Source organism: Halopseudomonas sp. 4NH20-0008, from assembly GCF_057548395.1.
The window spans coordinates 1-113,055 of the sequence record NZ_BAAJMD010000012.1 but is presented as its reverse complement, the minus strand read 5'-3'; the positions used below and the strand labels follow the sequence as shown (position 1 = coordinate 113,055).

Annotated in this window: 108 protein-coding genes and 1 tRNA gene; 81 read left to right on the top strand and 28 right to left on the bottom strand. The window is 58.0% G+C overall.

Annotated elements, in window-relative coordinates; all coding sequences use genetic code 11:
• Window positions 1-129: 129 nt before the first annotated feature.
• Together AC27HQ_RS13040 and AC27HQ_RS13035 are read right to left on the bottom strand one after the other, a co-directional pair.
• Window positions 130-300: a hypothetical protein gene (locus AC27HQ_RS13040; protein ID WP_487156611.1), complete on the bottom strand. Its 171-nt coding sequence runs from the start codon at window positions 298-300 to the stop codon at window positions 130-132.
• 120 nt (window positions 301-420) lie between these two features.
• The gene (locus AC27HQ_RS13035; RefSeq protein WP_487156610.1) at window positions 421-1,161 is read right to left on the bottom strand and encodes an XRE family transcriptional regulator; all 741 of its coding nucleotides are present in this window, start codon (window positions 1,159-1,161) and stop codon (window positions 421-423) included.
• 101 nt (window positions 1,162-1,262) lie between these two features.
• Between AC27HQ_RS13035 and AC27HQ_RS13030 the strand changes: the two genes are divergently transcribed.
• The 26 genes from AC27HQ_RS13030 (at window position 1,263) to AC27HQ_RS12905 (ending at window position 16,554) form a co-directional block, all read left to right on the top strand.
• Window positions 1,263-1,460, top strand: coding sequence for a helix-turn-helix domain-containing protein (locus tag AC27HQ_RS13030; protein WP_487156609.1), 198 nt, complete (start codon window positions 1,263-1,265; stop codon window positions 1,458-1,460).
• Between the two features lie 11 nt (window positions 1,461-1,471).
• Window positions 1,472-1,759 carry a CII family transcriptional regulator gene (locus AC27HQ_RS13025; RefSeq protein WP_487156608.1) on the top strand — a complete coding sequence of 96 codons (288 nt, stop codon included), beginning with the start codon at window positions 1,472-1,474 and terminating at the stop codon, window positions 1,757-1,759.
• The gene (locus tag AC27HQ_RS13020) at window positions 1,756-2,646 is read left to right on the top strand and encodes a helix-turn-helix domain-containing protein (protein WP_487156607.1); all 891 of its coding nucleotides are present in this window, start codon (window positions 1,756-1,758) and stop codon (window positions 2,644-2,646) included. The genes AC27HQ_RS13025 and AC27HQ_RS13020 overlap by 4 nt, the downstream gene beginning before the upstream one ends.
• Complete coding sequence (locus AC27HQ_RS13015) at window positions 2,633-3,421, top strand: hypothetical protein (protein WP_487156606.1); 789 nt, start codon at window positions 2,633-2,635, stop codon at window positions 3,419-3,421. The genes AC27HQ_RS13020 and AC27HQ_RS13015 overlap by 14 nt, the downstream gene beginning before the upstream one ends.
• A complete protein-coding gene (locus AC27HQ_RS13010) occupies window positions 3,418-3,882 on the top strand; it encodes a hypothetical protein (protein WP_487156605.1) in 465 nt (154 codons plus the stop codon). The genes AC27HQ_RS13015 and AC27HQ_RS13010 overlap by 4 nt, the downstream gene beginning before the upstream one ends.
• Window positions 3,879-4,175, top strand: a complete 297-nt coding sequence (locus AC27HQ_RS13005; protein ID WP_487156604.1) for a DUF1364 domain-containing protein — start codon at window positions 3,879-3,881, stop codon at window positions 4,173-4,175. The genes AC27HQ_RS13010 and AC27HQ_RS13005 overlap by 4 nt, the downstream gene beginning before the upstream one ends.
• Window positions 4,172-4,456, top strand: a complete 285-nt coding sequence (locus AC27HQ_RS13000) for a hypothetical protein (RefSeq protein ID WP_487156603.1) — start codon at window positions 4,172-4,174, stop codon at window positions 4,454-4,456. The genes AC27HQ_RS13005 and AC27HQ_RS13000 overlap by 4 nt, the downstream gene beginning before the upstream one ends.
• A complete protein-coding gene (locus AC27HQ_RS12995; RefSeq protein ID WP_487156602.1) occupies window positions 4,453-4,656 on the top strand; it encodes a hypothetical protein in 204 nt (67 codons plus the stop codon). Before AC27HQ_RS13000 ends, AC27HQ_RS12995 begins: the two co-directional genes overlap by 4 nt.
• A complete protein-coding gene (locus AC27HQ_RS12990; RefSeq protein ID WP_487156601.1) occupies window positions 4,656-5,015 on the top strand; it encodes a hypothetical protein in 360 nt (119 codons plus the stop codon). The genes AC27HQ_RS12995 and AC27HQ_RS12990 overlap by 1 nt, the downstream gene beginning before the upstream one ends.
• A gap of 56 nt (window positions 5,016-5,071) precedes the next feature.
• Window positions 5,072-5,257 carry a hypothetical protein gene (locus AC27HQ_RS12985; protein WP_487156600.1) on the top strand — a complete coding sequence of 62 codons (186 nt, stop codon included), beginning with the start codon at window positions 5,072-5,074 and terminating at the stop codon, window positions 5,255-5,257.
• A 45-nt stretch (window positions 5,258-5,302) separates the two neighbouring features.
• Window positions 5,303-5,746, top strand: a complete 444-nt coding sequence (locus AC27HQ_RS12980) for a putative PDDEXK endonuclease (protein WP_487156599.1) — start codon at window positions 5,303-5,305, stop codon at window positions 5,744-5,746.
• A complete protein-coding gene (locus AC27HQ_RS12975) occupies window positions 5,715-6,074 on the top strand; it encodes an antiterminator Q family protein (RefSeq protein ID WP_487156598.1) in 360 nt (119 codons plus the stop codon). Before AC27HQ_RS12980 ends, AC27HQ_RS12975 begins: the two co-directional genes overlap by 32 nt.
• 42 nt (window positions 6,075-6,116) lie before the next feature.
• Window positions 6,117-6,305: a hypothetical protein gene (locus AC27HQ_RS12970; protein ID WP_487156597.1), complete on the top strand. Its 189-nt coding sequence runs from the start codon at window positions 6,117-6,119 to the stop codon at window positions 6,303-6,305.
• Window positions 6,306-6,467: 162 nt separating this feature from the next.
• Window positions 6,468-6,821, top strand: a complete 354-nt coding sequence (locus AC27HQ_RS12965; protein WP_487156596.1) for a putative holin — start codon at window positions 6,468-6,470, stop codon at window positions 6,819-6,821.
• Complete coding sequence (locus AC27HQ_RS12960; protein WP_487156595.1) at window positions 6,814-7,125, top strand: phage holin family protein; 312 nt, start codon at window positions 6,814-6,816, stop codon at window positions 7,123-7,125. The genes AC27HQ_RS12965 and AC27HQ_RS12960 overlap by 8 nt, the downstream gene beginning before the upstream one ends.
• Window positions 7,122-7,592, top strand: coding sequence for a lysis system i-spanin subunit Rz (locus tag AC27HQ_RS12955; RefSeq protein WP_487156594.1), 471 nt, complete (start codon window positions 7,122-7,124; stop codon window positions 7,590-7,592). Before AC27HQ_RS12960 ends, AC27HQ_RS12955 begins: the two co-directional genes overlap by 4 nt.
• Window positions 7,593-7,595: 3 nt before the next feature.
• Window positions 7,596-8,189 (top strand): hypothetical protein, encoded by a 594-nt coding sequence (locus AC27HQ_RS12950; protein ID WP_487156593.1) that lies wholly within the window; start codon window positions 7,596-7,598, stop codon window positions 8,187-8,189.
• A 160-nt stretch (window positions 8,190-8,349) separates the two neighbouring features.
• The gene (locus AC27HQ_RS12945) at window positions 8,350-9,819 is read left to right on the top strand and encodes a terminase (RefSeq protein ID WP_487156592.1); all 1,470 of its coding nucleotides are present in this window, start codon (window positions 8,350-8,352) and stop codon (window positions 9,817-9,819) included.
• Complete coding sequence (locus AC27HQ_RS12940) at window positions 9,816-10,175, top strand: hypothetical protein (RefSeq protein WP_487156591.1); 360 nt, start codon at window positions 9,816-9,818, stop codon at window positions 10,173-10,175. The genes AC27HQ_RS12945 and AC27HQ_RS12940 overlap by 4 nt, the downstream gene beginning before the upstream one ends.
• A 1-nt stretch (window position 10,176) precedes the next feature.
• A complete protein-coding gene (locus tag AC27HQ_RS12935; RefSeq protein ID WP_487156590.1) occupies window positions 10,177-12,339 on the top strand; it encodes a portal protein in 2,163 nt (720 codons plus the stop codon).
• Window positions 12,340-12,647: 308 nt separating this feature from the next.
• The gene (locus AC27HQ_RS12930) at window positions 12,648-13,565 is read left to right on the top strand and encodes a hypothetical protein (protein ID WP_487156589.1); all 918 of its coding nucleotides are present in this window, start codon (window positions 12,648-12,650) and stop codon (window positions 13,563-13,565) included.
• Window positions 13,566-13,596: 31 nt separating this feature from the next.
• Window positions 13,597-14,532 (top strand): phage major capsid protein, encoded by a 936-nt coding sequence (locus AC27HQ_RS12925; RefSeq protein ID WP_487156588.1) that lies wholly within the window; start codon window positions 13,597-13,599, stop codon window positions 14,530-14,532.
• Window positions 14,533-14,577: 45 nt separating this feature from the next.
• Window positions 14,578-14,949 (top strand): hypothetical protein, encoded by a 372-nt coding sequence (locus tag AC27HQ_RS12920; RefSeq protein ID WP_487156587.1) that lies wholly within the window; start codon window positions 14,578-14,580, stop codon window positions 14,947-14,949.
• A 3-nt stretch (window positions 14,950-14,952) separates the two neighbouring features.
• Window positions 14,953-15,618 (top strand): phage adaptor protein, encoded by a 666-nt coding sequence (locus AC27HQ_RS12915; protein WP_487156586.1) that lies wholly within the window; start codon window positions 14,953-14,955, stop codon window positions 15,616-15,618.
• Window positions 15,619-16,173, top strand: a complete 555-nt coding sequence (locus tag AC27HQ_RS12910; protein ID WP_487156585.1) for a hypothetical protein — start codon at window positions 15,619-15,621, stop codon at window positions 16,171-16,173.
• A gap of 9 nt (window positions 16,174-16,182) precedes the next feature.
• Entirely contained in the window at window positions 16,183-16,554 is a 372-nt protein-coding gene (locus tag AC27HQ_RS12905) for a hypothetical protein (RefSeq protein ID WP_487156584.1), read from the top strand.
• Between the two features lie 110 nt (window positions 16,555-16,664).
• Here the strand turns inward: AC27HQ_RS12905 and AC27HQ_RS12900 are convergent, their stop codons facing one another.
• A complete protein-coding gene (locus tag AC27HQ_RS12900; RefSeq protein ID WP_487156583.1) occupies window positions 16,665-16,871 on the bottom strand; it encodes a hypothetical protein in 207 nt (68 codons plus the stop codon).
• A gap of 440 nt (window positions 16,872-17,311) precedes the next feature.
• Complete coding sequence (locus tag AC27HQ_RS12895) at window positions 17,312-17,824, bottom strand: hypothetical protein (protein ID WP_487156582.1); 513 nt, start codon at window positions 17,822-17,824, stop codon at window positions 17,312-17,314.
• On the opposite strand from AC27HQ_RS12895, the gene AC27HQ_RS12890 reads away from it, so the two are divergent.
• The 17 genes from AC27HQ_RS12890 to AC27HQ_RS12810 all read left to right on the top strand — a co-directional run bounded on the left by AC27HQ_RS12890 (window position 17,823) and on the right by AC27HQ_RS12810 (window position 43,260).
• Entirely contained in the window at window positions 17,823-19,325 is a 1,503-nt protein-coding gene (locus AC27HQ_RS12890; RefSeq protein WP_487156581.1) for a hypothetical protein, read from the top strand. The two genes, AC27HQ_RS12895 and AC27HQ_RS12890, sit on opposite strands and share 2 nt — an antisense overlap.
• The gene (locus AC27HQ_RS12885; RefSeq protein ID WP_487156580.1) at window positions 19,325-19,543 is read left to right on the top strand and encodes a hypothetical protein; all 219 of its coding nucleotides are present in this window, start codon (window positions 19,325-19,327) and stop codon (window positions 19,541-19,543) included. The genes AC27HQ_RS12890 and AC27HQ_RS12885 overlap by 1 nt, the downstream gene beginning before the upstream one ends.
• A 3-nt stretch (window positions 19,544-19,546) precedes the next feature.
• Complete coding sequence (locus tag AC27HQ_RS12880) at window positions 19,547-19,951, top strand: DUF4376 domain-containing protein (protein ID WP_487156579.1); 405 nt, start codon at window positions 19,547-19,549, stop codon at window positions 19,949-19,951.
• Window positions 19,952-20,483: 532 nt separating this feature from the next.
• Window positions 20,484-21,038, top strand: a complete 555-nt coding sequence (locus AC27HQ_RS12875) for a hypothetical protein (protein ID WP_487156578.1) — start codon at window positions 20,484-20,486, stop codon at window positions 21,036-21,038.
• Entirely contained in the window at window positions 21,031-21,237 is a 207-nt protein-coding gene (locus tag AC27HQ_RS12870; protein ID WP_487156577.1) for a hypothetical protein, read from the top strand. Before AC27HQ_RS12875 ends, AC27HQ_RS12870 begins: the two co-directional genes overlap by 8 nt.
• Window positions 21,234-21,479: a hypothetical protein gene (locus tag AC27HQ_RS12865; RefSeq protein ID WP_487156576.1), complete on the top strand. Its 246-nt coding sequence runs from the start codon at window positions 21,234-21,236 to the stop codon at window positions 21,477-21,479. Before AC27HQ_RS12870 ends, AC27HQ_RS12865 begins: the two co-directional genes overlap by 4 nt.
• The gene (locus AC27HQ_RS12860) at window positions 21,476-21,976 is read left to right on the top strand and encodes a D-Ala-D-Ala carboxypeptidase family metallohydrolase (RefSeq protein ID WP_487156575.1); all 501 of its coding nucleotides are present in this window, start codon (window positions 21,476-21,478) and stop codon (window positions 21,974-21,976) included. Before AC27HQ_RS12865 ends, AC27HQ_RS12860 begins: the two co-directional genes overlap by 4 nt.
• The gene (locus tag AC27HQ_RS12855; protein WP_487156574.1) at window positions 21,973-23,589 is read left to right on the top strand and encodes a hypothetical protein; all 1,617 of its coding nucleotides are present in this window, start codon (window positions 21,973-21,975) and stop codon (window positions 23,587-23,589) included. The genes AC27HQ_RS12860 and AC27HQ_RS12855 overlap by 4 nt, the downstream gene beginning before the upstream one ends.
• A gap of 14 nt (window positions 23,590-23,603) precedes the next feature.
• Complete coding sequence (locus tag AC27HQ_RS12850) at window positions 23,604-26,033, top strand: phage tail tip fiber protein (RefSeq protein WP_487156573.1); 2,430 nt, start codon at window positions 23,604-23,606, stop codon at window positions 26,031-26,033.
• Window positions 26,030-26,329, top strand: a complete 300-nt coding sequence (locus AC27HQ_RS12845; RefSeq protein WP_487156572.1) for a hypothetical protein — start codon at window positions 26,030-26,032, stop codon at window positions 26,327-26,329. The genes AC27HQ_RS12850 and AC27HQ_RS12845 overlap by 4 nt, the downstream gene beginning before the upstream one ends.
• Window positions 26,326-26,997, top strand: coding sequence for a hypothetical protein (locus AC27HQ_RS12840; RefSeq protein ID WP_487156571.1), 672 nt, complete (start codon window positions 26,326-26,328; stop codon window positions 26,995-26,997). Before AC27HQ_RS12845 ends, AC27HQ_RS12840 begins: the two co-directional genes overlap by 4 nt.
• 20 nt (window positions 26,998-27,017) lie before the next feature.
• Window positions 27,018-27,497, top strand: a complete 480-nt coding sequence (locus tag AC27HQ_RS12835) for a hypothetical protein (RefSeq protein WP_487156570.1) — start codon at window positions 27,018-27,020, stop codon at window positions 27,495-27,497.
• Complete coding sequence (locus AC27HQ_RS12830) at window positions 27,475-28,158, top strand: hypothetical protein (RefSeq protein WP_487156569.1); 684 nt, start codon at window positions 27,475-27,477, stop codon at window positions 28,156-28,158. Before AC27HQ_RS12835 ends, AC27HQ_RS12830 begins: the two co-directional genes overlap by 23 nt.
• The gene (locus tag AC27HQ_RS12825) at window positions 28,158-28,637 is read left to right on the top strand and encodes a hypothetical protein (protein ID WP_487156568.1); all 480 of its coding nucleotides are present in this window, start codon (window positions 28,158-28,160) and stop codon (window positions 28,635-28,637) included. Before AC27HQ_RS12830 ends, AC27HQ_RS12825 begins: the two co-directional genes overlap by 1 nt.
• Before the next feature lies 1 nt (window position 28,638).
• Window positions 28,639-28,875, top strand: coding sequence for a hypothetical protein (locus tag AC27HQ_RS12820; protein ID WP_487156567.1), 237 nt, complete (start codon window positions 28,639-28,641; stop codon window positions 28,873-28,875).
• A 12-nt stretch (window positions 28,876-28,887) separates the two neighbouring features.
• Entirely contained in the window at window positions 28,888-30,126 is a 1,239-nt protein-coding gene (locus AC27HQ_RS12815; RefSeq protein ID WP_487156566.1) for a hypothetical protein, read from the top strand.
• Between the two features lie 69 nt (window positions 30,127-30,195).
• Window positions 30,196-43,260, top strand: a complete 13,065-nt coding sequence (locus tag AC27HQ_RS12810; RefSeq protein WP_487156565.1) for a DUF7178 family protein — start codon at window positions 30,196-30,198, stop codon at window positions 43,258-43,260.
• Here the strand turns inward: AC27HQ_RS12810 and AC27HQ_RS12805 are convergent.
• From AC27HQ_RS12805 to AC27HQ_RS12795, 3 genes are all read right to left on the bottom strand, one after another.
• A complete protein-coding gene (locus tag AC27HQ_RS12805; protein ID WP_487156564.1) occupies window positions 43,236-44,492 on the bottom strand; it encodes a tyrosine-type recombinase/integrase in 1,257 nt (418 codons plus the stop codon). The genes AC27HQ_RS12810 and AC27HQ_RS12805 overlap by 25 nt on opposite strands.
• Before the next feature lie 167 nt (window positions 44,493-44,659).
• Window positions 44,660-44,733: transfer RNA gene (locus AC27HQ_RS12800), tRNA-Gly, on the bottom strand.
• Between the two features lie 81 nt (window positions 44,734-44,814).
• Window positions 44,815-45,813, bottom strand: coding sequence for an LLM class flavin-dependent oxidoreductase (locus tag AC27HQ_RS12795; protein ID WP_487156563.1), 999 nt, complete (start codon window positions 45,811-45,813; stop codon window positions 44,815-44,817).
• Between the two features lie 129 nt (window positions 45,814-45,942).
• Here AC27HQ_RS12795 and AC27HQ_RS12790 point away from each other — a divergent pair, with 129 nt between their 5' ends.
• Genes AC27HQ_RS12790 through AC27HQ_RS12775 form a run of 4 tightly spaced genes read left to right on the top strand, consistent with a single transcriptional unit; the run spans window position 45,943 to window position 50,195 of the window.
• Window positions 45,943-46,608, top strand: coding sequence for a methylamine utilization protein (locus tag AC27HQ_RS12790; protein WP_487156562.1), 666 nt, complete (start codon window positions 45,943-45,945; stop codon window positions 46,606-46,608).
• Entirely contained in the window at window positions 46,595-48,901 is a 2,307-nt protein-coding gene (locus tag AC27HQ_RS12785) for a putative bifunctional diguanylate cyclase/phosphodiesterase (RefSeq protein WP_487156561.1), read from the top strand. Before AC27HQ_RS12790 ends, AC27HQ_RS12785 begins: the two co-directional genes overlap by 14 nt.
• On the top strand, window positions 48,898-49,755 hold the full coding sequence (locus AC27HQ_RS12780) for a DUF3034 family protein (protein ID WP_487156560.1): 858 nt from the start codon (window positions 48,898-48,900) through the stop codon (window positions 49,753-49,755). Before AC27HQ_RS12785 ends, AC27HQ_RS12780 begins: the two co-directional genes overlap by 4 nt.
• Window positions 49,756-49,763: 8 nt before the next feature.
• On the top strand, window positions 49,764-50,195 hold the full coding sequence (locus tag AC27HQ_RS12775; RefSeq protein ID WP_487156559.1) for a group I truncated hemoglobin: 432 nt from the start codon (window positions 49,764-49,766) through the stop codon (window positions 50,193-50,195).
• On the opposite strand, the gene AC27HQ_RS12770 is transcribed toward AC27HQ_RS12775, so the two are convergent.
• Together AC27HQ_RS12770 and AC27HQ_RS12765 are read right to left on the bottom strand one after the other, a co-directional pair.
• On the bottom strand, window positions 50,186-52,564 hold the full coding sequence (locus AC27HQ_RS12770; protein WP_487156558.1) for an EAL domain-containing protein: 2,379 nt from the start codon (window positions 52,562-52,564) through the stop codon (window positions 50,186-50,188). The genes AC27HQ_RS12775 and AC27HQ_RS12770 overlap by 10 nt on opposite strands.
• 13 nt (window positions 52,565-52,577) lie before the next feature.
• A complete protein-coding gene (locus tag AC27HQ_RS12765) occupies window positions 52,578-53,888 on the bottom strand; it encodes a tetratricopeptide repeat protein (RefSeq protein ID WP_487156557.1) in 1,311 nt (436 codons plus the stop codon).
• 235 nt (window positions 53,889-54,123) lie between these two features.
• On the opposite strand from AC27HQ_RS12765, the gene flhA reads away from it, so the two are divergent.
• From flhA to AC27HQ_RS12695, 14 genes are all read left to right on the top strand, one after another.
• Window positions 54,124-56,229 (top strand): flagellar biosynthesis protein FlhA, encoded by a 2,106-nt coding sequence (flhA, locus tag AC27HQ_RS12760; protein WP_487156633.1) that lies wholly within the window; start codon window positions 54,124-54,126, stop codon window positions 56,227-56,229.
• 51 nt (window positions 56,230-56,280) lie between these two features.
• Window positions 56,281-57,639, top strand: a complete 1,359-nt coding sequence (flhF, locus tag AC27HQ_RS12755; protein ID WP_487156556.1) for a flagellar biosynthesis GTPase FlhF — start codon at window positions 56,281-56,283, stop codon at window positions 57,637-57,639.
• 31 nt (window positions 57,640-57,670) lie between these two features.
• On the top strand, window positions 57,671-58,498 hold the full coding sequence (gene fleN, locus AC27HQ_RS12750) for a flagellar synthesis regulator FleN (RefSeq protein WP_487156555.1): 828 nt from the start codon (window positions 57,671-57,673) through the stop codon (window positions 58,496-58,498).
• Window positions 58,495-59,232 carry an RNA polymerase sigma factor FliA gene (locus tag AC27HQ_RS12745; RefSeq protein ID WP_487156554.1) on the top strand — a complete coding sequence of 246 codons (738 nt, stop codon included), beginning with the start codon at window positions 58,495-58,497 and terminating at the stop codon, window positions 59,230-59,232. The genes fleN and AC27HQ_RS12745 overlap by 4 nt, the downstream gene beginning before the upstream one ends.
• Before the next feature lie 193 nt (window positions 59,233-59,425).
• The gene (locus AC27HQ_RS12740) at window positions 59,426-59,803 is read left to right on the top strand and encodes a chemotaxis response regulator CheY (RefSeq protein ID WP_172409633.1); all 378 of its coding nucleotides are present in this window, start codon (window positions 59,426-59,428) and stop codon (window positions 59,801-59,803) included.
• Window positions 59,804-59,824: 21 nt separating this feature from the next.
• Window positions 59,825-60,619 carry a protein phosphatase CheZ gene (locus tag AC27HQ_RS12735; protein ID WP_487156553.1) on the top strand — a complete coding sequence of 265 codons (795 nt, stop codon included), beginning with the start codon at window positions 59,825-59,827 and terminating at the stop codon, window positions 60,617-60,619.
• A 27-nt stretch (window positions 60,620-60,646) separates the two neighbouring features.
• Window positions 60,647-62,848, top strand: a complete 2,202-nt coding sequence (locus AC27HQ_RS12730; protein WP_487156552.1) for a chemotaxis protein CheA — start codon at window positions 60,647-60,649, stop codon at window positions 62,846-62,848.
• Window positions 62,849-62,980: 132 nt separating this feature from the next.
• Window positions 62,981-64,090: a protein-glutamate methylesterase/protein-glutamine glutaminase gene (locus AC27HQ_RS12725; protein ID WP_487156551.1), complete on the top strand. Its 1,110-nt coding sequence runs from the start codon at window positions 62,981-62,983 to the stop codon at window positions 64,088-64,090.
• Window positions 64,090-64,830: a flagellar motor protein gene (locus AC27HQ_RS12720; RefSeq protein WP_487156550.1), complete on the top strand. Its 741-nt coding sequence runs from the start codon at window positions 64,090-64,092 to the stop codon at window positions 64,828-64,830. Before AC27HQ_RS12725 ends, AC27HQ_RS12720 begins: the two co-directional genes overlap by 1 nt.
• A gap of 150 nt (window positions 64,831-64,980) precedes the next feature.
• A complete protein-coding gene (gene motD, locus AC27HQ_RS12715; RefSeq protein ID WP_487156549.1) occupies window positions 64,981-65,799 on the top strand; it encodes a flagellar motor protein MotD in 819 nt (272 codons plus the stop codon).
• 98 nt (window positions 65,800-65,897) lie between these two features.
• Window positions 65,898-66,692 (top strand): ParA family protein, encoded by a 795-nt coding sequence (locus AC27HQ_RS12710; RefSeq protein ID WP_487156548.1) that lies wholly within the window; start codon window positions 65,898-65,900, stop codon window positions 66,690-66,692.
• 80 nt (window positions 66,693-66,772) lie between these two features.
• Window positions 66,773-67,576 carry a chemotaxis protein CheW gene (locus AC27HQ_RS12705; RefSeq protein WP_487156547.1) on the top strand — a complete coding sequence of 268 codons (804 nt, stop codon included), beginning with the start codon at window positions 66,773-66,775 and terminating at the stop codon, window positions 67,574-67,576.
• Window positions 67,577-67,655: 79 nt separating this feature from the next.
• Window positions 67,656-68,135 (top strand): chemotaxis protein CheW, encoded by a 480-nt coding sequence (locus AC27HQ_RS12700; RefSeq protein ID WP_487156546.1) that lies wholly within the window; start codon window positions 67,656-67,658, stop codon window positions 68,133-68,135.
• 5 nt (window positions 68,136-68,140) lie between these two features.
• On the top strand, window positions 68,141-68,563 hold the full coding sequence (locus tag AC27HQ_RS12695) for a DUF2802 domain-containing protein (RefSeq protein ID WP_487156545.1): 423 nt from the start codon (window positions 68,141-68,143) through the stop codon (window positions 68,561-68,563).
• A gap of 57 nt (window positions 68,564-68,620) precedes the next feature.
• Here AC27HQ_RS12695 and AC27HQ_RS12690 read toward each other — a convergent pair whose 3' ends face one another.
• Together AC27HQ_RS12690 and fliK are read right to left on the bottom strand one after the other, a co-directional pair.
• Window positions 68,621-68,926, bottom strand: a complete 306-nt coding sequence (locus AC27HQ_RS12690; RefSeq protein WP_487156544.1) for an EscU/YscU/HrcU family type III secretion system export apparatus switch protein — start codon at window positions 68,924-68,926, stop codon at window positions 68,621-68,623.
• Window positions 68,926-70,602, bottom strand: coding sequence for a flagellar hook-length control protein FliK (gene fliK, locus AC27HQ_RS12685; RefSeq protein ID WP_487156543.1), 1,677 nt, complete (start codon window positions 70,600-70,602; stop codon window positions 68,926-68,928). The genes AC27HQ_RS12690 and fliK overlap by 1 nt, the downstream gene beginning before the upstream one ends.
• Before the next feature lie 170 nt (window positions 70,603-70,772).
• On the opposite strand from fliK, the gene ccmA reads away from it, so the two are divergent.
• The 9 genes from ccmA to ccmI are packed head-to-tail and all read left to right on the top strand — an operon-like array spanning window position 70,773 to window position 77,647.
• Entirely contained in the window at window positions 70,773-71,408 is a 636-nt protein-coding gene (gene ccmA, locus AC27HQ_RS12680; protein ID WP_487156542.1) for a cytochrome c biogenesis heme-transporting ATPase CcmA, read from the top strand.
• Window positions 71,408-72,079, top strand: a complete 672-nt coding sequence (ccmB, locus tag AC27HQ_RS12675; protein WP_487156541.1) for a heme exporter protein CcmB — start codon at window positions 71,408-71,410, stop codon at window positions 72,077-72,079. The genes ccmA and ccmB overlap by 1 nt, the downstream gene beginning before the upstream one ends.
• A gap of 19 nt (window positions 72,080-72,098) precedes the next feature.
• Window positions 72,099-72,842 (top strand): heme ABC transporter permease, encoded by a 744-nt coding sequence (locus tag AC27HQ_RS12670; RefSeq protein WP_487156540.1) that lies wholly within the window; start codon window positions 72,099-72,101, stop codon window positions 72,840-72,842.
• Window positions 72,839-73,015 carry a heme exporter protein CcmD gene (gene ccmD / locus AC27HQ_RS12665; protein ID WP_487156539.1) on the top strand — a complete coding sequence of 59 codons (177 nt, stop codon included), beginning with the start codon at window positions 72,839-72,841 and terminating at the stop codon, window positions 73,013-73,015. Before AC27HQ_RS12670 ends, ccmD begins: the two co-directional genes overlap by 4 nt.
• Window positions 73,005-73,466: a cytochrome c maturation protein CcmE gene (gene ccmE, locus AC27HQ_RS12660; protein ID WP_487156538.1), complete on the top strand. Its 462-nt coding sequence runs from the start codon at window positions 73,005-73,007 to the stop codon at window positions 73,464-73,466. The genes ccmD and ccmE overlap by 11 nt, the downstream gene beginning before the upstream one ends.
• A 12-nt stretch (window positions 73,467-73,478) precedes the next feature.
• A complete protein-coding gene (locus AC27HQ_RS12655; RefSeq protein WP_487156537.1) occupies window positions 73,479-75,449 on the top strand; it encodes a heme lyase CcmF/NrfE family subunit in 1,971 nt (656 codons plus the stop codon).
• On the top strand, window positions 75,446-75,985 hold the full coding sequence (locus tag AC27HQ_RS12650; RefSeq protein WP_487156536.1) for a DsbE family thiol:disulfide interchange protein: 540 nt from the start codon (window positions 75,446-75,448) through the stop codon (window positions 75,983-75,985). The genes AC27HQ_RS12655 and AC27HQ_RS12650 overlap by 4 nt, the downstream gene beginning before the upstream one ends.
• On the top strand, window positions 75,982-76,455 hold the full coding sequence (locus tag AC27HQ_RS12645; RefSeq protein ID WP_487156535.1) for a cytochrome c-type biogenesis protein: 474 nt from the start codon (window positions 75,982-75,984) through the stop codon (window positions 76,453-76,455). Before AC27HQ_RS12650 ends, AC27HQ_RS12645 begins: the two co-directional genes overlap by 4 nt.
• Window positions 76,448-77,647 (top strand): c-type cytochrome biogenesis protein CcmI, encoded by a 1,200-nt coding sequence (gene ccmI, locus AC27HQ_RS12640; RefSeq protein ID WP_487156632.1) that lies wholly within the window; start codon window positions 76,448-76,450, stop codon window positions 77,645-77,647. The genes AC27HQ_RS12645 and ccmI overlap by 8 nt, the downstream gene beginning before the upstream one ends.
• A 57-nt stretch (window positions 77,648-77,704) precedes the next feature.
• Here ccmI and AC27HQ_RS12635 read toward each other — a convergent pair whose 3' ends face one another.
• On the bottom strand, window positions 77,705-79,162 hold the full coding sequence (locus AC27HQ_RS12635; RefSeq protein ID WP_487156534.1) for an SLC13 family permease: 1,458 nt from the start codon (window positions 79,160-79,162) through the stop codon (window positions 77,705-77,707).
• Between the two features lie 24 nt (window positions 79,163-79,186).
• Complete coding sequence (locus tag AC27HQ_RS12630; RefSeq protein WP_487156533.1) at window positions 79,187-80,500, bottom strand: MFS transporter; 1,314 nt, start codon at window positions 80,498-80,500, stop codon at window positions 79,187-79,189.
• A gap of 202 nt (window positions 80,501-80,702) precedes the next feature.
• Here AC27HQ_RS12630 and smc point away from each other — a divergent pair, with 202 nt between their 5' ends.
• The 5 genes from smc to AC27HQ_RS12605 all read left to right on the top strand — a co-directional run bounded on the left by smc (window position 80,703) and on the right by AC27HQ_RS12605 (window position 88,941).
• Complete coding sequence (gene smc / locus AC27HQ_RS12625; RefSeq protein WP_487156532.1) at window positions 80,703-84,200, top strand: chromosome segregation protein SMC; 3,498 nt, start codon at window positions 80,703-80,705, stop codon at window positions 84,198-84,200.
• Window positions 84,201-84,290: 90 nt separating this feature from the next.
• Window positions 84,291-85,154, top strand: coding sequence for a cell division protein ZipA (zipA, locus tag AC27HQ_RS12620; RefSeq protein WP_487156531.1), 864 nt, complete (start codon window positions 84,291-84,293; stop codon window positions 85,152-85,154).
• Between the two features lie 259 nt (window positions 85,155-85,413).
• Window positions 85,414-85,587, top strand: a complete 174-nt coding sequence (locus tag AC27HQ_RS12615) for a hypothetical protein (protein ID WP_487156530.1) — start codon at window positions 85,414-85,416, stop codon at window positions 85,585-85,587.
• A gap of 10 nt (window positions 85,588-85,597) precedes the next feature.
• On the top strand, window positions 85,598-87,973 hold the full coding sequence (ligA, locus tag AC27HQ_RS12610; RefSeq protein WP_487156529.1) for an NAD-dependent DNA ligase LigA: 2,376 nt from the start codon (window positions 85,598-85,600) through the stop codon (window positions 87,971-87,973).
• A 23-nt stretch (window positions 87,974-87,996) separates the two neighbouring features.
• Entirely contained in the window at window positions 87,997-88,941 is a 945-nt protein-coding gene (locus AC27HQ_RS12605) for a tRNA dihydrouridine synthase (RefSeq protein WP_487156631.1), read from the top strand.
• 65 nt (window positions 88,942-89,006) lie between these two features.
• Here AC27HQ_RS12605 and AC27HQ_RS12600 read toward each other — a convergent pair whose 3' ends face one another.
• Window positions 89,007-90,101 (bottom strand): FAD-dependent oxidoreductase, encoded by a 1,095-nt coding sequence (locus AC27HQ_RS12600; protein ID WP_487156528.1) that lies wholly within the window; start codon window positions 90,099-90,101, stop codon window positions 89,007-89,009.
• 219 nt (window positions 90,102-90,320) lie between these two features.
• Between AC27HQ_RS12600 and AC27HQ_RS12595 the strand changes: the two genes are divergently transcribed.
• The 4 genes from AC27HQ_RS12595 to AC27HQ_RS12580 all read left to right on the top strand — a co-directional run bounded on the left by AC27HQ_RS12595 (window position 90,321) and on the right by AC27HQ_RS12580 (window position 95,651).
• Entirely contained in the window at window positions 90,321-91,661 is a 1,341-nt protein-coding gene (locus AC27HQ_RS12595; protein ID WP_487156527.1) for a spinster family MFS transporter, read from the top strand.
• Window positions 91,662-91,724: 63 nt separating this feature from the next.
• Complete coding sequence (locus AC27HQ_RS12590; RefSeq protein ID WP_487156526.1) at window positions 91,725-92,909, top strand: acetyl-CoA C-acyltransferase; 1,185 nt, start codon at window positions 91,725-91,727, stop codon at window positions 92,907-92,909.
• Between the two features lie 126 nt (window positions 92,910-93,035).
• Window positions 93,036-94,835 carry an acyl-CoA dehydrogenase gene (locus AC27HQ_RS12585; RefSeq protein ID WP_487156525.1) on the top strand — a complete coding sequence of 600 codons (1,800 nt, stop codon included), beginning with the start codon at window positions 93,036-93,038 and terminating at the stop codon, window positions 94,833-94,835.
• A 144-nt stretch (window positions 94,836-94,979) separates the two neighbouring features.
• On the top strand, window positions 94,980-95,651 hold the full coding sequence (locus AC27HQ_RS12580; protein WP_487156524.1) for a nitroreductase: 672 nt from the start codon (window positions 94,980-94,982) through the stop codon (window positions 95,649-95,651).
• Between the two features lie 74 nt (window positions 95,652-95,725).
• On the opposite strand, the gene AC27HQ_RS12575 is transcribed toward AC27HQ_RS12580, so the two are convergent.
• From AC27HQ_RS12575 to AC27HQ_RS12520, 12 genes are all read right to left on the bottom strand, one after another.
• Entirely contained in the window at window positions 95,726-96,163 is a 438-nt protein-coding gene (locus tag AC27HQ_RS12575) for a DUF3010 family protein (protein ID WP_487156523.1), read from the bottom strand.
• A 327-nt stretch (window positions 96,164-96,490) separates the two neighbouring features.
• Window positions 96,491-97,642: a mechanosensitive ion channel family protein gene (locus AC27HQ_RS12570; protein ID WP_487156522.1), complete on the bottom strand. Its 1,152-nt coding sequence runs from the start codon at window positions 97,640-97,642 to the stop codon at window positions 96,491-96,493.
• A gap of 330 nt (window positions 97,643-97,972) precedes the next feature.
• Window positions 97,973-98,626, bottom strand: coding sequence for a DNA oxidative demethylase AlkB (alkB, locus tag AC27HQ_RS12565; protein ID WP_487156521.1), 654 nt, complete (start codon window positions 98,624-98,626; stop codon window positions 97,973-97,975).
• On the bottom strand, window positions 98,610-99,140 hold the full coding sequence (locus AC27HQ_RS12560; protein WP_487156520.1) for a methylated-DNA--[protein]-cysteine S-methyltransferase: 531 nt from the start codon (window positions 99,138-99,140) through the stop codon (window positions 98,610-98,612). Before AC27HQ_RS12560 ends, alkB begins: the two co-directional genes overlap by 17 nt.
• Before the next feature lie 90 nt (window positions 99,141-99,230).
• On the bottom strand, window positions 99,231-100,019 hold the full coding sequence (locus tag AC27HQ_RS12555) for an SDR family NAD(P)-dependent oxidoreductase (protein WP_487156519.1): 789 nt from the start codon (window positions 100,017-100,019) through the stop codon (window positions 99,231-99,233).
• A gap of 120 nt (window positions 100,020-100,139) precedes the next feature.
• Entirely contained in the window at window positions 100,140-100,976 is an 837-nt protein-coding gene (gene surE / locus AC27HQ_RS12550) for a 5'/3'-nucleotidase SurE (protein WP_487156518.1), read from the bottom strand.
• Between the two features lie 45 nt (window positions 100,977-101,021).
• Window positions 101,022-102,071, bottom strand: a complete 1,050-nt coding sequence (locus tag AC27HQ_RS12545; protein ID WP_487156517.1) for a phosphotransferase — start codon at window positions 102,069-102,071, stop codon at window positions 101,022-101,024.
• A 111-nt stretch (window positions 102,072-102,182) separates the two neighbouring features.
• The gene (locus tag AC27HQ_RS12540; protein ID WP_487156516.1) at window positions 102,183-102,947 is read right to left on the bottom strand and encodes an SDR family NAD(P)-dependent oxidoreductase; all 765 of its coding nucleotides are present in this window, start codon (window positions 102,945-102,947) and stop codon (window positions 102,183-102,185) included.
• A 199-nt stretch (window positions 102,948-103,146) separates the two neighbouring features.
• A complete protein-coding gene (locus AC27HQ_RS12535) occupies window positions 103,147-104,343 on the bottom strand; it encodes an acyl-CoA dehydrogenase family protein (protein ID WP_487156515.1) in 1,197 nt (398 codons plus the stop codon).
• A 136-nt stretch (window positions 104,344-104,479) separates the two neighbouring features.
• A complete protein-coding gene (locus AC27HQ_RS12530; protein ID WP_487156514.1) occupies window positions 104,480-106,042 on the bottom strand; it encodes a TIGR04282 family arsenosugar biosynthesis glycosyltransferase in 1,563 nt (520 codons plus the stop codon).
• A gap of 2 nt (window positions 106,043-106,044) precedes the next feature.
• Window positions 106,045-108,189, bottom strand: a complete 2,145-nt coding sequence (locus tag AC27HQ_RS12525) for an FAD-dependent oxidoreductase (RefSeq protein WP_487156513.1) — start codon at window positions 108,187-108,189, stop codon at window positions 106,045-106,047.
• Window positions 108,190-108,219: 30 nt separating this feature from the next.
• On the bottom strand, window positions 108,220-108,666 hold the full coding sequence (locus AC27HQ_RS12520; protein ID WP_487156512.1) for a DUF1499 domain-containing protein: 447 nt from the start codon (window positions 108,664-108,666) through the stop codon (window positions 108,220-108,222).
• A 133-nt stretch (window positions 108,667-108,799) separates the two neighbouring features.
• Here AC27HQ_RS12520 and AC27HQ_RS12515 point away from each other — a divergent pair, with 133 nt between their 5' ends.
• Window positions 108,800-109,270 (top strand): MarR family winged helix-turn-helix transcriptional regulator, encoded by a 471-nt coding sequence (locus tag AC27HQ_RS12515; protein WP_487156511.1) that lies wholly within the window; start codon window positions 108,800-108,802, stop codon window positions 109,268-109,270.
• A gap of 4 nt (window positions 109,271-109,274) precedes the next feature.
• On the opposite strand, the gene arsS is transcribed toward AC27HQ_RS12515, so the two are convergent.
• The gene (arsS, locus tag AC27HQ_RS12510; RefSeq protein ID WP_487156510.1) at window positions 109,275-110,237 is read right to left on the bottom strand and encodes an arsenosugar biosynthesis radical SAM (seleno)protein ArsS; all 963 of its coding nucleotides are present in this window, start codon (window positions 110,235-110,237) and stop codon (window positions 109,275-109,277) included.
• A gap of 154 nt (window positions 110,238-110,391) precedes the next feature.
• On the opposite strand from arsS, the gene AC27HQ_RS12505 reads away from it, so the two are divergent.
• Window positions 110,392-111,243, top strand: coding sequence for a class I SAM-dependent methyltransferase (locus tag AC27HQ_RS12505; RefSeq protein ID WP_487156509.1), 852 nt, complete (start codon window positions 110,392-110,394; stop codon window positions 111,241-111,243).
• A 150-nt stretch (window positions 111,244-111,393) separates the two neighbouring features.
• Here AC27HQ_RS12505 and AC27HQ_RS12500 read toward each other — a convergent pair whose 3' ends face one another.
• Window positions 111,394-112,434 (bottom strand): AraC family transcriptional regulator, encoded by a 1,041-nt coding sequence (locus AC27HQ_RS12500; RefSeq protein WP_487156508.1) that lies wholly within the window; start codon window positions 112,432-112,434, stop codon window positions 111,394-111,396.
• Between the last annotated feature and the right edge of the window lie 621 nt (window positions 112,435-113,055).

Here is a 113,055-nt window from a genome sequence, read left to right as displayed (position 1 = left end):
AATGCACTCGTGCATTATCAGTGTCAATGCACTTGTGCATAATCTTTTGCACTGCGGGATTAAAAGAAAGCGAACAGGAATAACAGGCACAAAAAAGCCCGCGTCTGCGGGCTGGCTGAATTTTGCTTTTTATCTGCGCTCTGCTGACAGACTTAAATCCGGAAGTGCGCCGTAATCGCAGATCAATTTGCCTTCGTTTTCGACGCAGTGCTGATCAAGGTATTCTCGCGCCGGGGATGCCGCGCTGTCGTATCCGGCAACAAAGGCCGTCAGTATGAAGCCGGACAGCACCAGAAGCATAACCAGACCTGGCTCAGGCCCGCTGGCACCAGGTATAACTCTGCCCCTGTGTGTCTGATAGCAGACAAAAAGGCCGGCCAGTAGTACAGCTGCAATCCAGTAGCTCATAACGATCACCACTCACTTGCTGATTGTGCCGTTCCGCCTGCGCCGAACGGTTGACCACCAAAACACCCAGCCAAGGATCTTGAGATATTGCAGCTGATCGGGCGCCACTATCTCATCAGGGTATTCCTGTTCATTTTCAGATCGAAGTCGGATCGCGCCACCAGGTAGTCGATACAGGTACTTGATCCGCAACATACCGTCGTGATCAATGGCATAGATCTCTCCGTCGATTATCTGCTTTGTCCCGGTATCAATCCCAATCGTGGCGCCTTCCATGATCAACCTCTCCATGCTTGTTCCTTTGGCCTGGGCAGCAACTGCGTTTTCTGGCATTACGCCTGCCTCCCTGAGCGTAGACAATGCAAAGCGTATTTTCCTGTCAGTAGCCTCTTGTACAGCCGTGGATCCGGCGCCTGCTGCCAACTCTACTTCTTTGAAAAGAGGCACAAATACCTCGTCATCATCAAGTTCTGTAGATGAATCCCAGGCTGACAGCTTGCCGAGCATGTGTAATTCGTCACCTTTTTGGGTGATAGGTGAATATCCTCGAAGCTGATCAGTCGAGATTCGGAAATAATCGGCCAAGGGTTTCACCTGCGCATCTGTTGGGCTCTGGATCCCTTTCGGGCCAGAAGGCTTCAGGATGCGTGAAATCGTGGACTGAGTCACACCGGTAGCCCGAGCCAGCTCAGTCTGATTTATGCCGCGCTCGGACATCAACCGGGCCAGTGTCTTTGATATGTGAATTTGCATGCCTGCAATGCTCCGCAAAATTAGTGCATAGATCAACGGCAAATGCTCTTGACTTGCTTGCACTGGTGCATAAAGATATGCACTCCACTGAGGAGTTACCCATGCACGCAAAATCTCTATCCGAAATGATCAATGACATGGTCCCGGCCAAGATCTCTGCAAAGGATCTGGCTGCTCGCGCCAAGTGCGATGTCTCGACAATTTCCCGGATTAAGTCCGGCCTGATCCTGGATCCGAAGTATTCGGTCGGCACTGCTATTGCCCAGGTTTACGCCGAGCGGAACACGGCAGCCGCTTGAGGTCATTACGCATGACGATCAACGAAAGTACACGCAAGAATCAGCAGACGATCTTGAGCGCGCTTGCCTTGGTTCATCAGAACAAGGTGGCCGAGATCATCGGTTTGCATGAATCGACAATCAGCAAAATGAAGAACCCTGGCGAGCTGATCGAAACGGCTTCAGCACTGCTTGCTGCGCTTGGCCTCCAGGTTGTTCCGGTCGAGCATCACACCTATGACCCTGAGCTGATCAAGGCCTTACACACCATGGCGAAGCTGGGTCTTGAGCTGTCGCCTGAGCTGGGGCGCATACGATGAGCATGGAACTGATGGTCAAGGCCATGAAAACCAAGGTCGGAAATCCGCTGCGCAAGCTGGTCCTGTTGAAGCTGGCAGATAACGCCAGCGACCAAGGCGAGTGCTGGCCGTCATACCAGCATATTGCAGACCAATGCGAGATCAGCAGGCGCAGTGTGATCGGCCATATCAACGCATTGGTTGCTTCCGGCCTGCTCAAAAAAATCCTTCGGGAAGGCGAAAAGGGTAACTCTTCAAACCTGTACATCTTGACGCTTGATGGTGCAGCAAATGCACCAGAGGTAGTGCAGGAGATTCACCAGGGTGGTGCAAATGCTGCACTAGGTAGTGCAGGAGCTGCACTAGGGGGTGGTGCAGGAGCTGCACCCAGAATCAGTCACTCTTTTGAATCAGTCATTGAACCAGTCACTGAACCAAACCTTTGCCAGGCGTCGGCAGAGCCTCGCCAGGGTGATGATCTGAATGCTGAACCTCGAATCGAGATACCCGCTGACATGCCTGGTCCAAAGGATCCTGCCTGCAAGACCTTCAAGGCCTGGGCCAATTACGCATTTGCATACCGCAAGCGTTACGGCGTCTGGCCAATCTGGAACGCATCGGCTGGCGGCATGCTCGGCAAACTGATCGACCAGATCGGGGCAGACGAGGCGCCGAAGGTGGCCGCGTACTACCTGACCATCAACGACGCCTGGCTGATCCGAGACTGTCACAGCCTCAACCAGCTGATCGCCAAGGCCCAGGCCTACCGTACCCAATGGGCAACAGGCCGGCAGATCAACGGGCGCACTGCGCGCCAGATGGAAGACACTCAGGCCAACCTGAACGCGGCAATCGAAGCCGGCGAACGTATCCGCAGCAAAGAGGGCAAACGCAATGCTTTCCTGTGACCAGATCGCACAACTCGCGGCTGCCTTGTGCGCAACCGCTGAAACGCTTGGCCAGACCCTGAGTGCCAGTGCCGCCGAGCTGATGGCTGAAGATCTTGCCGAGTACCCAGCTGAAGCCACGGCAATGGCTCTGAAGGCCTGCCGCCGGGAACTTACCGGCAAGCTGACGCTGGCCGCAATTATCCAGCGCATGCAGGCCGCTGATGGCCGGCCTGGTCGAGATGAGGCCTGGTCAATCGGCCTGACGTCAACTGACGAGTTCGATACCGCCGTGATGACCGACGAAATTCAGAAGGCCATGGCAGCCGCTGCGCCGGTACTCGCTCAAGGCGACAAGATCGGCGCCCGTATGGCCTTCCTGTCCGCCTATGACCGCCATGTGCATGAAGCCAGGGCTGCCGGCACTCCGGTCAAGTGGACGGTATCTCCAGGCTTCGATCCTGCTCGCCGAGCGATTGCGATTGAGGGCGCAGTAAGAAGCGGCCTGCTGTCGCTACCTGCCGCCGAAAAGGAAAAGCTGCGCCTTGGCGTAGTGGAGCCGGCCACCCAGGACGGCGCTGCGATTGCAGGCCTTCTCACTGGCACCGTGGCAGAACCAACTCCAGGGATCCGCGAAAAGTGGAATGAGCTACTGAAAAGCCTGAAGTCGTCAGCGACCAGCAAGGTAGTGGCCAGGCAGCAGGCGGACAAGGCACAGCGCCAGGACTTTGAATCTCGACGCAAGCAGCAAGTGCAAGCCCTGGAAGAGCTGGCTGCAAAGGGATCTCGCCCGTGATCGAGAAGCACGTCGTAAATTCGTTCGGCAGCCTTGCGCAGATCATCCGGATCCTGACCGAGGCCTTCAAGGCCGGAAAGTATCTGGTGGTCAGCTTCAGGGTAGGCCGGGAGCGAAGCCTCAACCAGAACGCGCTTTGGCACAAGCTGTATGAGCGCATTGCCCAGATGACCGAGATAGGCACCGAGGAGGACGCTCGCCGGCACTGCAAGCTGCATTTTGGAGTGCCGATTATGCGCCGTGACGACATGGCATTCCGGGAAGGCTGGAACCGCCTACTGCTTGATCGCAGCTATGAGGAAAAGCTGGAAGTCATGGGCGACTGTGGACTGATGGGCAAGGACGGCCTGCCCGTTACTAGCCTGATGTCACGCGCCCAGGGCGTTGAGTACACGGACCGCCTGGTTGCCCATTTTGCCCACCATGGCGTCGTCTTTGATGACCTACTGGATAACGCATGAAACAGAACAAGATCACCAAGGCCGCCCGTGGCCAGGACTGCCAGGTACGGATTCCAGGGATCTGCAATGGCAATCCCGAGACTGTCGTACTGGCGCATTACCGGATGGCGGGCATATCAGGCACCAGCCAAAAGCCCGCTGATCTTCTCGGCGCCTGGGCATGCTCAAGCTGCCACGACGAGATCGACCGCCGCACCCGGCTGATGGATTACGACACTGCCCGACTGTACCACCTGGAAGGGATGGTCAGGACTATCGACAAGCTGATCAAGAGCGAGGTAATCAAGCTGTGAGGCATACACCGTCCTACTCCGCACGACTGAGCGACCCGGTAACATCACACCAGGCCGCGCAACAGCTGGCATTCCGCGAAAGCCAGCACCGCCTGATCCTGGACTGCCTGGCCGAAGGCGGGGAAATGGGTGCCGAGCAGATTGCCGAGTCAATCGGGCTTAACGCCTATCAAGTCCGTAAACGCCTGCCAGAGCTCTACGCCAGCGGCCAGGTTGCCATTACCGGCAATACCAGGATAACCAGCACTCGCCGTGAAGAGCGGACCTGGAGGGCGCTGTGATCGTTGACCCCCTTGTTACCCTGATTGATAAGCACATAGAAAAAACAGGCGCTGACCCGACGTTTGTTTACATGGGCTATGACCAGATTTCTGAGCTATGCGAGCTATCCAGCATGGTAACCATCGAAGCGAGGGGAGATTGTTTTTTAGGTCTTGAGATAATCAAGGTAAACCGCAAAGACCATTTGAGGGTCGGCTAATGTACAACCACTATCGCAAGCCCATCGGTCACCTGAAGGTGATCGACCCGTACCGCCTGCAGCGGATCTACTCAATCCCGGACGGCCCGATATTCCATGCCTGGAAGAAACTGACCTGTGCCGGCCAGCGAGGATCCAAGGACATCGACCAGGACGTTCAGGAGGCTATCGACTCATTGCTGCGCTGGCAGGAAATGCGCAGGGAGGATCTTGATCCGCATGTTTGTTCCTGTGACGCAGAGGAAGGGCAAGGCCACATGCCGAGCTGCGCGCTCTGGATCGACCACATCAAAGGAATTGATCCGACCAATATCGGTCTCAGCCAGCCACTCATGCCTAACAGGGGGTCTGATGAATGACTACCTGTGCGGAGAATGCTGGGTCTTCTGCGGGAGTCCGCACTGCCGAGGAGGCCATGAAGCTGGAAGCCAGCAAGCAGGCGCACTACCTTCGGCACCTGAGAAAGAAGGGGAACCTGAACCGGGCGCAGTGGAACCAGCTGGTAAACGAGAAGCTGCGCAAGACCAGGGAACCGCTGCGGTCGGAAATACTGCGGACACTGGCGGAACTTGCAGAAGCTGCAAAGCGCAATTCGAGATAGACCTTCTGGGCAAGTATGGCTGCCCGAACTGCTGCGGGGGATAGCATGGCGATAAATTCAAGAGCCAAGGGCGCAAGGGTAGAACGCGAGTTCGCCAACCTGTGCTATGAACAGCTCGGCACCGAGGTATGCCGCAACCTGGAGCAGTCCAGATCCGGCGGCCACGACATTACCGGCCTGGATGGATGGGCTCCAGAGATCAAGGCCCGCCGTGATATGCCGACAAACTCCGAGTTGGCTGAAATGTGGGATCAGTGCCAGAGCCAGGCGAACCGCGCAGGCCTCAAGCCCGTCCTGGCCGTAAAGGTCAATCGCAGAGGATGGCAGGTCTACATGCAGGGAACCGATATTGCGCCAGGTATTCTCGACAGGTTCGAGGTTATCATGCTCAGCTTTACCGGATGGTGTGCTGTATATCGCGCTACTGCGCAGTGCGCAGAAACACCAGATGCGCAGAATGATGCGCACCGAGGCGATTATGCGGTATGACGCCGAAATGCTGCTGCATGAATGGGGCGTCTGGCAGCGCATGGGAATTGATCGGCTCGGATACAAGTCGCCTGCCAATATCGCAAAGCCGGTCCAGCCGGCAACCCTGCTGATCGAGGAGGAGGAGATCGAGCACTGCGATAGGATCATTGCCAGGCTTCGCAGGACGAACGTTACTTGTGCTCAGGCATTGATCGAGTACTACGGATCAGGCCGGACGCAGCAGACAGTGGCCAGCCGCCTGGGAGTGTCACGCAGGATGATAGGCGAACTGCTGCAGATGGGTCGCATGTATGTCCAGTCACAGATCGACGCGAGGATGGGTTAATGGCTACTATCGGGCGGCTATTGGATATTCCGGGAGATTAAAATGCGAATTGAAATGCTGAATGCTGGCGTTCTGCTGATGGAGCTGGAGAACTATGCCGAGTTCCTGGAGCTGGAGGAATTTTTCACTGGTAAGCCGGAACTGCTACCGCACTTCGAGATCGACTACAGCGCCGTTTCACTGACCTACCGGATGCGCGGAGACAAGCGGGCGCCGTTCGAGAAGCCTTGACATGCGCGCATGAAACTATAAAAGTTCAGGCATAGTGCGGTTTTACCGCCAAGAAATCAGAGCCCAGCCGCCGCGCTGGGCTTTTTCGTTTATGACTCCCGCCGAGAGGCGACGGTCTGGGGTATCGCCGGGAGGCGTCACCCCCTTTTATTCGAGGCAGTCATGGCAGAGCCGCACACTACATCAATCGCCGCTGCCGGTGTATCTGCAGGGATACTCGGGTCGCTGGCTGGCGTTAATCCCGAGGCTGCTGTAGGTGCGCTGTTCGGCGCACTGATCTACTTCACCACCACCAAAGAGCTGCCAGTCTGGCAGCGGACGCTGTTCTTCATAACCAGCTTCTGCATGGGCTACCTGTTTGCCCCGGCATTGGGTGGCCTGGAGATCTATGGCATCAAGCCGTTCGGCCTGCCTGGACCAGCTGCCTTCCTTGCAAGCCTCATGGTGGTAACCGTGTCACTAGCTGCGCTCAGAGCCAGGACACCGGCCAAGGCGCAAGAAGGGAGCCATGATTGAGACAATGCTGACCTATATCGCCATGCTGCTGAACCTTGTGATCTTTATCCGCCTGTTCACGTTCCGGCGCGAGGAAGCACGATACCGTCCCGTTATCTCGATCATGGCCGCGCTCACCATGGGTTTTGCCGGTAGTAGCATCCTTTTCTTTGCCAATGGCGCTGTCATCGTCACGCCAGAGCAATGGCCGCTGCTGCTCATGCTGGCCATCTTCGCTGCAGGTATATGCCGTCACAGGGGCAATCTGGCCAGGGTCATTGACCAGCTTGCCGTCTGGAATGGCAGAGAGAGGCGCCGGCATTGAAATTCGAGATAGCGATTGTCTCAGGCCTGGTGATTGCCGGTCTGCTTGCCGTTTGGCGCTGGGACGCCGTGACAGATGAGCGCGACCGTCTGGCAAAGGATCTGATCGAGTCAGACAGAAAGGTCACGCAGCTGACCGACGAGCGCGACAAGATGACTGCGGATCTCAAGTCCATGCGCCGTATCGACATCGAAACCAGGCAGGAGCTGATCAATGCACAGAATCAAATTGGTGATCTTCGCGCTCGCGTTGATGCCGGTACTACAAGGCTGTCTGTTCGTGCGCAATGTCCAGACACCAGTAACAATCTGTCCGCCGCCACCGGAACCGCCGGCCTGGTTGATGGAACCGCCGTCGAGCTCACAGCAGACGCTCGACAAGATTATTTCACCCTCAGAGATCAGCTTGCCTCAGACCGAGTGAAGATCCTGGGGCTTCAGCAGTACATCCAAGAAGTATGCAGGTAGGTCATGGCGACATCGAAGAAAAGGATCGACTGGCAAGCCGTTGAGCGCGAATACCGCGCTGCGCTGCTGTCTAACCGAGAGCTGGCTGAAAAGCACGGCTGTTCTGAGTCCGGCATCCGGTTGAAGGCCAAGACCGACGGCTGGCAGCGGGATCTGTCCGCCATGATCCGCAAGCAGGTAGCCAACAAGGTTGCCCGAGCTCCAGCCAGGCGCAGAAAGTCAGAGCAGGATCAGCAGCCGCAAACGCCAGACCAGCGCGAAGCTGATGACGCCCAGGTGGTTGAGGATGCCAGCACAGCAATCGCTGAGATCATCAGCGAGCATCATGCCATTCTGAGCAAAACCAGGGAGCGCATCGAGCGTGTATTCGGCGGCCTTGACCGGCTGCTCGACCGAATGGACGAAACCGCTGACAAGGAAGAACGGGATGGACTGCTTGGCAAGGTAGCCAGGCTACTCGATACCAATACCAAGACCCTGGAGCGAATCCTGAAACTGGAGCGCGTCAGCTATGGCCTGGATGAGAGCGAGGAGGCCGCCGGCCAGCGCAGGACGCTTAGCGATCTGCTGAAGGCCGTGAATGATGACGAGACTTGAGATTGTCCAGGCCGGCGAGGAATACCTGGCCAGGCATAAGGCGGGAGATCTCAAGTCCAAGGATGATCTGATTCGGGCGCTGGGCAATAAGTGGTATCGCCTCAACTGCCTGTACAAGATCAAGAACAAGAACGGCAAGGTGGTTCGGTTCAGGCCGAACATGGCGCAGCGCGAGCGGTTCATCAACCGCCATTATTGGGATCTGATCCTGAAGGCGCGCCAGCTTGGTTTCACCACCTTCGAAATGATCGACGCGCTCGACGACTGCCTTTGGACTGAAAACTTTGCTGCTGGCTGTATCGCTCACACCCTGGGCGACGCGAAGGACATCTTCAGCAACAAGGTCAAGTTCGCATACGAGCAGCTGAGGCTGGACCAGGCCTGGAGCCACATCTTCACCCTGATCAACCTGAAGCTGCCAAAGCCGAAGAACGATAAAGGCGAGGCTCTGGTATTCGACAACGGATCCAGCATCAAGGTATCGACCAGCTATCGAGGCGGCACACTGCAACGGCTGCACGTTTCTGAGTTCGGGAAGATCTGCCGAAAGTACCCGGACAAGGCCCGCGAAATTGTCACGGGCGCCTTTGAAGCTGTAGGCCTGGGCAACCAGATCACGCTTGAATCAACTGCCGAGGGTCGAGAAGGCTATTTCTTCGACTACACGCAGGCCGCGAGAAAGCTGATCGACGCCGGCAAGGCGCCCACTGAAATGGACTTCAAGTTCCACTTTGCCCCTTGGCATGAGGAGCCTGGTTATCGGATCAGCGACGAAGATGTCGAGATCCCAAGCTACCTGATGACCTACTTCGTGGATCTGGAGCTGACCCACGGCATCAAGACTGATGCACAACAGCAGGCCTGGTATGCCAAGAAGGCGGCCATGCTGGGCGACGACATCAAGCGCGAATATCCGTCTACGCCAGACGAGGCATTCGAGCAGGCTGTACAGGGTGCCTACCTGGCGACGCAGATGCGCCGGGTACGCAAGCAGGGGCGCATAACCAAGCAGTGCAAGCTGAATCCTGAATTGCCAGTGCATACCGCCTGGGATCTCGGGATGAACGACGCCATGACCATCGTTTTCTTCCAGGTATCGGGCCGGGAGGTCCATATCGTCGATTACCTGGAGCACAGCGGCGAAGGTATCGAGTATTACGCTGGTGAGCTGCGCAAGAAGAACTACAACTATGGCCGGCACTTCGGGCCGCACGACCTGGCAGTACGCGAGCTGTCCGACGGCGGCAAGACCCGACAAGAGCGATGGGTGGACTTCGGTCTGCGATTCGAGGATCCGATACCAAGGGTGGCGAATCACCAGGAAGGCATTGAAGCAACCCGTCAATTCCTGGGGATATGCTGGTTTGCAGAAACCGTCCAGAACGACGACGGCGAACCTAATAACAATGTTGACCGGCTGATTGACTGCCTGGACAACTACCGCAAGGAATGGGATCCGAGGCTGGGCGTTTACAAGTCTACGCCACGCCACGACTGGTCAAGCCATGGGTATAAGGCTTTCGAGACGCTGGCCAGGGCTCCCATCTTTGATTCAATGGCTAGTACGCTGGCACCGCCAACCAGACCGAATACAGACCGTGGCCGAAAGGCTTGGGGAGCGCACACATGATTACCGTGGTTGATGTCAATACGAGGGAAGTAGGCAGGCGTATTGCCGAAATCCTGCAGAAGGTCGCCGTGCCAGCAGTGCGGATCAGAAGAGATGTTGGTGACATTCAGATCGACAAAATACTAATCCATGACCCGACTGATAACGGCGAATACCCGGCATTGATGTTCACTTTTGGCATGGAGCACGGCCTCGGTGCCGAGATCCGGGTGCGCCTGGATCACTTTGCCTCGGATCCAGCCGGTTACATCTCAAATCTGCTTGAAAACCTGTCTGGTATGCGTTTTGCTGCAATGCAGCGACGCGCCGGGCAGAAAATGACAGTCGCCAACGTGCGCGCTTCAACGGGTATCTGATATGTCGAGCATTGGTCTACTTGTGTTCAAGCCGGCGGCTGAAATTGCAGCTGAAGAGGAGCAGGCCCGCCTTGAGGCGGACAAGGCCCGTCGTCAGCAGGCTGTTGAGTCAAGTCTGGCCGCGCATATCAATCGCAGCTTTGAGGCCGCCAAGCACGCCAAGCGTGAGGTTGAGCATCGGCTGATCGACTGCGCCCGCCGGCATCGAGGCGAGTATGACCCGGATAAGCTGCGCGAGATTCAGTCAGTAGGTGGATCCACCGTCTACCCGAAGATCACGACTACCAAGACCAGGGCGCTTGCATCCTGGATCTCGGACATCCTTATGCCGAGCACCGGCAACCCTTGGGGTCTGGATCCGACACCGGTCAGCGATATACCCCAGGAATACCTGATGGCATTCATGGAGCGATTGCAGCAGGAAGATCCTGAAATGGACCAGGAAAAGGCCCGCAAGCGCCTAATGGCCATGGTCAACCAGCTGGCAGACGAGGCAGCCAAGAAGCATGAGCTGCTGATGTCTGACCAGCTGGCAGAAGGCGGCTGGTATGAGGCTCTTGAGGACTTCATTGAAGACTTCGCGGTCTATCCTGCCGCATTTATGAAAGGCCCGATACTGCACCGCGTCACTGAGCTGGCCTGGATGGAAGGCTGGCAGCCAATCGAGGTCGAGGCGGTCAAGCCTATGTTCAAGCGGGTCAGCCCGTTCGACATCTACCCGGCTCCAGATGCGTCCTGCATCAACAGCGGTTCCTTTCTGATCGAGCGCGACCGATTCAGCCGGCGCGAGCTGAACAAGATGATCGGGGTTAAGGGCTACAACGACGAGGCAATCCGGGCTGTTCTGCAGGAGCATGGCCTGGGAGGCCTTCGCAGCTGGCAGTCTATCGACACTGTCCGCGCCGAGCTCGAAGACAGGCCGAATGAAATGCTGTTCCGTACCGATATGATCGAGGGTCTGGTCTATTGGGGCAGCGCCCAAGGCCTGATGCTGTTGAGTTGGGGCATGAGCCCGGACGAAATCCCGGATCCGCTGGCAGAGTACGAGATCGATGCCATCCTGATCGGTCGTCATGTTGTCAGAGCTGTGATCAATAGCAACCCTATGGGGACCAGGCCTTACGGTAAGGCCAGCTTCCAGAAGGTTCCAGGATCGTTCTGGGGCAAGGCGGTTGCCGAGCTGATGAGTGATATTCAGGACATTTGCTGTTCTGTTGCCAGAGCCCAGAGCAACAACCTGGCCTTTGCTTCAGGCCCGCAGGTCGAGGTCAACGTGGATCGTCTTGCCCCAGGCGAGGATCCGAACGAAATGTATCCGCTGAAGCGCTGGCGCACCAAGACAGATCGAAATGCAACCGGCGCCCAGGTGCCGGCCATCAACTTCTTCCAGCCCGATAGCCGGGCAGCAGAGCTCGACGGGGTGTATGACAAGTGGGAACGGCGCGCAGATGACGCGACCAACGTGCCGCGATACTCATACGGCAACGAGCGCGTCGGTGGCGCAGGCAACACCATGGGCGGCCTGGCCATGCTGATGGAGTCGGCAAACAAGGGGATCAAGAACGCGATTCGCCATATTGACAGGGGTCTGGTCAGGCCTGTTGTCGAATCCCTGTGGCTGCATAATATGCGTTACAGTCCTGATAACTCGATCAAAGGCGATTGCAAGGTGGTGCCGCGTGGTGCCAGCGCCATGCTGATCAGGGAGCAGGTACAGGAAGCGCGCAATCAGTTCCTGGCGGTATCCGGTAACCCGATTGACATGCAGATCATGGGTATCAAGGGTCGCGCCAAGCTATTGAGATCTGTAGCCGAGCGATTGGATATGCCTGATCTGATTCCGGATGACGACGAGATTGAGGCCCGTATGCAGCAGGAGCAGGAAAGCGCAGCGGCCCAGCAGGAGCAGGCCATGCAGCTCCAGCAGCAGGCCATGCAAATGGAGCAGGCCAGACTGCAAGGCGAAGACCAAAGCCGTCAGATCGAGGCAATGAAGGCCCAGACGGACGCCATGCTCAAGCAGATGCAGGGCGGCAAGGTCCAGGCAGAAACCCGCAGCATCCTGGTTGAAACCCAGGCGCTGCTTGAAAGCATGAGGCAGCAGAATGTCGCAGCTCGATCAGCAGCAGGCCAGGGCGTTATGCCGGCTGCGCAGCAACCCTGACTTTCAGGTTCTCGCTGGCATTCTTCAGGGGAGCCTGGAGGAGATCCGGCGAGATCTGGAAACCCAGCCGGTTGACCTGGGTATATACCGTCTGCAGGGAAAGGCGTCTATGATCAGGGATATTGATGATTTACTTGTTGAAGCGGATGCAATAGCTCGCAAGCAGTCATAAAAAAGCCATCTATGATGGTTTTCTTATGGGCGCTCGCTCCCTTTTGGTAGGCCAGCCAAGGGAATCCGCCAGCCCCGTGAACCCCGGCAGAAGCCGGCTCATGTGAAACGTCGTGATGACGTATCGGAGAAATGCAATGTCACTACCCCGTAATGTGCAAGAACAGATCGACCGTGCCGCTCAGATCCAGAGTGATCTGAATAAGCCAGCTGAACCCGAGAATCCCGCACCAGCGGCTCCCGAGAAGGAAGCGGCTCCCGAGCCGGTCAAAGCGCAACCCGCCCAGCAACCCGCGACCAACGCGCCCGACGAAATCGAAGGTAAGCCAGCTTCGTACTGGAAACACCGCTTCGACGTTCTTCAGGGCAAGTACAACGCCGAGGTGCCTGCACTGCGCAAAGAAGTCAGCGAACTCCAAAAGCAGATCCAGCAAGCAGGGACACCGGACGGCAGCGCCGTCGAGCGGACCCAATCTGCCGTTGCTGATCTGACACCCGAGGAGATCGAGGAGTTTGGTCCTGAGCTGGTAAACCTGATTCAGCGCGTAGCAGGCCAGGCGGCCAAGCGTAACGCTGTTGAGTCGGAGGAGGCGCAGAAGTTGCGCCAAGAGCTCGACGCTTTCAAGGAAGAAAAGCAGCAGGATGCACAGGCGACCTTCTGGTCCAGCCTGGAGGCTCAAGTGCCAGACTTCCGTCAGATCAACGCTGACCAGGCATTCCATTCGTGGCTTGCCGAACTGGATCCGTTCACAGGGACCGAACGCCAAACGCTGCTTGTCCAAGCACAGCAGCAGTGGAAAGCGGGGCCGGTCGTTGCATTGTTCAAGTCGTTCAAGGAAAGGGTACGCACCCCGAAAGTACCCGACGAGTCAGTTGTCCCGCGTTCGTCCGGCGGCGGTTATGAGACGCAGCCTGCGACCCAGGCAAAGATCTGGACGCGCCAGATGATCGATTCGTTCTACCGGGACAAAGCTGCCGGTCGGCTCAGTGCAGACCAGGCAAAAGCAGATGAAGCCGACATTTTCGCTGCACAACGCGAAGGTCGGATTCGGTAATTATCGCTGAGAAGCGAAAAGGAGTTTCAACATGGCTGGTCCTACTCGCGCTACTGGCGTCGCATCCTACGCCAGTGATTCTGCCTCGGGTTTCATTCCCGAGATCTGGTCTGGCAAGCTGGTCGAGAAGCTGTATGCCTCTACCTGCTTTGGCGAGATCGCCAACACCGACTATGAGGGAGAAATCCGTCAGAAAGGTGACACCGTTCAGATCCGCACCGTGCCGTCTATCACTATCCGTGACTACGAAATCGGCGGCGGCCTGACCTACGAAAAGCCTGTCAGTGACAAGGTTGAGCTGCAGATCGACAAGGCCAAGTATTTTGCCTTCGAGATCAACGACATCGAGAAGTACCAGGCGGACATCAAGCTGATGGACGAGTTCTCGAATGACGGCGGCGAACAGATGAAAATCGCTATCGACACCGATATTCTGGCCCGTCACTACGTTGACGTTGCCGCTGAAAACTCGGGTGCGACTGCCGGTGTGAAGTCTGAAGCCTACAACCTTGGCACCACTGGCGCGCCGGTTGCCATCACCAAGGATAACGTCCTGGACGTGCTGGTTGACTGCAGTAGCGTTCTGGATGAACAGAACGTGCCGGAGACTGACCGCTGGGTGATCCTGCCGGCCTGGATGTCTGGCATGCTCAAGAAGTCCGAGCTGCGCGACGCCAGCATCATGGGTGATACCACTTCGGTATTCCGCAACGGCAAGCTGGGCATATTGGATCGCTTCATGGTGTACATCAGCAACAACCTGTCGGTTGTCACTGACGGCACCGACAAAGTGACCAACGTCATGTTTGGCCACAAGAAGGCTCTGACCTTCGCATCCCAGATGACCCAAATGGAAGACCTCAAGAACCCGACTGACTTCGGTCAGCTGGTTCGCGGTCTTAACGTCTATGGCTCCAAGGTCATCGACGAAAAAGCCATCGGTCACCTGTACGCTAAGAAGGGCTGATCTGGTTAGGGGGCTCTTCGGAGCTCCCTTTTTTCGAGGTGAGTTATGTCTGAATTGAATTTGCAGGAACTGATCAAGGCTGTCGAGAATGCTTCCGACAAGGCTTCTCTGGAGCTGCTGGTGCGCGAGCACCTGGGCATTGAGCTTGACAAGCGTCGTTCCCTGAACGATCTGCGTGCTCAGGTTCTGGCCGGCTTGCAGCCGGTGGAGAATGGTGAGCCGGTAAGCCAGGCTGCCGAACCGTCCAGCACGGATAGCGAGCCGAAAACCGAGATCCAGGAAGCCCTGCCTGACCTGGCTGAAGACCCCGAGCCGGTGCCTGTTGTAAAGCAGCGCATGCTGAAGAACACCAAGAACGGGCGAGTATTCGTCTGGACTCCTGCGCTGGCAAAGCTGCCGGGTATGGTCGAGGCCTGATCCATGACCACTATCACCGTCGGCAACGTCATTGGCAGGGTTAAGAAGGTTCTGCAGGAGACTGCTGCCGATGGTGTGCGCTGGTCCAATGCCGAGCTTCTGGACTGGCTGAACGAAAGCTACCTTGCGATTGTCGGTATCAAGTCAGATGCCGGCGCTGTAACTGCTCAGGTTGCCTGTACTGCAGGGACAAAGCAGGTTATCCCCGAGGACGGGGACAGATTCATGGAGGCCATCCGCAATGTTCAGGGTGGCCTTTCCCTGGTCAGGACTACCAGGGCTGTACTGGACTTCACCCGTCGCCGCTGGCATGGCGAGCAGCAACAGGCGGAGCTGGAGCACTACATTTTTGACGAGATCGACCCCAAGGTGTTCTACGTCTACCCTCCAGCTCAGGCCGGTGTGGTGATCGAGATTATCTATTCGCGGATGCCGACAGGCCATGCCACGGCAGACCTGGACTCGGTCGCCACCGAGACGATTCAGATTTCCGACGGATATGCGCCGGCCATGGTCGATTACATCCTGATGCGCGCATTCCTCAAGGATGCCAGCCACCAGGCCAATTTCAGCCGGGCGCAGCTGCACATGCAGTCCTACCAGACGCAGCTTGGTCTGAAGGCCCAGGCCGAGATCGGTTTCAGCCCCAACAACCCTGGAGCCGCCTAAATGCTTTCTGACATCGTTGATGACGTACTGATCGAGGTTGTCGGCTGTCCGGTTGCCACTGCCCGCGACGCTGTCCGACATGCCCAGCGCGAGCTCTGCGACGACGGCAATGCCTGGGTGGTTGATGACGGTCCCGTGGTATTCGGTGTGGATACCGAGTTCGCAGCCGTTGAGCCACCGCTGGATGCCGAGGCCGTCCGGATCATTTCTATGCGGATTGCGGACCGAAAGCTGAAGCCTGGATTTGATTACGTCCAGGCCGGCGACAATCAGGTAAAGATCCTGATCAAGACGGATGTCTCGGAGATCGACGGCCAGCTGGCTTGCAGGCCTGTTCGCGGCAGGGATATGCCGGACGAGCTGCTGAAGCGCTGGCATTACGCTTTGATCGACGGCGCTGTAGGCCGTCTGCTTATGATGCCCCAACCCTGGAGAGATCTTCAGCTGGCGCAGTATTACCAAACGAAGTTCGCTATGCACAAGGCAAACGCGAGAGATCTTTCATTTACCGGGCACCAGGCGGGAAGCGTCCGCATGAAGGTTCCACGGTTCTAAGGGGGCAGCATGACGCCGGTACGTTTCGATTTGACCATCTACCAGGGCGCGACCTTCACTCAAAACCTGCTTTGGCAGTTCCGTGACGATCAGAATGAGCTTGTTCCGGTCAATCTGACTGGCTGCACTGCCCGCATGCAGATCCGTCGCCGCCTGAGCTCCACTGTTATCGAGCTGGACCTGGGTGCCGAGAGAATGATCACAATCCCGGATCCGGCCAACGGCACCATTCAGATCCAGATCCCTGCCGCCACCACTGAACAGCTGTCATTCCGCAGCGCGGTCTATGACATCGAAATCGAATTTCCTGATGGAACCGTGACCCGTTTTGCCGAGGGCGCTGTCCGGTTGAGCCCTGAAGTGACGAGGCCAGCAGTATGACAGACGTGATCATCATCGGCGGTATCAACAACCAGCCGCTTGAGGTCCAGCTGTCAGGCCCATCAACCAATCAGGTTGTTCTGCAGCCGGCGCCTGTTCTCCAGCAGGTATCAACTTCCGGACAGGGTGCGCCCGGTATTTCCGCGTACCAGGAAGCGGTCAGGCTTGGATTCAACGGCACCGAAGAGGAGTGGCTTGATACTCTGACCGGGTTCTTCGCTATCAAGCAAGCAGGGTTCGGTGGAACCATTGAGGAATGGATCGAGTTCATCCAGGCGACGCTCCCGAACGCCAATGCCGCCGCCCTGGCTGCGCAAGCGGCAGAGCAGTACAAGATCCAGTCCGAGCAGGCAGCTTTTGATGCCGGCCAGGCCCAGGGCGCTGCCGCAGCATCCGCATTGCAGGCCACCGCCGAAAAGGATGCAGCTGCTGCCAGTGCAGGCCAGGCTGGAAGTAGCGCCACGGCTGCCGCTGCCAGTGAGCTGGCTTCCGCAGGATCCGCTTCGGCTGCAGCACTATCGACTACTGCCGCTCAAGCAGCAGCCCAGGCTTCCGAGGATGCCAGGGATCTCGCCCAGGCCAGCAGCGTTTCAGCAGCTGGATCCGCGACCGCTGCCAGCACTTCAGCTGGCGAAGCGACCACTGCCAGAACGGGAGCAGAGGCAGCGCAGGCATCCGCAGAGCTCGCCCGTGATGCGTCGCAAGGTTTTCGTGATGAAGCGCAAGGGCATGCCAGTTCTGCTGCAGGATCCGCTTCTCAGGCCGCCACAAGTGCAACCGCCGCAGATTCGTCTGCAGGCGCAGCACAAGGATCGGCCACGGCAGCCGCCGGCAGCGCAACAGCAGCAGGTAACAGCGCCAGCTCTGCAGCACTGAGCGCGACCGGCGCATCTGGATCCGCTTCTGATTCAGCGAACAGCGCAGCCGCCGCATTGGCCAGCCAGGGCGCAGCCGCCACGTCGGCAAGCAATGCCTCGGCAAGCGCAACAGCTGCCGCCGGGTCTGCCACGTCGGCCAGCAACTCTGCTACAGCGGCATCCGGATCTGCAGGAAGCGCAGCCACCAGCGCCAGCAATGCAGCCAGTTCTGCCACGTCGGCATCTACCAGTGCAGGCAATGCTGCCACGTCTGCCACGAATGCGTCCGATTCCGCCAGTGCTGCTGCTATATCTGCAACCGCCGCTGCCGGATCCCAGACTGCCGCTGCCGGATCCGCAACAACCGCAACCAATGCAGCGACCGACGCTCTTGGATACCGTGATACCGCCATGACGGCGCGTGACCAGGCCGTTGCTGCTGCCGCCGAGCTCGAAGGCTTTGATCCTTTGCCGGCAACACCTACGGATCCAGAAGAAAAGTACTTGGCAGGAACGAAAGCCTGGGCTGATTTTGGCGCTGCCGTGCGCGGTACGCTGCTTGGCGGGTACATGGCCGGGACCAACGCCGCCATTGCGGCAGCTGATACGCTGCTTGAAGCCATTGGCAAGATCCAGGGTCAGATCAATGCTCGGGCGCTGACAACGGACGCCAGGTTTACTGACAGTCGAGAGTGGACTGCTGCTACTGTCACCCAGGCCGAGGCCGAGTCAGGTGTGGCTACCACTCGACGGGCATGGACGGCGCAGCGGGTCAGGCAAGCAATCTTGGCCTGGTGGACAGGGTCTGCAGACAAGACAAAGCTGGACGGTATCCAGACAGGCGCCCAAGTAAACGTCGGCACCAACCTGTCGCTGGAAGGCACCGGCAACAGCATCACCCTGAATAGCTCGACCGGGACTGGCACGCCTTTTTACGTCGCGTCCCAAACAAACGCTGGCCTTATGTCAACCGGGGACAAGGCCAAGGTCGATTCGATCAACGCGAGCGACGTAAACAACTGGGACGCCGCTTTCGGCTGGGGCGACCATGCGCTTGCGGGCTACTTGACTTCCGAGTCAGACCCCAAGCGAGTGAACACGCTGGCTTTCAGCGGCACGACTACCAAGACGCTGACCTTGACTCTGGCCGACGGAACCACGGTTACTGGCACCTTCGCAGACAACAATACGACGTATTCCGTCGCTACTGCTGCCGAGCTGCAGACCGGCACGGCGACGACCGCTCGATCTGTATCTGCAGCACAGCTCAAGGCTTGGGCCGACTGGCGTTTCACAGGGTATGCAACCGAGGCCTTTGTCACCAGCCAGGGCTATGTCGTTACTGGTGACGCTCGCCTTTCAGACGCCCGTGAATGGACAGCAACTACCGTATCGCAGGCGGAGGCAGAAGCAGGCGTCGGCACCACAAGACGGGCCTGGACAGCCCAGCGAATTGCCCAGGCTATTGCTGCGCTCGGTGGCAGCGATTACACGCAAGGCAACGGCATCGTCATTGACGGGACGCAGATCCGCCTGAATACCACCATTGCTGGTGGGCCATATACATTCAGCGGCAACGTGCTCGCGGCCAACTCAATTGATCCTGATGCGGTATGTACTGGGTTCATCTCGTTTTCAGGGAACCCTGCAACCATCCGCTCTAGTTTCGGCTGCATCACTTCCGTGACTCGGAACGGAACCGGTGATTACACCTTGACACTCACCGGGTTGAATAACGCGAACTACTGCGTCGCGGGATGGGCGAGGGGTGCAACTACCTCTGCTCCTGGCATTGTGACGCAAGACAGTAACGGCACCGCGAGCACTACGACGCTGACGCTGAGAGTGCGAAATAACGGCGGTTCGGCGGTTGATTCGTCGAATATCGGCATCCTTATTTTCGGAGGCAAGTAATGCCCAGCCCATACATCTTGTTTGTGAACGCCGAGGGCTTTCTTCGACTGACCACGGTAGTACCGGGCGTGGATCGCTTGTCTGTTGTTCCGGATCTGGTCCCGACCGGCAATCCGTACTGGCTGGCAGAGCCGGAAGAGATCCCTCAAATGGACAACTATGAAGCATGGACAGTAGATCTGGCCGAAGTGCGAACCCCTGATGGGTATGGAGCGTGACCAATGTTTGCAGTGAAGATCGATCTGGCGACGATCAAGGCGAAGAAGATCGCCGAAATCAACGAGCGTAAAGCGTATGAGGAAGTGCGCGGCTTGCCGTACTACTTCGATGGCGAGCGCGATTATATCCAGCTTCGCGGCGAGCGCGACCGCAGCAACATTACCGCCCTGGTCACTCAGGCGCTGATCCTGCAAGGCCAGGGCGTCACTGATGCCGTGATTCCATTTATGCCCGAGAGCAACACACTGCGAATGCTGACGCCCACTCAGGTGATCGAAATGGGTCAGGCTGTAGTCGGCTTTAGTAGTGCTTGCTACGGCACTGCTTGGGCGCTTAAAGCGGCTGTTGAGGCAGCGACTACGGTTGCCGAGGTTGAGGCTATCGAGTGGCCGGAAGGTGAGTTCTGATGCTGTTCCCGACACTGATCGAGAAGCCACTAGTACCATTGCTGCACATGCAAGGTACGTTTACGGCGATGGCTCAAAGGGAGGCTATGGACCCCAATACGTTTGCGACGGGGCAAGTGCGTGGACTGGATTCAAACTCAGGGCTGACTACGAACCGGATTTCGCTGCATGCTACTAACCAGTATGAGGCTATGGCATCCGCTACCGCAAACACGGTTATAGTTTATGGGTCAATCAAAGATAGGGTCGAGTTCTTTAATAGTCCGGTAAACGTACTTAGCTACGGTTCCGGCGTTCGCACGGAAAGGTATGGCGACTTTGGTTTTATATCGTCGCAAGGGGTCTATCTAACGTTGCTCAACACTACCAATTCAACTTCATGTGTCTGCCAAGTCACGACGTGGGCGTTTGCTATATCCGGGGATGGCAAGTTCGCCACTAACATGCGCAGGTTCACTAAAGTTTCCGGCACAGACCCATGGGACGTTCTTGTTCCAGGCGACAACATTGAAATTTATATGGGGAACGGGCTTTGAAAGAGATCCAGGGTATCAAGAGGGTTGAAGGACAAAAGAAGTGGACTTACTACAACGTCGATGGCTTGCCACCACTTTGCCTGTATCGGGTTCGCGTACCCCGTGGCACTCGCTGGAATGTCTATACACCGCGTCCTGGTGACGGTATGGCAGGCGACACTGATGATGTCGTATCGCTGCCGACGCTAACCGTTATCCCGCCCGGCGGCCATGTCCGGGTCCATTGTGACCAGTTCGAGGAACCGATTGAGTACATCGGTAGCTGGAAGCGCGTAGGTGCGGGGATCATCTTCAAGGCGGTATTCGACTATGAAGCGCTTGAGGATACTGAATGGCTTTGCCTCGCCGGGCACAATCCCGCGCTGCCGGGCTACAAGCTGAGTCCTTTACTGCTTGAAGCGGGTGACGTGTACCGGGTGCCTGCCGGGGTCCGCCTGATTGTGTGCATGAAGGGCGAGCGTTTTGCAGGCGCGTGGCAGGTAGATGAGGGCGACGAGTTTTCCTTGGACGGCAAAGCCCTGTTGGGGCTGGTGGAGGAAGTGAATGTATAAGCAGTCGCGCAAGACTTTGTTTGAAGGCCAGGAAGTCACATTCAGCTACGCCGCTGGGGACCGCACGGTAACGCTTTATGCTGGTGCAACCGCGCCTGTGCTGGTCCCGCTGGAGGCAACCATCCTCAAGGCTGGCGACCGGCTTACGGTCACGGCGACCGAGGATTCAACCATCAGTGTTCTGAGGATCGAGCAATGAAAAGGCCCGCACTGCTTTTGTCTGTAGCTATCGCATTTGATCAACTGCTCAACGCAATCCTGGCTGGCTGGCCTGACGAAACTCTGTCCAGTCGCGCCTATCGCATGGATGGCAAGAAAAAGCGCTGGACCATTGCCCGTCGCGTTATCGATGGCATTTTCTTCTGGCAGGACGAGCATTGCCGTATGTCGTTTGAGACTGAAAAGGCCATGCGCCACTTGCCGCTGGAGGCCCGCCAATGAGTCTGCTGCAGCCGGTATGCACCCCGATTAAATACTTCCAGGCCCATGAGCTCGATTGTAGAGGCAGTCGCAAGATCGGGCCGGACGGTAATGCCATTCCTGGTACTGGCGTAATCAAAATGGACCCGAGGTTTGCCCGCAACCTGCCGTTGCTGCGTGGCGCCTGGGGCGAGCCGCTTTCGCCTTCCTCGGTATGCCGGACGCCAGAGCACAACCGCAATGTGCGCGGCCACAAGAACAGCATGCACCTGACAGAAAACCCAAAGTGGCCGACCATCGGGACCATGGGGTGCGACATCAAGTGGCGCAGCTGGAGCACTGAAAAGAAGCTGCGTTTCGCACAGCTCGCCTGGAAAATGGGCTGGTCAGTCGGCCTGCACAATGGTTTCTGTCATATCGACCGGCGCGCAGATCTCGGGCTGGCCAATCTGCCGCAGGGCGTATTCCTGTACGGCACTTGGTCTGGCGCGTTCACACCAGAGGATGTCAAAGCATGAAGATTGCACTGGCTGGCTTTCGTGGTGAGATCCCGATATTCGATCCGCGCATACTGCCAGAGCAGAATGCCCAGCGGTCCCGCAATGCTTATCTGAAGCGGGGAACGCTGAAGCCTGAGCGCGCTCCAGGCCCGGTGACCGAGATTCCTGCCGTGGTGGCGCCTTCCTCGCTGTATCGCTATCCGCTCGGCAATAACAGAGAAGGCTACTGGTTTGTTTGGGGTGCCAACAAGATCGTCAACGCAGTGCGCTCGCCGCTGGCAAATGATGACTTCAGCCGCTTGTACTGGACCGGCGACGGCGCGCCCAAGATGGGCAGCATTGTGGATATTACGACCGGCCCTGGACCTTACCCTTCAACCAGCTATTTGCTCGGAGTTCCGGCGCCTGGTCTGCCGCCGACAACCACGGTTCCGCCTGATCGAGTGAGCTTTGATCAGCAGCCGCTTACTACCGTCCAGACCAGCTATGTCGTGACCCAGGTATCGCGGTTCGGTGAGGAAAGCGCGCCTAGCCTGCCAAGCCTGCCGGTAACCCGGTGGGATATGGTCGAAGATGCCCCTGCCGGCGGTGGCGTGACAGTCAACCTGCCGGCGGTATCCAGCGGCAACCATGACATTGTATCGGTGCGGATCTATCGGGCAGAGCTGTCCGGGGTGTTCCAGTTCGTCGGCGCGGTCAATGCAGGCGTCGGTACGTTCTTCGATGAAGTCTTGAGCGAGAACCTGGGCATACCTGTCCCGTCGCTGGAATGGGATATGCCGGATCCGCAGATGGTAGGCCTGACCGCTATGCCGTCCGGATTTATGGCCGGTTTCTTCGGCAATACCCTGTGCTTCAGCGAATCGTTTTTCCCGCATGCCTGGCCGGTTTCATACCAGCAGGCATTCACTGATCAGATTGTCGGCATTGTATCGGTGACGGGCGGCCTGATCGTGGCAACCGATGGCAAGCCGGTCATTGTCAGTGGATCCTCACCAGCGGCCATGAGTGCCAATCAGCTCGATACTGAGCAGCCCTGCCTGTCTCGCCGGTCCCTGGTCGATATGGGCGAGTTCGCCATGTATGCGTCGCCTAATGGCCTGGTTGCGCTGGGCGGTGGCGAGGCCCGCGTGGTTACCGAGCAGGTAATGAGCAAGGAACAATGGCAGGCGCTGAATCCGGCCACCATGCACGGCTACAAGTACGAAGGCCGGTATCTTGGTTTCTATGACGGCGGGGCATTCATTTACAGCCCGGATGCCGGCATGGAGTTCTTTGATGTCAGCGCCACAAGCGGGTACTACGACATTGCCCGCGACCGGCTTTATCTGATCCAGGGCAACAATATCAGCGCCTGGGGTCAGGGCGACAATCTTCTAATGTCTTGGAAGTCGAAGATATTTGAGGCGCAAGAAGGCATCAGTTTTAATTGCGCAAAGGCCATTGCCTACGGGTATCCGGTCACGGTCAGGATCTTTGCCGATGGCGTTCTTTGGCACACCCAGACCGTGCAAGATCGAGGCATGTTCCGGCTGCCGCCCGGCACAGCCCGCGATTGGGAAATTGAGGTTGAGGGTCTGCATGAGATCTCTTCAGTGCAGATTGCAGAAACACCGATGGAACTGGTTTAACAGAGTGAGCTGAAATGAAAAAGCGCAAGACACTGCCCCCGGTTACCGCTCGGATCCCGGCAGAATTGCGCCCATTGCTGGCCGCTATTGCCGAGATCATGGAAACAGGCGAAGGCGTGCGCGGGGATCCGCTTGATCGAAAGCTGACACTGCGCGACGTGCTCGACGCCGGCATTGCATCAACCAGGCTGCCGAACCGGCCAGAGTCCGGCCTGGTGCCGAATGTTCCGCTGCCAGTTCTGACCATTCCGCCACCGCCTGCCGGATTCAACGCGGTTGGCGGGTTTGGCGGCACAATCACTCTGAGCTGGTCCGTACCGCAGCAGCAATATGGCAATCACGCCTTTACCAATATCTACCGGGCAGCCACGGACAACTTCTCGAATGCGCAGCTGGTAGGCCGTGACGGCGGTTTTATCTATGTCGATAAAGTCCGTGACGATACGACCGCAGTCACTAATCCTGGCGCCGTGGCCAGCTTCTACTACTGGATTACGTTCACTTCAGCCGCAGGCATTGAAGGCCCGCCGTCATCACCCGACGGCCTGTTTGCCGAAACTTTGCCTGACCTTCAGTTGCTCCAGGCCCAGCTTCAGGGACAGATTGATGCGGATCTGCTGGATCTCGGGCTACGCACCAGGATCGACAATCTTGATGGCCCAGCCGACCAGCCAGGCACGCTGAACAACTACCTGGAAGGCGAGTTCAGCCAGGTAGGCAACAACATTCAGTCAGTACAGAACCGCGTATCCATTGCCGAGACTGAGATCGAAGGCTTGCGCGTGGATGTCGATGGCGCAACTACTCTGATTGGCGATGAGACGCAGGCCAGAATAAACGCCGATGATGTCCTGGTATCACAGCAGAACCTGCTGGCCGTCCAGCTACGCGGCAGTTACGACGGGTCCGACCTTGAGCAGGTCACGTCAGGTCTTATATTCCAGGAAAAGCAGGCCCGCGTACTGCGAGACGAGGCTTTTGCCGAACAGATCTCGCTGATCTCTGCAGGCGTGGGCGAGCAGTTCGATCCGCTCAAGATGTACCACTTCGACAGTACGGCTGAAGCCTGGACGGGTAATGGCGCACCCGTGGTTGCCGGTGGCTTTATCACGCCTGCCAACGGTACTGATCCGTGCATTCGATCACCTGCCGGGCTGGCGGTCAATTCAACGCAGTACAGCCAGGTTCGCGGGCGTATCCGTAAAACAGGATCACCCGTGTGGGATGGCGAACTGCGCTGGAAACTGCAAGGCAGCTCAATCTGGGAGGTCGCCGCGATACCCGAACCGGACTTTGATCCGAACGGCATAGGCCTGTTCTCGGTAACTCCAGGCTGGGACGGCACGATTGATCAGATCGAGCTGTGCCTGGTCGAGGAACAGAGCTCGGCAAACGGTATCAGCTACGACTGGATTGCCATTGGCCGGCCTTCGCCTGGCGCATCAAGCGCGGCATTGGCTGCAGAGGTCCAGGCCAGGGCAAGCGCCATTGCAGCCGAGGTATCGGCAAGGGAGAGCTTGCAGGCCAGCCTGATCGGATCCGCGAACCCGGCAACAGTAACGCTTCCCAGCCTGACTTCGGGCTTGATCCATGCCGAGCGCACTGCCAGGACTACCCAGGACAGCGCGCTGGCAACGCAGATCAGTACGCTGTCCGCCACGGTAGGCAGCAACGACACCCAGGTAAGGGCGCTGATAACCAACGAATCGACTGCGCGGGCAAATGCGGATACCGCACTGGCAGGCCAGATCAGCACTCTTTCGGCATCGGTATCTGGTAACCAGGCTGCAATTCAGAGTGAGGCGCAGGCGCGCGCTGATGCCGACGGCGCCATTGCCAGCTCGGTTTCGACGCTTCAGTCAACCGTGAGCGGAAACACTGCCTCGATACAGACCCAGCAGCAGGCAATCAACGGGCTTTCTGCAAGCTACGTTCTGCGCGTCCAGGCCGGCAACACGCTTGGCGGGTTCGGGCTTTACAACGACGGCAATACGCTCGACTTCAGGATCCTGGCTGACAAGTTCAGTATCACCCCGACGGCGCTTGGTGCAGGGGTGAGCCCGTTTGTCATCGACGGCGGCATTGTCTACATGAATACGGCAATGATCAAAGAGGCCTCGATCCAGCAGGGTCAGCTTGGGCCTATCGGTTTCGGTAAAATTGTCGATAGCGAAGGCGCGCCGGTCACTACCCTGGAAGGCAAGCTGAAGGCTGAAAGCATCGACGTTGAAAACCTGCAGGTAGGCAATCAGCAGATCTCGGGCGTTATTCAGTCGAACGCATTGGGTGGTAACGGACTGCCTCGATGGAGCCTAAATAAGGACGGCGGACTTCAGCTTAATGGAGTTGGCGGCGACGGAAGAATGGAGATCAGAGACGACTACATTAAGGTCTATGATGAAAACGGGCAGCTCAGAGTTCAGATCGGAGATTTGAGCGCATGAGTTACGGCGTCAAGGTTATTTCGGCGCAAGGTGATCCTGTGTTTGATATTGATGACAGGCTGCCCAAGATCTATTTTGAAGGCGTTTTTAGGTTGGGCACCGGACAGGGTTCGAGGGTGATACCTTGTCCGGGCGTAGTAAATAACGGAAGGTTTGCAGCGGTACTAAGTGGGACCGACATTTCTGCCACCGTGGTGGCGATAATAAGGCCTGACGAGATACGGCTTAGCAGGCCGCTAGTTTTTGGCTCTAACACCATATTTACTGACTGCTACCTGACGGTTTACACGTTATGACCTTTGGATTCAGATCAACAAGTTCGGAAGGCTTTGGACAGATAGATTCGGTATATCAGGCGCTTTATTTAATCGAGGAGACAGATAGGTCAACTCCGACAAGAAGATCAAACGGGAGCTTCAGTTCTTTTGGTCCGCCTGCAGGATATAACTTTAACGAGTGCCTTGTTTTTGTTCAGATACAGAACGAAGGCGACTCTATAATGCTTCGGTCTTTGTCGGCAAACGCAATAACCATAACAAGCGGGATCTCGCCAAACAATACGCAAGGTAGGTCAGTTCCTTATAACTACAGAGTTTACGCGAAAAGGAAAACACCATTCCCTGCAGGCTCCGGCTATGGGATGCGAGTCTTTAATGAAATCGGGGAAACGGTTTTTGATAGCAGATTTATACCGCTAAGACTTTCAAGCTATCAGGAAATTCTATTTAGCGCGGGCTCACCAAAAAGAGCGATCAGTCAGGCTGCTGGTCGATGGATTTGCTTAAACGGGACTAGCTTTGTTACTGGTACATTTGAGCAGTCTAACGGGCGTATACAGATTCGGCAGCCTGGTTTTATAGTCGAGAACTCAGAGTTAAAGATAACCAACCTAATAAGAGATATGACCTCTGGCGGCGATCCCGGCACTACGCCGAGAGGCATAAACCTTCTTGTTGCAAGATAACCAAAACACAGGTTAGCGAAATGCCAAGACCAGACGAAAACAACTTTCTGCACACTGTTCTTTGCGGCAACCAGGCCGCAATCGACTATGTGTGCATGATCTTCAGGATTAGCCAGATCTTTGATGATCTGGCCGACAAGGACCGCGAAGTTAGCGACGAAGATCTGCGTCGCGTTATGTGGGAAACTATGATTGAGTTACCGGGCAATCCCTTCTACCGGCAATTTGAGCTGACGCTCAGACCGATGATGGCTGCCGCTCTGCAGGACTGGTTTGATGCTACACGGATGGAGCAAGACGGCGACGAGCACGGCTTGACCCTGGCCTTTGTGCTACGGGACATGCTTACAGGAATAGTGATTCAGTGCGCCGGCATATTGGGTGGATACAAGTGGATGCAGCAGAACTCGGTAGAGATCCGCAGGCACTTCCATGAAGACACCTTTCAGCAATATCTGATTGACTTGGAGGTAAGCCATGAGCGGCGGCGGCGGCGATAAGCCAGAAGATACACCAGAGCAGCGTTATGCTGCCAATGTGGCGGCAGAAAAGTGGAACTTTGCACAGGCAAAGCTGGCGCCACTTGAGAACGAATACATGGCCAGGGTCGAGGACATGGGCAGTGAAGGGCGCAAGTCCTATGTCCGTGGCGCTGCGAACCAATCGACCATGGCCGGCCTTGGCCAGGCAGAGCAGCAGGTAGGATTGCAGCTTGCCCAGGGCGGCATCAATCCTAACAGCGGTCGCTGGCAGGGAACCCAGGGAGACGCTGCCGGCATGCAGGCGGCTGCCGGTGGCGAAACCATGGGACGCGGCCTGTTCCAGCTCGGGCAGGAGCAGGTGCGCGGCATGCAGAACATTGTCGCAATCGGATCCGGCCAGGAAGGCAGGGCGCAGGCAGGCCTTAACCAGATTGCTTCGCAGTCTGCAGCTGACTCGCGCCAGGATTTCACCAATTCGTTCAACCGCAGATCCGCGAACCTTCAGTTGCTTGGGCAGGTAGCCGGCGCTGGGGCGAGCTACGGGCTTTCTGGTGGCTTCACTGGTGGATCCATGGATACAGCCCTTGGCCAGACCTATGCGAACCAGACAGGCAGCTTCGGGACTGAATATGGCACCGCTGCGCCACTTAGCTGGCAGATGCAGATGAGAGGTCAGTAATGAACTCACTTATCACAGGGCTGATGCCCGCACCCCAGGCGAACCCTACGCCTTTGATCATTGATCCGAATGCTGCTTTTCGTGGTGACCGTGGCGCGTCTACGGTCCTGGGTAAACTGTACCGGGCGCAATGGGAAGACTGGAAAAACCGCTTTTCGCCCTACATTGACCGGCTGGCAAACAAGGCTATGGATCCAGGCTTTGCTGAAGGCCTTGCTAACCAGGCGTCTGGATCCGTGGATACCACTTACCAGAATGTCCAGTCCGGCATGGCCATGCAGCGGCAAGGATACGGTATCAGCCTGACCCCGGCGCAGCAGCAGGCCGAACAGCGCAAAATGGCAGTCGGCAGATCCGCAGACAGCAATGCTGCGTACAACAACGCGAAGATCTCTGCTCGGGATATGCAGGATCAGATACTGGCAGGCGGCATGGGATTGAGCAATATCCCAGGCGGCAACATGCAACAGGGTGGCTGAAATGTCATACGGTCTATTGGGGCTTAAAGGCAAGATGGAAACCGAGGCTATGCAGGGTCTGCAGAACCTAGACCAGGCGCAGCAGCAGGCAAAGCAGCTGGCTGACCAGGCCGATGAAGCCCGCAAGCAGCAAAAAATGAGCGGTGCTGCCATGGGTGCCGCCATAGGTATGGCAGCCGGCCCCATGGGGGCGCTTGTTGGCGCCAGCGTCGGGTATCTTGCTGGATCCCTTTTCTGAGGAATTACGAATATGGCACTTGATACTAGGGGACTGGCTGACGGTTTCGCACAAGGCTTTGGCCTGATGGAAAGCCATCAGCAGCGCAAAATCGACAACGAGCGAGCTGACCGACAAGAGCAGCGGCAGGGTCGGCTTGATGAGCAGAATGATCAGGTCTTCCAGGCGCAGATGGATGACCGGCAAAAGCAGGACGATCTTCTGCAGATCCGGGCTTTCTACGAGCAGGAGGCTGCCGGCCTGGAGCCTGAGATTACGCCAGAGCTCAACACTGCGTTTGATCGAAACAAGTACCTTCGGATTGATCACGTTTATGGCGACAGTACCGCCAAGGCAGTGAGCATTGCCGAGCAGGTGGCGACAGGGTCAATGGATCCGAATCAGCCCGAGGCGCTTGAGGCGTTCAATCTTATGTTTGCGCCTGACATCAATCGCGGTGACGCCGCAGATCTTGAGCCAGGCCAGACGGCGGAAAAGCGTATTGTTGGGGTTTACCCTGGGAGCAATCCAGAGAATCTGGTCTTCGAGCTGGAGGTCAGCGTGAAGGGTGAAGACGGCAGCGTGGTTCGCTCTTACCGCGCACCAATGACGCCGAACCATAGTGCCGATGACGACGAGGTTGCCGAGGTGCCTATCGAGACCCTGGTCAATGCAGCCCAGGGCATGCGAGCACTGCAGAGCGCGATACCGCCAGAGGTTCGCCAGCGTCGCCTGCAATACCTGAGAAATATGGGGATTTTGGGGCAGGCAGGCGATCAATGGGAACAGGTAGATGGGCCTGGCGGCTCGGTTCTTCAGCGCAACAAGGCAACCGGCGAACTCAAGCAAGTTGTCGGGCGCGAGTCTACCTATGGCCTCGGCGGATATGCTCCAGGATCCCTGGAGAAAACCATGGAATATCTGCGAATCCAGTTCCCGGACGAGACGCCGGAACAGCTGTTTGAGCGGGCAAAGCGGAGCGCAAGCGCGCCTGTAGATGGCGGCCTTTCTGCGCCTCAGGGGCGCCTTTCGGACCAGCTCAGACGGCGCATAGCAGAGCTGCGGGAACAGGAGTTCATGGTTGAATCAGAAGAGGAAAGGGAAAGCATCAGGGCAGAGCTGAATCGGCGCAATGAGCAGTTGAGCAGATTGCTTAGCGAAAGCGAAGGGGAGCAGCAGCAGCGTCCGGCGCCACAACGCGGATCCTCAGTTCGTAGCGAGACGCCTGCCGAGGATCCTGCCAGCCGGCACGACGATTTGTTTTTGAGGTAGCAAAGCTGCCCGTGGCAGCTTATCTGTTATCGTAAAGCATCACGCAATCATCAACGCCGGGAGGCATAGATGGACAGTAACCAGCGCAGTCACCGCCCATGGGCAGAAGTGGCATCAGACGAACGATTTTTGGCACTTCAGCCCGAAGAGCAGGAGGAGGCGCGCCAGGCATACTTGAATAGAATGGTACTGCCGAATGTCCCTGAAGCTGACCGGGAAATGGTTACTGAGCGGTTCAATCAGCACTCCCTTCCCCTTATGCCGTCTGCAGCGAGGCAGGCAGAGATTGAGGCGCAGAAGCAAAGCCAGTACCAGGAGCAGGCGCCAAAGCAAAGACCTGTATCGCAGGCGCAGGCTGGGCTCCAGCTGCCAGAGAATGCAGCGCCAGAGGTGGCGCCAGAAGATCAGCTTCCGAGGCGCAATTACATGCTTACCCCGGCCTGGCGGGACGCACTTGATCGACGCGACGGTATCGTTCGCCCTGAAGACCCCGAAGACCGCACCACGGGAGAAGCTGCAAAGGATCTCGCGGTTTCATACGGAGTCGGATCAGGCAACACGCTTGCAACCCTCGGTACGATTTATGGCCTGATGAAGGCTGACCTGAATCATCCGGTACGTCGTTATGGCGAAAGGGTGGCCGATTTTTACAGGGAAGAAAAATCAGATGGCCTTCAGGCACGAGAGCAGCGCCGAGAGAATGCTGTCCAGGCCGAAGATAGCGAGCTTGGTAAAATGGTTACCACGTTTACCGAGACGGCAACCGACCCTGCACTTCTGTCTTCGTTTGGCGCGGAGCAGGCACCAAACCTTGCAGTAAGCGGCATGTTCGGAACCCTGGTTAAGTCAGCGGCACTTATGGCCGGGACTCGGCAGTATGTTGCAAATTTGCTAGGTACAGGAACGTCGGTTGGGGTTGGTGGTGCAATGCACGGTGCTGATGTCGGCGGGGAGACCTACGACATAGTGGCGGCAATGAGTGACAAGGAGTCGGACATTGCGGCAAACGAAACCTATCGCAATTTGATAGCCGAAGGCGTGCCAGAGGCTGATGCTCGGGAGCAGGTGCATGTAGAGCTCGCAAGGGTCGCAGCGGCCCGCGCAGCAGCCACTTCAATTGGTATCCAAGCGCTTTTCCCTTGGGCTCGCACCATCGAGAGAACCATGGTTGGCCAGGCTGGAGTTGAAGGAGCAACGACAATGCTCGGCGGTGCCGTTCGTGGTTTCGCTGGTGAGTCATTGAGCAACGCAACCGAGGAGGCATCCGGCGCGCTGTTCCGCAATATGTCAGTTCAGCAGGTCAATAACGAGCAGTCCCTTTCTGAAGGAACGGGTGAGGCCGCAGGCATGGGCCTGCTGTTTGGTCCTGTGGGCGGTGCTGCCGGGGCGGTAACAGGCTACACGGTTGGCAAGGAGGAGGCCGAGGCAGAAATGCTGAAGGCGACAATCAAAGCGCTGTCTTCTGCAGGAGTGGATGTCAAAGACTATGACGCGCTTGTTGCTGCAAGCCAGGATCCAATTATTGCCAATCAGGTTGCCATTGCCCAGGAGCAGGCAATTCAGAGGTTCGGGGTTGCAGGAAAATCTCTGCAAGACAAGGTATGGAGCATTGAAGACGAATATGAGTCACCTGTAACGCTGGATGACGTTGAGCAATCAATGCCTGGCGACCAGCCTGGCGCGCAGCCAGATCCCCAGAATGCCGACGCGCAACCAGCTCCAGGCGCCGGCCTTGATATTCCAGCCGGCCAAAACATAGGACCGCAGGAAGCCGGCCAGGCAATCCAGCAATCGAATCCCTATGGCCTGCAACTCGATCAGGCCGGTCCTGTCCAGGGTGGCGCATATACCGGCGAGCAGGCCATGCCGCAGCAGGCTGAAACGCCAGTGCAAGGCCAGGCGCCGATTCAGCTATCTGACAATGAGACAGGCATTTATCGCGTGCCTGTCGATCAGATCCAGGTTGATCCGAAGGCCTATCAATTCAGGACCGAGGTAAACCAGGCTGGCACCGACAACCGTCTTGATGCCGTCGAGTCATGGGATGACAGCAGGGCTGGCGTGGTTGTTCTGCACCAGCGTCTTGACGGCTCAATGTATGCGGCTGACGGTCACCACAGGGTATCGCTCGCCAGACGCCTGGGGCAGCCGGCCATCAATGCTCGCATTCTGCGCGAGGCTGACGGGGTTACCGTTGCTGACGCACGCCGAGAGGCGGCAATGATCAATATCGCCAACGACAATGCCACGGCGGTGGACGTTGCCAAGGTGTTCCGTGACAGCGATATGGATGTGGCCCAGGTACGAAAGGCCGCAAACCTACCGAATACCCAGCTGACACGCGACGGCGAAAGCATTGCGAAGCTGGGGGAAAATGTATTTGGCCTGGTCACTTCCGGCCAAATGACCCCGAAGGATGGGGCGGTGATCGGCAGCATGTTCGCGGACCCTGATCAGCAGAGCGAGGCTGCGCGGATTTTCCTGAATACCAAGCCTGAAACCGACTACCAGCGCCAGATCCTTGGAAACGAGATCCGCAACGCTGGTTTTGCCAAGCAGCAGGGATCCCAGGGCGGTCTGTTCGGTGATGACGCGGAAACCGTTGGCCTGTTGCAAAGCCGCCTGAAGGTGATGGACAAGCTGCGCCAGGCCTTGAGCAGCGACAAGCGCCTATTCAATACCCTGAACGATAATGCTGACCGGGCAACCCAGGCCGGCAACCAGATTAACGCAACGGAGAATGCTAGAATCTCGGAGTCGGCGCAGCGCAATATCGACCTGCTTTCTCAGGTAAGCACTACGCCAGAACTCAACGCCATGGTGAACGCAGCGGCAGAGCGGATCAGCAATGGTGACCCGATAGCCCAGGTTGTGCGCGACCTCAAGAGTGAAATCTTCGACTATGGACAAGCCCAAGGAAAAGAAAAGTATCCTGCAGGAAATGCTGGCAGCCAATCGACTGGTCGGGCAAGGAATGCCAATCGACCAAGTGAATCGGTATCTGAAGGAGACTCCCGAGGACAAGATGATCGAGGAGAATCTGGAACAGCTCAAGAAGCAGGGCGTGAAGATTTTACCCTAGAGCCTCAGACCGAGGAGCAGGCTGCCGAGCAGGCCAGGCAGCAGGCCGAGCGCACTGCTGCAGATAACCAGGCTGCCCGAGAGGCAGAGCAGCGCGACCAGGCCGACCGGGAGCGTGATGACTTTGGTCTGACCGGCTCAGATCTTCCTGCAGACGTTGCTGCCGCTGCCGGCCAAAACTCGCTCTTCAGCCTTGGCAGCCGGCCAGGCAAGGTAACCAAGCTGGCGCTGGACAATATCGCCCAGGTACTGCGCCGGCCTGGCGTCAATATCGTTACCGTTCAGTCGCCCAAGGATCTGCCGGCGGAGGTCCAGGCGGAGATCCGTGGCTTTGAGGATATGGCTGAAGGCTTCCTGCTGGACGGGACCGCCTACCTTATTGGCGACAACCTTGTTTCTGAGGACCGCGCCAGAGCCGTACTGATCCATGAAGTAGTTGGCCACCATGGCATCAAGACCTTGTTTGGTGACAAGGCTGGCGAGGCCTTCCAGTCGATCTATAAGGTCATCAACAAGCGTCTGCGCGCTGCCTTGCATGAGAAGTACAAGGCGCAGACCAAAGGAATGACCCCCGAGAAAGCCCGCGAGCTGATTGCCGAGGAGTTCATTGCCTCGGTATCCGAGCCCCAGGTATCCCTGACTTCAATGCAGCGCGTGGTAGCCAAGATCCGTTCCGGGATCCGCAGCCTGTACGGCAACGAGTTTGCCGGCAAGCTGAATACCGTGGACATCCTTTACATGATCGAGCGTGCCGGCAAGCTGCAAGGCATGCGTGGGCCTTTCGTGAAAAGCACTGACGGCGCCAGGTTCAGCTTTGTGGGGCGCGGTGCGATCAATGCAAACAGGGATGCGCTCGAAGTCGCACGCACCATGCGCATAAATGGCGAAAACCAGGAAAGCATACGCAAGGCAACAGGCTGGCATTACGGCCCTGACAGAAAATGGCGATACGAGATCGCAGACAAGGGCATGCGGTTCAAGGCGCCAGTGCAGATCATGGGGGACTCAAGCACTCCGCTGAGAGCAAAATCGCTTAACTACCTGAAAGGTGAGGATGGCCGGTATGTAATCGAGATCGAGCCAGATCCAAGCGGATCAGACAGATCCTACATTGGACAGAATCCGCTCTATGTAACCCTTGATGAAAGCACTGTGCGCCAACTGATGCCGGATGCCGCAGAAGCCATTATTCGCGGCGAAGGCAGAGCTGACTCCATGCTTGGCACACCTTCTGCCAGGATTGATGCAGAGGTGGCAATTCAGACTGTTGGCTCGGCGCGTCTTGGCGACATCCTGGTACACCCTTCGCTGTTCGACGCATACCCGCAGTTTGAGGACTTGCCTGTAAAGGTTGACCGCAGTCTTGGCAAAGGTGGTTATACGCAGCGCATGGCGGACGGATCCCATCTCATTGCCATTGGATCCGAGCAGCAGATCTCCACCTTGATCCATGAGGTCCAGCATGTAATTCAAGACATCGAAGGCTTTGCTTCTGGTGGCAGCCCGCGCGGTTACTCCAACAACATTTATCCGGCAATGAAGCAGGCTTCCCAGAATACGCTTGAGCGTTACAGGGACGCGATTGATCGACGCAATACCTGGGCTGAAATGCTCAGTAAAAACATGACTGAAGCAGGCAAGCGCGCCTTGCTGGATGACCCGAGTTTTGCCGGGTTAGCAGAAAGCTGGGGCGCAGTGGATTCGGACGGCTCAATCAACGAGCGCAAATTCCGCGCTGCTTTGAGCGAGCTGGCTGACGCAATTCCAGACCAGGCTGCCATTCCAGAAATAGGCAGCCCCGCGCTCGGCATGCTTGTGAACCGCCTATACGACGCTGCAAGGGACGGCGAAACATTCATGGATGATTACAACCGCCAGACTCGTAAGATCAAATACTTGGACGATTCGGACGGTGGTTATGAGGGCTATACGCACTTATATGGTGAAATGGAAGCCCGCAATACCGAGAAGCGCATGCGCTATACCGACGAAGAGCGGGCTGAATTTTCCGTAGATGCGACCATGGACAGATCGGTCAATGACGCAATCGTGGTCCTTGATCAGCCGGACCCGGTTACGCAGTCTCGAATTTTGTTCAGCTTGAAAAGCCAGTCTGGAAAAGAGCGTGGTCTTCAGAAGCGCACCAAAGGAAGCCTGGAGGTCAGCGCCAGGATGCCGACAGCCAAGTCTCAGGAAAATCATTCATTCAGTCATCTTGAGCAGTTTGGGAAGCTGAACATTGCGGTACTTGAGAAGGCAGGTCTGGCAGAAAGGCAGGCAGGAATTATTTCTAGCCAGTACAGCAACTATCGACCTGCGCCAAATGCAACCTCGGCCATACAGATTCTGAACCGGTTCAAGTCTCATATCGAAGGAAACCTGCTCTGGCTGTTTGATCAGGTTCCATCCGAGGTGCGCGACAATACAAAGCAGTGGTATGACGGAGCCAGCCGTATAGCGACAGCATGGGCGGACCGATACGGCATTTCAAAGCAGCAGTCCGCTGCCACGCTTGCCACGCTGAGCCCTCAAAAGGATTGGTTTCAAAACGCCAGTCTGGCCGAGCGAGTGCTGGATGTATGGTTCGAGCAGCAGAGCACTGCCTGGTCCTCAGATATGACTGCAACCATGAGTCGGATCTATGGGAAGCCAGAGTACAAGCAGCTGCGAGACGAGATCTCTGGAAAGCGCCTTTCAGATCTCACAGAGGCGGATCAGCAAGCCGCGTGGCTGCGAATTTTTGACGAAGCCTATAACGCTCGCGGGTATCGAGAAATCAATCCTGACGGGAGTATAGGCGATTACGTTGCGACCGAAAAAGGCCAGCGGGCAAAGGTGGCCTGGGGCTCTAACAGCGAAATAGCGAAAGCTGTTCGAGTTCTTGTCGATGGCAGCGATGCGAGCATCAACAGGGCTCTTGGGGCAATGCACAAGGTTCGCAATTTTTACAACAACATTGCAGCCCCTGAAAGCGATCTTGGGTCGGTTACCATCGATACCCACGCTGTAGCTGCCGGCCTCCTTCAGCCGCTCAGTGGCGCAAGCATGGAGGTTTTGCATAACTTCGGCAGCAACGTCAAAGGTGAGCAAGGCCCAGGCTCTAACTCGAGATACGGGGTTGCAGGAACTTACCCGATTTATGCAGAAGCATACGAATCAGCAGCCAAGAAGCGGGGCGTTTTGCCCAGAGAAATGCAGTCAATCACCTGGGAAATGGTAAGAGCCTTGTTTCCTGCAGGATTCAAGTCTCAAGAATCAAATACTGCTATGATAGATGCTGAGTGGCGCAAGTATCGAGATTCGCGCCAGAGCCTAGAGCAAACCCGCAACAACGTATGGCAGGCTGCCGGAGGTATCGACTATGGACGATTTAACAGACCCGATTCTGGAAGGTATGATCCGAAGGAACGAGCCACTTACGCTAGAGAGGTTTCTTCTCCACGCATATCCGGGCCGAGACTTAGAGCAGGATCCGCTGGAAGCGGAGGAGATAGCGATGCTTCCGGACCAGTTCAAAGACGAGCCGAACGAAGAGTAGGCCCGCGCTTCAGTATTGCCAACCAAGACCTTTATGTCGGCCACAACATTTCCCCGACAGGCTTGCGCCATGCGCTTGAGCTCGGCGGTCTGGCTGCGCCTTCGCTGGGCATCAGTCGCACGTCTACCGGCGGCTTCGACGGCTACGGCGGCATTACCCTGCTGGCGCCAAAGGACATTATCGAATCTCGCCGCGCCAGGACGTTCAATGCTGATGTGTATTCGCCGCGTCAGCCACGGCCTGTCCTGAAGATAAACAAGCGCAAGTACGACGAACTGATCGAGCGGATCAGCCCGAGCGGTCTTGGCCTGCCTGAGATTGGCGAAGTTGAGCGGTATGGTGCCGACGCCCTGGCACGCAGCGAAGCGGTCAAGATGGCTTTCCTGCAGTCCGAAGGCAAGGCGCCAGCACTGCGCAAGGCCAAGGTTCCTGCCGAGATCCGCCGCGCTGCCAAGCTGCCAGGGGCTCGCCAGTCCTACAATCTGCGCGAAGATCCCAAGTTCATCGAGATTGCCGACAAGTACTACCGTGGCATTATCGATCAGTTCAAGGATGATTCTGCCTATGCGCAGCGCGCAAAAGACAGGTATTTCCCTGACGGCAAGCTGTCATCCACCTATGTCAATGAGCTGGCCAGAAAGGTATCGGACTACGTCGAAAACGACGGCATGGACGTAAGCCGTCTGCGCCAGGATCTGTCCAAGAAGTTCCGGACTGATTCGGTAAATCGCCGGTTCAATGATTACGTTCGCGGCATTGCTGGCGAGATAACTGACGGCAAGCTGCTGCAGATCAGCCCGCGCCGGAAAGTGCCGTACACCCTGGACAGCGTCACAGCTCAGATGATTAAGGATCTGCGTGGCAGTGAGGGCTACAACTATGGCGCCGGCAACATTCGCGCCATGTATGCCGCCGAGCTCGGATCTGTCCGCGAAGTCCAGAATCGCCGCGAGGAGATCGTTTCTGCAGCAGACTTTGCACGGGTAAAGGATGAATCGCAGAACCGGCTGTTCGAGACATTGGACGCGCTCAAGCCGTTCTACAAGTATGACCCTGAAGGCTGGGGCTACATGGATGACGCCAGCAGCGCTATCGGTGAAGGCCGCAAGGGCTGGCGCGAAGCATTCAGGCTGACAGCTGAATCGGAAAAGATCCTGTCCGATTACGTCAGCTATGTGAAGAACCTGCCGACCGAATACTTCGAGATCAAGATGCAGCGCGCCGTGGACTTCAACGAGTTCACAGCCGCAGTCGTGCCGAAGGACACCCCGGCGGATCTGGTTGACTCGCTGAAGGCCATGGGCCTTGAGGTCAAGAAGTACAATCCGGACGCCTTGAATGGCCGCGTGAATGCCATTTCTCGCATCAAGGACATCCGTTTCAGCCTGGCCCCACCACCCAATACCCCGGCCTTCTACAACTGGTTTGGTGACAGCAAGGTAGTGGATGCCGAAGGCAAGCCGCTGGTGGTTTACCACGGAACCAGTGCACAGTTCACTGAATTTGATGTCGGGCGCGCGGGCGGCATCTACTTTACCCCCCGGAGAGAGTTGGCGGCAGAGAGTTACGGTCCAAACGTAATTGCCGCGTACCTTCGCATAGAGAACCTTGCCGACCTCACGGACTCGAATAGCGAGGCTTTCAAGCGCGCCGTGGAGGAGTTCAACCGTACCGGAGGATGGTCCGATAACGAGGACGCCATGGAGGGTCGGGATAGCTCTGACTTCGACCCATCCATGGATGAAACATGGGAAATTTTCGACGCTGGTATTAGCAATTTTCTCAGGGATGCAGGGTATGACGGAGCAAAACTTAATGAGTATTACGGCGACGAATCGTTTGTTGTGTTTGACCCTGCGCAGATCAAATCCGCCACCGGCAACAACGGCAACTTCGATCCAGCCAATCCCGATATTCGTTTCAGCCTCGCACCGGCCACCGACTCCCAGGCAACCCCTGTCTCGGCGGATGCTTCGTTTGATCCTGAGCTGATCGACGAGATGCGCGTGCCTGCGTACAAGTCCCGAGAAAAGCTGATTGATATGCAGATAGCGGATTTCCTTGCGCTTTCGCGGGAAGGACGCGGGGCGGACAAGGCCGCAGGGATCAATAGTCTCATCGCGAGCGGAACCCGTTTCAACAGCCTGCCGTTTCTCAACGTCAACAGGGATGGTCGCATAGAGGGGCATGAAGGCCGCCACCGAGCGAGAGCTTTGGCAGAGCAAGGCTACACCACCATGCCCGTCATACTCCGCATGGCGGACTTGCGCTGGAGCGAGCAGGCTGATCCAGATCGGCGCGACTATGTAGCCGACTGGCCGACCGCCCTTCATGCGGAGGAAGGTGCGCCGAACCCAGATCTTCAGATCCCGTTCCCGGTTACCCGTGAGCAGGCGATGCAACCGTATCGTTCTGCGCCTGATGGAATAAGGTTCAGCCTTGCCCCACCAACCGAGTCAGCAGCCTTCAAGCGTTGGTTCGGCGACAGCAAGGTAGTAGATGCCGAGGGCAAGCCGCTGGTGGTGTATCACGGCACAAAGCGGAGTTTCAATTCTTTCGACCCGGGGCTATCAAAAAGCGAAGGCGGAGAATCGACTTTCTTTTTTGCTAAGTCTCCAGTTACAGCCTCAACCTATGCCGACGGACGCGCTTCTGGCGGCAACGTGATGCCTGTCTACATTTCACTTCAAAACCCCCGCTTGTCTGGCGTTGAAGGAGAACCAGGATCAAATGCTTCAATGCAGGATTGGCAGAACTTTATCAGAGAGGTCGATAGATTTAATAGAGCTATTGATTGGGAGAAAGTATCGTACTTCCAGCGCGAAATTGAAGCAGCAAAAGCAGCCGGCAATGACGGGGTTATTTTCCGCTTTATTGAAGATGACTCCATGGACAGCATGTCAACATTACCGACCGACGTTTATGTCGCCTTCCGCCCCGAGCAGATCAAGTCAGCTGTTGGCAACGTAGGCGCTTACGGCCAGCGCCCGGTCACTACGGATGAAGCTGCCAGACTCGGCATGACACGGGACGAGGCGAATAATGCACAGGGTCGCGGCGATATTCGTTTCAGCCTCGCCCCGGCCATTGACTCTGACGCCTTCAAGGCCTGGTTCGGCGATAGCAAGGCGGTGGAGATGGTCGGGGGGACAAGTTCCCGCAATGCTAAGTTCGCCCCGATGAAACTTTACCACACTACTCGCAACGCAGGATTCTCTGCGTTCGAGGCAAACCGGCCTACAGTTAACACCACGACATTCGCTGATGTTGAGACAACCCGTGCCGCAATCTTCTTCACCCCCTCGGTAACCGACAGTAATGCCTACGGTGAACAGGACGGTCAGGTCGTAGAAGGGGCAGCCACCATACCAGTCTACCTGAGAGCGGAGAACCCGCTGGATCTCGCAGACGGTCTCAGTGAGCAGGATGAGCAACGGCTGTTAGGTGCCGGGTTTTCACCGCGATTCTTGGCCAACAATTTCGGACGCTGGGATATGTTCGATGGGGTTGATGGGCAGCAAACGGTAGAGATGATCAAGGCTGCTGGCTATGACGCTGTGGTATTCAACGACGAAAACCCAACAACAGGTGATAACTTTGAATCATGGGCAGTCTTCGATCCCACCCAAATCAAGTCCGCCATCGGCAATAATGGTGAATTTAATCCGTCGAACCCGGACATTCGATACAGCGTCACCGGCCAACAGCAGGCCGCCCAAGGTGACCTTGTGGGCAACCAGGCCGCTGCGCCTACAGCTCCCACTCAAGGCACGATCAGCGCAACCGGGCAACGGGTAGAGCGCAATGTACTACCTGACGAAACCGCATTCAGGAAGGCCCAGCGGATCCTGCAGGACAAGCTGAACCGCTTTACCGTATTGCGCGAATGGCTGCAGGACCAGGGCATTGTGCTGTCTGAGGCTGCCGACGTTTACCGCGCCGAGGAACGCATGCACTCGCGGTATGCGAACAAGGCTCAGGACTTCCGTGAAAAGACCGTGATGCCGCTGATTGAGCAGATCCAGAAAGCCGGATACTCGCTCGATCAGGTTGCGCAGTACCTGCATGCCCAGCATGCCCAGGAGCGGAATGCGCAGGTTGCAAGCGTCAACCAGAACATGCCTGACGGCGGATCTGGCATGGATAACGCAACTGCCAGGCAGATCCTTGCGGCAGCCGATCCGACGCTTCGCAGGCTGGCAAATGACTTCAGAGCAATTACCGACAACACGCGGCAGATCCTGGTTGCCTCCGGCCTACTGGATGCCCAGGCAGCTACTGCATGGGAGGCTGCTTACCAGTTCTATGTTCCGCTGAAAGGCGGGCCAGAAGACAAGGCGGCACTGCAAGGCACCGGCAAAGGCCTGTCTGTGAAGTACAAGCCAAAGCGGGCGCTGGGTCACGAAGTCCGCGCAGAAGGTGAATGGATCCTGGAGAACATTGTCGCTGACCATGAGAAGGCGCTGATGGCTGCAGAGAAGAACCTTGTCGGCCAGAGCCTGCTGAAGATGGCGCTGGACATCGGCAGGCCGGATCTGATCAGCGTAGGCCGTCCAGAGAAGCGCGCCGTACTGCAGAACAGGAAAGGGTATGAGGTTCTTTACCGTGGCGTTCCGGTTGCCGCTTTCGATAGCATGGAAGCAGCCAGGCTGTTCAAATCGCAGGCGCCGAAGATCTCGAACAAGGGAACCCAGGCAGACTTTGTGATCCGCCAGAGCAATGATCCAAGCGTGGTCTATGTTGCAAGCCCGATACCTGGGCCGAATGAGGCGCTGGTCTATGTGCAGGGGCAGCTGATCCGGATCCAGATCAATGATGACCTGCTTGCCCGTGCTTACAACAACCTCGGAGTCGAGGCGCTTGGCTCGGTCATGCAAATTGGCCGCGCCCTGAATAACTACCTGTCCAGGATTTATACCGGCTATAACCCCGAGTTCATCCTGACCAACATGGTGCGCGACTTCAGCAGCGGCCTGATGAATATCACCGGCACCCAGGGGATCAAGATTGCCGGCCAGGCCATGAAGAACTACCCGGCAATGTTTGCGGATCTGCTGCGCTATGGCGCAACTGGCACCGAAGGTCGCTGGATCCAGATGTATCGCCAGGACGGCGGCAATACGGGCGCTGCCTACCTGAGCGATCTGGAACGCCTGGGCGCCGACATTATGACTGAGTTCGAGTCCTACCGTGGCGTGCTGGCCAACCTGAAAAACAAGTCTATTCGATCTGCAGCCCGAGCTGCTGGCCGCAAAGCCTTCAAAATTACACTGCGCCCGATCGAGATCCTGAATGAGGCCGGCGAGAACGCCATGCGCCTGGCGGTATACAAGGCCATGGTCGAGGCCGGCCTGAGCAGGAAGGAGGCGGCAAGCGCATCCAAGAACGTGACGGTCAACTTCAATCGCAAAGGCGAAGTAGGCGCGCAGATGAATGCGCTTTACCTATTCTTCAATGCTGCGGTACAGGGTACGGCTGCAATTGGTACTTCGCTGTTCAAGGGGCAGTACAAGTACCAGGCCTGGGGGCTGGCCGGTGGTATGGCTGCGCTTGGATACCTGATGTCTGCGACACTGGCCGGCGGCGAAGAAGAGGAATATGAGAAGCTGCCCGACTACACCAGGGAGCGGAACATGGTTATCCGTGCCGGCGACGGCTGGGCAACGATACCCGTACCATACGGACACGGTTTTTTCTGGAACTTTGGCCGCGCCATGGGCGACGCAACCAGGACTGGCGAGTGGGGCGGCATTCCGTGGCGCCTGGCATCAAGCCTGGTAACCGAGGTCACCCCATACGGCGGCATGGTGTCATCCGATGAGCCGGACATGAAGCAGGCCATGCTGTTCGGTGCGCCTACTGTGTTCCAGATCCCTGGCGTCATTGCCATGAACCGCACCAGCTTCGGATCCGAGCTCTATCCGGAAAATATGTTCAACCGACATCAGCCTGACTCTGACAAGCGTTGGCGCTCAACCGAGGGAACCTGGCCGGATCTGCTTGCCAAGAAGATGTACCAGATGGGTATCGATGTTTCACCGGAAACACTGAAGTACTTGAACCGTACCTTTACAGGTGGCGCTGGTAACTTTGTGGGATCCGCTGTCGATGCAACGATACTGTCGGCACAAGGCGCGTCGCCCGAGGTATCGGAAATCCCGTTTGCCCGCCGGTTCTACCGCGAGACGACCGTGCGGGATGCGCGCACACTGTACTGGCAGACCCGCACCAGGATCGACAAGGCAGCCGCCGAGCTGGACCGTGCGGTAAAGGCCCGAGATACCGACCTTGTCTCGACTATCCGCAATGAAAAGCGGGAGCTGCTGGCAATGGAAGGGTATGCCGAAAGCATACGCAAGGCTGCCCAGGCAAGGCGCGAGCGGGCCGAGCAGATCCAGCGAAGCGAAAGCCTGAGCACTGCCCAGAAGCGCGACCAGATCCGCCGGATTGAGGACGAGGAAGCTGCAATTCTGGACAGGTTCATGCGAACCTACAGGGAGCGGACCAGGGACTGATTGACCCTGCCGGCGAAGGTCTTGCGGCCTTCGTCGGTCAATCCTTTCTCCAGGGCATCAAGATAGTCCGCGTACCACTGCATCATCGTTATACGCTGCGCCAGGTATTCGGCTTTGTCGTATACGCCCCGGATGCCCGGCTTCTTGTGCGCCAGCTGCGCCTCTGACCATTCGCTCGGCCAGCCATGCTCGGACAGCAGTGTCTTGCATGTATGGCGGGCGCCATGGCCGGTCATCTTGCCGCGATACCCGACCAATGCAAAAACCTTGTTGATGGTGTTGTCGGACATTACCGCCGACTTCGAGCCTTCAGACGGGAACAGATAGCGCGACCTACCTGTCAGCCGCTGGAGCTGCCGCAGATCCTCAACCGTCTGCGCTGGCAGCGGTACTGTGTGATCATTCCGCATTTTCATCTTGTCGGCAGGAACCTGCCAGATACCTGCGTCAAGATCTATCTCCGTCCATTCTGCCCAGCGGACCATTCCGGGCCTTGACGCGGTCCTGATCACCATCCATACCGCAGTCAATGCCATCAGCTTGCTTTTCGATGTCCGCAACGCCTGAAGGAAGGCGGGCAGATCCTTTTCGGCCAGGTGCGGGTAGTTATCCTGGTCAGGCCCGCGCTCGGCAATATCCAGCAGATTGCTGGCCGGATTGTTTTCGCACCACTCGCTTGCTATTGCCAGGCCGAATATCTGATTGAGCCAGGATCTGACTTTCTTCGATGTATTGAATGCCCCCCTGGCCTCGATGCTGGCCTGCAGATCAGCGCACTGGCGCCTGGTAACCTGCTGTACAGGTATATCCCCCAGGGCTGGCAGCATATCGTTGTCCAGCGCGTAGCGCATGCCTGCCAGGGTCTTTCCGGCGCGCCCGTCCCTGGACTTTTTCTCGAACCAGGCTTCTGCTGCAAGGGTGAACAAAACAGTCTTTTCTTCAACTGGATCTGCCAGCGGATCTATGCCGGCCTCGACCAGCTCGCCCATGGCAATAGCCTTTGCCTTTGCCTGCTTTGCGCTGACAGCCGGGTAGGATCCCAGGCTGGTCCATGACCATGATCCAGCGCCAGGCTTTTTGTATCGCCATTCCCAGCGCTTTTTCCCGGACGGGTGAACGACAAAATAGATCCGCTCCAGCCCGTAGGCTTCACGGTATTGGATCCGCTCGGGCTCAAGTGAAGCCAGCACGGTATCGGCCAATGGCCGGCGCTTGATGTCAGCTCTTTTCATGGTTTCGTGTACGTCTTTTGTAGATCGAACCGAAACATACAGCAGGCTGTACAGGAATGGAATACTTCAACGGGTACAACAGGGAACAATAGGGATTGATAGCATTGCCAGAATTGGCGTTTTTGAAGGGCTCCAGGCGCATCTCGGAATGATCCGGAATAACGCCTTGGAGCGGGTGAAGGGAATCGAACCCTCGTCGTAAGCTTGGGAAGCTTCTGCTCTACCATTGAGCTACACCCGCAACAGGCGCCTTTGTACCAGACTTGCTCCCTGCTGGGAAGCGCTCTATGCGGGGCTTTGCTGAGTATTCCGGCTTGCTGCTTCAGAGCGCTTTGGCGGCGGCCATCAGCCCGCTGTAGCTTTCCTGGCGTTTGAGCTGGTCAAAAATCGAACTGCTGACAATCAACTCGTTGGCGCCGGTGCGTTCCAGCAGGTCGGCCATCTGCTGTGAGACGCTGGCGCGGTCACCAATCAGGGTGCCGGCGAGGGTGGCCAGCACCTGATGGCGCTCATGCGGCAGCCAGATGCCCTCCATGCTCTCAACCGGCGGCGGCAATTGTCCGGGCTGACCGCGTATCATGTTCAGAAAGGCCTGTTGCTGCGAGCTGGCCAGCACATGTGCCTGCTCTCGACTTTCTGCTACATAGGCGTTGATCCCCAGCATGACATGCGGCTTTTCCAGCGTGGCTGAGGCCTGGAAGTGCGTGCGGTAGGTATCCAGCGCGGCGTGCATGTAGTCGGGGGAAAATTGCCCGGCAAAGGCAAAGGGCAGTCCCAGTTGTCCGGCCAGTTGGGCACTGAAGGTGCTGGAGCCCAGCAGCCAGATGGGGACTGAGAGTCCTGCGCCGGGAACGGCACGCAAACGCTGTCCGGCCACGGGTTCGGCAAACAGTGCCTGCAGGGTCGCAAGCATCTGCGGAAAGTCCGAACCATCGCCGGCACCATGGCGCAGTGCCTGAGCGGTTGCCTGATCAGTGCCTGGCGCCCGACCCAGTCCCAGGTCAATACGGTTGGGGTACAGGGATTCCAGCGTGCCGAACTGTTCAGCGATCTGTAACGGCGCATGATTCGGCAACATGATGCCGCCTGAGCCAATACGGATCTGCCGGGTTCCACCGGCCAGATAGCCCATCACCACCGAAGTCGCGGCGCTGGCGATGCCGATCATGTTGTGATGCTCAGCCACCCAGTAACGCACAAAGCCCAGAGATTCGGCATGTCGAGCCAGAGCAAGGGCGTTGTGCAGCGCCTGCGCCGGTGTCGACCCTTGGGGAACAGGGCATAAATCCAGTACAGACAGTGGAATGGCGAGGGAAGACATCCGAGCTCCGGCATAGGCAGAGATTAAGGGGGTATGCTAACGTCATAGTCAGGCTGCGCCTAGTCTGAGTCTTACCAAGCCATGCGACAGCGCCCCTTGGATCATTCCGCAGTCAGGAGCCATGCTCATATGCCTTTTGCCGGGTTAGCCCGTTATGTTGCAGTTTCGTTGGCCGCATTCGTGCTGCCCCTGTTGCCTCTACAAGCTGGCCCTCTGCAGATTGTTGATGCGGCCGGTAATCCACTTCCGGATGCCGTGATCTTGGTGTCAGAGGTGGCGCCATCGGTGGTCAACCCGCCGGTTATGGATCAGCTCAACATGCAATTCCAGCCCCGCATTCTGGTGGTCAATACCGGAGCCTCGGTGGATTTTCCCAACAGTGACGATGTGCGCCATCACGTGTATTCGTTTTCTGCGGCCAAGCGCTTTGAACTGCGTCTTTTCCAGGGCAGCGATGCGCCACCGGTGGTCTTTGATCAGCCTGGTCCGGTGATCCTCGGCTGCAATATCCATGACAACATGCTCGGTTATATTCTGGTAACCGAGCTGCCCTGGCACGCCGTCAGTGACGCTGACGGTGCACTGGCTTTGGCTGATTTGCCTATCGGCCCGCTGGATACCCATTGGTGGCACCCCAGTCTGGCTGAGCAGTCGCCGGTCGCCCTGGGAAACATCAACCTCCGCGAACAGACTGTGCTGAGCCTGCCTGTCACCCTGGCTCCAAGTGTCGCGGAACCCCCTCTGTCACCGCTGCAGCAACGATTCCGCAAGGCGGCTGAGCATGCTACGCATTAAGCGCCTGCGTACACGTCTGGTTCTGCTGTTGCTTGGGCTGCTGGTACTGGTACTGGGGGCGGTGTTCGTTGCCGTTTATTCCGCGACTGACAGCTCTGCAAACCGCCAGGCGCGCCAGCAACTGGATGTGGGTAGCAACGTGTTTGCACGGCTGCTTGAGCTGCGCGCGCGCGAGCTGTCCAGCGCCACTCAGGTACTGGTTGCTGACTTCGGCTTTCGTGATGCGGTGGCCTCCGGCGATCTGCCTACCATACGTTCGGCACTGATAAATCAGAGTGCGCGTATTGGCGCAGATGAAGCGCTGTTCTTTGATCTGGCCGGACAGGTTCGCGAATCATCACGAACCGAAGTGGGCGCTCGGATTGATATCTCAGCCGTTCAGCCATTGACCCAGGATGCCTTGTTAGCGGTGATAGATGGCCGGCCTTATTTGCTTGTAGAGGCGGTGGTCATGGCGCCCGTGATGGTCGGTCAGGTAGCCATGGCCTTTCGGCTTGATGAGGCGTTGGCGCTGGAGATGCAAAAGCTGACCGGCTTGCAGGTGAGCTTTGTGAGCTCGCTGGATAATCAGGTTTTGTACCGCATCAGCACGCTCGGCGATACCTACGAACCCATACCGAATGAGAGCAATAATGCCCTGACTATTGAAAATGAAAGCTATCTTGGGTTACGTAATATCCTGCTCGAACAGCAGGGCTACCAGGTAAGCGCTGAGCTGCTAAGCCCGCGCAGCGAGGCATTGGCTATTTTTGATCTGCTGAAGCAGGAGCTGGCAATCATCACCTTGATAGCTCTGACTTTGTCGTCTCTGGTTGCCATGGTCATAGCGGGTAATCTGTCCAGGCCGGTCAAGCAGTTGGCGGACAGTGCACGGCAAATCGGTCTGGGTGACTTCAGTCAGGCGGTCTCCTTGCCGCGGGATGATGAGCTTGGGTTGTTGGCCAGCAGCATTGATATCATGCGCCAGGGAATTGCTGAGCGTGAAAGGCAGATAGCACACAATGCCTACCACGACCCTTTGACCGGTCTGGCCAATGTGCTCAAGGTGGCTGAGCGATTGTCAGAGGGCGTTCAGGCGGGACGTAAAGGGGCGCTGATTCGCCTGTTTCTGGATGCTGAGGCTGAGGCGCTGACGTCTGTGGGGCAGGCGGCCCATTCACGCTTGATGGTTGCTTATGCCGGGCGTCTGAATACCGTCATTCCGACGGGCGGTTTGCTGGCCTATCAGCCGGGTCAGGGCTTTTTGCTGGTGCTGGATGGTCTGGATGTGGATCAGGCCGTCATTGCCAGTGACCTTTTATTAACGGCACTCTCAGAGCGCATGCAGGTTGATGAGGTCAAGCTGACCCTGATCTGGCTTGCCGGTATTGTTGTTTGGCCGGAGCAGGGCAGTGATGCAGAATCGTTATTGCGTCAGGTCGGTATCGCCGCAGCCGACGCCCAGCCCGGTCCGGCACGCATTGCGGTCTACCAGGCCAAGCGCGATGAGGCATACATGCGTCGCATGCGCTTGATTCGTGACATCCACTTTGCACCGCAGTTGAAAGAGTTGGCAGTGGTTTATCAGCCCAAGCTGGATATCCGAACCGGAGAGGTTAGGCAGTTGGAGGCCTTGATGCGTTGGACGCACTCTGAATTGGGTGCGATCAGTCCGGATGAGTTCATTATCCTGGCCGAGCAAACAGGGAGTATTCACCGATTGACCCAATGGATGCTCGCTGCTGTGGTATCGCAATTGGGTTACTGGATTGAGCAGGGTTTGGAGATGCAGGTGGCGATGAACCTCTCGGCATCGGATCTGGGTAATCCAGACTTCCCTAAGCAGGTTGCGCGCATCCTGCGGGCGCAGGAAATTCCGGCGCGTTACATTGCCTTTGAAGTCACCGAGAGCGCTCTGATGAACAATCCTGCGGCCAGTCTGTTGAGTTTGCAGCGTTTGCGAGAGCTGGACATCGAACTGGCAATAGATGATTACGGCACCGGCTACTCGTCATTGGCGACGATCAAGAGCCTGCCGGTTCAGCAATTGAAAATCGACAAATCCTTTGTGCTTAACCTGGCCACCAGCAGCGATGATCTGGTGATCGTCAAATCGACCATCGAGCTGGCGCACAACATGGGCCTCAAGGTGGTGGCCGAGGGCGTTGAGGACGCCGATAGCTTGAGTCGCCTCCAGCAGTTGGGCTGCAATGTTGCCCAAGGTTACTTTATCAGTCGGCCGCTGGCGGCTCGGGACCTTGAGCAGTGGCTGCAAGCCAACCGGGATACCTATCGTCAACGGGAGCTTTCATGAGACGTATTGTGGCATTCATTGTGGCGATCGGTGCACCGCTGCTTGCAGCGGCAGACCCCGGCAGCCGGCTGCTGGCCACCGGTGGTGCCAGTATGTTTGAAGGAGCGGCGGGCGGCGGCATTGTTCCCTGGGCGGTCATGTCCGGTTATGGCACACGCGAGGAGTGGGGCGGGGCGGTTTTTGCTACTCGGGTAGATAGTGGTGATTACCGGCTCGACAGTTTTGGCGCCAGCGCCAGCTTTGCCAACCGCGTGGAACTCTCGGTGGCGCGCCAGCGTCTGGATATTGGTGAATTGGCCAGCCTGGCCGGTTTGCCGCAAAGCAGCCTGAATCAGGACGTATTCGGTCTCAAGGTCAGGTTGCTCGGTGATCTGGTTTATGACCATTTGCCCCAGGTCAGTCTGGGATTAATGCACAAACGCCAGCAGAACTTTCTGATCCCTGATGCTGTGGGCGCCGTGCGGGACAGTGATAACGAAGCCTACCTGGCCGCCAGTCGGCTGTTCCTCGGTGGTGCCTTCGGCTACAACCTGCTGGTAAACGGCACCCTGCGCTACAGTCGAGCCAATGAAACCGGTTTGCTGGGTTTTGGTGGCGACCGTCGGGATAGCCGCAGTCTGCTCAAGGAGGGCAGCGTCGCCGTCTTGTTGAACCCGCGCTGGGCTGTTGGTGTGGAATACCGGGAGAAGCCGGATAACCTCTCGTTTGCTGGCGAGAGTGATTGGCAGGACCTGTTTGTTGGCTATTTCCCTGACAAGCGTCTGGCGCTGGTGGCCGCCTGGGCGGATCTTGGTGAAATTGCCACGCTGGATGACCAGCGCGGACTCTATCTATCGGTTCAAGTCAGTTATTGAGGTGGATTATGCGAATGCTTGTGCCATTGCTTCTGGTGGCCACACTAGGTGCCTGTACTCAGCAGCCGCTTGCGCCAACCAAGGATGACAGCCTGTATCAGGCCCTGGGCGGCCAGCCAGGCATAGAGCGGATAGTCGAGGGCATGTTGATCAACATTTCCGACAACCCCAAGATCGTTCATCACTTTGCCGAGACGGATATTGATCGTCTTTATCAGATGCTGGTCGAGCAATTCTGTTTCGAGTCGGGCGGTCCCTGCGAGTACACCGGTGATAGCATGGCAGACAGTCACGCCGGCATGGATGTCAGCGAGGCTGATTTCAATGCTTTGGTGGAAGATCTGATTGCCGCCATGGATGCCGAAGCTGTTCCGGTGGCAACTCAGAATCGTCTGTTGGCCCGTCTGGCGCCAATGCGGGCGGATATCATCTACCGCTGAGCGCTCTGATCCTGGGGTTCAATAGTCTGCTGCAGATCGGCCATGGGCATGCCTATGGCTGCACCCTGAGCAAAGTCGATGCCCAGTTCGCATACTCTTTGTAGCAGGGCCGGACTATGGACGAACTCGGCGACCGTCTGCATGCCCAGTTCGCGGGCAAAATGAATAATGCCGCGGGTCAGAGTCAGAGCGTTCGAGTCATCATTCAATTGACGGATCAGGCTGCCATCGATCTTGATCAGATCAACATTGAGCCGCAACAGATGCTCGAAATTGGAATAGCCAGTACCGAAATCGTCAATCGCAATACGACAGCCAAGAGCCTTGGCCTGATCAATAAAAGCGCGCACCGGGGCATAGTTTTCAATGCCCTCGGACTCGAGTATTTCCAGAATCACGCGATGCGCCAGAGGGCTGTTTTCCAGGCGCTGGAGAATATCCTTGCACAGCTCGGGATCGAGCAGGTCTTCACTGGACAGGTTCAGTGAGAAGGCATAATCATTGTCGGCAAAGTGGCGAAAACACTGGTCAATCATCTGCCGAGTAATGTCACGGTATAGCCGTATCTTTTTGGCTACGGGCAGAAACTGTGCCGGACTGACCGGCTCGCCCTGTTCATCCAGCATGCGTACCAGACATTCAAACTTCTCGATGCGGTCGTTTGCCAACGTCCTGATGGGTTGGAACCAGGGCACGATACGGCCTTGCTCCAGTGCCGACTTCAGCTTGTTGGCCCAGATCAGATTATGTTCGTAGCTTTCCCGGGCGCGAAGTGCCGGATCATAGATAACGTGGCTGGTCAGGCTCAGGCGTGCCTGCTTCAGGGCAATGTTGGCCGAGGCCAGCAACAGGGCGCTGGGGAGTAGCGAGCCGTCGGGCTGCCGGGTGCTGGCCATTCCCATGCTGGTGCGCAGAGTCAGGTCCTGGCCTGCCCAGGTGATACTCAATGTCTGCACAAAGCGCTCAAGCTCGGACAACCGCGTTTCCTGCTGTGCCGGACTAAGCTGGCCGGGGAGCCAGATGGCCATTTCATCGCCGGGCATCCGATACAGACGGCTGCGGGCCCACAGGGCGTCTTCCAGCAGGCGCTGACGCAGGGCACCTGCGAGTATGCAGATAACCTGATCGCCGCATTCATGGCCGTAAAAATCATTGATCTGTTTAAAGTCATCGATATTCAACAGGATCAAGCTGGCGGCACGGGTCTGGCGCAGGTCGACCAGCAACTTTTCCCGGTTCGGCAGTCCTGTCAGTGGGTCGGTATACAAATTGCGCAACTGACGCAGGGTGCTGGCAACCATAAACAGAATCAGCGCCGACAGTAACAGCAGAATACTGCCTATCAGCAGAGCAATGCGCAGATTGCTTTCCCGCATGGGGACCAATACCGCATCTATTTCAGCCTGGGGAACACCGATGCCAAAGACCATATCCGCATCTGTGGCGGCATACAGCAAGGCATATTGGTGACTGGCAACCTCCAGCATTCTCTGCTGCAGCGGGGTGTTTCGCTCGAGCATGCCGAGCAAGCGGCTGCTCCGGTTGTATTCGCCGGCCTGCAGTTGCAGGGCTGTAATGGCTTCAATCAACTGCTGGGCGCCTTGTACGTCTTCCGAGCGGGACAGGCTTGAAAGGTTGCGGTTCTGGCTGTCGAGCAGAAAAGCGAAGGTGCCCGGGGTGATATCGACCTGGCTGACCAGGTTGATGATGGCGTCTATCTGCCAGTCACTGGAGACCATGCCGATGACCCTGTTGCTGTCATCACGCATCAGGGTGCTCAGACTGATGACGACCGTATCGATCTGTGACTTGTAATAGGCCGGTGACCAGTTGAAGCTGCGCCGGCCGGTTTGCTGGTCCTGGGTGTCCAGATGGGCTCTGATACGCTGGTACCAGTTGCGTTCGCGCACATCGTCGCGGTTCAGGTTGATGCGAATGCCATCGTCACCACGGTGCGCGCTGATACCCAATGCTTCTGTTTCAACAACGCCCGGTTCAAGCCAGATGGCAGAGCCGTTGGCATCTGGAAAGTCGCGCAATATCTGACGCAGATTGCGCTCCAGTTCAACCCGGGGTGGACGGCCTGTGCCCAGGTTTAAGCGCTGATAGAGTTCGCCGAGTCTGGCCAGGTCCAGGGTGTTTTGCTCCATGCGCTGATGGTGCGCATTGATGCGGTCAAGATTGGCATAGAAGGTGTCGGCAACCTGACGTTGTCGCAACTCGGTCATGGTGTCCTGGGCAAAGCGCAGGTTCAGGCTGGACATCAGCCACATACCGAGGATGAACAGCAGTACCAGCAGACTCAGTACCAGCATCACCGAGCGTTGGATGGTCATGCTCTCGGGTGTCGCCAGCGAAAATCGCTTCATCCCTGATGCCCTGTCACTGCAGGCCGTTGAGCCTGCTCTGAATGTTGGTCTGGGCCAGACGTAATTGCTCGGCCGTGAGGCGTGGCGCCAGTGCATCGACTTCAGCCTGGGCACGGCTTTCTCCGTTCAATAATGCCAGACTGTACCACTCATAGGCGGCCTGAATATTGATCGGGCCACCTGTGCCTGTGGCATAGCTTTCTGCAAGGCGAAATTGAGCCCGCGCCGACCCTGCAGCGGCGGCCCGTAGAAGCCAATAACGACCCCTGGTGGCCTGGGTGCCGCCAGTCGACAGGTAATGTGTAGCCAGTGTCAGCTGGGCCGGCAGGTAATTCTGTTCTGCGGCGCGAATCATATAGACCAGCGAGGCATCGGTATTGATGGCGGTTCCCTTGCCCTCACGGTACGCCATGGCGGCCTTGTAACTGGCTTCTGCCAGACCCTTGTCCGCGGCTTGCCGAATCAGTTGAAAGCCGCGGGCCGTATCGGGTGTCGTGCCGATGCCATCCTGGTAATAACGCCCTAGCAACATCAGGCCATCCGGGTGCTGTTGCTGTGCTGATTGGGTGGCCCAGTGCATAGCCTTGTCCTCATCACCCGCCAGTTCGCTGATGCGCGCCAAATGCTGCTGGGCTTTGGCATCGCCACTGGCTGCCGGACCTGCACAGGCGGTTTCAGCCTGGCTGTAGTTGCGTATGGTAAAGAGCAGGTAGCAATTGCTTGCTTGCCGACGGACCACAGCCAGTTCTACCGAGTCGTCCTGTGGGGCAATGCCGTAAAGACTGGCGGGAACGCTGGAATCGGCTGGCGCTGGTCTGACAGCGCTCTGCTGCTCGGTTGCCATGGACTCTTGCGTCGCCTCAGGTCGAGACCGCTCCAACTGGTCGGCAAAGGCCTTGACCTGCTCCGGGCAGGAGTAAAGATAGCCGCGTTCCAGACGCTGCAGATTACCTTGATCCGGCGTTACGCTGGCGTAACGGCGAGCAATGACCTGACATCGCCGCTCGCGTTCAGTCGCTACGGTTTCCAGCAAGGTGGCTCTTGACCTGTCATTGCTGTGTGCTTCGAGATAACGGGTCAGGGGGTCGATATAGGGTTGGGCAAAGAGGGCTTCGACCTCCTGTTGGTACTGTTGCTGCACTCTGGATTGCTGGCCAAGGCCGGTAAACGCGGCAAGCCGGTTGCCCTGGTCGCTGAGCATGTCACCGGCTTTGCTGAGAAACTCGCCAGAGGCGCTGAGTACCTGCTGGCGATCTGGCAAGCTTGAGCAGCCGCTTGCAAGCAGAGAGATAAAACTGGCTAAGGCAACAACTGATACGCGCATGTCTATTCCCGATCAAGGCCCCTGCTCTGATTACCGACCCCATTGACCGCTCAAGCGCCAGTCCGGATGCCAACCCACTGGCCTAATAATAGCACCGCCGGCCCAGGGCAAGAGCAGAGTTTTCCAAAAGGATTTCAATAGATGGAACGCTTTTTGCGTAGTCAAGATACGGACAACGGCAAGCGTCAAAAATTTGATCAGGAATCCATCGGGCATGGCAGTCGACAGAGCAGAAATGATGAGTACGGTGCGCAGCAACCTGTCCGGGTTGCGGCATGGCAGCCTGGGTGTGCCGATTCTGTTGCTGGTCATGCTCGGCATGATGATGCTGCCGGTACCGCCTTTTCTGCTTGATGTGCTGTTTACCTTCAATATTGCCTTGGCGCTGGTGGTTCTGTTGGTCTGCGCCTATGCCCTGCGACCCCTGGATTTCGCTGTTTTTCCAACCATTCTGTTGGTCGCAACCTTGCTGCGCCTGGCGCTCAACGTAGCCTCTACACGGGTTGTGCTGCTCTACGGTCATGAGGGTGGCGATGCTGCAGGTAAGGTGATTCAGGCCTTCGGTGAAGTGGTGATTGGTGGTAACTATGTGGTTGGTCTGGTGGTCTTCGCCATCCTGATGATCATCAACTTCGTAGTGGTTACCAAGGGCGCGGGACGTATTTCGGAGGTCAGCGCACGCTTTACCCTGGATGCCATGCCCGGCAAGCAGATGGCCATTGATGCCGACTTGAATGCCGGTTTGATTGATCAGGAACAGGCCAAGCTGCGGCGTCAGGAAGTGGCCCAGGAAGCTGACTTCTATGGCTCGATGGACGGTGCCAGCAAGTTTGTTCGCGGTGATGCGGTGGCCGGTCTGATGATCCTGTTCATAAATATCATCGGTGGTCTGGCCATTGGTATGGCGCAGCATGATCTGCCCTTTGCCGAAGCCGGACGTATTTATGTGCTGTTGACCATTGGTGACGGTCTGGTGGCGCAAATTCCTTCACTGTTGCTGTCGACGGCTGCGGCCATCATGGTAACCCGGGTATCGACCTCCGAGGACATGGGGGCGCAGGTCCAGCGTCAAATGTTTGCCTCGCCCAAGGCCCTGGCGATTGCCGCTGCAATTCTGATCGTCATGGGTCTGATTCCCGGCATGCCCCATTTTTCCTTTATCAGCCTGGGTGCTCTGGCGGCCGGTGCGGCCTACGTGATCGCCAATCGTCAGCGTCTTAAGGTGGTTGCTGACGAGGAACAGGAGCGTCAGTTGGCTGAAGTGCCTGCTGCGCCTCGCCAGGAGGTCAAGGAGCTGGGCTGGGACGATGTCACCCCGGTCGACATGGTTGGCCTGGAGGTGGGGTATCGCCTGATTCCTTTGGTCGATCGCAATCAGGGTGGGCAATTGCTGGCGCGGATCAAGGGCGTGCGCAAGAAGCTCTCACAGGATCTGGGTTTCCTTATGCCGTCCGTCCATATTCGCGACAACCTGGACCTGGCGCCTAACGCCTATCGGGTCACGCTTATGGGTGTTGGTGTGGCTGAAGCTGAGGTCTATCCGGATCGTGAGCTGGCGATCAATCCGGGTCAGGTATTTGGTGATATCAAGGGTATTGCCGGCAAGGATCCTGCCTTTGGGCTGGATGCTGTGTGGATCGAGCCCATGCAGAAGGATCAGGCGCAGTCACTTGGTTACACCGTTGTCGATGCCAGTACGGTGGTCGCCACCCATATCAATCAGATATTGCACAAGCATGCCCATGAGCTGATTGGCCATGAGGAGGTGCAGCAGTTGATGCAGGTACTGGCCAAAGCCTCGCCGAAACTGGCAGAGGAGCTGGTACCCGGCATCATTTCCTTGTCAGCGTTGCTCAAGGTATTGCAAGGGCTGCTGCAGGAACAGGTGCCGGTAAGGGATATTCGGACCATTGCCGAGGCCATCGCCAACCAGCCTTCCAAGAGTCAAGATCCCGGCGCGTTGATCGCCTCGGTGCGAGTAGCGTTGTCGCGCTCAATCGTGCAAAGCATTGTCGGGCTTGACTCCGAGCTGCCTGTGATCACCTTGGAGCCGAGGTTGGAACAGATATTGCTACAGAGTATTCAGAAGGCCGGGCAGGGTGGTGATGACGGCGTTATGCTCGAACCGGGCATGGCCGAAAAACTCCAGCGCTCTCTGGCCGATGCGGTGCAGCGGCAGGAGTTGCAAGGCAAGCCGGCGATTTTGCTGGTAGCCGGTCCGATCCGCGGCATGATGGCCAAATTTGTACGCTATGCGGCCCCTGGCGCCCATGTGTTGTCCTACCAGGAAATACCGGACAGCAAGCAGGTCACCATAGTCGCTACCGTAGGCCAGAGTTAATCCAACCTCTGATAAAGGGGCGGTCAGATGAATGAGCAAGGTGGGTCAGCCATGAAGGTAAAACGTTTCTTTGCCGCCGATATGCGTCAGGCAATGAAGTTGGTCAGAGACGAGCTGGGCGGTGATGCCTCGATCATTGCCAATCGGCGCGTCGCTGGCGGCGTGGAACTGACCGCCGCCCTCGACTTTGACGCTCCGCGCCTGACGCCGCCGACGCCTGGCCTGGATCTGGAGCTGAGAAAAACCCAGGAACGCATTGTAACTGCCCAGGCTCAATTGGCCGTTGGCGAACAGATGTCAGGTGGCCCCAAGGTCAACCGTCAGTTGTTTGGCGACACCATGCGTCAGGCGGTTGAATCAGGATCCAGCGTGGCCCGTGATCTGCTGGAACGCCTGAACAGCGAAGAATCACAGCCGGTTAACGGCGCGGTCCAGGCTCAGCCTGCGGCGCGCGGGTATGCGGCAGCTGCCGAGGCGGGCAGCATCAGTGACATGCGCGCCGAGATTGCAGGTCTGCGGGAGATGCTCGAGGCGCAACTAGGCAGCCTGAGCTGGGGGCAGATGCATCAAACCCAACCGCGTCAGGCCAGTCTCTGGCGTCGCCTGACGCAGCTTGGTTTTCCGGCTGAGCTGAGTCAGCAACTGCTGCGCCTGGTCGACAACGAGCCCAACACCAAACAGGCTTGGCGCATGCTGCTGGCCCACCTGGCCCACAGCCTGCCGGTCATGCGTGATGAATTGATCGAGCGTGGCGGTGTCGTGGCGCTGGTCGGGCCGACCGGGGCTGGCAAGACCACAACCCTGGGCAAGCTGGCCGCCCGCTACGTGCTCAAGCACGGTAGCCAGCATGTGGCCCTGGTTACCATGGATACCTACCGAATTGGTGCCCACGAACAACTGCGTACCCTGGGTCGGATTCTGAATGTGCCGGTGCGGGTGGTGGACGAGCAGAACAGCCTGGCTGATGTGCTGCGCGAATTTTCCGGTAAGCGCTTGGTGTTGGTGGATACTGCAGGCCTGCAAGCTCAGGACCCGCATCTGCACAGCCAGCTCAGTGAATTGGCTGCGCTGGGCCAAAAGGTCAGCAAGTTGCTGGTTTTGGCTGCCACAAGTCAATACCAGGTTCTGAAAGCCGCCTATCATACATATAAGCGCTGTGGTCTTGACGCTTGCGTATTGACCAAGGTGGATGAGGCGGCAACACTGGGCGAGGCATTGGGGCTGGCTATGCAGCAGGGTTTGCCGGTAGCCTATCTGGCAGATGGCCAGCGTATCCCTGATGATATCGCCTGTGGCGTTGGTCATCAGTTGGTCAGTCGGGCCGTTACCCTGGCTGGAAACGAGCCACCGGCCGATCAGGACATGGCAGACGTGTTTGCCGGTATACTCCATAATCAGCGTGCAAGCTGATTCACAAACGATAATAAGGTAATCAACGCAGATGGGTAGCAAACATCCGGTTCAGGTTATCGCAGTTACCGGCGGCAAAGGTGGCATCGGCAAGACCAACGTCTCGGTCAACCTGGGTCTGGCCTTGGCCGAGCTGGGGCGTCGCGTTGTGTTGCTGGATGCCGACCTTGGCCTGGCCAATGTTGATGTGCTGCTGGGTATCAAGCCCAAAGCCACCTTGGCCGACGTGCTCGAAGGCACCTGTGAACTGCGTGATGTGATGATCACTGGCCCGGGCGGGATGCGTATTGTTCCGGCGGCCTCCGGTGCCGCCACCATGGTCAACCTCAACCCCCAGCAGCATGCGGGCCTGATTCAGGCATTCAGTGATATTGGTGACAATATCGATGTGCTGATTGTCGATACGGCCGCAGGCATTGGCGACTCGGTGGTCAGTTTCGTCCGTGCTGCCCAGGAAGTGCTGGTGGTGGTATGCGATGAGCCCACCTCGATTACCGATGCCTATGCGCTGATCAAGCTGCTCAATCGGGATTATGGCATGACCCGTTTCCGGGTTTTGGCTAACATGGTGCATACACCGCAGGAAGGTCGCACAGTCTTTGCTAAACTGACCAAGGTAACTGACCGATTTCTGGATGTGGCGCTGCAGTATGTGGGTGCCGTGCCCTACGACGAGAATGTTCGCAAGGCCGTACAAAAACAGCGGGCTGTGTATGAAGCCTTCCCGCGTAGCAAGGCGTCCATGGCTATTCGAGCCATAGCCCAGAAAGTCGATGCGTGGCCTTTGCCGGCCAACCCACGCGGGCATCTGGAGTTTTTTGTCGAACGCCTTGTCCAGCAGACAGGAACGGGCCTATGACGCAGGCCGCAGCCGGGGTAAGCATGTATACACGCGCACAATGTTCATCTGAACATCAGGACCAGCTGGTTGCCCAGTTTGCCCCCCTGGTGAAGCGTATTGCCTACCATCTGCTGGGCCGCCTGCCTGCTAGTGTGCAAGTTGATGATCTGATTCAGGCTGGCATGATTGGCCTGCTGGAAGCTTCGCGAAAATTCGATAATGGCAAGGGTGCCAGTTTTGAAACCTATGCCGGCATCCGCATTCGTGGTGCCATGCTTGACGAGGTGCGCAAGGGTGACTGGGCGCCCCGTTCGGTTCATCGTAACACCCGCATGGTGTCTGACGCGGTCAGAGCGGTCGAGTCGCGCCTGGGACGGGATGCTAAAGATCACGAGATTGCGGCCGAACTTGAGATGAGCCTTGAAGATTATTATGCGATTCTCAACGATACTGCCGGCAGCAAGTTGTTCAGCTTTGACGACCTGCTCGAGAGCGGCGCTCGTGCCGATGCTCACAGTGATGAAGAACCTTTTCAAGGCATGCAGGACGAGCGTTTCAGAGCGGCTTTGGTTGAGGCGATAGAAGGTTTGCCAGAACGCGAAAGGCTGCTGCTGTCGCTGTACTATGAGGAAGAGTTGAATCTCAAGGAGATTGGCGCGGTATTGGGCGTCAGCGAGTCAAGAGTCAGCCAGTTGCACAGCCAATGTGCCGCCAGGCTGCGTTCAAGACTGTCAGGATGGCATAACGATTGATTTTGTTGCCAGCATCCGGACAATGCCCGGTTGGCCTGGAAAATAAGCATTGCATGTCAGATGGGGCAGCGCCGCGCTGCCGCTGCGGTTACACTGGCATCAGCGGGATCTGAAGGCTTGTTTGGCCAGTAGGTTAACGGGGTGTGTGACAGCACTCTTCCTGGTGTGTACGGAGGTCGACTTGGACAAGAACATGAAAATCCTCATCGTGGATGATTTCTCGACGATGAGACGCATTATCAAGAACCTGCTGCGGGATCTTGGCTTCACCAATACCGCCGAGGCTGATGACGGCAATACCGCATTGCCGATGTTGCAGAGCGGCAGTTTCGACTTCCTGGTTACTGACTGGAACATGCCGGGCATGAGCGGCATTGACCTGTTGCGCGCTGTGCGTGCCGACGAACGTCTGAAGCATTTGCCTGTTCTCATGGTGACGGCTGAGGCCAAGCGCGATCAGATCATTGAAGCGGCTCAGGCCGGAGTCAATGGCTACGTGGTCAAACCTTTTACCGCCCAGGCGTTGAAAGAAAAGATCGAAAAGATTTTTGAGCGCGTCCAGGCCAAATGACAACACACCGGGGTACAGGTTATGGCACTAAGTAAGGATCCCGGCCAGGCAACCGCTCAGGAATTTGAACATTCCCTGAAAGACAACGCGCGGCAACTGGTCGATTATCTGGAGCAAGGTCATTATGGTGAGGCCATTCTGGTCATTCATGCCATCAACCAGGCACGTGATCGCGGTCTCTACCATGAGGTCGGACAACTGACCCGCGCATTGCACAACGCCATTGTCAATTTTCAGATCGATACCACCCACGCACTGGGCGACGAAAACGAAACCTCCAAGATTTCTGATGCATCAGACCGCCTTGATTATGTGGTGCAGCTGACCGACAAGGCCGCCAATCGCACTATGGATCTGGTGGAAAGCAGTGCCCCCATCGTTTCGGCCCTGGGCCAGGAAGCCAGCGTGCTGCGTGCTGACTGGGAGCGCCTGCAGCGCCGTGAAATGGCCGCGGGCGAATTCCGTGATCTGTACCGTCGTATCGGTGAGTTCCTTGAGAAAACCGAAACCTCGAGCACTGAAGTCAGCGCACAACTCAACGATATTCTGATGGCGCAGGATTACCAGGACCTTACAGGCCAGGTGATCAAACGTGTTATTACCTTGGTCCATGATGTTGAAGAAAGTCTGGTGAACCTGGTTCGCATGGCGGGACATGTGGACCGCATGGCCGGGATTGCTCATGCCGAAGAGCCGGTCGAAGCGAAAAAAACTTCACCCAGGGGTGAAGGTCCGCAGATTCATGCCGATACAAGAGAAGACGTAGTATCCGGACAGGACGAAGTGGACGATCTTCTCTCCAGTCTGGGCTTCTAACAACAAGCGCGACCCGGGAGTGGATGCATGAGTTTTGATGCGGATGAGGAAATTCTTCAAGACTTTCTGGTAGAAGCCGGCGAGATTCTCGAGCTGTTGTCTGAACAGCTGGTCGAGCTGGAGAATCGTCCCGATGACATGAATCTGCTCAACGCTATTTTTCGCGGCTTCCACACGGTAAAAGGCGGAGCAGGATTCCTGCAGCTGGATGCCCTGGTTGGTTGCTGCCATATAGCCGAAAACGTTTTCGATATTCTGCGCAAGGGTGAGCGCAAAGTCGATTCAGAGCTGATGGATGTCGTCCTTCAGGCCCTCGACAGTGTTAATGAAATGTTCAGCCAGGTGCGCGAGGGTGAAGAGCCCCGTCCTGCAGACCCCGCTTTGCTTGAAGCACTTGCTCGCCTTGCCCACCCTGCATCCGATGACCCTGCGCCGGCCGATCCAGTCGCCCAACCAACCGCAAGTGCAGTTGCGAACCCGTCAGACCAGCCCGTTGCCGAGGGTGATATCACCGATGACGAGTTCGAGAAGTTACTCGATGCCCTGCATGGATCCGAGAACGAGTCAGCCGCACCCGCGACGGCGGGCAGCGATGACGAGATTACCGATGACGAGTTTGAGGCGCTGCTGGACCAGTTGCATGGAACCACTGCAGTCGAGTCAGTCGTTGCTGAACCTGCTCCCGAGCGCGTCAGCGATGAAATTAATGACGATGAATTCGAGGCCCTGCTGGATCAACTGCATGGCAAGGGCGCTGCGCCCGGCTTGAAAGCCGATGAGGCACCCTCTGCGCCATCAGATCCGGCGATCAATAGCGATGATGCGCATATAACCGATGATGAGTTTGAAGCCCTGCTGGACCAGCTGCATGGTTCAGGAAAGGCTCCAGGCAAGGACAGCAGCCCTGCTGCTGTAACCTCTGGTACTAAGCCCGCAGTGGCTGACGCCAAGCCCAAAGCGCCTGAAAAAGCCAAGCCCAAAGCCGCTCCTGAACCCAGCCAAAAAGCCCTTGCCGTTCCTGACCCGGCCACTGCGCCTGGCGGACTCGAGGCCGCCGCGCCCGAAACCACCGTACGTGTGGATACCGCTCGGTTGGACGAGATCATGAACATGGTGGGCGAGCTGGTGCTGGTGCGCAATCGTCTGGTACGCCTTGGTCTGAGCAGCGGAGATGAAGAGCTGAACAAGGCCGTTGGCAATCTGGACGTGGTGACTGCGGATCTGCAGTCCTCGGTAATGAAGACCCGCATGCAGCCAATCAAGAAGGTCTTCGGACGCTTTCCACGTGTCGTCCGGGACCTGGCCCGCAACCTCAGAAAGGAAATCAATCTCGAACTGATCGGCGAAGAAACCGACTTGGACAAGAATCTGGTTGAAGCCCTGGCCGATCCCCTTGTCCACCTTGTACGCAACTCGGTCGATCACGGTATCGAGATGCCTGATGAGCGTGAGGCAGCAGGCAAGTCGCGAACCGGCAAGGTTATTCTTGCAGCCGCGCAGGAAGGCGATCACATTCTGCTGACTATCACCGATGATGGTCGTGGCATGGATGCAGAGGTACTGCGTGCCAAGGCAGTCGAGAAGGGCATGATGGACAAGGATGCCGCTGATCGTTTGACCGAAAGTGAATGTTTCGACCTGATTCTGGCTCCGGGTTTTTCAACCAAGACCGAAATTTCCGATGTATCCGGTCGCGGTGTTGGTATGGACGTGGTCAAGACCAAGATTTCCCAGCTGAACGGCACAATAGGTATCCATTCGGTCAAGGGTGAAGGCAGCCGCATTGCCATCAAGGTACCCCTGACGCTGGCAATCATGCCGACATTGATGGTCATGTTGGCAGACCAGGCCTTTGCCTTGCCACTGGTCAGCGTTAACGAGATTTACAGTCTGGATCTGTCGCGCACCAATGTGGTGGATGGTCAGGAGGTCATCATTGTCCGCGACAAGGCCCTGCCGCTGTTCTTCCTCAAGCGCTGGTTGATGCCCGGTGTGGCGGATAACAGTGATCGCTCGGCAGCCAGTGTCGTGATTGTTTCAGTCGGCACCCAGCGTGTCGGTTTTGTGGTGGATCAACTGGTCGGGCAAGAGGAGGTAGTGATCAAGCCTCTGGGCCGCATGTTGCAGGGTACACCCGGGATGTCCGGTGCAACCATTACCGGCGATGGCCGCATTGCACTGATTCTTGATATCCCCAGTCTGCTCAAGCGCTACGCGCGACGCGGTTAGCTCCGAACGGGCGGGCAGTGGGTAAAGCGCTAACGGACTTGATCGCCAGCTGGGTTGGCCAGCTATAGTGGGATAACAGGATTCAGGTTCGGCAGCACGCTGCTGCCGGGCTGACAGGTTTCAGGAGAGTGTATGGCGGTCAAGGTGCTGGTGGTGGATGACTCGGGTTTCTTTCGTCGCCGGGTGACGGAGATCCTTGCAGGCGATCCGCAGATCCAGGTGGTTGGTACCGCTTCCAATGGCCGTGAAGCGGTAGACCAGACGCTGGCTTTGCGTCCTGATGTGGTGACCATGGATTATGAAATGCCGGTGCTTGACGGTATTTCAGCCGTGCGCGAAATCATGCAGCGATGCCCCACGGCAGTACTGATGTTCTCTTCTCTGACCTATGAAGGCGCTCGCGTCAGTCTGGATGCGCTGGATGCGGGTGCCGCTGACTATCTGCCAAAGAACTTCGAGGATATTTCGCGTAATCCCGACAAGGTCAGGCAATTGCTGTGTGAGCGCGTGCATGCGCTGGCGCGCACCAACCGTCGCTCCCTCGGTCTGGCTGCTGCCCCACAAAACGCCCCAAGCAGCCCGTCCCCGGCAGTGAGGCCTCAACTCCGTCCGGGTGAGCCCGCCGTCAAGCCCGCTGTGGCGCCGATTGCCAACCGGTCGACCAGCCCTGCGCCGCGTCGCAAGCATTACCAGTTGGTCGCGATTGGTACTTCCACGGGTGGTCCGGTGGCTTTGCAACGGGTACTGACCCAGTTACCGGCCAATTTCCCTTCGCCGTTGTTGTTGATTCAGCACATGCCTGCGGCTTTCACCAAAGCCTTCGCTGAGCGTCTGGACAAACTGTGCCGGATTACCGTAAGAGAGGCTGTTGACGGTGATGCGCTGCGCCCGGGCGTTGCCTTGCTGGCTCCAGGCGGTAAGCAGATGATGGTTGACGGGCGAGGCGTGGTGAGAATTCTGCCCGGTGATGAGCGTCTGAATTTCAAGCCTTGCGTTGATGTCACCTTCGGTTCAGCTGCCAAGGCCTTTCGCGACAAGGTGCTGGCGGTGGTGCTGACCGGTATGGGTGCCGATGGTCGAGAAGGGGCGCGCATTCTGAAACAGTCCGGCAGCGATGTCTGGGCCCAGGATGAGGCAAGCTGTGTCATCTATGGCATGCCAATGGCGGTGGTGAAGGCCAATCTGGCCGACGGCGTTTACAGTCTGGACGACATTGGCCGTTATCTGGCGGAGCTGAGCTGATGGATATCCTCAGTATCATTGGCGTCATTCTCGCCTTCGTGGCGATTCTTGGCGGCAATTATCTTGAGGGTGGGCATGCGGCGGCCCTGATCAACGGTCCTGCCGCGCTGATTGTGTTTGGTGGCACGCTGGGAGCGGCCTTTATTCAGACCCCGCTGAAAGTATTCAAGCGTGCCCTGGCGATAGCCAGCTGGATTTTCTTTCCGCCGAAGAACCGCCTGCAGCAGGGCATCAGCCAAGTGATAGGGTGGAGTACCATCGCGCGCAAGGAAGGCCTGCTCGGGCTTGAGCAAATCGCCGAGTTGGAGTCCGATCAGTTTGCCCGCAAGGGCTTGCAACTGCTGGTCGATGGCAGCGAGCCGGAGGCCTTGCGCAGTATTCTTGAAGTGGATCTCATGACCCGTGAGAGCCATGACCTGATGGCCACCAAGGTTTATGAAAGTATGGGCGGCTATTCACCGACCATTGGCATTATCGGCGCGGTAATGGGCCTGATTCACGTCATGGGCAATCTGGCTGATCCCTCCATGCTGGGCACTGGTATTGCTGTGGCTTTCGTCGCTACCATCTATGGCGTAGCACTGGCCAACCTGTTCCTGTTACCCGTTGCCAATAAGCTCAAGGCCGTGGTATGGCAGCAATCACGTTACCGCGAAATGCTGCTGGAGGGCTTACTGTCGATTGCCGAAGGTGAAAACCCCCGCTCGATCGAATTGAAGCTTGAGGGTTTCCTTGATTAGCAAGGGCGGGTACCCAGTTGGATACTTGCCGCATGCAGGACAGCCAGCCCATCTTGGGAGGGGCAAAGAGATGCACGATTCAGGATGTAAGGCGAATTCGGAGCCTTTACAAACAGGCAAGGCGCTGGCCTTCAAGGGCAGGGATTGACGATGCGCCGCCGTCGCCATGAAGAGCATGAAAACCATGAGCGCTGGCTGGTGTCCTATGCGGATTTCATTACGCTGCTGTTTGCCTTCTTTGTGGTCATGTATTCGATCTCCTCCGTCAATGAGGGCAAATACAAAGTGCTGTCGGATACCCTGGTTGGCGCTTTCAATACGCCCCAAAGGTCCATAGAGCCGATACAGATAGGCGATCAAATTCCTCGCGGGATCAATCGCAGCGATGCTCCGGGAACCTCCGGCGGTGATGCGACCGGTGAGGGTGGCGATGCGCTGGCGGATATCACCTCGGCCATGCAGGCGGCCTTTGGCGACCTGATCCAGGCGGGTGATATTGAACTGCGTGGCAACGAGCTGTGGATCGAAATCGAATTGAACTCCAGCCTGCTATTTCCGAGTGGTGACGCCTTGCCGCTGAATGCGGCTTTCGATCTTGTTGATCGGATCGCCAATATATTGGCGCCCTATGACAACCCGATTCATGTCGAAGGTTTCACCGACAATGTGCCAATCAGCTCGCGTGCCTATCCAACCAACTGGGAGTTATCCGCCGCCCGGGCTGCCAGCGTAGTTCGTATGCTGAATACCGGCGGGGTCGATCCGGGCCGTCTGGCTGCAGTAGGTTATGGTGAGTTTCGCCCGATATCAGACAATACGACGGCGGCCGGTCGCCGTGCCAATCGACGGGTTGTGTTGCTGGTATCGCGCTATACCGATTCCCGGCATGAGGCTTACACGCCTGATGCCTCGAATGTTGATCAGATGCGTGAGGCACGTAGCGGGACTGGCACGGCTCCTGCACAGTAAGTGCTTTACTTGTCTGACGTCGCTGCTGGCGTCAATCTGTTGTCGATGATGGGGTCTATGTCTTTGTAATCAGACATACCAACCCCAGGAGGAAAGGCATGAAAGTCTGGGCTGTGGCCAACCAAAAAGGGGGTGTGGGTAAAACCACGACCGCCGTCGCGCTTGCTGGTCTGCTGGCAGACCAGGGGCAGCGTGTACTGGTGGTCGATCTGGATCCCCATGGCTCCATGACCAGTTATTTCGGGCATGACCCGGACAGCCTGACCAATAGCGTTTTCAATCTATTCCAGCACAATGGACAGGTGCCAGAGGGCATGGCCAGGGCGCTATTGCTGCCGACTTCCCATGAAAGTGTCAGCCTGTTGCCCTCCAGTACCTCACTGGCCACACTTGAACGCCAGTCAGCAGCGCAGGGTGGCTTTGGACTGGTCCTGTCCCGAGCCCTGGCGCAGTTGTGGGATGATTTCAATTTTGTCCTGATCGACAGTCCGCCCTTGCTTGGGGTCTCGATGATCAACGCGCTGGCGGCTTGCGAACAGCTGATCATCCCGGTACAAACCGAATTTCTCGCGCTCAAGGGTCTTGAACGCATGGTTCATACACTGGACATGGTCAATCGCTCCCGCAAGCAGGCCTTGCCCTATACCATAGTGCCAACCCTGTTTGATCGTCGGACCCAGGCCTCGATCAGTACGCTCAAGGTTCTGCGCCGTGACTATGCTGACCATCTGTGGCAAGCCTATGTCCCGATTGATACCAAATTGAGGGATGCCAGTATGGCCGGTCTGGTGCCATCGCGCCTGGATGCCACTGCCCGCGGTGTGCTGGCGTATCGGGCTTTGTTGCGTTACCTGTTGGCGCAGTCATTACCCCGTCGGGAGCAGGTAGCATGATGTATTTAGTTCTAATGTCAGGCCGGATTTGGCCGATACTATCTAGTACTGTCAACGTTTCCCTGGAATAGCGGTTTGTCATGAGCAAAGCCTTGCCCCTTCAGCAGTTTGTACCGCAACAGACCATTCAGAGCTATCTGGATGCGCTGCTGCAGGATGCTACCGAGTCGGTGGTGCAGGATCAGCCTGTGAGCATGCCGGTGGTGGATCCTGCTGCCAAGGTGGTGATCAAGGAGTCTGAGGCGGTAACGCCCAGCCACCCGTCTGCGCGCGCGCGAAGATCGGTCGAGGAACGAATGCTGGAGGCTAGGACACTTGGCCGTCTTGAGTTTGAGGCGCCGGTGGTCGAAACCCAGACGATCGAAACGCCGGGGTTCGAGGCAGAACATCTGGTTGAGCAGCCCAGTTGGCGCGATCAGCCGTTTGAGGCGCTGCTGTTTGATGTGGGTGGCTTGACTTTGGCGGTGCCGCTGATCCTGCTGGGTTCGATCTATCCGCTGGACGACGAGATCACGCCATTATTTGGGCAGCCGGACTGGTTTCTTGGTTTGATGCCGACCCCCGTCGGCAATCTCAAGGTGCTTGATACCGCGCGCTGGGTCATGCCCGAACGCTATACGGATGCGTTGCGCAATGACCTGCGTTTTGTCATTTCAGTCGAGGGCTATGACTGGGGTCTGGCCGTTCACGGTGTCAGCCAGTCAGTCAAGTTGACCTCAGAGCAGATTAAGTGGCGCTCACATCAGGGCAAAAGACCCTGGCTGGCCGGCACGGTTATAGAGCACATGTGTGCCCTGGTTGACGTATCCTCTCTGGCACAACTGATTGCCGCAGGTGAGGCAGCAAGCAAGGCTGGCAAAGCCAGTGGCAGAGCATTAGCATAGCTTTGGATCAATTAATGAGTCAGCGTGCCGGCACGCCAGATAGCCGGAGTGGCAATAACCTAAATCGGGAAGCAAAAGAATGAAAAATAACTCCGCACAGGGCGCTGAAGATCCGATTCTGCAATGGGTTACCTTCCGCCTGGACAATGAAACCTACGGCATCAACGTCATGCAGGTGCAGGAAGTGCTGCGGCATACCGAGATTGCACCTGTTCCCGGCGCGCCGTCCTATGTACTGGGCATTATCAACTTGCGCGGTAACGTGGTCACCGTGATCGACACGCGTCAGCGCTTTGGCCTGACACCAGCACCGATAACTGACAACACCCGGATCGTGATTATCGAGGCGGATAAGCAGGTGGTCGGGATTCTGGTCGATAGCGTTGCTGAAGTGGTTTATCTGCGCCAGTCCGAGATTGAAACGGCACCTAACGTCGGTACAGATGAGTCCGCCAAGTTCATTCAGGGTGTATGCAACAAGAACAATGAACTGCTCATTCTGGTCGATCTGGAAAAGATGATGACCGAAGATGAGTGGGCTGAACTGCAGGGTTTCTGATCAGCATGGCGGCTGACGACGGCCTGTTGATACTCCTGGCGGGCCTGGGTGGAGGTGTATTGCTAGCTGTGCTGGTATTTGTTCTGGGACTGCTGCGCCGTTCCCAGATCAGACTGGCGGCACAACTGCGTGCCCTGGATGAGCAGCATCAGCAACGGCTGCAAGCGCTTAGGGTCGAAGCCTCCAGTTTTCAGCAGGGCAGCATTCGCATGGGGGATGAATTGATCGCCCTCCGAGACAAGCTCAAACAGCTGGAAGACCGTCTGCAGCGTGTGGATCAGTCAGATCCGCACGCCTTGCCCTACAATCAGGCGGCACGCCTGGTGAGTATGGGTGCGAGTATTGAAGATGTAACCCAGTCCTGTGGCCTGTCCAAGGCTGAGGCCGAGTTGGTGGCCAAGCTGCACTCGGCACGTAAACAACCCTGAAACCCGATTGGCTGACATCTGCCAGGTCGAGCTTCTGACGTGAGCGGCCGGTCAATTCTATTCAGTCGGCCTTCGCCTTGGGCGCGGTTCATCGGGGTCAAACCCCTCGGGTGCCTTGCCTTTCAGATACCAGGCAAAGGCAATGATTTCGGCAATGGTGCGGTATAGCGCCTCCGGGATCTGATCCCCCAATTCCAGTCGTGTCAGCATCTTGGCCAGTTCGGCGTTTTCGTAAATAGGCACTTCATAGGTCATTGCCAGCTCAATGATCTGCTCGGCCAGTTCGCCTTCGCCCTTGGCCGTCAGGGTGGGTGCCTGATCGCCATCGTAGACCAGCGCTATCGCTTCCCGTTGTCTGTCCATCAGGTCACCTCATCAATCCAGCGTTGTTGCACGGCATGGCTGGGCTGCGGTGGCGCACCCCTATGGCAGCTCATTTCACCGACTTCGAGGCCTTTGGCCAGCAGCCGATCACGTAATTGGACGAGTTCCTGATCGAGCAGACTGAGGGTGCTTTGCTGTTCTGCCCAGAACTCGGTATTGACCCGGCCCTTGAACAATCGGGCGATCGCCTGCAGAGCGCCAAGCTGGTCCAGGTTGAACGCCAAGCGTACTTCCCAGAGTGGCTCCTGTTCCTGTCTCTTGCCTTTTGGTGCGGCGTCGTCACGTTGTATGCGCACTTGTACATGACTGAACTGCTGGCCGTCGCGCAGCGGTATTTCCAGTTGCCAGGTGGTCTGGCTGCTGCCATCCGGAAAACTTTGGGTCTGGCCCAGGCTTTGAAGCTGGTGGTGCTGTATGCGTGACAGCAGCGCTGCGGTCAGGCGCAGCAGGGCGCCCAGATCCGGTGCCTCGGTCAGGGCCTGCACGGCTCTGGCTGGCAGCGGGAAAATCCCATGTGGCACGGCGCCCATTCCTTGCTGCCAGGGCCCGGGTTGCAGCCCCAGCAGTTTCAAGGTGCCGGGTGGTAATTGTTGTTGCAGATTGATCAGCAGGTTGACCAGTGCCGCTTTCAAGTCTGCGCCCGGCAGGCTGGGGCTGTCGGCACTGACCGGCAGGCTGGACAGCAGCGTGATGAGTTTATCCAGCGCCGGCAGGCTGCCGGCCTGGACTTGAGCTGGTTGGGCGGTGACATCGGTTCGATTGCCAGGCGCCGGGTTTCCGGCTGGGTTGCCTGTGGAGAGCATCTCAGTGAGTTGCTTCAGGCCTGCTTCAAGAAAGCTTCCGCTGCGCTGGATGGCCTGCTGCACGCCCGCTGAGCTGGTCAGTTGGCTGATATTCGCGACTTGTTGCAGCACCTGGCGCATGGCTGCTTGAACGCCTTCCGGCAGTGTGGCGCTGGAGCGGTTAAGCAGATCGATACTTGATAACAGTGGCTCTGCCGAGGCTTGACGCTGCATGCTGTCGCGCAACCCCAGGCTCAAGGCCATGGCCATTTTTTGTTTGGCCATGTCGGCCACCCGCAACTCGCCGCGTGGACCCACTTCAGCGCTCAGCAGGGTGCCCGGCTCAAGTGCTTTGCCACTGGTCAGGTTTAAGGTGCTGCCGCTGGCAGGCCCCTGCAACAGCCGGGCGAGAATGGCAAAGCGCAACTGCTCGCCGGCAGCGCTGATCTGCTGCTGACTGATTACCCGTGCTTCTACCTTGCTGCCTGGAGGGAACAGGGCCGGATCCAGTCGTGTCAGTAGGTCGGCGGTGGGTTTGTCGGCTGGCTGCAGTATGGCCATCAGCTGCATGGGGTTCAGTGCTTGAATGACCAGTTGGGTACCCGTTGCCAGAGCTCGCGGGCTGGTTGCTGTGATATCCAGCGTTTTACCCTGGGTGTTACTTTGCGACAGGCGCAACAGGACTTCGAATTGGGCTCCGTCGGTTTTGCTGTTGATGACTTCTGCGCGACTGCTTTGGCCCGCTGGCAACATCAGTGCGTCAATCGGACGCAGAAGTTGCAGAGCCAGTGCGCCGGGTTCCGGCGTTTTGGCTGCAGGCCCCGGTATGACTGGGCTGGGCATAGCAGGCGGCAGGCGAATATCGGATGTCATGTGGTCACATGTTGATGTAAATCACAAGCCCTGCAAGGGGGGCTGTATGTATAATGGCACAGCCTTGCGACAGTTGCCTCTGTACCCTTTTGGGTTAACAGAGTATAGCGGCTGTAGCGCGACAAACATGAGCTCCGGTCAGCCAATCAGCTGGTCGGTCTGGAGAGCGGGTGAACGCACTGCCTATCGAGTTGCATCAACTGGCCTGTGAGCGCGACGAGCGAGAGCTGTTTGATGGCATCAGTCTGCAGTTGAACGCCGGTGACCTGCTGCAAGTGGCTGGCCCCAACGGGTCTGGCAAGACCAGCTTGCTGCGAATTCTGGCAGGACTGTTGCCGCCCTCGGAGGGTGACCTTCGCTACGGTGGCCATTCGGTGTTTCGCGGTCAGGGTCTTAGCGCCTGGCGTAACAGTCGCCTGTTTATTGGCCACGCGCCGGCGATCAAGGGTCCGCTGACGCCGGAAGAAAATCTCGCCTGGCTCTGCGCCCTGGGTCAGCCGGTAACCCGTGATTCCATCTGGCAGGCGTTGGAGCAGGTGGGGCTGCGCGGTTTCGAGGATGTGCCCTGCTACCATCTGTCCGCCGGGCAGCAGCGTCGGGTGGCTCTGGCCAGGTTGTATTTGCAGGAGCATCCGGTGTGGATTCTGGACGAGCCCTTTACCGCGATTGACCGCGCCGGTGTGGCTGCCCTGGAGGCGCATCTTCTCGCACACGCCGCTCGCGGGGGTATCGTCATCCTGACGACGCACCACAGTCTGGATCACCTGTCTGGCCTGCGTTGTCTGGATCTGGGAATGGTGGCCTGATGCGTCGGATCATATGGCTGCTGTTTCGTCGCGAGTGGCAACTGGCTTGGCGTCGGCCCAGTGACCTGCTGAATCCGCTGGTGTTTTTTGCCATCGTGATCAGTCTGTTTCCACTGGCTGTGGGTCCAGAGCCCGGCATGCTCCGCACCATGGCCCCGGGGGTCATCTGGGTTGCCGCGCTGCTGGCCACCTTGCTATCGCTGGATGGTTTGTTTCGCAGTGATTTTGAGGATGGCTCGCTGGAGCAATGGGTCTTGTCGTCACATCCGCTGACCTTGATGGTGCTGGTCAAGGTTTTTCACCACTGGCTGGTTTGTGGCCTTGCGCTGGTATTGTTGTCGCCGCTGTTCGGTCTGATGCTGTCCATGCCGCCAGAAGTACTGCCGGTGCTGCTGCTGAGCCTGTTGTTGGGTACCCCGGTACTGAGTCTGCTGGGTGCCGTAGGTGCGGCTTTGACGGTTGGCTTGAAAGGCGGAGGCGTTTTGCTGGCGCTACTGATCCTGCCGCTGTACATTCCGGTGCTGATTCTGGGTACTGGTGCGGTAGAAGCCGCCATGCAGGGTTTACCTGTCGCTGGCTATGCGCTGTGGCTTGGTTGTCTGTCGGTGTTGGCGTTGAGTCTTGCGCCCTTGGCCATTGCGGCGGGTCTGCGCATCGGAGTGAGTGAATGAATTGCGGAGTGCTGAAAGGATGAACTGGACCTTTTTCCACAAACTGGGTTCGCCTAAGTGGTTCTTTGAAATCAGTGGCCGCTGGCTACCTTGGTTTTCGGTTTCCAGCGCTCTGCTGTTACTGGTGGGTCTGATCTGGGGGCTTGGTTTTGCACCAGAGGATTATCAGCAGGGCAACAGCTTCCGGATAATCTATATCCACGTGCCCGCCGCTTTTGTTGCGCAGTCCTGCTACATCATGCTCGCGGTTGCCGGCACCGTCGGTCTGGTCTGGCGCATGAAGCTTGCCCACGTGGCATTGCAGTGTGCAGCACCGATTGGCGCCTGGATGACCGTCATAGCCTTGGTCACTGGGGCCATTTGGGGCAAGCCGACCTGGGGTACCTACTGGGTCTGGGATGCCCGCTTGACCTCCATGTTGATACTGCTTTTTCTGTATATCGGTGTTGTTGCCCTGGCACATGCCATCAGTAATCGCGATACCGCTGCCAAGGCGTCTGCAGTGCTGGCTATCGTTGGTGTGGTCAATATTCCGATCATTCAGTACTCAGTGGATTGGTGGAACACCTTGCATCAGCCGGCGACCTTCAAGATTACCGAGAAGCCGGCGATGCCGGTTGAAATGTGGTTTCCCCTGCTGTTGACCGTGTTGGGCTTTTACGCGCTGTTTGCTGTCAGCCTGCTGATGCGTATGCGCGTGACTGTCTTGCAGCGCGAGCATAAGACCAACTGGGCCCGTGAGGCCCTGGAGAAGATGTCATGAATGCAGTGATCGAATTTATTGCCATGGATGGTCACGGTTCCTATGTCTGGTCCGCTTACGCCATCACCTTGGTCATATTGTGGCTGAATGTCGCTGAGCCCAGACGCTACATGAAGAATCTGGTTCAAGCTGAAGCGCGCCGTCGGCGCCGGGAGGAGATCAATGCATCCTGAACGCAAGAAACGACTAGGCCTGATTCTGCTGGTGGTGTTTGGTGTCGGCGTTGCCGTCGGGCTGGCCTTGATGGCCCTGAGCCAGAATATAAACCTGTTCTATACCCCGAGCCAGATTGCCCAGGGTGAAGCGCCCGAACAAACTCGCATTCGTGCCGGCGGCATGGTCGTGGACGGTAGTGTGGTGCGTTCTACCGAGAATCTGGATGTACAGTTTACCGTCACCGATGGCGCCGAACAGGTGGTGATTTTTTACAGTGGCATCCTGCCGGATCTGTTTCGCGAAGGGCAGGGCATCGTGGCCCTGGGGCGGCTGGATGAAAACCGCATGCTGATTGCCGACGAAGTATTGGCCAAGCACGACGAAGAATATATGCCTCCGGAGGTCGCCCAGGCGATGTCCAAGGTCAACCAGATGAAACAGGACGCCGACGCGGCGTCCAGTTACTGATGCGGAGCTGAGATGATTCCTGAGCTTGGGCAAATTGCCCTGATAATTGCGCTGGTGCTGGCCGTGCTTCAGGCAACAGTGCCTCTCTACGGTGCCTGGCGCGGCGATACCCTGGCCATGGGCTTTGCCCAGCCGGCGGCCATCGGCCAGTGCCTGTTTGTGCTCTTTGCCTTCCTGTGTCTGGTGCAGTCCTTTCTGGCCAACGACTTCAGCGTTACCTATGTCGCGATGAACTCCAACAGCGCGCTGCCCTGGTACTACCAGATTAGTGCGGTATGGGGTGGACATGAGGGCTCACTGTTGCTCTGGGCCCTGATTCTGGCAGCCTGGACCCTGGCTGTAGCGGTCTTTTCCCGCGACCTGCCGGAGGATATGCTCAGCCGCGTGTTAGCGGTCATGGGCATGATCAGTGTGGGCTTTTTGCTCTTCATGCTGATGACCTCGAATCCCTTTGATCGCCAGTTGCCTTTCCATCCGGCGGACGGCAATGACCTCAATCCATTGCTGCAGGATTTTGGTCTGATCGTCCATCCGCCGATGCTGTATATGGGCTATGTCGGTTTCTCGGTGGCCTTTGCCTTTGCCATCGCCGCTTTGCTGGGTGGTCGGCTGGATGCAGCCTGGGCCCGCTGGTCGCGGCCCTGGACCATCATCGCCTGGGCTTTTCTGACCCTGGGTATTGTACTGGGCTCCTGGTGGGCCTATTACGAGCTTGGCTGGGGCGGCTGGTGGTTCTGGGATCCGGTGGAAAACGCCTCCTTCATGCCCTGGTTGGTGGGTACCGCGCTGATCCACTCGCTGGCAGTGACGGAAAAACGCGGGGTGTTCAAGAGCTGGACCGTGCTGTTGGCGATTGCTACTTTCTCGCTCAGCCTGCTCGGTACCTTCCTTGTTCGCTCGGGTGTCTTGACCTCGGTGCATGCCTTTGCCACAGACCCCGAGCGCGGCGTATTCATTCTCGCCTTCCTGTTGCTGGTCACAGGCGGTTCGCTACTACTTTACGCCCTGCGTGCGCCGGTGGTGAAAAGTCAGATCGGTTTTGCACTCTGGTCACGGGAAACCTTCCTGTTGATCAATAACGTGATTCTGGTGGTGTCGGCGCTGATGATTCTGCTCGGCACGCTGTATCCGCTGGCTTTGGATGCGATCAGCGGCAGTCTGGTGTCGGTCGGCCCACCCTATTTCAATGCGTTGTTTGTCCCCCTTATGGCCTTGCTGATGGCGGCCATGGGCGTTGGCATGCTCAGCCGCTGGAAGGACACACCGATCAACTGGTTGCTGGGTCAACTGAAGTGGGTGTTGTTGCTCTCTGCGCTGGCGGCCATTGGCCTGGCGATCTGGATTGGTGAGCACCACCTGGCGGTCGGCAGTATGCTGCTGCTGGTGTTCTGGGTGACCGGCATGAGCCTCAAGGACATCTTCAACAAGACGCGCAACAAGGGGTTGGTTAATGGTCTGCGCGCCTTGCCACGCAGTTACTGGGGCATGACGTTTGCGCATATCGGTATGGCGGTGTGTGCCGTCGGTGTGGTCGGTGCCAGTCTGTTCGACAGCCAGCGCGACCTGCGCATGGGGCCCGGCGATAGCCTTGATCTGGGTGGCTATACCTTCGTGTTTCAAGGTGTGGCACATCGTGAGGGCTCCAACTGGGTGTCGGACAAGGTGGTATTGGATGTGTTTCGTGGAGAGCGGAAAATCACTACCTTGCGTCCAGAGAAGCGCCTGTACACAGTACAGAACCAACTGATGACCGAGGCCGCCATCCACCCGACGCTGACTCGGGATCTGTTTGTCGCCATGGGCGAGCCTTTGGGCGATGACGCCTGGGCCATGCGTGTGCATATCAAACCCTTTGTTCGCTGGATCTGGCTCGGCGGCCTGTTCATGACCCTGGGTGGTTTGCTGGCTGCCAGCGATAAGCGCTATCGCTTGCGTGCCAGGCAGAATCGATCGGCAGCAGCCGCTGCGGAGGTGCAGTCATGAAAAGGGCTTTGATGGCACTGCCGCTGGTGGTGTTTCTGTTGATGCTGGTATTTCTGTTCAAAGGCCTGTATCTGGATAACGAAGACTTGCCATCTGCCCTGATTGACAAGGACTTCCCGGCTTTTGAATTGCAATCGGTGACGGACACCGCGGCGGTCATTACCCAGGCCGACCTGCAGGGTAAGCCCTCGCTGGTCAATGTCTGGGCCACCTGGTGTGTGGCTTGTCGGGTCGAGCATCCGGTGCTCAATAAACTGGCGGAGCAGGGTGTGGTGATCCACGGCGTCAACTACAAGGACGATAACCTGTCGGCACAGAATTGGCTGCGTGATCTGCATAACCCTTATCAGTTGAATATCAGCGATCCGCAAGGACGCCTGGGTCTTGACCTTGGGGTATACGGCGCACCGGAAACCTTTCTGGTCGACGCTCAGGGGGTGATTCGCTACAAGTTTGTCGGGGTGATTGACGAACGCGTCTGGCAGACCGAGCTGGCGCCGCGTTACCAGGCGCTGCTTGAGGAGGTAGAGCAATGATCAGAAGCCTGGCTTTGGCCCTGATGTTGTTCAGCACATCGGCGTTCTCGGCTATTGATACCTTCGAGTTCGACAGCGAGGAGCAGCGTGCGCGCTTCTATCAGTTGAGCGGTGAGTTACGCTGCCCGAAATGCCAGAACCAGAACATTGCTGATTCAAACTCCCCGATTGCTACGGATCTGCGCCGTGAGATCTTTCGCATGTTGGATGAAGGTCAGAGTAACGAACAAATCGTCGATTTCATGGTTATGCGCTATGGCGAGTTTGTGCGCTATCGCCCGCAACTGAATGCTCAGACCGCTGTGCTCTGGTTTGCTCCTGCGGTGTTTTTGCTCGGTGGGCTGCTGGCGCTGATCGTCATGGTTCGGCGCCGCCAGTCCGTGCAGATAGCCAGCCAGGACGAGCACCTGAGTGCCGATGAACAGGCGCGACTCAAGGCCCTGTTGGAGAAAAAATCGCGTGATGACTGACCTGTGGATATTGGCCGCGCTCCTGGTGATCTGCGGCATGCTGACGGTACTTTGGCCAATCTGGCGGCAGCGTCGCCAGCACGCCGTTGATCGTTCCGCGCTGAACGTCGCTTTGTATCAGGAACGCGTTCAGGAGCTGGACGCCCAGGTATTGGCTGGCGACCTTACAGAGGCCCAGCGTGATGCCACGCTGGAGGAGGCCAGCCGGCTATTGCTGGATGATACCGCCCAGGCTGACAGTCAGCAGGGAACGCGCCATCGTGGCTCACCCTGGTTACTGGTTGTGGCTGCCGGTGTGTTGCCACTGGTTGTTGCTGCGCTTTACACCACCTGGGGTAATCCTGCCGGCCTGACGCTGGCTCGTGAACTCGAGGAGGGGCCTCCTCCCACTACCCTGGAAGAGTCAATCAGCCGCATGGAGCGCATGGTTCAGGTGCAGCCGGAGAACGGCGAAGCCTGGTACATGCTGGGTCGTGGCTACCTCAACGCACAGGAATTTGATCTGGCTGTGCGGGCGCTGGGCAACAGTCTTGAGCGTCTGGGCGAGCGCCCGGAGGTGCTGGCGCAACTCGCTCAGGCCCGTTATTTTGCTGCTGGTAATGAATTGGATGCACCCTCGGTCGCCGCCCTGGACAAGGCCCTTGAGCTGGACCCGCAGGAGCCGACCGCATTGGGCCTGCTGGGTATTGCCGCGTTCGAGAGCGGTGACTTCCAGGGCGCAATTGATTTCTGGCAGCGTCTACTGGCGGGCATGCCGGCGGACAGCCCCGGCGCGCAAACCATTCAGGGTGGCATTCAGCGAGCACAACAGCGCTTGAGTGCGGGTACTGATCAGGCGCCAATCGATGCGACGGCGGTCATACGCATTCAGCTGGAGCTGGGTGAGGGTATTGCTGAACAGATGGGTGAGGAGGCGGTGCTGTTTGTCTTTGCCAGAGATCCACAAGGCCCGCCCATGCCACTGGCAGCACGCCGTTTCCGGCTGTCGGAGTTACCGGTTGAAGTTGACCTGAGCCCGGCCGATGCCATGCTGCCCGAGGCCAGACTCAGCGCCGGCCAGCGCGTGCAGTTGATTGCGCGTTTGTCTCCCCAGGGTGATGCCATGCAAGGCAGTCATGAGGCCAAAGTGGATGATGTCCAGGTTGGTTCCGAACAGCGGATTCTGCTGAGAGTCGAACAACCCCTCCCTTGATACAGTTTGTTTGTCCAGAGCAAGCCAGTGCCAGGCTTGCTCTGGAGACAGACTGAATCAGCCCGCCAGCACCCAGCCAACCAGACTGTAGCCCGCCAGGGTGACTACCAGAATACCGATTATATTCAGTACAAAGCCGGCACGGATCATCTCGCTGATCTGCAAATGGCCGCTGCCGAAGACAATCGCATTGGGTGGCGTGGCCACGGGCATCATGAAGGCGCAGCTGGCGGCAATGGCAGCGGGTACGGCAAAGACGATGGGCGAGATACCCTGAGCCACAGCCAGTGCGCCCAGCAAAGGCAGAAAGGCCGCCGCCGTGGCAGTATTACTGGTGACCTCGGTCAGAAAGATGATCACGCTGACCACCATTGCCAGCATCAGCAAGGCGGGCAGCATGCTCAGAACGCCCAGGCTGGTCGCTATCCATTCGGCCAGTTGCGAACTGGTTATGACGCTGGCCATGGCCAGTCCACCACCAAACAGTAACAGCACGCCCCAGGGCATATCCCGGGCTGTCTCCCAGTCCATCAGAAAGGTGCGTTCCTTGAGGTTGACCGGGATCAGGAACAACGCCAGTGCAGCGGCTATGGCAATCACGGTGTCATTCAGCCAGGGCAGCAACTGAGCGGACAGCAGTGGTTGCAGTATCCAGGTCATTGCCGTGAGGACAAAGACCAGTGAAACCAGCTTTTCCGCCAGTGACATGGGGCCAAGGGCCTGCAATTGTTGGCGCAGACCCTCACTGCTGACTGCGGTGGCGCCCAGGCCGAAGTCGCGGCGCGCCAGCCAGAGCCAGATAGCCACCAGCATGCTGACGGCAACCGGTATGCCAATCAGCATCCACTGGCCAAAGCCAACCTGAATCTGGTGATTGTCGGCCAGGTAGCCAGCCAGCAATGCGTTCGGCGGCGTCCCGATCAGCGTGGCAATCCCCCCGACACTGGCGGAATAGGCGATAGCCAGCAGCAGCGCACTGGCAAAACGCTGGGCTCCCTCAGGGTTCTGGCTGCCCAGCATGTTGATCACCGACAGGCCAATGGGCAACATCATGATGGTGGTCGCGGTATTACTTACCCACATGCTCAGAAAGGCCGTAGCCAGCATGAACCCGGCGATCTGGTTTTTTGGCTTGCTGCCCACGGCCAGCAAGGTCAGCAGGGCAATGCGTTTGTGCAGATTCCAGCGCTGCATGGCCAGCCCTAGAACAAAACCGCCCATGAACAGAAAGATCACCGGATTGGCGTAGGGCGCTGTGGCACTGGCCACATTGCCCAGGCCCAGGGCCGGGACCAGAATAATCGGTAGCAGGGCGGTGGCCGGAATCGGTATGGCTTCAGTCGACCACCAGGTGGCCATCAGCAACATCATGCCCAGCGCCAGCCAGGCGGCATCGCTCATGCTGCCAGGGGCTGGCAACAGCAGCGTGGCGAGCAGCAAGGCTGGCCCCAGCAACAAGCCAATCAGGCGGCTGAGTGGCAAGTCCTGAGGGGCGTGGTCTGTGCTAGCGGTCATGCGGCAGATTCCTTGGCGGCGGTGTCAATTTTGTATTTCATCCAGACGACAGGCCAGCAGCGTGCCGCCCAGGCCCATGCCGGACAACAGCAGCAGCATGCCGGCAGCGCCGATCAGTGCGGTGAGCAGGCCAAGCAGGCCGGTCATCAGTAATAGCAGACCAATCAGACTATTGCCTACGGCCACATAGTCGGTGCGTTTGTTGCCCCCGGCCATGTCCAGTACATAGGTCTTGCGTCCGACCCGCACGCCGCTGTGGGCAATGCCGAGAACAAAAAAAGCCAGCGGGAACAGCCAGGCCTGCATCGACTCTGACAGGCAGCCAGACCAGTGCAGACCAATGACCAGCGGGCCCAGCAGGCTGGCGAGCAGGCCGGCGCGAATCAGCACGCGCTTGCTCGACTGATCGGCCATACGCCCCCAGACCATTGCGCTGAGACTACTGGCCAGGCCGTTGGCGATCAGAAAGGCGCCGAGCATGCCAATCCCGGTATTCAGTTGCTGAGCCAGTACCACGTAATAAGGCGCGGACAGTGCTGACATCATCAGCAAGGCACGGGTGATGACAAAGCGCCGGAAGGGCGGGTCATCACGCAACAGGCTGACCTTGGCCAGGGCCTGGCGAATGGCATTGTCGCCACCCTCGGTCGCCCCCGGAGCCTCATCAATGTGCCAGTAGATCAGGCTGGAGAGAACCCACAAGCCGGCCGAGCCGATCAGAATCCAGGCGAAGAAGGCTGTATCAGAATCCTTCGGCGGCCAGAACAAGCAGTACAGACCGAACGCCAGTGCCAGTAGGCCAGACAGACTCGAGGCCAGGCCGTTCAGGCGGCCGCGCCGGGTCTTGGGGATGGTTTTGCCGATCACATCCTTGCTGGCAACGGAGCACAGGCCACGGGCCAGACTGAAGAGTACCAGGCAGGCAATGATCAAGCCGCCAGCCAGAGCGCCTTCGGTTGTCCAGGCCGCCACGGCCATGGCCAGCAGGGCCACAGCCTGCAGCAGGCTGCCAAGTACCCAGGTGGCCTTGCGTTGCGCCAACTGACGAATATAGGCGGCAATAAACAGCTGGGGCAGCATAGAGCCGGATTCGCGAATGGGGACTAGCCAGGCGATCAACGCCACGGGTGCACCCACCACTCCCATGAGCCAGGCCAGAGTGGTTTTCGGGTTGGTCAGACTGTCGCCCAGGCTGGTCAGTGTGGTGGCGCTGACCTGGCGGAAGAAGTTGCGTGCCACGCTGGTGCAGGCGCTGTCAGGGATATCCTTGCAGACCCGGGCATCCTCTTCGTCCATCAGTCGGTCATACAGCTTGTCGAGATCGGGTTCGAGTGCCATTCCGGGTGCCATTGCTGTTAATCAGAGGACAATACTGCCGCAGCCCACAGTGTATGACTACTGCTCAGCGCGCTATTTGCCGCTTGGGGCTTCTCATGGGCGGCCATAGCAGGTAAAAATGCGTGTTTTATGTCATGACTGTACTCCGAGCCGCGGCGCCACTTCATCACAGGCTCAGCTTGACGCAAGGACAGGCGATTCAATGCGATTGAAATGCATCAAATTGGCGGGGTTTAAATCCTTTGTGGATCCGACCACCGTCTATTTTCCGACCAACATGGGCGCGGTGGTCGGCCCCAATGGCTGCGGCAAGTCGAATATTATCGATGCCGTACGCTGGGTCATGGGCGAGAGTTCGGCGAAGAACCTGCGCGGCGAATCCATGACCGACGTGATCTTCAACGGCTCCAATTCCCGCAAGCCGGTCGGCCAGGCCTCGATTGAACTGGTGTTTGATAACAGCGATGGCACCCTGAAGGGCGAGTACGCCGGCTATAACGAGATATCCATCCGCCGCAAGGTCACCCGCGAAGCCCAAAACCAGTATTACCTGAACGGCACCAAATGCCGCCGCCGCGACATTACCGATATTTTCCTCGGTACCGGTCTGGGGCCGCGCAGCTATTCGATCATCGAGCAGGGCATGATCTCCAAGCTGATCGAAGCCAAGCCCGACGAACTGCGTCTATTTATAGAAGAAGCCGCCGGTATATCGAAATACAAGGAGCGGCGGCGTGAAACCGAGAATCGCATTCGGCGTACCCACGATAACCTGTCACGCCTGACCGATCTGCGCGAGGAGCTTGAGCGACAACTGGCGCATCTGCAGCGTCAGGCCCAGGCGGCGGAAAAATACAAGGAATTCAAGGCCGAAGAGCGTCACCTCAAGGCGCAGCTGCAGGCGCTGCGTTGGCAGTCACTGGATGCCCAGACCGCCGAGCGTGAACACCGCGTGCGTGATCTGGAAATTGCCATGGAAGCGCTGATCGCCGAGCAGCGAAACGCCGACAGCGAAATGGAGAAACACCGAGATCAGCACGCCGATCTGACTGAAGCCTTCAATCAAGTGCAGGCCCGCTATTACAGTCTGGGTGCGGATATCAGTCGGATCGAGCAGCAACTGCAGTTCAATCGCGACCGTCAAAGCCAGCTGCATGATGATATTGATCAGACTGAACTGGCCTGGCAGGAGGCGCAAAGTCATCTGGCCCAGGACAAGGCCCTGCTGGCGGATCTGGACAATGAGCTGGCCGGTATCGAGCCGGAACTGGACATGGCCAGTGCCGCCGACGAGGATACGTCCGTCACCTTGTTGGCCGCTGAAGAGGCCATGCAGGACTGGCAAGGCAACTGGGATCAGTTCAACCAGCAGGCCGCTGCCCCACGCCAGCAGGCCGAGGTCGAGCAGTCGCGGATTCGTCATCTGGAGCAGGCGATTGAGCGCCTCAGTGAGCGTATCCAACGTCTTGAAGATGAACGCGGCACCCTAACCGCCGGCCCCCTGGATGATGAGCTGGCCGAGCTGAGCGAACAGCTGGCGGAGATGGAGCTGCGCAGCGAGAGTGATCAGCAACAACTCAGTGATCTGGCTGAAAACCTTCAGCTGAAGCGCGAAAACCTGCACGCCCTGCATCAGGAACGGGATATCCGGCGTGGCGAAATTCAGCGCCAGAGTGGCCGCCTGGCTTCTCTGGAAGCCCTGCAGCAAGCGGCTCTGGATCAGGGGCAGGGCGTGCAGCAATGGCTGGATGAGCAGGGTTGGCGTGAGCGTCCACCCTTGGCTGAACAGTTGCAAGTAGATGCGGGCTGGGAGCGGGCAGTCGAAGCGGTGCTGGCGGACGATCTGCATGCAGTCAGCCTGGATAGTCTGGATGCCGTGGCCGACACCCTGCAGGGCTTTGCCCAGGGTAACTTGCGGCTACTGGAATCTGGCCCTGTTAGTCAGCCAGCTGCGGCCGATTCATTGATGGCGCGGGTGCGTTGCCCGGTCGATCTGAGTCCCTGGCTGGGCAGCATCCGCACTGCGGACTCCCTGGTGCAGGCGCTGGCACAGCGTGGCTCCCTGGCCGAGCATGAGTCCATCATCACCATCGAAGGCCATTGGCTGGGTCGCAACTGGCTGCGTTTTCGCCAGGCCGAGGCCAGCGAAGCCGGCGTACTGGCGCGCCAGCAGGAAATCGACAGTCTGCAGGCGAGCATCGAGCAGCAGGACAGTCTGCTGGAGTCGGACAATCGCAAGGTCGATGAACTGCGCGAAGCCATTCGGCAGCTCGAACTGCAACGCGACAGCGTACAGCAGGGTCTGGCCAGCCAGAGCCGGGAGCAGGGCGATCTCAAGGCGCAGTGGTCGGCCCGCCAGGTGCGGCTGGAGCAGATCAATGCCCGACGCCAACGCGTGCTCGAGGATCTGGAAGAGATCAAACGCCAGCGTAGCGATGAGCAGGAGCAGATTGCCGAGGCGCGTCTGAATTTGCAGGCCGCGCTGGATCATATGGCCGCCGATGCCGGTCAGCGTGAAGCCCTGCTGCGCCAGCGTGATCAAGTGCGTGATGCGCTGGATCATGCGCGTCAGCATGCGCGCCAGCACAAGGACAAGGTGCATCAACTGGCCCTGCGCGTGCAATCGCTGCGCGCCCAGCAGGAGTCGACTGTTCAGGGGCTGGAGCGACTGGAAGCGCAAACCGAGCGGCTGGCCGAGCGCCGCGAACAGTTACGCATGACCCTGCAGGAAAGCCAGGCCCCGGAAGACGATCAACGTATCGAGCTGGAGACGCTGTTGGAGCAGCGTATCGAGGTTGAGCAGTCCCTGACTCAAGCACGCCAGGCGCTGGAAGGGGTTGATCAGCAAATGCGAGATCAGGATCGGCGCCGCAGCCAGGCCGAGCAACAGGCCCAGCTGCTACGTGGTCAGTTGGACGAGCAACGGCTATTGGCCAGGGATCTGCAAACCCGGCGTCAGGGGCTGCAGGAGCAACTGCTGGAGTCCGGCTACGACCTGAAAGCGGTGATAGCAACCCTGCCCGAGGGGGCTACCGAGGCCGACTGGGAGCAGTTGATGGCGCAAATGGATGCGCGGATTCAGAGACTGGGCGCGATCAACCTGGCGGCCATTGACGAATACCAGCAGCAATCCGAGCGCAAGCGCTACCTGGATGCGCAGAACGCTGATCTGGAAGACGCGCTGAACACCCTTGAGCAGGTCATCCGCAAGATCGACCGCGAGACCCGCAGCCGCTTCAAGGAAACCTTCGACAAGATCAATCACGGCCTACAGGCATTGTTCCCCAAGGTTTTTGGTGGCGGGCACGCCTACCTGGAGCTGACCGGCGATGACCTGCTGGATACCGGCGTCACCATTATGGCGCGGCCGCCAGGCAAAAAGAACAGCACTATCCACCTGCTCTCCGGTGGGGAGAAGGCACTGACCGCGATTGCCCTGGTATTTTCCATCTTCCAGCTCAACCCGGCACCTTTCTGCATGCTGGATGAAGTGGATGCGCCGCTGGATGATGCCAACGTCGGACGTTATGCACGCATGGTTAAAGAGATGTCGAAGCGCGTGCAATTCATTTACATTACGCACAACAAGATCGCCATGGAAATGGCCGACCAGTTGCTGGGTGTTACCATGCATGAACCTGGTTGCTCCAGACTGGTCACAGTAGACGTGGAAGAGGCTGCCGCACTGGCAGCAGTGTAAAGCAACACGCTGGCATGTTAATGTCACGCAGAGGCGCGCCCCAGCAGTTGCGGGCGGCAACAGAATCAGTTCAACAGGATCAGGTATTTCATGGACTTCGGTTTGCGAGAGTGGCTCATTATCATTGGCATTCTGGTCATTGCCGGCATTCTGTTCGATGGCTGGCGGCGCATGGGTGGTCGCTCGAAAATTCGTATCAAGCTGGATCACAGCCTCAAGGATCTGGCGGATGTCGATAGTGACCATGAATTGCTTGGCCCGCCGAGAAAAGTCGGGCAGCACGAGCGTGCTGAACCCACCTTTGGTGATGACCTTGATCGGGTCATTGAACTGACAGAAGAAAAGCTGTCCGCCGCCGGCCCCCGTGCCCCCGAGCAAGTCGGTCTGGATCTGGAAGAACCGGTACCGGTTCTGCTTGATCCGCTGAGTGATGCCAAAGCGGCGGAAGCGACCAGCAAAGTGAACAAGCCGGTCGACCCTGCGCGCGAACCCGAACAGCCCAGGTCGGCCCCCCAGGCGCCGGTTGAAGAAGTACTGGTGATCAACGTGGTGGCCCGTGACGAACAGGGTTTTCCTGGCTCGGCGCTGCTACAGAGCGTGCTGGAAAGCGGCCTGCGCCACGGTGACATGAATATCTTCCATCGCCACGAAAGTATGAGCGGCAATGGCGACGTGCTGTTCTCCATGGCCAATGCGCTGAAGCCGGGAATCTTTGATCTGGACGAAATGGACCAGACTCATGTGCGTGCCGTCAGTTTCTTCATGGGCCTGCCCGGCCCACGTCACCCGAAACAGGCGCTGGACCTGATGATTGCCGCCGCACGCAAGCTCGGCCATGAACTGGGCGGCGACCTCAAGGACGAACAACGCAGCGTACTGACCGCCCAGACCATTGAGCATTACCGTCTGCGTATCGCCGAGTTTGAACGCAAGCATTACGGTTTCCGGCGTTAAGCCCCACGCGCGCGCCTCTCTCTGTAGGAGCGCGCTTGAGCGCGAACAGGGGTTCAAATGTGCACTGTGGTCAAACCAAACCCTTCGCGGTCAAGCCCGCTCCTACGGACGGATTCTGGTTGTCGCCGGGTGTGCTTGAGCGCTATAACGGCCTCATTTGCACACCGTGGCCAAATCAACCCCTTCGCGGTCAAGGCCTGGTCGCCCGCTCCGGTCCTACACAAATCCACGCCGCCCAGCTTTTCTTGTAGGAGCGCGCTTGAGCGCGAACAGGGGCTCAAATGTGCACTGTGGTCAAACCAAACCCTTCGCGGTCAAGCCCGCACCTAAGGACGGATTCTGGTTGTCGCCGGGTGTGCTTGAGCGCGAACAGGATTTTGCCTCTGCCTTCCCACCGGAGCATTGGGTACAATCAGCCTTTCTCTTCAGCTGATTGACCGACCATGACCCAAACCTCGGATCCCGCAGCGCGTGCCCTTGAATTGCGTGCCCAGCTCGACCAGCACAACTACCGCTATTACGTGCTCGATGAACCAGCGATTCCCGATGCGGAATACGATCGCCTGTTCCACGAACTCAAGGCCATCGAAGCAGCGAACCCTGAGCTGGTATCAGCCGACTCACCGACCCAGCGCGTCGGTGGTGCGCCCCTGGCGGGTTTTGGTGAGGTGCGGCATGAGGTACCGATGCTCAGTCTGGGTAACGCCTTTGATGAGCAGAGCATGCGTGATTTCGACCGCCGCGTGCGTGAGGGACTGGATTTGCCGGTGGGCGACCTGTTTTCTGCCAGTGCCGAGGTGGAGTACTGCTGCGAACCCAAACTTGATGGCCTGGCCGTCAGCCTGTTGTATGAAAACGGTCAACTGGTTCGCGGCGCCACCCGCGGTGATGGCAGTACCGGGGAGGATATCAGTGCCAATGTCAGGACCATTCGCAATGTACCGCTGAAGCTGCGCGGCGAGGGTTGGCCGGCGGTGCTTGAGGTGCGTGGCGAGGTGTTTATCAGCAAGGGCGGCTTCGAGTCGCTGAACCAGCGCGCGCGTGAAACTGACAGCAAGACCTTCGCTAATCCGCGCAACGCCGCCGCCGGTTCACTGCGCCAACTTGATCCGGCCGTGACCGCGACACGCCCCCTGGAATTCTGTTGCTATGGTATTGGTCGGGTTGAGGGCGAGCTGCCGGACACCCAGGTGGGTATTCTGCAGCGGCTCAAGGACTGGGGACTGACCATCAGCCGTGAGCTCAAGCAGGTAACCGGCGTGGAAGGCTGTCTGGACTATTACCGCGATATTGGCGAACGCCGCCAGGCGCTGAGCTACGAGATTGATGGTGTGGTGTTCAAGGTCAACAACCTGGCCTACCAGCGCGAGCTGGGCTTCCGTGCCCGTGAGCCGCGTTGGGCTATTGCGCATAAATTCCCGGCCAGTGAAGAAATGACCGAACTGCTGGATGTCGAATTCCAGGTCGGTCGTACTGGCGCGGTCACCCCGGTTGCCCGCCTGCGCCCGGTGCAGGTCGCCGGCGTCACGGTATCCAACGCTACCCTGCACAATATGGACGAGGTCGCGCGCCTGGGCCTGATGATTGGTGATAGTGTGATTATCCGCCGCGCCGGTGATGTGATTCCGCAGGTCATGCAGGTCGTCACCGAACGCCGTCCGGCAGACGCGCGCCCGGTCGTGATTCCTGAGACTTGCCCGGTGTGCGGCTCGCTGGTCGAGCGCACGCAGCTGGTCAAGCGCGGCAAGGGTGGTCAAAGCCTAAGCGAAGGCTCGGTATACCGCTGTGTCGGTCGTCTGACCTGTCAGGCGCAGCTCAAACAGTCCATCATCCACTTTGTCTCAAGACGCGCGCTGGATATCGACGGCCTAGGCGAGAAGATTGTCGAACAACTGGTCGATACCGGGCTGGTCAGTTCGCCGGCTGACCTGTTCAGCCTGACCTATGATCAGGTGATCGGGCTGGAGGGCTTTGCCGAGCTGTCGACCCAAAACCTGCTGGTCGCAATCCAGGACAGCAAACAGCCGACACTGGCGCGCTTTATCTATGCCCTGGGGATTCCCGATGTAGGCGAGGAGACCGCCAAACTGCTGGCCCGCTCGCTGGGCTCACTGGAACGCATCAGTCAGGCCCTGCCGCAGGTGCTGGTCTATCTGCCGGATGTCGGGCTTGAGGTGGCGCACGAGATTCACAGTTTCTTTGCCGATGCGCACAACCAGACCGTGATCAGTCAGTTACTGGCCAGAGGGCTTGAGTTGCAGGAGCAGTGCGACCTGGCCGCTGACCTGGCCGCCAGTGTCAGCCTGGCCGACTTTATCGACCGCCTGGCTATTGCGCATGTTGCCAAGACTGGCGCCGAGCGCCTGGCGGCGGCTTTTGGCAGCTTGCCTGCGTTGATCGAGGCCGACTGGCTGGCGCTCAAGCAGGTCGAGCGTTTCAACGACAAGGCCCAGCAAAGCCTGCTGGCGTATTTTCGCGATGAACAGTTGCGTACTCAGGCCCTGGCCATTGAGGCGCAGTTACGCGACTTTGGTATGCACTGGGACAGCCCCAAAGCCGAGCTCAGTGATGATCTGCCCCTGGCAGGTCAGACCTGGGTGCTGACCGGTACCCTGGAGACCTTTTCCCGGGATGCAGCCAAGGAACATCTGGAACATCTGGGTGCCAAGGTGGCTGGCAGTGTTTCGGCCAAGACCCAATGTGTGGTGGCCGGCCCTGGTGCGGGCAGCAAGCTGGCCAAGGCCGAGCAACTGGGTGTGACGGTCATGGATGAAGCGGCTCTGTTGGCCTTGCTGACGCAGCATGGTGTCAGTCTGTGACCAACCTGATTGTACTGGCACCGATGGAGGGTCTGGTCGACCCACCCATGCGAGACATTCTCACGCGGATTGGCGGTATTGACTGGTGCGTCAGCGAATTTATGCGCGTCACCGATGTGGCCCTGAATCGCAGCACGGTTGAACGCTTTATCCCGGAAATGAATCAGGGCTGGAAGACCCGCGTCGGTACGCCGGTGCGCCCGCAATTGCTCGGCTCTGATCCGCACTGGCTGGCGGTCAATGCGGTGCAGCTGGCCGAGTGGGGTGCGCCGGCGGTTGATCTTAACTTTGGCTGCCCGGCCAAGACCGTCAACCGCCATGGCGGAGGCGCAAGCCTGCTGCGAGAGCCCGAATTGCTGGGCGAGATTGTTGCCCGGGTGCGCGCGGCGACACCAGCTGCAATACCGGTCACGGCCAAAATGCGCCTGGGCTATCACGACACCAGCCTGGCCCTGGATTGTGCCCAGGCCCTGTCAAGCGCCGGTGCCGCTGAAATCGTCGTGCATGCGCGCACCAAGCTGGATGGTTACAAGCCGCCCGCCCATTGGGAATGGATTGCCCGCATTCGCGAGGCGGTTGCGGTGCCGGTGATTGCCAATGGTGAGGTCTGGGATCTGGACGATTACCAGCGCATTCGTGAGGTCAGCGGCTGTAGCGCCGTTATGATCGGTCGGGGCTTGGTGGTCAAGCCTGATCTGGCTCGACAGATTCGTCACCAGCAGGCCGGGCATGCGCTGGATGTGATGGAGTGGGATCAGCTGTATCCGTGGATGGCGGATTTTTTCAGTCAGACCCGCACCCGCATGGTCGACCGGCATTCACCGGGAAGGATCAAGCAATGGTTGAGCCTGATGACCCGCACCTATCCCCAGGCCCGCGAGCTGTTTGATCAGCTGCGACGCAATACCTGTGCCGAGTCGATCGAGCAACAATTGTATGCGCTGGCTGCGACGCAAAGCGCAGCCTGAAACAACCACCCGTTTTTCTGTAGGAGTTCGCTTAAGCGCGACAGCGAGTTGCGGTCAGCTTCAGATTAATCCCCATTGCGCTCAACCCTGTGCCTACGCATAAAACCCAGATCCAGATAATCCTTCCAGATACCCGCCAATCGTCCGCAGGCCATCTGCTGACCATAACTCATCAAGGCGCCGCCATCGGCGGTGGCGAGCAAGGCCAGGGATTTTTTCTGCGGCTGGTAGGTGGTCAAGGCGCGGCCTTCCAGCAGGGCGGGCAGGTTGGCGGCCAGTATTGGCCCCTGCCGCACGGCAAACACCCCTGAGCGCAAGGCCCCCGGTACAGCGGCACAATCGCCGCTGGCCAGAATGCCGGGATGGCTGAGGCTTTGCAGCGTCGGCGCTACCTGAATAAAACCGGATGCATCACAGTCAAGCCCGGATGCGGCCTGCCAGTCATGGGCGCTAGCGCCGGTGGCCAGAATCACAGCATCGGTTGCCAGCAGCGCCTGTTCATCGGCAAACAGCTGATCGCCAGCCAGATGCGAAACCTTGTGACCCTCGATCAGGCGGATAGTCCGTGCCTTGAGCAGGTCGCGCATGCGCCTGCCCAGCCGCGCCGGATGTTCGGTCAATAGACGGCTACAGATCAGACTGACACTGCTGCCTGGCAAGCTCTGATGCAGCGCCAGCGCCAGCTCACACGCCGCCGCGCCACCGCCCAGTACCGTCAGGCGCGCGGGAGCCGGGCCGTGCATCCAGCTGGACCAGACACGATGGAAAGCCGGAAAGGGCTTGGCTGGAATCACCTCGACAAGGCTGTTCTGAATCAGTGGCGCTGGCGGGATAGAGCCGACGTTCAACGACAGCCACTCGGCTTGCAGTTGCTCACCGTTATCCAGATACAGGCGCTTGCTGTCAGCGTCCAACTTGCGAATGCTACCAATCTGCAAGCTAACGCCACAGGCCTGGCATAAAGGCTCCAGCGCAATGGCGCACTGGTCAGCGGTAAAGCGGCCAGCAATCAGGCCGGGCATCATGCCTGAGTACCAAGCGTGGGGGCTCGGACTCAGCAGCAGCGTCCCCTTGGGTGGTCGATAGCCGCTGTGCAACCAATCATGCAGCGCAACCAGATGCGCATGGCCGGCGCCAGCCAGAATAAGGGGAATGGACATTGCCTTCTCGCAGAACGATAAAACCGCAGGTTACGGCGCTTTGTTGCTATTGCAAAGGTGACTGTCGGAATGGCTTGCCAATCGGAGGTCGCTAAAGCGGCTTTATAGCTGGTATTGATGGGGACGCATGTTGATCTATGATGGTGTATTTCGGAATCGACTTTCGCTCTGCGAACCTGATATCTTCAATATCACGCTTTTTCATGTGCAGGAGTCATGATGCAGTCTGACAACAATAAAGCCTATCCCAGCCCGCTACGCGCCTGGATCATGGTGTCTATCCTGTTGATTGCTTACATTATTTCCTTTGTAGATCGGCAAATTCTGAACTTGCTTGTTGCGCCTATCCGCGCCGATCTGGGTATCAGTGATACCCAGATGAGCCTGTTGATGGGGCTGTCCTTTGCGATTTTTTATACCATTGCCGGTATTCCATTGGGCCGTATTGCGGATAGCCGCAGCCGCCGCGGTTTGATCGCCGGTGGTATCTTTTTCTGGAGCCTTATGACCGCCGCCTGTGGTCTGGCCAAAACCTACTGGCATTTTGTTATTTTCCGCATTGGCGTCGGTGCGGGCGAGGCTGCCCTGTCGCCCGCCGCCTATTCTCTGATGGCTGACAGCTTCCCCCCGGAAAAGCGCGCCACCGCGATCAGCGTTTATTCCATGGGCATTTATCTGGGTGCCGGCATGGCCTTTTTGCTCGGTGGCGCGGTGGTGACCTTTGCCCAGGCGCAGGGTGATATGGTCTTGCCGGTCCTGGGTGTAATCAGACCCTGGCAGTTCATTTTCCTGATCCTGGGTGCGGCGGGTATCTGTTTCTGCTTACTGTTGTTCGCCATTCAGGAACCCAGCCGCAAGGGTATTGGTGCCGGTGTGGCCGTGCCGTTGAAGGATGTTGGCGCTTATCTGTACAGCATTCGCAAGGCGGTGCTGTGCCATAACTTCGGTTTTGCCTGCCTGTCCTTTGCCTCCTATGGCGCGTCGGCCTGGATTCCGACCTTCTTTATTCGCAACCACGGCCTGACCCCGGGTGAAGTAGGCTTGTATTACGGCACGGTGGTGATGATTGCCGGCTCAACCGGTATCGTGTTTGGCGGACGCATGGCTGACTGGCTGGCGCGCAAGGGCTACAGTGATGCCAACATGCGCATTGGCGTGACCGCGGCTATCCTGACCCTGCTGTGCAACGTGGTCTATCTGGTGGATAACATGACCCTGCTGTGGATCATCATGTTCTTCAACGTCTTTACCGTAGCCATGCCCTTTGGTGTGGCACCCGCTGCCATTCAGGAAGTCATGCCCAACGCCATGCGCGGGCAGACCTCGGCGATTTACCTCTTTGTTGTTACCCTGATTGGTCTGGGCATTGGTCCGACGGCTGTCGCAATGACCACGGACTACATCTTCCAGGATGACTATGCTGTACGTTATTCGATTTTCTGGGTGGCGAGTATTACCACCCTGGCGTCCGCAATTCTGCTGTGGATGGGTCTCAAGCCCTACCGTGAAGCGCGGTTAACACTGGAACGCTGGAGCGGCACGCAGCCAGCTGCTGCCTGAGTATTCCAATCTGGACCTTGCGTCGGGCTTGCCCGACGTATCCCTTTGAACAGGAGCTACACCATGACAGACGCAGTTATCGTATCCACAGCCCGTACCGCGCTGGGCAAGTCCTACCGCGGTGGCCTGAATGACACCCACAGTGTCGACATGGCCGGTTTCGTCATCGAGCAGGCCGTCAAGCGCGCCGGCATTGACCCCGCCCTGGTTGAAGACTGCATCCTCGGCGCCACCTTCCATGAAGGCGCTCAGGGCAAGAACATGGCGCGTCTGGCTGCCATCCGTGGTGGTCTGCCGGTCACTACCGCCGGTATGTCGATCAATCGTTTCTGCAGCTCCGGCTTGCAGTCCATCGCCATTGCAGCCCAGCGTGTGGTCAGCGAAAAGATCCCGGCCATTGTTGCCGGTGGTGTCGAGTCCATCAGCCTGTGTCAGAACGACAAGCTGAACATGTTCCGTGGCGTCAACGAATGGGTTAAACAGAACAAGCCCGAGCTGTACATGTCGATGATCGAGACTGCCGATATTGTGGCCGCCCGCTACAAGGTCAGCCGCGAGTCCCAGGACGAATACTCCCTGATCAGCCAGCAGCGCGTGGCTGCTGGTCAGCAGAGCGGCAAGTTTGACGACGAGATCGTGCCGTTCACCACCAGCATGAAAGTGCAGAACAAGGAAACCGGTGAAGTCAGCGACCAGCAGGTTACCCTGACCAAGGACGAGTGCAACCGTCCGACCACCACCCTGGAAGGTCTGGCTTCCCTGCAGCCGGTACGCGGTCCTGAGCATTTCGTCACCGCCGGTAACGCCAGCCAGCTGTCCGATGGCGCCTCCGTGTGTCTGGTCATGAACGGCAAGGCCGCTGAGCAGCAGAACGTTGAGCCCCTGGGTATCTTCCGTGGTTTCAGTGTCGCCGGTTGCGAGCCCGACGAGATGGGTATCGGTCCGGTCTACGCGATTCCGCAACTGCTCAAGCGCAACGGTCTGACCATGGATGATATCGACCTGTGGGAACTGAACGAAGCCTTCGCTTCGCAGGTAGTCTACTGCCGCGACAAGCTGGGCATCCCGATGGAAAAGCTCAACGTCAACGGCGGTTCCATCGCCATCGGCCACCCCTATGGTGTCACCGGTTCACGTCTGACCGGCCATGCGCTGATCGAAGGCAAGCGTCGCGGCGCCAAGTTCGTGGTCGTGACCATGTGCATCGGCGGCGGCCAGGGTGCTGCTGGTCTGTTCGAAGTCGTCTAAACCCAGCTGCAAGCCATAAGCTACAAGCTGCAAGCAAACCCGGGCCAGGCTCGGGTTTTGCTTTTCAGGTTTTACTTGGGGCTTGCCGCTTAAGGCTTGCCGCTAAAAATTCCGGAGGAATTTTTCTTGTCTCAAAAAATCATCAATACCGACGATCTGGCCTTTTTGCTCTATGAGCTGCTGGATATCGAGCGCCTTACCCAATACCCCCGCTATGCCGATCACAGCCGCGACACCTTCGACGCCGCCATTGAACTGGCCTTGAAAGTCGCCAGCGAAACCTTTGCCCCGCACAACCACGCCTGTGATGAAGACGAGCCGCGCTTCGAGAACGGCAAGGTGGTGATTCGCCCGGAAGTCGCCGAAGCCCTCAAGGTGTTGCGTGACACCGGCCTGATGGCGGCCTCGCAGGATTACGAGCGCGGTGGCATGCAGTTGCCGGCAGCGGTATCGCAGACCTGCATCGGTCTGATCAAGGGTGCCAACGTCAGTACCCAGGCCTACGCCGGTCTGACCATCGCCGCCTGCAACCTAATCATGGCGCACGGCAGCGATGAGCAGAAGCAACGCTATGCCGAGCCGATGATGGCCGGGCGCTTCTTCGGCACCATGTGCCTGACCGAGCCGCATGCCGGTTCCTCGCTGGGTGACATCAAGTCCCGCGCGGTGCCACAGGATGACGGTACCTACCGCATCAGCGGCAACAAGATCTACATTTCTGCCGGTGATCATGAGCTGAGCGAGAACATCATCCACCTTGTGCTGGCCAAGCTGCCCGACGCACCGCCCGGTGCCAAGGGTATCTCGCTGTTTATCGTCCCCAAGTTCCTGGTCAACGACGATGGCAGCCTGGGCGAGCGCAACGACGTCATGCTGGCCGGCCTGATCCACAAGATGGGCTACCGTGGTACTACCTCGACCATGCTCAACTTTGGTGAGAAGGGCGGGGCGGTCGGTTATCTGGTCGGCGAGCCGCATAACGGTCTTGCTGGCATGTTCCATATGATGAACGAGGCACGCATTGGCGTCGGTCTGGGTTCAGTGATGCTGGGCTACACTGGCTACCTGCATGCGCTTGAGTACGCCCGCGAGCGCACTCAGGGTCGCCCGCTGGCCGAGCGCGACCCATCCTCGCCCATGATTCCAATCATCCAGCACGCCGACGTAAGGCGCATGCTGCTGGCGCAGAAAGCCTTTGTCGAAGGCGGCCTGTCGCTGTGCCTGTTCTCCTCCACTCTGGTGGATGAGAAAAAGCACGCCGCCACAGCAGAAGAACGCGACGCGGCTGCCGGCCTGCTCGATCTGCTTACGCCCATCGTCAAATCCTGGCCCTCGCAGTTCTGCCTGGAGGCCAACAGCCTGGCCATTCAGGTACACGGCGGCTACGGCTACACCCGCGAGTACCCGGTCGAGCAGTTCTACCGCGACAACCGCCTGAACCCGATCCATGAAGGCACCCACGGCATTCAGGGTCAGGACCTGCTCGGTCGCAAGGTCAGCATGGCCGGCGGGCAGTTCTATCAGGCCCTGCTGCATCGCATCAGCGCCACCATTGATGCCGCCAGTGGCAGTGCCGAGCTGACAACCAGCGCCGAGCTGCTGAGCAAAGCCCTGGCCACCCTGGAAGACACTACCAGCGCTCTGCAAGCCATCAAGAAAACCGACCCCGACCGCGCCCTAGCCAACGCCTATCTGTATATGGAGTGCTTTGGTCATGTGGTGGTTGGCTGGCTCTGGCTGCGCCAGGCCCTGGCCGCACTCAAGGGCCTGAAAACCGGTGGCCCACGCCAGCCCGCCTTCTACCAGGGCAAGCTGAACACCTGCGAGTATTTCCTGCGCTACGAACTGCCCAAGCCCTTGGCTCTGGCCGAGGTGCTGCGCAGTGCCGATCGCACCACGCTGGATATGCCGGTGGATTGCTTCTGATACGGTAGGTGTGAAGACGAGAAACCGGGCCTTGGGCCCGGTTTTTTGTGCCCAATGCCATGTTGTTCCTTGTATTCCTGGTTTAGCGCTCAATCAGGTTGCCCTGTATGCTCAGGGCAAACCACACCTCATCAGGAGTCCTGCATGACAGTCACTGAGCTGCTGAAAAAGCGTATTTCTGTTCGTGCTTTTCTGGAAAAACCGGTCACGGAGCAGGCCGTCAGGCAACTGCTGGATGCTGCGCGCTGGTCGCCCTCTGGTGGCAATGTGCAGCCCTGGAAGGTGATTGTAGTCAGCGGGCAGGCGCGTGATGCGGTGGTCCACCAGGCGGCGCAGGCCCTGCAGCGTAATCCGCAGGGCGAAGCGGGTGACTATCCCATCTACCCGTCAGGCTTGCCGGAACCCTATCGCTCGCGTCGTGCGCAGATGGGCGAAGATATGTATGCGCTGATGGGTCTCCCGCGTGATGACAAGGCAGCGCGCTTTCAGGCGCTGACCCGCAACTTCCAGTTCTTCGGAGCGCCTGTGGGAGTCTTTATGGTGATTGACCGCAGCATGGGTCACGGCCAGTGGGCGCACATGGGCATGTTCATGCAGTCGCTGGTGCTAGCTGCCGAGGAACAGGGACTGGCGACCTGTATGCAGGAGGCCTGGGCCATGGTGCGTGACACCCTGCACGGGCATTTTGCGTTACCCGCCGAAGAGATGGTCTATTGCGGCATCGCGCTGGGCTATGCCGACCCCGACGCGGTGGTCAACAGCCTACGCACCACCCGCGCGCAGGTGGAGGAGTTTGCCGAGTTTCGTGGCTTCTGAACGGTTCGGAGGGCAGGCGGGAGAAGGGGGGTGGGTATCCAGAGGCCCCCTTCTCAGATTTGACGCTTGTACTTCTACGCGGCGTATTTGTCTTTCATCAGATAGGCATAGGCGGTATTGAACGCCGGCTCCTGAAAGGCCTTGAGGTCGGTCTCGGCGTAGTCAATCTGTATCGGGTTGCGCTTTAATGAGTCCTTGATATCGGTCGTGGACAGAATGATCACATCCAGATCGCTGATCAGTTCGATGGCCGCTTCCAGCTTGAAACCGACCGCACCGCCGGCAAATTTGCCCTTCATCGGCCGCTGACGAATAACCACCCGATCCACCTTGTAGTCCTGCATCAACTTGGCAAAGGTCTGCTGAAAGTAGCGCAGCTCGCGTGTGCTATTGACGTCTGTCAACGTCAGCCGCCGGGAGCGACAATCCGGCAGCTCAAAAATATCGTCCGTCAGCGACAGCAGGCAGATATTCACATCATTACTGTTGATTTCAACGCCACACACTTTCATAGAACACCCACTCTGGCTAGATCCGCGCATTGTAGCGCAAAATGCTCGGGCAATTGCGGCCGCCCTTACTGGGAGAGTTATCCATTTGCCCGTTTAGTCTGCTATCAGGCCGCAGGGGTAATACGGGATTCTTCATGCCACGCTATTCCGACGCGTCCAGTGTTACAACAGTGTCAGTCAGTCGTATCGGGGCTGCAGAAGGCGACTTTGTAATGCGCTAAAGAAATCCGTCCTCTCTTTTTGTCAGTCCCCGTTAGTCAGCATGCTTCCCAGAACATGTTCGCCTAACCACCGTTGCGCTTAACGTGGCGGGGTTCAGTGCGCAATTCAAACGTCCGCTTTCAGCGGTTGACTGTAGAAAGGTTGTAATACCGGCTTCAATCCTTTTGCACCATCAATAAACAGCTGCAAATGAGGGAACGGAATCTCGATGCCGGCTGCATCCAATGTTTCTTTTATCTGTTCAAGAATGTCGGCCGTTATTCTTGGCTGAACATCCAGATTATCTGGGGTAATCCATACTTTTACCTCTAGATTCACTGAAGAGTCGCCCAGGCTTTTCAGCAGGACCCTTGGCTCCAAGCCTTTGCCCTGGAGCACATCTGGATGTGCCAGCAAAACAGGCATCAGTGCCTCTCGTGCGGCTTTGGCAGACTCCTTGTACGCAATACCCACTGGGATATTGAGCCTGGTTACCCCTTCAGCGCTGTAATTAATGATGTCTGAGGACGCCACGCTATCGTTTGGAATCATTGTGAAGATATTATCCCGGGTACGCAGCCAGGTGGTTCGCAGGGCAATCTTGACGACTTTGCCATCTCTGCCATTAATCGTTACCCAGTCGCCAATACTGAACGGCCTTTCAATCAGTAGCGTTATACCGGCAATAAAATTCGAGAGGGTTGATTGCGCGGCAAAACCCACCGCAATCCCGACAATTCCCAGGCCGGCAATAATGGAGATGACATCGAATCCAAACTGGGCGAGCACGGCGACCACTGCCAGTGTTGTGAAGAAAACCGAAAATAGGTTTTCTGTCAGCTGGCGAATAGAGGGATCAACGTGGTAACGCGTCATGCCTTGTTTGATAAGTTGCCTGACAACTAGCCACGCTACATAAAATCCAAGGGCCACCAACCCCGCTCTTGCTATCGCCTTGAGCATTTCGGGGGACGCACCAAATTGTGCAAAAATCACCAGCAGGGCACCGAGACCGAGAATGTAACGTAGACTGCTACGCACTTGTTGAAACAAAAACAGCTTGGCTCGCTGCTTTCCAAAAACCAGGTGAGCAATACTTATCAGAACCAAATAGGCACTAAGAAATAGCCCGAGATAGAGTATGGAGACCAACAGCTGGCTGATTACCTGGACCAGAAAGTCGCCCCACACCACATCATCACCCGACAACGCCTGAAAGGCATCAGCAATATTGTGCTGCAGCTGGTCAGCCAGCTCGTCAAAGAATTTTTCAGCCATAATATTGTTCCATCCGTCTTTTCAGAAGCTTACCGGTTACATGCTTGTACCGCCCAATGTTTTTTCAGTAAAGCTCACCTGACTGATTGACCGCAAAAGGGCTGAACCACCCAATAAACCCGCCAGAACGTCAGGGTTCTAAGGTGGTGCCGTTTTGCAGGAGCTTGCTTGAGCACGAACTGGCAGGATGCAGAGTGGCAACGAATAATCTCCCTTCGCGGTCAAGCCCACTCCTACAGTTGATAGGATACGTGGGGTTATTGTAGGAGCGCGCTTGAGCGCGAATAAGCAGGTTGCATAAGGCAAATCACCTCCGTGACCAGGCCGAACTTAACAAACCCGCCTAAACGTCAAGTTATACCTAACCGCCCCAGTAGCCGAATGTGAGGCGCGTTTCCCCAGCGGCGCCACCCCATGAAAATACAATCGACTCACCCCACCCCAGACCACCACATCCCCATGCTCCAGCAACCAGCGCCCAGGCTTGTCTGAGCGCTGCAAGCCGCCGAACAGAAAGGTGATGGGTGCGCCGAGGGTGACGGAGACGATGGGGGCGGTGAGGTCTTGTTCGTCCTTGTCCTGGTGCAGGCCCATGCCGGCGCCGGTTTGGTAGCGGTTGATCAGGCAGGATTGGGGATCGAAGTGTTCAAAGCCGACGCTTGTGGCAGTCTGGTTGGCTAGCTCACGGAATGACGGAGGCATGTCTGGCCAGGGTTGGCCGGTTAGCGGGTCTTCTGTGCTATAGCGGTAGCCGCGCCGGTCGGTGATCCAGCCAAAGTCACCGCAGCTGGTTTGCTGCGAGGCCATGCTGTGGCCGCCGGGTGTGATCTGATTGCGAAACGCGGCTTGCTGTTCTATCTGGTTGATCTGTTGCAGTAACGCCTCTGCCTGAGAATTGGCATAGCCTTTCAGCAGCCAGGCATCCGGGCCAATGGCGGTGGGTTCTGTTACGGGCGGGGCGAAGAGGTCAAGACTGTTCTGCAAAGGCTGCCTCCCGGCGCAGCAGTTCGCGTTTGCGCGCTACGCCCCAGCGGTAGCCGGAGATGTCACCATCGCTGCGCAGGACGCGGTGGCAGGGCACGACAATGGCCAGCGGGTTGGCGGCGCAGGCGCCGGCGACGGCGCGGTTGGCTGTGGGTTTGCCGATTCGCTGGGCCAGCTCGCTGTAGCTGATGGTGGCGCCGTTACTGACCTGCTGCAGCTGTTCCCAGACCTGTTGCTGGAAGGCTGTGCCGCTGGTATGCAGCGGCAGACTCAGGATCAGCGTGCGCTGGGGGCGTTCTATAAAGGCGAGCAGTTGCTGGAGGTCTGATTGCAAGCGCTTGGGGTTGCTTTGCAGCTGGGCGCCGGGAAAGCGCTGCTGGAGATCCTCCAGCAGGCTGGCGTCGTCATCACCGAGCAGGATGGCGCAGATACCCTCTTTGCTGGCACCGAGCAATAAGCCACCGAGTGAGCACTGGTCTGTGAGGTAGTCGATGCTGAGTACTTGACCGGACATGCTGTTTGTCCTCTTGGTTGAGAGCTGAGCAGCATCAAGTGTCCGACTTCTGCCGACCGACAGCAAGTGCTGCTGGTCGGCGGACAGGGTTCAGACCTTCATGCCGGGCAGGTTCAGTGAGGCGGTGTTGCCGCCATCCACGGCCAGAGCCTGACCGGTGATGTAGCTGGCGTCATCGCTGCCGAGAAAAGCGATGGCGGCAGCAATTTCTTCCGGGCGGCCATAGCGGCGCAGTTCGCAGCGTGCGCCGAGCTTCTGTGCCTTGTCGTTGGCCCGTGCATAGTCGAACACTGGCTTGGTCATGCCGGTTTCCACCAGACCGGGGCAGACCGCATTGACGCGAATATTGTGACCGCCAAGATCGCAGGCGCTGGTCATGGTGAAGTTGATCACGCCGGCCTTGGAGGCGCTGTAGGCGTTACCGCCGGCGCCGGAGCGGATGCCGGCCACCGAGGCGGTGTTGACGATGGCGCCCTGACCCTGCTCGACCATTTGCCGTGACACATACTTGGTAAACAGCATGACGCCATAGAGGTTGACGCCAATGATCTTCTGCCAGGTTTCCAGGCTCTGGTCCTGCGCGGTGCTGTAGTCGCCGCCGGCGATACCGGCGTTATTGCACAGCAGGTCAATGCGGCCATAGTGCGCCAGGGTCTCGGTCACACAGCTTTCCACTTCGGCTTCCTGGGCGACATCCATGGCCTTGAGCAGCACCTCGGTGCCGGCGGGCAGTTCACTGCGGGTTTGCTCCAGGCCGTCGGCATTGCGGTCGACCAGCATCAGTTTGGCGCCTTCGGCGGCCAGACGTTTGGCGGTAGCACGGCCGATACCGCTGCCGGCACCGGTTATCAGGGCGATTTTGTTGGTATAGCGTTGCATGGCGCACTCCGGTTCTAAGCGACAAGCCGCAAGCTTCAAGCTGCAAGTCGCAGGTCGTTAAAAGTAAGGCCAGCTTGCTGCTTGCCGCTTGTTACTTGCGGCTCGCAGCGTTAGCTGCGATCAGTGGTCGATACTGGGTTCAATACCCGCGCCGTCGCTCGCGTCCACCTGCCGTTTGATCCCCAGGCTTTGTGCAACCGCGTCGTTATCAATCTGCCAACTGGCAATATCGCGCTCGAATTTCAGCGGTGAAATGGCGATGCGGCCGGCGCGCAGGGCGCCGACGTCGGTATCCAGGCCAGTGATGCGTTCGGTCTGGCGCTGGAAGCCGAGCCAGAAGTAGGGCACGTCACGGGTGTCGCGGCGGCTTTCGATATTGATGCCGCCAATGCTGCCGGCGCGGGCGCGGCAGGTGGCGACGCCGCTGACCTGCTCGGGCGGGCAAGCGGGGAAATTGATGTTCATGGCGCAGTCCGTCGGCCAGCCTTTTTCCAGCAGGGCACGGATGATGCCGGGGCCAAAGTGGCGGGCGGTGTCCCAGTGCATCTCGCTGCCCTTGTGGTAGGCCTGCGACAGGGCGATGGCCGGGATGCCCATCAGGGTGGCTGTCAAGGCGCCGCCAATGGTGCCGGAATAGGCCACCGAGTCGCTGATATTGGCGCCGCTGTTGACGCCGGACAGCACCAGATCAGGCAGCTCGGGCATCAGTTCGCCGACCGCCAGCAGAATGCAGTCGCTGGGGGTGCCGCTGACGCTCAGGCGGTTTTCGCCCATGTGATGCACACGCAGCGGCGAGTGCAGGGTGATCGACATGGATACGCCGCTCTGGTCCAGATCCGGGGCGATGATCCAGACCTCGTCGGCAATCTGCCGGGCGATCTCTTCCATGACGCCCATGCCGGGACCACGCCAACCATCGTCATTGGTCAGCAGGACGCGTTTGATCGGTTTGCTCATGGCAGCCTCGTTGTCTGTGTGATGGCACTGGCACTGGTACTGGGGCTATTTGCGCTGGGCAATGGTCCAGCCGATATCGGCCAGCACACTGGCCCGCTTGCCCACTTCCAGCGCGTCGGCATTGCTGGCATTGCCCTGCAGGGCGCGGTGATAGACACCCTGGACAATCGCGGCGAGACGGAACAGCGAGAAGGCCAGGAAGAAGTTCCAGTCCGGCACGTTACTGCGGCCGGTGAACTCGCAGTACCAGTCCAGTACCTGTTGCTCTTCGGGAATGTTCAGGGCTTTCAGATCCAGCCCCTGCATACCGCGCATGCCCTGCAGGGTGGCCGGCTGGTGGTAGGGCAGGCAGCAGTAGGCCAGGTCGGACAGCGGATGGCCGAGGGTGGCCAGTTCCCAGTCGAGAATGGCCACGACCTTGGGCTGCTCGGGGTGCAGAATCAGGTTACCCATGCGGAAGTCGCCGTGGGCGATGGTGGTGTGATCATCCTTGGGCGCGTTTTCTGGTAGCCAGGCCATCAGCGCATCCATGGACGGCATATCGCCGGTGCGGCTGGCTTCAAACTGACCACTCCAGCGTTTGATCTGGCGCGGAATGTAGCCTTCGGCCTTGCCATAGCTTTCCAGCCCGACAGCCTTCCAGTCGACATTGTGCAGCTGGGCCATGGTCTGGATCATGGATTTGTGGATCGGCATGCGCTGGTCGATGGCAACATCCGGCAGCAGCGGCTGGGAGTACACCCGACCATCGACGTGATCCATGATGTAAAAAGCCGTGCCTATGACCTCGGGGTCTTCACACAGCAGACGCGCGGTGGGCACCGGTACGTCGGTCTGGCCCAGGGCGTTGATGACCTGAAACTCACGCTCGACCATATGTGCCGAGGGCAGCAATTTGCCCGGCGGCTTCTTGCGCAGGACATAGCGTTTGTCACCAATCTGCAGTTGATAGGTCGGGTTGGATTGCCCGCCCTGAAATTGGCTGATGCGGATGCCCTTGTCGATATCCGGCAGACGGCCCTGGAGGTAGGCGGTCAGCTTGGCTTCATCAAAACGGTGCGCAGGTAGTACGTCGATCAGGGTGGCTTCGCTCATCTAGAAGGTCCTGTGAGTCTGTCGTTATAGGATGTTGGCGTTACAAGGGTTCATAAGCTAACACGCCAGACCCGAGTCTGGCGCGATAGTAGCCTACTGAATCAGCGCTTATCAGGCGATGGTATCGCCGCCATCGGCAACAATGGTCTGGCCTGTGACATAGGCACCGGCAGCCGAGGCCAGGAACAGCGCCACACCTGCGATATCGACGGGCTCACCAACACGGCGCAGCGGCAGCTTTTCTTCGACCTTGCGCAGGCGGTCCGGATCGTCCAGCAGGGCCTGGGCGAAATCGGTGCGGATCAGACCGGGGGCAATGCTGTTGACGCGAATGCCCTTGGGACCCCATTCCAGCGACAGATTGCGCGCCAGACCGGCTTCGGCGGCCTTGGACATGCCGTACACGCCAATATTGGCGCTGGCACGCAGACCGGCAATGCTCGACAGCAGTACGATCGATCCGCCACCCTGTTCAACCATGTGCGGGATCACCATGTTGCAGAGCCAGAAGGTGCCCTTGACATTGGTACCCATGATCTTGTCAAAGGCCTCGTCGCTGACGCTGTGGGTGGGGCCATAGACCGGATTGGTGGCGGCGTTGCAGACCAGAATGTCGATCTTGCCGTAGGCGGCCAGAGTCTGATCCACCAGGTTCTGCAACTGCGCCTTGTCGCCGACATGGCAGGCCACCGGCAGGGCATCAAAGCCCTGTGCCCGCAGCTCACCCGCGACTTGCTCACAGACATCCGCCTTGCGGCTGGAAATCACCACCTTGGCACCGGCCTTGGCATACTCCTCGGCAATCGCCTTGCCGATGCCCTTGGTGGAACCGGTAATGATCGCGACTTTGCCGGTTAGATTGAACAAACCGCTCATAGGGGGCTCCTGCGTTGTTGTTTAGATTTTTCGGTTAGGAGAGGGCTGGCTGGGCTGGAAGCTGAAAGCTTGAAGCTGAAAGCCTTAACCCGGTGTGGGTTGTTGGTTTTGGGTGTGGGCCATGGCGACGTATTGGTCTCACACTTGTTTCCCTGACCACACCGAAAACCGTCTTCCAGCTTCCAGCTGATGGCCAATATTAGAGATATTGCCCCATTTCCAACTTGGCGATGGTGCCCAGGTGGACCTCGTCCGGGCCGTCGGCCAGGCGCAGGGTGCGGGCCTTGGCGTAGGCGGAGGCGAGGAAGGTGTCCTGGCATACGCCCTTGGCGCCGAATACCTGAATGGCACGGTCAATCACGTTGCAGGCCATGGTCGGCGCGACGGCCTTGATCATGGCGATCTGCTGACGGGCGACCTTGTTGCCGTAAAGGTCCATGCTGCGCGCGGCATGCAGGGTCAGCAAGCGGGCCTGGTCGATCTCGCAACGGGATTTGGCGATGGCTTCGGCGGTGCTGCCGTGCTTGTACAGCGGCTTGCCGAAGGCAACACGCTCGGCGGCGCGGCGGCACATGGCTTCCAGTGCGCGCTCGGCAATACCGATGCTGCGCATGCAGTGGTGAATACGGCCTGGCCCGAGGCGGCCCTGGGCAATCTCGAAGCCGCGGCCTTCACCCAGCAGCATGTTGGACACCGGGACGCGCACGTTGTCGTAGATGATTTCGGCATGGCCGTGCGGCGCATGGTCGTAACCGAATACATGCAGGTCACGGACGATGGTCACGCCGGGGCTGTCGAGCGGCACCAGAATCATGCTCTGTTGCAGGTGCTTGGGTGCATCCGGGTCGGTCTTGCCCATGACGATGGCGATCTTGCAGTGTTCGTTCAGGGCTCCGGAGGACCACCACTTGGTGCCGTTGATCACGTACTCGTCGCCTTCACGGCGGATTTCGCACTGGATATTGGTGGCGTCGGAGGAAGCGACATCGGGCTCGGTCATGGAGAAGCAGGAGCGGATTTCGCCAGCCAGCAAGGGCTTGAGCCACTGTTCTTTTTGCGCTTCATTGCCGTAACGTTCGATGGTTTCCATGTTGCCGGTGTCCGGCGCGCTGCAGTTGAAGACTTCACCGGCAAAGGACACCCGGCCCATGATTTCACACAGGTGGGCATATTCCTCGTTGTTCAATCCGGCGCCGCGCTCGGAGTGGGGCAGGAACAGGTTCCACAGTCCTTGGCTGCGGGCTTTCTTTTTCAGTTCTTCAAGGATCGGCGGATGGCCCCATTTGTTCAGCTTGACCTGTTCGTAGAACAGCGCTTCGTTGGGATAAATGTGCTCATCCATAAAAGCGTTGAGCTGGTCCTTGAGTTCCTGAACGCGGGGGCTGACGTCGAACATGGTGCTTCCTTCTGGAGTCGGTGATGAGGGCAAGATTTAACTTGCAGTGACTCTATCGGTCGCGAGACAGAATCGAAACTATGTCCCATAAATGGAATAGATCTGTATAAGCATCCATGATGAAAGGGGGCTGGAATTATAAATTCTGAATGACCGTTTTCAGGCGCGGCAGGTCCTTGGGCTCATCCAGATCCCATAATGCTGGACCTTCCCACAGGCTCAGACCGGCCTGTTGCAGGCGCGTGCGGGTTTCATGCATGACGTCGGCGTGACTCCACTGCATACCAATAAAGGCTGCCGGGTTGGGTGTGCGTTGACCGATCAGCACATAGCCGCCGTCTTCACTGGGGATGATGGCGGTGTCCGACGTTTCCAGCGCCTTGTTGGCCTGTAGCAGGTGCGCGGTAGTGAGTGGCGGGCAGTCCGTGCCGATCAGCAATGCACCCTGGGGGTGTTCAGCCAGCGCGTTGGCCATGCGCTGGCCAAGGTCATCGCCCTGTTGAACACGCAGGGTCAGATGGAATTCGTCGGCCAGGGCGTGGAACAGCGGATGCTGGCTGTCCGGTGCGCAATACAGCAGGCGCTGGCCGGGCCAGTCGCAGGTTTGCTGCAGACAGTGACGCAGTAGCCGCTCGTACAGCTGGGCTGCACCCTCGGCGCCCAAAGCCGGAATCAGGCGGGTCTTGACCTGGCCAGGGACCGGGGCCTTGGCAAAGATCAGGAGTGGGCGGTTGGCGCCGCTGGTTGAGATGGAACCCGACCCCTCCGGGGGGGCGGTTTTATGGCTTGGGGTGCTGTAGTACTGGCGTACCAGACGTTCGGGCGAAACACATGCCCAATACTGCAGGCGGATCCACCACATCAGGATGATGGTTCGCCAGACGCCATGTTTTTGCCATTTGCGGCTGGAGGTTGTCAGTTTCTGACGCAGGCAGGCCGGGCGCGAGATTCGGCGCAGGCGGCGGCTGAGTTCGATATCTTCCATCAGCGGGATATCAGCGTAACCACCCAGTTGCTTGAAGAGCTCGCGGCGCACGAATAGTGCCTGGTCGCCAGTGCAGATGCCGGTGAGGCGTGAGCGCTGGTTCATCATCCAGGCGACCAGGGTGAGTAATGGGGAGGCGGGTGTCAGGCGGACATCGAAGCGGCCCCAGACTGGGGGTGTGGTCTGTGAGCTCGCTTTCGCGGCGGGGGTGCTGCTCCTGCCAGAACCCTTTTCGCGGTCAAGCCCGCTCCTACAGGGTTGGGTGGGGTTTGGGGTTGGGGGTTGGCGATTCGTGGTGGGGCTGCTGCTATCAGAAACCCCTTCGCGGTCAAGCCCGCTCCTACAGGGTTGGCTGGGTACAGATGTGGGGTTTGGTTTTGGTGGGAGCGGCGGCCTCGCCGCGAAGGGGGGTTGGCCAAACACGGCGGCCTGCACCAAGGCCACAAAGCCCTCAGGTAGCCGTGTATCGGCATGCAAGAACAACAACAGATCCCCGGTGGCTACCGCAGCGCCCGCATTCATCTGTCGGGCTCGCCCTGCATCTGCTGTCAGCACCTGGTCAGCCAAGCCCAGAGCCAATTCACAGGTGCTGTCGCTACTGCCACCATCCACCACAATCACTTCAATGTGGTCACGCAGTGATTGCAACGGCAGCAGGGCGTCGGTTATCCCTGCTGCCTCGTTCAATACCGGCATGATCACCGATAGACGCATGCTCAGCGACCCAGGCGCCAGTTGTGCAGGCGCTGAACCCAGCGCAATACGGCTTGCGGGGCGTGTGCGCGCTTCCACTCGCCGGCGGCGTACTTGTTGGCTTCGGCCATGGTCGGGTAGCTGTGGATGGTGCCGAGAATCTTGTTCAGCCCCAGGTTGTACTTCATCGCCAGGACATACTCGGCGAGCAGTTCACCGGCATGCTGGCCGACAATGGTGACGCCCAGAATGCGGTCCTTGCCCGGTTCCGTCAGCACCTTGACGAAGCCCTCAGCGGCCTGATCGGCAATGGCTCGGTCAAGATCATCAATACCGTAGCGGGTGACCTCATAGGCAATACCCTGCTTGTTGGCTTCGGTTTCCGATAGGCCGACACGGGCGACTTCCGGGTCGGTAAAGGTCACATGCGGTATTACCCGGTAATCCACCTTGAAACGCTTGAAGCTGCCGAACAGCGCATTGACCGCCGCATACCAGGCCTGATGTGCGGAGACGTGGGTGAACTGATAGGGGCCGGTGACGTCACCTACGGCGTACACGTTGGGAAAGCGCGTGGCCAGGTATTCATTGGTGTCCAGGGTGCCGTTGGGGCGTACCGTCAGTCCCAGTGTTTCGGCACCGTAGCCGTTGACATTGGCCTTGCGACCCACTGCAACCAGCACTGCGTCAAAGCTGATGCGCAGCTCCTCGGCGCTATCGCTGTGCCGCATCACCAACTGCTGCTCACCGTTCAGCAGTTCAAAGCGCAGGGCTTCATGTTGAACCCGTACATCAACCCCTTCAGCGATCAGATGCTGCATGACCAGTGCGCTGGCATCGCTATCTTCGCGGGGCAGCAGGCGTGCGTCACGCTCAACCTGAATGACCTGGCTGCCGAGACGCTGGAATGCTTGCGCCAGTTCGCAGCCAATCGGGCCACCACCGAGAATCACCAACCGTGCTGGCTGCTCGCGCAGGGACCAGATGGTATCCGAGTTGTAGGCCTTGACCTGATCCAGGCCGGGGATCGGCGGCATGAAGGGGCGCGCACCGGCGGCAATGATGATATTGCGCGTGCTCAGGGTCTGGCCGTTGACTTCGACATGCCATGGCGAGGTAATGGTCGCCGCCCCCTGAATCACATCCACGCCCAGCCCGGTATAACGTTGCACCGAATCATGCGGTTCGATATCGCCGATGACGCGCTGGATGCGCTCCATGACCCGGGCAAAATTGACCTCGGCGCTGGCGGTGTTGTACCCCAATGCGTGGGCCTTGCGTACTTCGGCTGCCAGCTTTGCTGATCGAATCAGCGCCTTGGATGGCACGCAGCCGGTGTTCAGACAGTCGCCGCCCATGGCGTGTTTTTCGATCAGGCTGACATTGGCTTTGACGGCGGCGGCGATGTAGGCACTGACCAGGCCGCCGCTGCCGGCACCAATTACCACCAGATTGCGGTCAAAGGCCTTGGGCTTGCTCCAGCCATGATAAACCCGGCGGGCCTTGAGCACATCCAGCAGTTTACGGGCAATCAGCGGGAACAGGCCGAGCAATACAAAGGCGCCCAGCAGACCGGGGGAGGCAATGCCGCCCAGCGACTCGAGCTGGCCCAGTTCGCGACCGGCATTCACATACACCAGGGTGCCGGGCAGCATGCCCAGTTGGCTGACCCACCAGAAGGTGGATGCCTTGAGCTTGGTCAGGCCCATGGCCAGGTTGATCAGAAAGAACGGAAACACCGGGACCAAACGCAGGGCGAACAGGTAAAAGGCACCTTCCTGGTCGACGCCGCGGTTCAGCGCGTCGAGTTTTTTGCCAAAGCGTTGCTGTACCCAATCCTGCAATAGAAAACGACTGATCAACATGGCCAGGGTAGCGCCCAGCGTGGAGGCAAAGGACACCAGCACAAAGCCCCAGCCGAGCCCGAATAGGGCACCGCCCACCAGCGTCATCAACGCCGCACCGGGAAGGGACAGGGCCGTGACCAGCACATAGACCACAAAGAAAATGCCCGCGGCCAGCCAGGGGTTGGCCGCTACCTGCGCGTTCAGCGCCTGCTGCTGGGCTTTGAGGGCGTCCAGACTGAAGTGCTGGTTGAGATCAAAGATAAAGAAACCCGCCACCAGAGCAGCAATCAGGGCGAGTAGCAGTAATTTGCCAGTTTTCATCAGTTCAGGGCCTCCGCGGCGCGCTGGGAATTATTGATTGTAGATGGCCGTGAGCTTGTCAAAACGCTCGCGATTCAACCCCAGGTCCGACTTGCCGGCGCGGCTGGCGGAGCGGAAATGAACCTGCTGGCTTGCTTCATTCAGGTAAAACTCGGCGTCATCGCGATAGCGCATCAGCGGTGTGACAAAGACCACACGCAGATAGTTGCTCTGATCCTCGACGATCTCGGCACCCTCAAACTGGTTCAGTGTGTGTCGAATCGCTGCCATAGTGGTAGCCAGGTCTTCCTTGAAGGGCCATGGTTCGACCTGTTTTGATGGGTCGTCGGTCTGCGTAGAAACGCCGTTGGGATTGGCGCTCAGCGGTTTGAGCTGACCATTCACATGACCCAGCTCGGGTACCTGGCTGTTCTGCCAGAACAGAAACCCGCAGCCGGACAGCAGCACCAATACCACCAGAATCAGAACAATTTTCATAAGACACCTGTCAGAAAAGAGGGTTAATTTATCTTGCGCGCAAATCATTTAGCGGTGGAACAATAAGTCAGAGCGCTTGACCGGTCAATACCTTGCGCGCAAAATAAAATCTGTTCATTTACAGGGTGGCGCCATGCCCCGGTCAACTCAACTCAAAGAACCCCTTCTGCTGCGCAATCAGCTTTGCCATGCACTCTACAGTGCCAGTAATGCGCTGGTGCGTGCCTATCGCCCGTTACTGGAGCCACTGGATCTGACCTATCCGCAGTATCTGGTGATGCTGGCGCTATGGGAGCATGATGATGTGCCCATCAAGCAACTGGTCGAAGATACGCGCCTGGACTCCGGTACCCTGACGCCGATTCTCAAGCGGCTGGAACAAAAGGCCCTGGTGCGCCGCCGCAAGGGTGATCTGGACGAGCGCCAGTGGCTCATTCAGCTGACCCCTGCGGGTGTTGATCTGCGCGAACAGGCTGCTGAGATACCGCTGAAACTGTTCTGCATGACTAGCCTGAATCTTGAACAGGCGCGGGCCCTGAAACAGGCGGCCGAGCAGATTTATCAAGATGTACTGCACTCTGCCGACTGCCAGCAGCCGGATTAAATGCTCAGACCAGTGCGCCGCTACAGCTTGAACCCTGGCCGGCGGTACAGGCAAAGCAATGATCGCGGGTAACAATCGGCTGGTTGTTCAGTTCGGCTGAGAGCAGATCACGCAAGTGGCTGCGATCCTTTGCCAGTATCGGCATGGGCAGGTCCAGCATCTGGTTGAAATCGCAGTCGTACAGGTAGCCCTGCCAATCAACGCTGACTTGGGAGCGGCACATCAGACCGGGGATATTCGCGGCACTGAAGTTGTCCTTGAGCAGTTGCATATAGCCATTGAACTGGCCCTTGCTGACAAGGGTGCTGCCAAAACGTGCAATCGGCTGGTTGGTAATAGTGTGCAACTGATTGAAAACAATGCCGAAGTCTTCTGCCAGGTGGGACTTGTAGTCCGCCTCCAGCGCCTGCTGTGGTGGCGGCAGGCTCGGGCCCTGCGGGTTGTAGACCAGATTCAGCTCCAACCCTGAGCCAGGTTGACCATAGCCAAGCTGATTGAGCTTTTGCAGTCCGGCAATGCTGCGTTCAAACACCCCGTCGCCGCGTTGTTTATCCACGTTGTCCCGCGAGTAGCAGGGCAGTGAGGCGGAAATCATTACCCCCTGGTTGGCGAGAAACTCGGCCAGGTCTTCGTAGCCCGGTTCCGACAATATGGTCAGATTGCAGCGGTCAATGACGTTAACGCCCTGTTGCCGGGCATGAACAACGATATCGCGAAAACGCGGGTGCATTTCCGGTGCACCGCCGGTCAGATCCAGAGTGGTAACCGCATGGGCCTGGAGTACGCTGTAGAGCACCTCCAGCACCTCATCACTCATGGCCTCGGTGCGCGTGGGTCCGGCATTGACATGGCAGTGCAGACAGCGCTGGTTGCAGGTGTAGGTCAGGTTGACCTGCAGGGTCGTCAACTGTCCACGGCTGATCGCGGGAAAGGCGAGGTTGTCGAGCAGGGGCAGGGTATCGCGCACAGCCGGTATCCTTAAATGTAGGGATTGGTACATAGAGCCAATTGAAGACTATTTGTTACAGCTTGGCAGCAAAACTACCCTAAGGCACAGGAAACAACTGTGTCTAGCTGTTATGGTGGCTGTTACATTTTTCAGGAGCAAAGTGAGGTTGACCATGTTCAGAACCCTCAGCGGGATGCTGCTTTTCGCACTGTCTTTCGGCGTCAGCTCACAATTGGCCGAGACGCCACCCATGCCGCCAGTATTGGAATTCGAGCAGGTGGAGGACATTCGTGCGGCGGTATCCAGCACCAACAGGTCGATTTCCAATGTCATGCGTGATGCCCACCGTAATCCGCAGGCAACCCTCGAGTTTTTTGCCATCACCAGGGATCAGACAGTGCTGGAAATCTGGCCGGGGGCAGGTTGGTACACTGAGATTCTTGCGCCGCTGGTCCGTGATGAGGGCCACTTTATCGCCGCGCATTTTGATCCCGAGAGTTCGGTCGAGTTTTTCCGTACCTCGCGGGAGAGCTATGAGACCAAGCTGCAGCGCGCGCCCCGTGTCTATGACAAGGTTGAGCTGCGTACGCTGAATTTTGACCCTGAGCTGCCGATCGCCGAGCCGGGCTCGGTTGATCGGGTGTTGACCTTCCGCAATGTGCACAACTGGCTCTCGGTGGGTATGGATGAAACCCGTCTGGTTTTTGCCAAGATGCATGCTGCGCTCAAGCCCGGTGGCATGCTGGGTCTGGTCGAGCACCGGGCACATGCAGGGGCTGATCTGGAAACCATGATCAAGACCGGCTACGTCACAGAACAACTGGTGCTTGAGCTGGCGGAAGAAGCGGGATTCCAGTTTGTTTCCCGCAATCCGGTCAACCAGAATGCCCAGGACAACAAGGACCATCCTGAAGGTGTCTGGACCTTGCCGCCCACTCTGCGACTGGGTAATGAGAATCGCGCCCACTACATGGCTATTGGTGAGAGTGATCGGATGACCTTGTTGTTTGTTAAACCGGAGTAGGATGGGCTGCGAACGACCCTGCGATTGGCCGAGTTCCACCTCGGTCAGCGGTGGTTCAGGTAACGCCTTTGGTCGAGGTGGAACTCGACCCTCCCAGGAAAACCCTAAATCGGATTCCGTGCAGTGCCCCTCCCCCGGGATCGAATTACTTCAGTCAGTTGACGCGTCGGTTTTCCTGAACTGCTCGCGAAAGGCTGTGGGGCTCATGCCGGTCCAGCGTCGGAATGCCCGGGTAAAGCTGCTGGGGTCCAGAAAGCCCATTTCGTAGGCAATGCTGGTCAGCGACAGGTTGCCTTCTATAATCATGCGTATGGCGGATTCGCGCCGGACCTCATCAAGCAGTTGTTCGTAAGACGTGCCCTCCTGACTGAGCTTGCGGCGCAAGTGCCGAGGGCTGATATTCAGTGGTACGGCAATACGCTCTACGCTGAGATCACCTGAGTCGAGCAGTTGATGGATATGACGCTTGACCTGCTCGACCAGGTCGTTGCTCGGCATGCTGGATAGCAGATCCTGCAAGGCGACCGTCAAGCGGGGTAGCAGGAACTCATCGGCACTCGGTAATCTTTGGTCTATCAGATCGGGTGCCAGCGACAAGCGATAACGGTCGCTGACGACCAGTTCTGAACAGTTCAACAAGCGCTTGCAGTGTGCGATATCCAGGTTGTCACGACCCAGACTGACGCCTTTGAGCAGGCCTTGTTCACGCTGATCCAACTGATGAATCAGCTGGGTGAGATAGCCGGTCATGGCTTCCACGTGATGCACATGCGGATTGCCCTGTGGCAGAAGGGTAATGTGAGTTCCGTGCTCGTCAGCGAGCACCTCCAGCTTCACTTGTGTACTGACGACTGCAAAAAATCGCCCTACATTTTCCAGTGCTGCAGCAATGGTTGGGCTGGCTCTGGACGTCAATATCAAGGCATCCATTGAGGTTGGCCGGAACAGGCGATTCAGGCGCAACCCGAATAGCGGATCATCCGAGAGACGCAGAGCCTCTGACCAGATCAGTGAGCAGGCGGCCTGGTCAAAAAAACCATTCGCGCCATGACCATTGGCAAGCAGGGACCGAATCAGATCAGAGTCTTGCAGGCTGCGTTCGTAATGACTCAGCGCCTGATCAATGACTTTTAGCCAAAAGGCCCGCTCAACCGCTCTGGTTGAATGTTTGCTTTTATAGGTATCCTGCATGCTTGCGATCCTGTGCTGACGCTCGCAACTGCGTAATTGGCGAAGCTGTCATGTCAGCGCAGCCTACGCAGCGCCCAAAGCGCAGTCAATCACGTGAAACAAAATTCCGCTTTGCGAAATGCATGAGCCCATTAATATTGCAAGTTGCGTAATTTGAGGGGGAGTGATTTCAGGTCAATATGGATCAGCGAACGATATTTTGGAAGGTCCCGTATAGCGTTAGTTTGTGTCCTAGTTAAGCATTGAATAGCCTGTTCCAGAAGCCTTACGACTCGCAAGTCGAGCTCAAGCTTGTGACTTCAGTTGGCTGATAGGGTAATCCGCCACCCTGTCCGAAAATAGTGCCGATTATTTCCATGAATGGCCGTTTGGGTTAATTAGTTTGGCCTTTTAGGGCAAGTCATTTTGCTGGTGCGCATGCCAGACTGATTGGGTCCTGAACGTGACCTTGATGTTACGCAGGTTCTTGTACCCAAACGGAGCAGCACAATGACAAAAAAAATGCATGCTTGGTCGCTCGCGGCCTTGCCCCTGGCTATTGGTCTGGCCAGTTTCGCTGGTTCTGCTAATGCAGCTAACTTCAATATCGGACCTGTTCAAGCCCAGTTTGACTCCCAGTTG

What these genes read in the sequence shown, in the direction of transcription:
- AC27HQ_RS13040 (WP_487156611.1), bottom strand. Translation starts at nt 300, where the DNA reads ATGCTTCTGGTGCTGTCCGGCTTCATACTGACGGCCTTTGTTGCCGGA.
- AC27HQ_RS13035 (WP_487156610.1), bottom strand. Translation starts at nt 1,161, where the DNA reads ATGCAAATTCACATATCAAAGACACTGGCCCGGTTGATGTCCGAGCGC.
- AC27HQ_RS13030 (WP_487156609.1), top strand. Translation starts at nt 1,263, where the DNA reads ATGCACGCAAAATCTCTATCCGAAATGATCAATGACATGGTCCCGGCC.
- AC27HQ_RS13025 (WP_487156608.1), top strand. Translation starts at nt 1,472, where the DNA reads ATGACGATCAACGAAAGTACACGCAAGAATCAGCAGACGATCTTGAGC.
- AC27HQ_RS13020 (WP_487156607.1), top strand. Translation starts at nt 1,756, where the DNA reads ATGAGCATGGAACTGATGGTCAAGGCCATGAAAACCAAGGTCGGAAAT.
- AC27HQ_RS13015 (WP_487156606.1), top strand. Translation starts at nt 2,633, where the DNA reads ATGCTTTCCTGTGACCAGATCGCACAACTCGCGGCTGCCTTGTGCGCA.
- AC27HQ_RS13005 (WP_487156604.1), top strand. Translation starts at nt 3,879, where the DNA reads ATGAAACAGAACAAGATCACCAAGGCCGCCCGTGGCCAGGACTGCCAG.
- AC27HQ_RS12990 (WP_487156601.1), top strand. Translation starts at nt 4,656, where the DNA reads ATGTACAACCACTATCGCAAGCCCATCGGTCACCTGAAGGTGATCGAC.
- AC27HQ_RS12985 (WP_487156600.1), top strand. Translation starts at nt 5,072, where the DNA reads ATGAAGCTGGAAGCCAGCAAGCAGGCGCACTACCTTCGGCACCTGAGA.
- AC27HQ_RS12980 (WP_487156599.1), top strand. Translation starts at nt 5,303, where the DNA reads ATGGCGATAAATTCAAGAGCCAAGGGCGCAAGGGTAGAACGCGAGTTC.
- AC27HQ_RS12975 (WP_487156598.1), top strand. Translation starts at nt 5,715, where the DNA reads ATGATGCGCACCGAGGCGATTATGCGGTATGACGCCGAAATGCTGCTG.
- AC27HQ_RS12970 (WP_487156597.1), top strand. Translation starts at nt 6,117, where the DNA reads ATGCGAATTGAAATGCTGAATGCTGGCGTTCTGCTGATGGAGCTGGAG.
- AC27HQ_RS12965 (WP_487156596.1), top strand. Translation starts at nt 6,468, where the DNA reads ATGGCAGAGCCGCACACTACATCAATCGCCGCTGCCGGTGTATCTGCA.
- AC27HQ_RS12960 (WP_487156595.1), top strand. Translation starts at nt 6,814, where the DNA reads ATGATTGAGACAATGCTGACCTATATCGCCATGCTGCTGAACCTTGTG.
- AC27HQ_RS12950 (WP_487156593.1), top strand. Translation starts at nt 7,596, where the DNA reads ATGGCGACATCGAAGAAAAGGATCGACTGGCAAGCCGTTGAGCGCGAA.
- AC27HQ_RS12945 (WP_487156592.1), top strand. Translation starts at nt 8,350, where the DNA reads ATGGCGCAGCGCGAGCGGTTCATCAACCGCCATTATTGGGATCTGATC.
- AC27HQ_RS12940 (WP_487156591.1), top strand. Translation starts at nt 9,816, where the DNA reads ATGATTACCGTGGTTGATGTCAATACGAGGGAAGTAGGCAGGCGTATT.
- AC27HQ_RS12935 (WP_487156590.1), top strand. Translation starts at nt 10,177, where the DNA reads ATGTCGAGCATTGGTCTACTTGTGTTCAAGCCGGCGGCTGAAATTGCA.
- AC27HQ_RS12930 (WP_487156589.1), top strand. Translation starts at nt 12,648, where the DNA reads ATGTCACTACCCCGTAATGTGCAAGAACAGATCGACCGTGCCGCTCAG.
- AC27HQ_RS12925 (WP_487156588.1), top strand. Translation starts at nt 13,597, where the DNA reads ATGGCTGGTCCTACTCGCGCTACTGGCGTCGCATCCTACGCCAGTGAT.
- AC27HQ_RS12920 (WP_487156587.1), top strand. Translation starts at nt 14,578, where the DNA reads ATGTCTGAATTGAATTTGCAGGAACTGATCAAGGCTGTCGAGAATGCT.
- AC27HQ_RS12915 (WP_487156586.1), top strand. Translation starts at nt 14,953, where the DNA reads ATGACCACTATCACCGTCGGCAACGTCATTGGCAGGGTTAAGAAGGTT.
- AC27HQ_RS12910 (WP_487156585.1), top strand. Translation starts at nt 15,619, where the DNA reads ATGCTTTCTGACATCGTTGATGACGTACTGATCGAGGTTGTCGGCTGT.
- AC27HQ_RS12905 (WP_487156584.1), top strand. Translation starts at nt 16,183, where the DNA reads ATGACGCCGGTACGTTTCGATTTGACCATCTACCAGGGCGCGACCTTC.
- AC27HQ_RS12890 (WP_487156581.1), top strand. Translation starts at nt 17,823, where the DNA reads ATGACGGCGCGTGACCAGGCCGTTGCTGCTGCCGCCGAGCTCGAAGGC.
- AC27HQ_RS12895 (WP_487156582.1), bottom strand. Translation starts at nt 17,824, where the DNA reads ATGGCGGTATCACGGTATCCAAGAGCGTCGGTCGCTGCATTGGTTGCG.
- AC27HQ_RS12885 (WP_487156580.1), top strand. Translation starts at nt 19,325, where the DNA reads ATGCCCAGCCCATACATCTTGTTTGTGAACGCCGAGGGCTTTCTTCGA.
- AC27HQ_RS12880 (WP_487156579.1), top strand. Translation starts at nt 19,547, where the DNA reads ATGTTTGCAGTGAAGATCGATCTGGCGACGATCAAGGCGAAGAAGATC.
- AC27HQ_RS12870 (WP_487156577.1), top strand. Translation starts at nt 21,031, where the DNA reads ATGTATAAGCAGTCGCGCAAGACTTTGTTTGAAGGCCAGGAAGTCACA.
- AC27HQ_RS12865 (WP_487156576.1), top strand. Translation starts at nt 21,234, where the DNA reads ATGAAAAGGCCCGCACTGCTTTTGTCTGTAGCTATCGCATTTGATCAA.
- AC27HQ_RS12860 (WP_487156575.1), top strand. Translation starts at nt 21,476, where the DNA reads ATGAGTCTGCTGCAGCCGGTATGCACCCCGATTAAATACTTCCAGGCC.
- AC27HQ_RS12855 (WP_487156574.1), top strand. Translation starts at nt 21,973, where the DNA reads ATGAAGATTGCACTGGCTGGCTTTCGTGGTGAGATCCCGATATTCGAT.
- AC27HQ_RS12850 (WP_487156573.1), top strand. Translation starts at nt 23,604, where the DNA reads ATGAAAAAGCGCAAGACACTGCCCCCGGTTACCGCTCGGATCCCGGCA.
- AC27HQ_RS12845 (WP_487156572.1), top strand. Translation starts at nt 26,030, where the DNA reads ATGAGTTACGGCGTCAAGGTTATTTCGGCGCAAGGTGATCCTGTGTTT.
- AC27HQ_RS12840 (WP_487156571.1), top strand. Translation starts at nt 26,326, where the DNA reads ATGACCTTTGGATTCAGATCAACAAGTTCGGAAGGCTTTGGACAGATA.
- AC27HQ_RS12835 (WP_487156570.1), top strand. Translation starts at nt 27,018, where the DNA reads ATGCCAAGACCAGACGAAAACAACTTTCTGCACACTGTTCTTTGCGGC.
- AC27HQ_RS12830 (WP_487156569.1), top strand. Translation starts at nt 27,475, where the DNA reads ATGAGCGGCGGCGGCGGCGATAAGCCAGAAGATACACCAGAGCAGCGT.
- AC27HQ_RS12825 (WP_487156568.1), top strand. Translation starts at nt 28,158, where the DNA reads ATGAACTCACTTATCACAGGGCTGATGCCCGCACCCCAGGCGAACCCT.
- AC27HQ_RS12820 (WP_487156567.1), top strand. Translation starts at nt 28,639, where the DNA reads ATGTCATACGGTCTATTGGGGCTTAAAGGCAAGATGGAAACCGAGGCT.
- AC27HQ_RS12815 (WP_487156566.1), top strand. Translation starts at nt 28,888, where the DNA reads ATGGCACTTGATACTAGGGGACTGGCTGACGGTTTCGCACAAGGCTTT.
- AC27HQ_RS12810 (WP_487156565.1), top strand. Translation starts at nt 30,196, where the DNA reads ATGGACAGTAACCAGCGCAGTCACCGCCCATGGGCAGAAGTGGCATCA.
- AC27HQ_RS12805 (WP_487156564.1), bottom strand. Translation starts at nt 44,492, where the DNA reads ATGAAAAGAGCTGACATCAAGCGCCGGCCATTGGCCGATACCGTGCTG.
- AC27HQ_RS12795 (WP_487156563.1), bottom strand. Translation starts at nt 45,813, where the DNA reads ATGTCTTCCCTCGCCATTCCACTGTCTGTACTGGATTTATGCCCTGTT.
- AC27HQ_RS12790 (WP_487156562.1), top strand. Translation starts at nt 45,943, where the DNA reads ATGCCTTTTGCCGGGTTAGCCCGTTATGTTGCAGTTTCGTTGGCCGCA.
- AC27HQ_RS12785 (WP_487156561.1), top strand. Translation starts at nt 46,595, where the DNA reads ATGCTACGCATTAAGCGCCTGCGTACACGTCTGGTTCTGCTGTTGCTT.
- AC27HQ_RS12780 (WP_487156560.1), top strand. Translation starts at nt 48,898, where the DNA reads ATGAGACGTATTGTGGCATTCATTGTGGCGATCGGTGCACCGCTGCTT.
- AC27HQ_RS12775 (WP_487156559.1), top strand. Translation starts at nt 49,764, where the DNA reads ATGCGAATGCTTGTGCCATTGCTTCTGGTGGCCACACTAGGTGCCTGT.
- AC27HQ_RS12770 (WP_487156558.1), bottom strand. Translation starts at nt 52,564, where the DNA reads ATGAAGCGATTTTCGCTGGCGACACCCGAGAGCATGACCATCCAACGC.
- AC27HQ_RS12765 (WP_487156557.1), bottom strand. Translation starts at nt 53,888, where the DNA reads ATGCGCGTATCAGTTGTTGCCTTAGCCAGTTTTATCTCTCTGCTTGCA.
- flhA (WP_487156633.1), top strand. Translation starts at nt 54,124, where the DNA reads ATGATGAGTACGGTGCGCAGCAACCTGTCCGGGTTGCGGCATGGCAGC.
- flhF (WP_487156556.1), top strand. Translation starts at nt 56,281, where the DNA reads ATGAAGGTAAAACGTTTCTTTGCCGCCGATATGCGTCAGGCAATGAAG.
- fleN (WP_487156555.1), top strand. Translation starts at nt 57,671, where the DNA reads ATGGGTAGCAAACATCCGGTTCAGGTTATCGCAGTTACCGGCGGCAAA.
- AC27HQ_RS12745 (WP_487156554.1), top strand. Translation starts at nt 58,495, where the DNA reads ATGACGCAGGCCGCAGCCGGGGTAAGCATGTATACACGCGCACAATGT.
- AC27HQ_RS12740 (WP_172409633.1), top strand. Translation starts at nt 59,426, where the DNA reads ATGAAAATCCTCATCGTGGATGATTTCTCGACGATGAGACGCATTATC.
- AC27HQ_RS12735 (WP_487156553.1), top strand. Translation starts at nt 59,825, where the DNA reads ATGGCACTAAGTAAGGATCCCGGCCAGGCAACCGCTCAGGAATTTGAA.
- AC27HQ_RS12730 (WP_487156552.1), top strand. Translation starts at nt 60,647, where the DNA reads ATGAGTTTTGATGCGGATGAGGAAATTCTTCAAGACTTTCTGGTAGAA.
- AC27HQ_RS12725 (WP_487156551.1), top strand. Translation starts at nt 62,981, where the DNA reads ATGGCGGTCAAGGTGCTGGTGGTGGATGACTCGGGTTTCTTTCGTCGC.
- AC27HQ_RS12720 (WP_487156550.1), top strand. Translation starts at nt 64,090, where the DNA reads ATGGATATCCTCAGTATCATTGGCGTCATTCTCGCCTTCGTGGCGATT.
- motD (WP_487156549.1), top strand. Translation starts at nt 64,981, where the DNA reads ATGCGCCGCCGTCGCCATGAAGAGCATGAAAACCATGAGCGCTGGCTG.
- AC27HQ_RS12710 (WP_487156548.1), top strand. Translation starts at nt 65,898, where the DNA reads ATGAAAGTCTGGGCTGTGGCCAACCAAAAAGGGGGTGTGGGTAAAACC.
- AC27HQ_RS12705 (WP_487156547.1), top strand. Translation starts at nt 66,773, where the DNA reads ATGAGCAAAGCCTTGCCCCTTCAGCAGTTTGTACCGCAACAGACCATT.
- AC27HQ_RS12700 (WP_487156546.1), top strand. Translation starts at nt 67,656, where the DNA reads ATGAAAAATAACTCCGCACAGGGCGCTGAAGATCCGATTCTGCAATGG.
- AC27HQ_RS12695 (WP_487156545.1), top strand. Translation starts at nt 68,141, where the DNA reads ATGGCGGCTGACGACGGCCTGTTGATACTCCTGGCGGGCCTGGGTGGA.
- AC27HQ_RS12690 (WP_487156544.1), bottom strand. Translation starts at nt 68,926, where the DNA reads ATGGACAGACAACGGGAAGCGATAGCGCTGGTCTACGATGGCGATCAG.
- fliK (WP_487156543.1), bottom strand. Translation starts at nt 70,602, where the DNA reads ATGACATCCGATATTCGCCTGCCGCCTGCTATGCCCAGCCCAGTCATA.
- ccmB (WP_487156541.1), top strand. Translation starts at nt 71,408, where the DNA reads ATGCGTCGGATCATATGGCTGCTGTTTCGTCGCGAGTGGCAACTGGCT.
- AC27HQ_RS12670 (WP_487156540.1), top strand. Translation starts at nt 72,099, where the DNA reads ATGAACTGGACCTTTTTCCACAAACTGGGTTCGCCTAAGTGGTTCTTT.
- ccmD (WP_487156539.1), top strand. Translation starts at nt 72,839, where the DNA reads ATGAATGCAGTGATCGAATTTATTGCCATGGATGGTCACGGTTCCTAT.
- ccmE (WP_487156538.1), top strand. Translation starts at nt 73,005, where the DNA reads ATGCATCCTGAACGCAAGAAACGACTAGGCCTGATTCTGCTGGTGGTG.
- AC27HQ_RS12655 (WP_487156537.1), top strand. Translation starts at nt 73,479, where the DNA reads ATGATTCCTGAGCTTGGGCAAATTGCCCTGATAATTGCGCTGGTGCTG.
- AC27HQ_RS12650 (WP_487156536.1), top strand. Translation starts at nt 75,446, where the DNA reads ATGAAAAGGGCTTTGATGGCACTGCCGCTGGTGGTGTTTCTGTTGATG.
- AC27HQ_RS12645 (WP_487156535.1), top strand. Translation starts at nt 75,982, where the DNA reads ATGATCAGAAGCCTGGCTTTGGCCCTGATGTTGTTCAGCACATCGGCG.
- ccmI (WP_487156632.1), top strand. Translation starts at nt 76,448, where the DNA reads ATGACTGACCTGTGGATATTGGCCGCGCTCCTGGTGATCTGCGGCATG.
- AC27HQ_RS12635 (WP_487156534.1), bottom strand. Translation starts at nt 79,162, where the DNA reads ATGACCGCTAGCACAGACCACGCCCCTCAGGACTTGCCACTCAGCCGC.
- AC27HQ_RS12630 (WP_487156533.1), bottom strand. Translation starts at nt 80,500, where the DNA reads ATGGCACTCGAACCCGATCTCGACAAGCTGTATGACCGACTGATGGAC.
- smc (WP_487156532.1), top strand. Translation starts at nt 80,703, where the DNA reads ATGCGATTGAAATGCATCAAATTGGCGGGGTTTAAATCCTTTGTGGAT.
- zipA (WP_487156531.1), top strand. Translation starts at nt 84,291, where the DNA reads ATGGACTTCGGTTTGCGAGAGTGGCTCATTATCATTGGCATTCTGGTC.
- ligA (WP_487156529.1), top strand. Translation starts at nt 85,598, where the DNA reads ATGACCCAAACCTCGGATCCCGCAGCGCGTGCCCTTGAATTGCGTGCC.
- AC27HQ_RS12605 (WP_487156631.1), top strand. Translation starts at nt 87,997, where the DNA reads ATGGAGGGTCTGGTCGACCCACCCATGCGAGACATTCTCACGCGGATT.
- AC27HQ_RS12600 (WP_487156528.1), bottom strand. Translation starts at nt 90,101, where the DNA reads ATGTCCATTCCCCTTATTCTGGCTGGCGCCGGCCATGCGCATCTGGTT.
- AC27HQ_RS12595 (WP_487156527.1), top strand. Translation starts at nt 90,321, where the DNA reads ATGCAGTCTGACAACAATAAAGCCTATCCCAGCCCGCTACGCGCCTGG.
- AC27HQ_RS12590 (WP_487156526.1), top strand. Translation starts at nt 91,725, where the DNA reads ATGACAGACGCAGTTATCGTATCCACAGCCCGTACCGCGCTGGGCAAG.
- AC27HQ_RS12580 (WP_487156524.1), top strand. Translation starts at nt 94,980, where the DNA reads ATGACAGTCACTGAGCTGCTGAAAAAGCGTATTTCTGTTCGTGCTTTT.
- AC27HQ_RS12575 (WP_487156523.1), bottom strand. Translation starts at nt 96,163, where the DNA reads ATGAAAGTGTGTGGCGTTGAAATCAACAGTAATGATGTGAATATCTGC.
- AC27HQ_RS12570 (WP_487156522.1), bottom strand. Translation starts at nt 97,642, where the DNA reads ATGGCTGAAAAATTCTTTGACGAGCTGGCTGACCAGCTGCAGCACAAT.
- AC27HQ_RS12560 (WP_487156520.1), bottom strand. Translation starts at nt 99,140, where the DNA reads ATGTCCGGTCAAGTACTCAGCATCGACTACCTCACAGACCAGTGCTCA.
- AC27HQ_RS12555 (WP_487156519.1), bottom strand. Translation starts at nt 100,019, where the DNA reads ATGCAACGCTATACCAACAAAATCGCCCTGATAACCGGTGCCGGCAGC.
- surE (WP_487156518.1), bottom strand. Translation starts at nt 100,976, where the DNA reads ATGAGCAAACCGATCAAACGCGTCCTGCTGACCAATGACGATGGTTGG.
- AC27HQ_RS12545 (WP_487156517.1), bottom strand. Translation starts at nt 102,071, where the DNA reads ATGAGCGAAGCCACCCTGATCGACGTACTACCTGCGCACCGTTTTGAT.
- AC27HQ_RS12540 (WP_487156516.1), bottom strand. Translation starts at nt 102,947, where the DNA reads ATGAGCGGTTTGTTCAATCTAACCGGCAAAGTCGCGATCATTACCGGT.
- AC27HQ_RS12535 (WP_487156515.1), bottom strand. Translation starts at nt 104,343, where the DNA reads ATGTTCGACGTCAGCCCCCGCGTTCAGGAACTCAAGGACCAGCTCAAC.
- AC27HQ_RS12530 (WP_487156514.1), bottom strand. Translation starts at nt 106,042, where the DNA reads ATGCGTCTATCGGTGATCATGCCGGTATTGAACGAGGCAGCAGGGATA.
- AC27HQ_RS12525 (WP_487156513.1), bottom strand. Translation starts at nt 108,189, where the DNA reads ATGAAAACTGGCAAATTACTGCTACTCGCCCTGATTGCTGCTCTGGTG.
- AC27HQ_RS12520 (WP_487156512.1), bottom strand. Translation starts at nt 108,666, where the DNA reads ATGAAAATTGTTCTGATTCTGGTGGTATTGGTGCTGCTGTCCGGCTGC.
- AC27HQ_RS12515 (WP_487156511.1), top strand. Translation starts at nt 108,800, where the DNA reads ATGCCCCGGTCAACTCAACTCAAAGAACCCCTTCTGCTGCGCAATCAG.
- AC27HQ_RS12505 (WP_487156509.1), top strand. Translation starts at nt 110,392, where the DNA reads ATGTTCAGAACCCTCAGCGGGATGCTGCTTTTCGCACTGTCTTTCGGC.
- AC27HQ_RS12500 (WP_487156508.1), bottom strand. Translation starts at nt 112,434, where the DNA reads ATGCAGGATACCTATAAAAGCAAACATTCAACCAGAGCGGTTGAGCGG.